Origin of the sequence: Plantactinospora sp. BC1 (assembly GCF_003030345.1) — a bacterium.
Lineage (GTDB): Bacteria > Actinomycetota > Actinomycetes > Mycobacteriales > Micromonosporaceae > Plantactinospora.
The window spans coordinates 7,818,989-7,932,775 of record NZ_CP028158.1; the positions used below are offsets into that span (position 1 = coordinate 7,818,989).

The 113,787-nt window shown below is 70.9% G+C and carries 108 protein-coding genes and 1 pseudogene (2 of these 109 only partly in view); 60 read left to right on the forward strand and 49 right to left on the reverse strand.

The annotated features are described in order from the left end of the window. The 3 genes from C6361_RS34260 to C6361_RS34270 all read left to right on the forward strand — a co-directional run. Nucleotides 1-468: the 3' portion of an ABC transporter permease subunit gene (locus C6361_RS34260; protein ID WP_234359181.1), read on the forward strand. The gene continues 1,512 nt to the left of window position 1, outside the view; the window shows 468 of its 1,980 coding nt (coding positions 1,513-1,980); the start codon falls outside the window, past its left edge; it ends in the stop codon at nt 466-468. A 559-nt stretch (nt 469-1,027) separates the two neighbouring features. Next, a complete protein-coding gene (gene pta / locus C6361_RS34265; RefSeq protein WP_107270316.1) occupies nt 1,028-3,109 on the forward strand; it encodes a phosphate acetyltransferase in 2,082 nt (693 codons plus the stop codon). After that, nucleotides 3,106-4,236: an acetate/propionate family kinase gene (locus C6361_RS34270; RefSeq protein ID WP_107270317.1), complete on the forward strand. Its 1,131-nt coding sequence runs from the start codon at nt 3,106-3,108 to the stop codon at nt 4,234-4,236. Before pta ends, C6361_RS34270 begins: the two co-directional genes overlap by 4 nt. A 360-nt stretch (nt 4,237-4,596) precedes the next feature. Here the strand turns inward: C6361_RS34270 and C6361_RS34275 are convergent, their stop codons facing one another. Next, the gene (locus tag C6361_RS34275; RefSeq protein WP_159079617.1) at nt 4,597-4,998 is read right to left on the reverse strand and encodes an STAS domain-containing protein; all 402 of its coding nucleotides are present in this window, start codon (nt 4,996-4,998) and stop codon (nt 4,597-4,599) included. Between the two features lie 898 nt (nt 4,999-5,896). Between C6361_RS34275 and C6361_RS38630 the strand changes: the two genes are divergently transcribed. Beyond that, nucleotides 5,897-6,118 (forward strand): BON domain-containing protein, encoded by a 222-nt coding sequence (locus tag C6361_RS38630; protein ID WP_234359182.1) that lies wholly within the window; start codon nt 5,897-5,899, stop codon nt 6,116-6,118. Nucleotides 6,119-6,283: 165 nt separating this feature from the next. Beyond that, on the forward strand, nt 6,284-6,646 hold the full coding sequence (locus C6361_RS34285; RefSeq protein ID WP_234359183.1) for an STAS domain-containing protein: 363 nt from the start codon (nt 6,284-6,286) through the stop codon (nt 6,644-6,646). A 192-nt stretch (nt 6,647-6,838) separates the two neighbouring features. Here C6361_RS34285 and C6361_RS34290 read toward each other — a convergent pair whose 3' ends face one another. Further along, a complete protein-coding gene (locus C6361_RS34290; RefSeq protein ID WP_107260080.1) occupies nt 6,839-8,305 on the reverse strand; it encodes a peptide MFS transporter in 1,467 nt (488 codons plus the stop codon). A gap of 439 nt (nt 8,306-8,744) precedes the next feature. Between C6361_RS34290 and C6361_RS34295 the strand changes: the two genes are divergently transcribed. The 3 genes from C6361_RS34295 to C6361_RS34305 are packed head-to-tail and all read left to right on the forward strand — an operon-like array spanning nt 8,745 to nt 11,361. Further along, nucleotides 8,745-9,422 carry a response regulator transcription factor gene (locus C6361_RS34295; protein ID WP_107260079.1) on the forward strand — a complete coding sequence of 226 codons (678 nt, stop codon included), beginning with the start codon at nt 8,745-8,747 and terminating at the stop codon, nt 9,420-9,422. After that, nucleotides 9,419-10,774: a cell wall metabolism sensor histidine kinase WalK gene (locus tag C6361_RS34300; protein ID WP_107270319.1), complete on the forward strand. Its 1,356-nt coding sequence runs from the start codon at nt 9,419-9,421 to the stop codon at nt 10,772-10,774. Before C6361_RS34295 ends, C6361_RS34300 begins: the two co-directional genes overlap by 4 nt. Continuing rightward, the gene (locus C6361_RS34305) at nt 10,771-11,361 is read left to right on the forward strand and encodes a GerMN domain-containing protein (RefSeq protein WP_107270320.1); all 591 of its coding nucleotides are present in this window, start codon (nt 10,771-10,773) and stop codon (nt 11,359-11,361) included. Before C6361_RS34300 ends, C6361_RS34305 begins: the two co-directional genes overlap by 4 nt. A gap of 718 nt (nt 11,362-12,079) precedes the next feature. Here C6361_RS34305 and C6361_RS34315 read toward each other — a convergent pair. Together C6361_RS34315 and C6361_RS37355 are read right to left on the reverse strand one after the other, a co-directional pair. After that, nucleotides 12,080-12,574: a hypothetical protein gene (locus tag C6361_RS34315; protein ID WP_107270322.1), complete on the reverse strand. Its 495-nt coding sequence runs from the start codon at nt 12,572-12,574 to the stop codon at nt 12,080-12,082. Nucleotides 12,575-12,853: 279 nt separating this feature from the next. Then, nucleotides 12,854-13,177 (reverse strand): hypothetical protein, encoded by a 324-nt coding sequence (locus tag C6361_RS37355; RefSeq protein ID WP_159079618.1) that lies wholly within the window; start codon nt 13,175-13,177, stop codon nt 12,854-12,856. Nucleotides 13,178-13,326: 149 nt separating this feature from the next. Here C6361_RS37355 and C6361_RS34330 point away from each other — a divergent pair, with 149 nt between their 5' ends. From C6361_RS34330 to C6361_RS34340, 3 genes are all read left to right on the forward strand, one after another. Next, nucleotides 13,327-14,115: a glycoside hydrolase family 11 protein gene (locus C6361_RS34330; RefSeq protein ID WP_107270325.1), complete on the forward strand. Its 789-nt coding sequence runs from the start codon at nt 13,327-13,329 to the stop codon at nt 14,113-14,115. A gap of 298 nt (nt 14,116-14,413) precedes the next feature. Beyond that, on the forward strand, nt 14,414-14,545 hold the full coding sequence (locus C6361_RS38875; RefSeq protein WP_255416185.1) for a hypothetical protein: 132 nt from the start codon (nt 14,414-14,416) through the stop codon (nt 14,543-14,545). Nucleotides 14,546-14,662: 117 nt separating this feature from the next. Then, a complete protein-coding gene (locus tag C6361_RS34340) occupies nt 14,663-15,406 on the forward strand; it encodes a phosphotransferase (RefSeq protein WP_199853151.1) in 744 nt (247 codons plus the stop codon). 180 nt (nt 15,407-15,586) lie between these two features. Here the strand turns inward: C6361_RS34340 and C6361_RS39370 are convergent, their stop codons facing one another. The 3 genes from C6361_RS39370 to C6361_RS34355 all read right to left on the reverse strand — a co-directional run bounded on the left by C6361_RS39370 (nt 15,587) and on the right by C6361_RS34355 (nt 17,759). Next, nucleotides 15,587-16,555, reverse strand: a complete 969-nt coding sequence (locus tag C6361_RS39370; RefSeq protein ID WP_369931471.1) for an RCC1 domain-containing protein — start codon at nt 16,553-16,555, stop codon at nt 15,587-15,589. Between the two features lie 92 nt (nt 16,556-16,647). Beyond that, a complete protein-coding gene (locus tag C6361_RS34350; RefSeq protein ID WP_107270327.1) occupies nt 16,648-17,097 on the reverse strand; it encodes an HIT family protein in 450 nt (149 codons plus the stop codon). A 281-nt stretch (nt 17,098-17,378) separates the two neighbouring features. Next, entirely contained in the window at nt 17,379-17,759 is a 381-nt protein-coding gene (locus tag C6361_RS34355; protein WP_107270329.1) for a PPOX class F420-dependent oxidoreductase, read from the reverse strand. Nucleotides 17,760-17,923: 164 nt separating this feature from the next. On the opposite strand from C6361_RS34355, the gene C6361_RS34360 reads away from it, so the two are divergent. Both C6361_RS34360 and C6361_RS34365 read left to right on the forward strand, forming a co-directional pair. Then, nucleotides 17,924-18,652, forward strand: a complete 729-nt coding sequence (locus C6361_RS34360) for a hypothetical protein (protein WP_107270331.1) — start codon at nt 17,924-17,926, stop codon at nt 18,650-18,652. Between the two features lie 89 nt (nt 18,653-18,741). Continuing rightward, nucleotides 18,742-19,584 carry a DUF4253 domain-containing protein gene (locus tag C6361_RS34365; RefSeq protein ID WP_107270333.1) on the forward strand — a complete coding sequence of 281 codons (843 nt, stop codon included), beginning with the start codon at nt 18,742-18,744 and terminating at the stop codon, nt 19,582-19,584. A 275-nt stretch (nt 19,585-19,859) separates the two neighbouring features. On the opposite strand, the gene C6361_RS34370 is transcribed toward C6361_RS34365, so the two are convergent. Then, a complete protein-coding gene (locus tag C6361_RS34370) occupies nt 19,860-20,852 on the reverse strand; it encodes a MerR family transcriptional regulator (RefSeq protein WP_107271360.1) in 993 nt (330 codons plus the stop codon). A 329-nt stretch (nt 20,853-21,181) separates the two neighbouring features. Here C6361_RS34370 and C6361_RS34375 point away from each other — a divergent pair, with 329 nt between their 5' ends. Beyond that, nucleotides 21,182-23,173: an acyl-CoA dehydrogenase gene (locus tag C6361_RS34375; protein ID WP_107270335.1), complete on the forward strand. Its 1,992-nt coding sequence runs from the start codon at nt 21,182-21,184 to the stop codon at nt 23,171-23,173. Nucleotides 23,174-23,468: 295 nt separating this feature from the next. Then, on the forward strand, nt 23,469-24,266 hold the full coding sequence (locus C6361_RS34380; RefSeq protein ID WP_107270337.1) for a class I SAM-dependent methyltransferase: 798 nt from the start codon (nt 23,469-23,471) through the stop codon (nt 24,264-24,266). A 101-nt stretch (nt 24,267-24,367) separates the two neighbouring features. Here the strand turns inward: C6361_RS34380 and C6361_RS34385 are convergent, their stop codons facing one another. Further along, on the reverse strand, nt 24,368-25,024 hold the full coding sequence (locus tag C6361_RS34385; RefSeq protein ID WP_107270340.1) for a response regulator transcription factor: 657 nt from the start codon (nt 25,022-25,024) through the stop codon (nt 24,368-24,370). After that, the gene (locus C6361_RS34390) at nt 25,024-26,388 is read right to left on the reverse strand and encodes a sensor histidine kinase (protein WP_159079619.1); all 1,365 of its coding nucleotides are present in this window, start codon (nt 26,386-26,388) and stop codon (nt 25,024-25,026) included. The genes C6361_RS34385 and C6361_RS34390 overlap by 1 nt, the downstream gene beginning before the upstream one ends. A 109-nt stretch (nt 26,389-26,497) precedes the next feature. Here C6361_RS34390 and C6361_RS34395 point away from each other — a divergent pair, with 109 nt between their 5' ends. Both C6361_RS34395 and C6361_RS34400 read left to right on the forward strand, forming a co-directional pair. Further along, nucleotides 26,498-27,427 (forward strand): ABC transporter ATP-binding protein, encoded by a 930-nt coding sequence (locus tag C6361_RS34395; RefSeq protein WP_107270343.1) that lies wholly within the window; start codon nt 26,498-26,500, stop codon nt 27,425-27,427. Continuing rightward, on the forward strand, nt 27,424-28,212 hold the full coding sequence (locus tag C6361_RS34400) for a hypothetical protein (protein WP_107270346.1): 789 nt from the start codon (nt 27,424-27,426) through the stop codon (nt 28,210-28,212). The genes C6361_RS34395 and C6361_RS34400 overlap by 4 nt, the downstream gene beginning before the upstream one ends. A 228-nt stretch (nt 28,213-28,440) precedes the next feature. Here the strand turns inward: C6361_RS34400 and C6361_RS34405 are convergent, their stop codons facing one another. Further along, nucleotides 28,441-29,733: a serpin family protein gene (locus C6361_RS34405; protein ID WP_107270349.1), complete on the reverse strand. Its 1,293-nt coding sequence runs from the start codon at nt 29,731-29,733 to the stop codon at nt 28,441-28,443. A 75-nt stretch (nt 29,734-29,808) separates the two neighbouring features. Then, nucleotides 29,809-30,213, reverse strand: a complete 405-nt coding sequence (locus tag C6361_RS34410; RefSeq protein ID WP_234359184.1) for an SDR family NAD(P)-dependent oxidoreductase — start codon at nt 30,211-30,213, stop codon at nt 29,809-29,811. 472 nt (nt 30,214-30,685) lie between these two features. Between C6361_RS34410 and C6361_RS34420 the strand changes: the two genes are divergently transcribed. The 17 genes from C6361_RS34420 (at nt 30,686) to C6361_RS34500 (ending at nt 50,794) form a co-directional block, all read left to right on the forward strand. Further along, nucleotides 30,686-32,533 carry a glycoside hydrolase family 15 protein gene (locus C6361_RS34420; protein WP_107270350.1) on the forward strand — a complete coding sequence of 616 codons (1,848 nt, stop codon included), beginning with the start codon at nt 30,686-30,688 and terminating at the stop codon, nt 32,531-32,533. 208 nt (nt 32,534-32,741) lie between these two features. Continuing rightward, nucleotides 32,742-33,539: a shikimate dehydrogenase gene (locus tag C6361_RS34425; RefSeq protein ID WP_199853153.1), complete on the forward strand. Its 798-nt coding sequence runs from the start codon at nt 32,742-32,744 to the stop codon at nt 33,537-33,539. Between the two features lie 338 nt (nt 33,540-33,877). Further along, the gene (locus tag C6361_RS34430; RefSeq protein ID WP_107270352.1) at nt 33,878-35,089 is read left to right on the forward strand and encodes a radical SAM protein; all 1,212 of its coding nucleotides are present in this window, start codon (nt 33,878-33,880) and stop codon (nt 35,087-35,089) included. Then, nucleotides 35,073-36,149, forward strand: coding sequence for an arginase family protein (locus C6361_RS34435; protein ID WP_159079620.1), 1,077 nt, complete (start codon nt 35,073-35,075; stop codon nt 36,147-36,149). The genes C6361_RS34430 and C6361_RS34435 overlap by 17 nt, the downstream gene beginning before the upstream one ends. Before the next feature lie 5 nt (nt 36,150-36,154). Beyond that, nucleotides 36,155-37,204, forward strand: a complete 1,050-nt coding sequence (locus C6361_RS34440; protein ID WP_159079621.1) for a hypothetical protein — start codon at nt 36,155-36,157, stop codon at nt 37,202-37,204. Further along, a complete protein-coding gene (locus C6361_RS34445; protein ID WP_107270358.1) occupies nt 37,201-38,103 on the forward strand; it encodes a phosphotransferase family protein in 903 nt (300 codons plus the stop codon). Before C6361_RS34440 ends, C6361_RS34445 begins: the two co-directional genes overlap by 4 nt. After that, nucleotides 38,100-39,353: an ATP-grasp domain-containing protein gene (locus C6361_RS34450; RefSeq protein ID WP_107270360.1), complete on the forward strand. Its 1,254-nt coding sequence runs from the start codon at nt 38,100-38,102 to the stop codon at nt 39,351-39,353. Before C6361_RS34445 ends, C6361_RS34450 begins: the two co-directional genes overlap by 4 nt. Next, a complete protein-coding gene (locus tag C6361_RS34455; protein ID WP_107270362.1) occupies nt 39,346-40,599 on the forward strand; it encodes a GNAT family N-acetyltransferase in 1,254 nt (417 codons plus the stop codon). Before C6361_RS34450 ends, C6361_RS34455 begins: the two co-directional genes overlap by 8 nt. After that, nucleotides 40,589-41,296 carry an HAD family hydrolase gene (locus C6361_RS34460; protein WP_107270364.1) on the forward strand — a complete coding sequence of 236 codons (708 nt, stop codon included), beginning with the start codon at nt 40,589-40,591 and terminating at the stop codon, nt 41,294-41,296. Before C6361_RS34455 ends, C6361_RS34460 begins: the two co-directional genes overlap by 11 nt. A 2-nt stretch (nt 41,297-41,298) precedes the next feature. Then, nucleotides 41,299-42,429, forward strand: a complete 1,131-nt coding sequence (locus C6361_RS34465; protein WP_159079622.1) for a GNAT family N-acetyltransferase — start codon at nt 41,299-41,301, stop codon at nt 42,427-42,429. A 7-nt stretch (nt 42,430-42,436) separates the two neighbouring features. Further along, nucleotides 42,437-43,672 carry an MFS transporter gene (locus C6361_RS34470; protein ID WP_107270366.1) on the forward strand — a complete coding sequence of 412 codons (1,236 nt, stop codon included), beginning with the start codon at nt 42,437-42,439 and terminating at the stop codon, nt 43,670-43,672. Between the two features lie 420 nt (nt 43,673-44,092). Continuing rightward, complete coding sequence (locus C6361_RS34475) at nt 44,093-45,277, forward strand: aminotransferase class I/II-fold pyridoxal phosphate-dependent enzyme (RefSeq protein WP_107270368.1); 1,185 nt, start codon at nt 44,093-44,095, stop codon at nt 45,275-45,277. A gap of 25 nt (nt 45,278-45,302) precedes the next feature. Then, the gene (locus tag C6361_RS34480; protein WP_107270370.1) at nt 45,303-46,040 is read left to right on the forward strand and encodes an HAD-IA family hydrolase; all 738 of its coding nucleotides are present in this window, start codon (nt 45,303-45,305) and stop codon (nt 46,038-46,040) included. A gap of 49 nt (nt 46,041-46,089) precedes the next feature. After that, complete coding sequence (locus tag C6361_RS34485; RefSeq protein WP_159079623.1) at nt 46,090-47,466, forward strand: class I adenylate-forming enzyme family protein; 1,377 nt, start codon at nt 46,090-46,092, stop codon at nt 47,464-47,466. Nucleotides 47,467-47,495: 29 nt separating this feature from the next. After that, complete coding sequence (locus C6361_RS34490; RefSeq protein ID WP_107270374.1) at nt 47,496-48,704, forward strand: cytochrome P450; 1,209 nt, start codon at nt 47,496-47,498, stop codon at nt 48,702-48,704. 298 nt (nt 48,705-49,002) lie between these two features. Further along, complete coding sequence (locus tag C6361_RS34495; protein ID WP_107270376.1) at nt 49,003-49,776, forward strand: phytanoyl-CoA dioxygenase family protein; 774 nt, start codon at nt 49,003-49,005, stop codon at nt 49,774-49,776. A 58-nt stretch (nt 49,777-49,834) separates the two neighbouring features. Continuing rightward, nucleotides 49,835-50,794: an NAD(P)-dependent oxidoreductase gene (locus C6361_RS34500; RefSeq protein ID WP_107270378.1), complete on the forward strand. Its 960-nt coding sequence runs from the start codon at nt 49,835-49,837 to the stop codon at nt 50,792-50,794. Here C6361_RS34500 and C6361_RS34505 read toward each other — a convergent pair. After that, on the reverse strand, nt 50,791-51,615 hold the full coding sequence (locus C6361_RS34505; RefSeq protein ID WP_199853154.1) for an LLM class F420-dependent oxidoreductase: 825 nt from the start codon (nt 51,613-51,615) through the stop codon (nt 50,791-50,793). The two genes, C6361_RS34500 and C6361_RS34505, sit on opposite strands and share 4 nt — an antisense overlap. Nucleotides 51,616-51,788: 173 nt before the next feature. On the opposite strand from C6361_RS34505, the gene C6361_RS34510 reads away from it, so the two are divergent. Continuing rightward, the gene (locus C6361_RS34510) at nt 51,789-53,261 is read left to right on the forward strand and encodes a carboxylesterase/lipase family protein (protein ID WP_107270379.1); all 1,473 of its coding nucleotides are present in this window, start codon (nt 51,789-51,791) and stop codon (nt 53,259-53,261) included. 59 nt (nt 53,262-53,320) lie between these two features. On the opposite strand, the gene C6361_RS34515 is transcribed toward C6361_RS34510, so the two are convergent. The 6 genes from C6361_RS34515 to C6361_RS34540 all read right to left on the reverse strand — a co-directional run bounded on the left by C6361_RS34515 (nt 53,321) and on the right by C6361_RS34540 (nt 59,101). After that, nucleotides 53,321-54,430, reverse strand: a complete 1,110-nt coding sequence (locus C6361_RS34515) for a Gfo/Idh/MocA family protein (protein ID WP_234359185.1) — start codon at nt 54,428-54,430, stop codon at nt 53,321-53,323. A gap of 83 nt (nt 54,431-54,513) precedes the next feature. Beyond that, the gene (locus tag C6361_RS34520; protein WP_159079624.1) at nt 54,514-54,777 is read right to left on the reverse strand and encodes an acyl carrier protein; all 264 of its coding nucleotides are present in this window, start codon (nt 54,775-54,777) and stop codon (nt 54,514-54,516) included. Continuing rightward, the gene (locus C6361_RS34525) at nt 54,770-56,293 is read right to left on the reverse strand and encodes a condensation domain-containing protein (RefSeq protein WP_159079625.1); all 1,524 of its coding nucleotides are present in this window, start codon (nt 56,291-56,293) and stop codon (nt 54,770-54,772) included. The genes C6361_RS34520 and C6361_RS34525 overlap by 8 nt, the downstream gene beginning before the upstream one ends. A gap of 90 nt (nt 56,294-56,383) precedes the next feature. Beyond that, the gene (locus C6361_RS34530; RefSeq protein ID WP_199853155.1) at nt 56,384-57,553 is read right to left on the reverse strand and encodes a 3-deoxy-7-phosphoheptulonate synthase; all 1,170 of its coding nucleotides are present in this window, start codon (nt 57,551-57,553) and stop codon (nt 56,384-56,386) included. Then, on the reverse strand, nt 57,546-58,484 hold the full coding sequence (locus tag C6361_RS34535) for an FkbO/Hyg5 family chorismatase (RefSeq protein ID WP_159079626.1): 939 nt from the start codon (nt 58,482-58,484) through the stop codon (nt 57,546-57,548). The genes C6361_RS34530 and C6361_RS34535 overlap by 8 nt, the downstream gene beginning before the upstream one ends. A 179-nt stretch (nt 58,485-58,663) precedes the next feature. After that, nucleotides 58,664-59,101, reverse strand: coding sequence for a type II 3-dehydroquinate dehydratase (locus C6361_RS34540; protein WP_107271365.1), 438 nt, complete (start codon nt 59,099-59,101; stop codon nt 58,664-58,666). A gap of 334 nt (nt 59,102-59,435) precedes the next feature. Here C6361_RS34540 and C6361_RS34545 point away from each other — a divergent pair, with 334 nt between their 5' ends. From C6361_RS34545 to C6361_RS34565, 5 genes are all read left to right on the forward strand, one after another. Continuing rightward, nucleotides 59,436-60,962: an FAD-binding oxidoreductase gene (locus tag C6361_RS34545; RefSeq protein ID WP_107270385.1), complete on the forward strand. Its 1,527-nt coding sequence runs from the start codon at nt 59,436-59,438 to the stop codon at nt 60,960-60,962. A 65-nt stretch (nt 60,963-61,027) separates the two neighbouring features. Then, on the forward strand, nt 61,028-62,611 hold the full coding sequence (locus tag C6361_RS34550; RefSeq protein ID WP_107270386.1) for an alpha-amylase family glycosyl hydrolase: 1,584 nt from the start codon (nt 61,028-61,030) through the stop codon (nt 62,609-62,611). A 91-nt stretch (nt 62,612-62,702) separates the two neighbouring features. Further along, complete coding sequence (locus C6361_RS34555; protein WP_107270387.1) at nt 62,703-63,263, forward strand: cob(I)yrinic acid a,c-diamide adenosyltransferase; 561 nt, start codon at nt 62,703-62,705, stop codon at nt 63,261-63,263. Between the two features lie 238 nt (nt 63,264-63,501). Continuing rightward, a complete protein-coding gene (locus tag C6361_RS34560; protein WP_159079627.1) occupies nt 63,502-64,335 on the forward strand; it encodes a glycosyltransferase family 8 protein in 834 nt (277 codons plus the stop codon). After that, complete coding sequence (locus C6361_RS34565) at nt 64,332-65,294, forward strand: ROK family protein (RefSeq protein ID WP_234359186.1); 963 nt, start codon at nt 64,332-64,334, stop codon at nt 65,292-65,294. Before C6361_RS34560 ends, C6361_RS34565 begins: the two co-directional genes overlap by 4 nt. Before the next feature lie 35 nt (nt 65,295-65,329). Here C6361_RS34565 and C6361_RS34570 read toward each other — a convergent pair whose 3' ends face one another. Continuing rightward, nucleotides 65,330-66,340 carry a ParB N-terminal domain-containing protein gene (locus C6361_RS34570; protein WP_107270390.1) on the reverse strand — a complete coding sequence of 337 codons (1,011 nt, stop codon included), beginning with the start codon at nt 66,338-66,340 and terminating at the stop codon, nt 65,330-65,332. A gap of 220 nt (nt 66,341-66,560) precedes the next feature. Between C6361_RS34570 and C6361_RS34575 the strand changes: the two genes are divergently transcribed. Then, on the forward strand, nt 66,561-67,604 hold the full coding sequence (locus tag C6361_RS34575) for a glycosyltransferase (RefSeq protein WP_159079628.1): 1,044 nt from the start codon (nt 66,561-66,563) through the stop codon (nt 67,602-67,604). A 14-nt stretch (nt 67,605-67,618) separates the two neighbouring features. Here C6361_RS34575 and C6361_RS34580 read toward each other — a convergent pair whose 3' ends face one another. Together C6361_RS34580 and C6361_RS34585 are read right to left on the reverse strand one after the other, a co-directional pair. Further along, the gene (locus C6361_RS34580) at nt 67,619-68,596 is read right to left on the reverse strand and encodes a Gfo/Idh/MocA family protein (RefSeq protein ID WP_107270393.1); all 978 of its coding nucleotides are present in this window, start codon (nt 68,594-68,596) and stop codon (nt 67,619-67,621) included. 198 nt (nt 68,597-68,794) lie between these two features. Further along, nucleotides 68,795-69,439, reverse strand: coding sequence for a response regulator transcription factor (locus tag C6361_RS34585; protein WP_199853156.1), 645 nt, complete (start codon nt 69,437-69,439; stop codon nt 68,795-68,797). A 321-nt stretch (nt 69,440-69,760) separates the two neighbouring features. On the opposite strand from C6361_RS34585, the gene C6361_RS34590 reads away from it, so the two are divergent. The 3 genes from C6361_RS34590 (at nt 69,761) to C6361_RS34600 (ending at nt 72,218) form a co-directional block, all read left to right on the forward strand. Then, on the forward strand, nt 69,761-70,513 hold the full coding sequence (locus C6361_RS34590) for a response regulator transcription factor (RefSeq protein WP_234359187.1): 753 nt from the start codon (nt 69,761-69,763) through the stop codon (nt 70,511-70,513). A 203-nt stretch (nt 70,514-70,716) separates the two neighbouring features. Beyond that, on the forward strand, nt 70,717-71,322 hold the full coding sequence (locus C6361_RS34595) for a YdeI family protein (RefSeq protein WP_107271368.1): 606 nt from the start codon (nt 70,717-70,719) through the stop codon (nt 71,320-71,322). Between the two features lie 362 nt (nt 71,323-71,684). Further along, nucleotides 71,685-72,218, forward strand: a complete 534-nt coding sequence (locus C6361_RS34600; RefSeq protein WP_107270395.1) for a hypothetical protein — start codon at nt 71,685-71,687, stop codon at nt 72,216-72,218. Between the two features lie 69 nt (nt 72,219-72,287). Here C6361_RS34600 and C6361_RS34605 read toward each other — a convergent pair whose 3' ends face one another. From C6361_RS34605 to C6361_RS34615, 3 genes are read right to left on the reverse strand one after another with little or no spacing between them, the layout of a single operon-like run. Further along, complete coding sequence (locus C6361_RS34605; protein ID WP_107270396.1) at nt 72,288-72,908, reverse strand: dihydrofolate reductase family protein; 621 nt, start codon at nt 72,906-72,908, stop codon at nt 72,288-72,290. After that, entirely contained in the window at nt 72,908-73,414 is a 507-nt protein-coding gene (locus C6361_RS34610) for an SRPBCC family protein (protein WP_107259989.1), read from the reverse strand. The genes C6361_RS34605 and C6361_RS34610 overlap by 1 nt, the downstream gene beginning before the upstream one ends. Before the next feature lie 3 nt (nt 73,415-73,417). Continuing rightward, entirely contained in the window at nt 73,418-73,756 is a 339-nt protein-coding gene (locus C6361_RS34615) for a helix-turn-helix transcriptional regulator (protein ID WP_107271369.1), read from the reverse strand. 827 nt (nt 73,757-74,583) lie between these two features. On the opposite strand from C6361_RS34615, the gene C6361_RS34620 reads away from it, so the two are divergent. Both C6361_RS34620 and C6361_RS34625 read left to right on the forward strand, forming a co-directional pair. Next, nucleotides 74,584-75,480, forward strand: a complete 897-nt coding sequence (locus tag C6361_RS34620) for a deoxyribonuclease IV (protein ID WP_107271370.1) — start codon at nt 74,584-74,586, stop codon at nt 75,478-75,480. Nucleotides 75,481-75,534: 54 nt separating this feature from the next. Then, nucleotides 75,535-76,347: a M15 family metallopeptidase gene (locus C6361_RS34625; protein WP_199853157.1), complete on the forward strand. Its 813-nt coding sequence runs from the start codon at nt 75,535-75,537 to the stop codon at nt 76,345-76,347. A gap of 55 nt (nt 76,348-76,402) precedes the next feature. On the opposite strand, the gene C6361_RS34630 is transcribed toward C6361_RS34625, so the two are convergent. The 4 genes from C6361_RS34630 to C6361_RS34645 all read right to left on the reverse strand — a co-directional run bounded on the left by C6361_RS34630 (nt 76,403) and on the right by C6361_RS34645 (nt 80,807). Beyond that, nucleotides 76,403-77,452: a low specificity L-threonine aldolase gene (locus tag C6361_RS34630; protein WP_304598517.1), complete on the reverse strand. Its 1,050-nt coding sequence runs from the start codon at nt 77,450-77,452 to the stop codon at nt 76,403-76,405. Further along, entirely contained in the window at nt 77,445-78,851 is a 1,407-nt protein-coding gene (locus C6361_RS34635) for a class II 3-deoxy-7-phosphoheptulonate synthase (RefSeq protein ID WP_107261471.1), read from the reverse strand. The genes C6361_RS34630 and C6361_RS34635 overlap by 8 nt, the downstream gene beginning before the upstream one ends. A gap of 139 nt (nt 78,852-78,990) precedes the next feature. Further along, nucleotides 78,991-79,485: a hypothetical protein gene (locus C6361_RS34640; protein ID WP_107270398.1), complete on the reverse strand. Its 495-nt coding sequence runs from the start codon at nt 79,483-79,485 to the stop codon at nt 78,991-78,993. Between the two features lie 125 nt (nt 79,486-79,610). Continuing rightward, nucleotides 79,611-80,807, reverse strand: coding sequence for an MFS transporter (locus C6361_RS34645; RefSeq protein WP_107270400.1), 1,197 nt, complete (start codon nt 80,805-80,807; stop codon nt 79,611-79,613). Nucleotides 80,808-80,896: 89 nt separating this feature from the next. Here C6361_RS34645 and C6361_RS34650 point away from each other — a divergent pair, with 89 nt between their 5' ends. Next, a complete protein-coding gene (locus C6361_RS34650) occupies nt 80,897-81,946 on the forward strand; it encodes a helix-turn-helix transcriptional regulator (protein ID WP_107261476.1) in 1,050 nt (349 codons plus the stop codon). Nucleotides 81,947-81,988: 42 nt separating this feature from the next. Here the strand turns inward: C6361_RS34650 and tuf are convergent, their stop codons facing one another. Next, nucleotides 81,989-83,176 carry an elongation factor Tu gene (gene tuf, locus C6361_RS34655; RefSeq protein ID WP_107261478.1) on the reverse strand — a complete coding sequence of 396 codons (1,188 nt, stop codon included), beginning with the start codon at nt 83,174-83,176 and terminating at the stop codon, nt 81,989-81,991. A 461-nt stretch (nt 83,177-83,637) separates the two neighbouring features. On the opposite strand from tuf, the gene C6361_RS34665 reads away from it, so the two are divergent. Beyond that, nucleotides 83,638-84,903, forward strand: a complete 1,266-nt coding sequence (locus tag C6361_RS34665) for an MFS transporter (RefSeq protein WP_107270404.1) — start codon at nt 83,638-83,640, stop codon at nt 84,901-84,903. A gap of 68 nt (nt 84,904-84,971) precedes the next feature. Here C6361_RS34665 and C6361_RS34670 read toward each other — a convergent pair whose 3' ends face one another. The 3 genes from C6361_RS34670 to C6361_RS34680 form a co-directional block, all read right to left on the reverse strand. Continuing rightward, entirely contained in the window at nt 84,972-85,295 is a 324-nt protein-coding gene (locus C6361_RS34670; protein WP_101367209.1) for a plasmid stabilization protein, read from the reverse strand. 28 nt (nt 85,296-85,323) lie between these two features. After that, nucleotides 85,324-86,172, reverse strand: a complete 849-nt coding sequence (locus tag C6361_RS34675; RefSeq protein WP_107270405.1) for an SDR family oxidoreductase — start codon at nt 86,170-86,172, stop codon at nt 85,324-85,326. 127 nt (nt 86,173-86,299) lie between these two features. Then, nucleotides 86,300-86,845, reverse strand: coding sequence for a hypothetical protein (locus C6361_RS34680; protein ID WP_107270407.1), 546 nt, complete (start codon nt 86,843-86,845; stop codon nt 86,300-86,302). A 100-nt stretch (nt 86,846-86,945) separates the two neighbouring features. Between C6361_RS34680 and C6361_RS34685 the strand changes: the two genes are divergently transcribed. After that, complete coding sequence (locus C6361_RS34685) at nt 86,946-87,482, forward strand: AAA family ATPase (protein WP_234359188.1); 537 nt, start codon at nt 86,946-86,948, stop codon at nt 87,480-87,482. A 51-nt stretch (nt 87,483-87,533) separates the two neighbouring features. Here the strand turns inward: C6361_RS34685 and C6361_RS34690 are convergent, their stop codons facing one another. Further along, nucleotides 87,534-87,986, reverse strand: a complete 453-nt coding sequence (locus tag C6361_RS34690) for an HIT family protein (protein ID WP_107270409.1) — start codon at nt 87,984-87,986, stop codon at nt 87,534-87,536. Between the two features lie 51 nt (nt 87,987-88,037). Next, on the reverse strand, nt 88,038-88,682 hold the full coding sequence (locus C6361_RS34695) for a hypothetical protein (protein ID WP_107270410.1): 645 nt from the start codon (nt 88,680-88,682) through the stop codon (nt 88,038-88,040). Between the two features lie 742 nt (nt 88,683-89,424). Here C6361_RS34695 and C6361_RS34700 point away from each other — a divergent pair. From C6361_RS34700 to C6361_RS34710, 3 genes are all read left to right on the forward strand, one after another. After that, nucleotides 89,425-90,222, forward strand: a complete 798-nt coding sequence (locus C6361_RS34700; RefSeq protein WP_107270412.1) for a helix-turn-helix transcriptional regulator — start codon at nt 89,425-89,427, stop codon at nt 90,220-90,222. After that, nucleotides 90,219-90,413 (forward strand): DUF397 domain-containing protein, encoded by a 195-nt coding sequence (locus tag C6361_RS34705; RefSeq protein ID WP_107271373.1) that lies wholly within the window; start codon nt 90,219-90,221, stop codon nt 90,411-90,413. Before C6361_RS34700 ends, C6361_RS34705 begins: the two co-directional genes overlap by 4 nt. Before the next feature lie 110 nt (nt 90,414-90,523). Further along, a complete protein-coding gene (locus tag C6361_RS34710) occupies nt 90,524-91,117 on the forward strand; it encodes a hypothetical protein (protein ID WP_159079630.1) in 594 nt (197 codons plus the stop codon). 148 nt (nt 91,118-91,265) lie between these two features. On the opposite strand, the gene C6361_RS34715 is transcribed toward C6361_RS34710, so the two are convergent. Continuing rightward, nucleotides 91,266-92,135 (reverse strand): NAD(P)H-hydrate dehydratase, encoded by an 870-nt coding sequence (locus C6361_RS34715; protein ID WP_107270415.1) that lies wholly within the window; start codon nt 92,133-92,135, stop codon nt 91,266-91,268. Continuing rightward, the gene (locus tag C6361_RS34720; RefSeq protein WP_107261498.1) at nt 92,119-92,850 is read right to left on the reverse strand and encodes a histidine phosphatase family protein; all 732 of its coding nucleotides are present in this window, start codon (nt 92,848-92,850) and stop codon (nt 92,119-92,121) included. The genes C6361_RS34715 and C6361_RS34720 overlap by 17 nt, the downstream gene beginning before the upstream one ends. A 176-nt stretch (nt 92,851-93,026) precedes the next feature. Here C6361_RS34720 and C6361_RS34725 point away from each other — a divergent pair, with 176 nt between their 5' ends. Beyond that, nucleotides 93,027-94,202 (forward strand): serine/threonine-protein kinase, encoded by a 1,176-nt coding sequence (locus C6361_RS34725; RefSeq protein ID WP_304598518.1) that lies wholly within the window; start codon nt 93,027-93,029, stop codon nt 94,200-94,202. A 2-nt stretch (nt 94,203-94,204) separates the two neighbouring features. On the opposite strand, the gene C6361_RS34730 is transcribed toward C6361_RS34725, so the two are convergent. Continuing rightward, the gene (locus tag C6361_RS34730) at nt 94,205-96,859 is read right to left on the reverse strand and encodes a tetratricopeptide repeat protein (RefSeq protein ID WP_107270416.1); all 2,655 of its coding nucleotides are present in this window, start codon (nt 96,857-96,859) and stop codon (nt 94,205-94,207) included. A gap of 268 nt (nt 96,860-97,127) precedes the next feature. On the opposite strand from C6361_RS34730, the gene C6361_RS34735 reads away from it, so the two are divergent. Beyond that, nucleotides 97,128-97,796, forward strand: coding sequence for an RICIN domain-containing protein (locus C6361_RS34735; protein WP_159079631.1), 669 nt, complete (start codon nt 97,128-97,130; stop codon nt 97,794-97,796). Here the strand turns inward: C6361_RS34735 and C6361_RS37820 are convergent. Next, the gene (locus C6361_RS37820; RefSeq protein ID WP_199853159.1) at nt 97,786-97,989 is read right to left on the reverse strand and encodes a hypothetical protein; all 204 of its coding nucleotides are present in this window, start codon (nt 97,987-97,989) and stop codon (nt 97,786-97,788) included. The two genes, C6361_RS34735 and C6361_RS37820, sit on opposite strands and share 11 nt — an antisense overlap. Before the next feature lie 13 nt (nt 97,990-98,002). On the opposite strand from C6361_RS37820, the pseudogene C6361_RS34745 reads away from it, so the two are divergent. Further along, nucleotides 98,003-98,101, forward strand: a pseudogene (locus tag C6361_RS34745) (DNA-binding response regulator); the annotation flags it as partial. A gap of 5 nt (nt 98,102-98,106) precedes the next feature. Here the strand turns inward: C6361_RS34745 and C6361_RS34750 are convergent. From C6361_RS34750 to C6361_RS34770, 5 genes are all read right to left on the reverse strand, one after another. Further along, on the reverse strand, nt 98,107-98,775 hold the full coding sequence (locus C6361_RS34750; RefSeq protein WP_107270419.1) for a 1-acyl-sn-glycerol-3-phosphate acyltransferase: 669 nt from the start codon (nt 98,773-98,775) through the stop codon (nt 98,107-98,109). A gap of 48 nt (nt 98,776-98,823) precedes the next feature. Next, nucleotides 98,824-99,441, reverse strand: a complete 618-nt coding sequence (locus C6361_RS34755) for a TetR/AcrR family transcriptional regulator (RefSeq protein ID WP_107270420.1) — start codon at nt 99,439-99,441, stop codon at nt 98,824-98,826. Between the two features lie 33 nt (nt 99,442-99,474). After that, nucleotides 99,475-99,993 (reverse strand): 2'-5' RNA ligase family protein, encoded by a 519-nt coding sequence (locus tag C6361_RS34760; protein ID WP_107261510.1) that lies wholly within the window; start codon nt 99,991-99,993, stop codon nt 99,475-99,477. A gap of 9 nt (nt 99,994-100,002) precedes the next feature. Continuing rightward, on the reverse strand, nt 100,003-100,314 hold the full coding sequence (locus C6361_RS34765; RefSeq protein WP_159079632.1) for a hypothetical protein: 312 nt from the start codon (nt 100,312-100,314) through the stop codon (nt 100,003-100,005). A gap of 342 nt (nt 100,315-100,656) precedes the next feature. Then, nucleotides 100,657-102,267, reverse strand: coding sequence for a glycosyl hydrolase family 18 protein (locus tag C6361_RS34770; RefSeq protein WP_107270423.1), 1,611 nt, complete (start codon nt 102,265-102,267; stop codon nt 100,657-100,659). 301 nt (nt 102,268-102,568) lie between these two features. On the opposite strand from C6361_RS34770, the gene C6361_RS34775 reads away from it, so the two are divergent. Next, nucleotides 102,569-103,060 carry a glutathione peroxidase gene (locus C6361_RS34775; RefSeq protein ID WP_107261516.1) on the forward strand — a complete coding sequence of 164 codons (492 nt, stop codon included), beginning with the start codon at nt 102,569-102,571 and terminating at the stop codon, nt 103,058-103,060. Between the two features lie 24 nt (nt 103,061-103,084). Here the strand turns inward: C6361_RS34775 and C6361_RS34780 are convergent, their stop codons facing one another. Beyond that, on the reverse strand, nt 103,085-104,053 hold the full coding sequence (locus tag C6361_RS34780) for a TrmB family transcriptional regulator (RefSeq protein ID WP_199853160.1): 969 nt from the start codon (nt 104,051-104,053) through the stop codon (nt 103,085-103,087). Nucleotides 104,054-104,173: 120 nt separating this feature from the next. On the opposite strand from C6361_RS34780, the gene C6361_RS34785 reads away from it, so the two are divergent. From C6361_RS34785 to C6361_RS34795, 3 genes are all read left to right on the forward strand, one after another. Continuing rightward, nucleotides 104,174-108,019, forward strand: coding sequence for a S8 family serine peptidase (locus C6361_RS34785; protein ID WP_107270424.1), 3,846 nt, complete (start codon nt 104,174-104,176; stop codon nt 108,017-108,019). A 153-nt stretch (nt 108,020-108,172) separates the two neighbouring features. Further along, a complete protein-coding gene (locus C6361_RS34790) occupies nt 108,173-109,039 on the forward strand; it encodes a DUF4397 domain-containing protein (RefSeq protein ID WP_107270426.1) in 867 nt (288 codons plus the stop codon). Continuing rightward, complete coding sequence (locus tag C6361_RS34795) at nt 109,036-109,773, forward strand: class F sortase (protein ID WP_234359190.1); 738 nt, start codon at nt 109,036-109,038, stop codon at nt 109,771-109,773. The genes C6361_RS34790 and C6361_RS34795 overlap by 4 nt, the downstream gene beginning before the upstream one ends. On the opposite strand, the gene C6361_RS34800 is transcribed toward C6361_RS34795, so the two are convergent. The 4 genes from C6361_RS34800 to C6361_RS34815 form a co-directional block, all read right to left on the reverse strand. After that, nucleotides 109,753-110,103 (reverse strand): DUF2203 domain-containing protein, encoded by a 351-nt coding sequence (locus C6361_RS34800; protein WP_107261524.1) that lies wholly within the window; start codon nt 110,101-110,103, stop codon nt 109,753-109,755. The two genes, C6361_RS34795 and C6361_RS34800, sit on opposite strands and share 21 nt — an antisense overlap. A gap of 48 nt (nt 110,104-110,151) precedes the next feature. After that, nucleotides 110,152-110,970: a pyrroline-5-carboxylate reductase gene (proC, locus tag C6361_RS34805; protein ID WP_107261526.1), complete on the reverse strand. Its 819-nt coding sequence runs from the start codon at nt 110,968-110,970 to the stop codon at nt 110,152-110,154. Nucleotides 110,971-111,111: 141 nt separating this feature from the next. Continuing rightward, nucleotides 111,112-112,140, reverse strand: coding sequence for a 6-phosphofructokinase (locus C6361_RS34810; protein WP_107261528.1), 1,029 nt, complete (start codon nt 112,138-112,140; stop codon nt 111,112-111,114). Between the two features lie 223 nt (nt 112,141-112,363). Beyond that, entirely contained in the window at nt 112,364-112,873 is a 510-nt protein-coding gene (locus C6361_RS34815; protein WP_107271375.1) for a polyadenylate-specific 3'-exoribonuclease AS, read from the reverse strand. Nucleotides 112,874-113,369: 496 nt separating this feature from the next. Between C6361_RS34815 and C6361_RS34820 the strand changes: the two genes are divergently transcribed. Beyond that, nucleotides 113,370-113,787, forward strand: the 5' portion of a protein-coding gene (locus tag C6361_RS34820; protein ID WP_101367233.1) for a Crp/Fnr family transcriptional regulator. Its footprint extends 275 nt past the window's final position; 418 of the gene's 693 nt are visible here — the first part of the coding sequence; its start codon is at nt 113,370-113,372; its stop codon lies off the right edge, out of view.

Below are 113,787 nucleotides of genomic sequence, written 5' to 3' on the forward strand. Positions count from 1 at the left end.
TTCATCCCGCTGTACCAGCTGCTCATCGGGATGCGGCTCACCGACTCGCTGTGGTCGCTGGTGGTGACGTACCCGACCTTCACGCTTCCGTTCGCCACCTGGCTGCTGGTGGGGTACTTCTCGTCGATCCCCATCGAGTTGGAGGAGGCCGCGCTGGTCGACGGCTGCACCCGCCTCCAGGCCTTCGGTCGGGTGGTGCTGCCGCTGGCCAAGCCGGGACTGCTGGCGGTCGCGCTGTTCACCCTGACCAACGCCTGGAACGAGTTCCTCTTCGCCTTCGTGTTCATCACCAAGGACGAGTACAAGACGCTCCCGGTGGGGATGCAGTCCATGATCACCGGGGACGTCGTGCCGCAGGGGCAGCTCGCTGCGGCGTCACTGCTGGTCAGCATCCCCGTGGTGATCATGTACGCCTTCGGGCAGCGCTTCCTGACCGAGGGACTCACCGCGGGGGCGGTGAAGGGCTGACCTGGGATGGCCGGATCCCTCGGGCGACATGGATCCCGTACCGGACGGGTTACGCATGTGTCGCGCTCGGCATCCCGGCGATCGCGGTCGAGAGGCGATAGCGGGGGAGTCTGCGGGCCACCCGACGCAGGTTCGTGCGCGGTTGCCGTGCCGTCGTCCCACGGCACGGCAGCCGCGCACCGTGCACCGTGCTGGTCCGACCCGGTCCCGGCGGACACCCGGAGCAGCGCCGCACCGGGCCGCCGGTGCGAGGAGCCGTGGCCGGAATGATCATCGGGACCCTCGGTGACGTCAGAACCGGGGCGGGGATGGCCGGTTGGCGCCGAGACGGGGGTCAAGATGTCCTGGTCGGGGAAGGATAGGTGCGAGGATCTCGTCGATCAGGAGGGGACATCATGAACGGGTCCACGGCTGGCTACCGTGACCGGTGCCTTCGTGAGAGCGGCCAGCGAGCACGGAGATGATCGACCCTTCCACCCAAACGTGCCGGCCGGACGGCGGAGTCCGGACGACGTCGCCGACATCGCCCTGTGGGCCCGTACCGGAGGTCAGGTGAGCTGTGGCTCCGAGTGTGTACGTCGCCGGACTCGGCCCGGGTGCGGGCAAGGCCACCGTGGCGCTGGGCCTGGCCGAGTCGCTGTCGCGACGGGTGGCCTCGCTGGGCCTCTTCCGGCCGGTGGTGCCCGCATCCTGGGAAGACCCGGTGCTCGCGCTGCTGATCGCCCGATATCCGATCGCCGCCGGCTATCCCGACTCGTACGGCGTGACGAGCAGCCAAGCGGCCACCCTGGCGGCGGAGGGGCGTCAGGAGGAGCTGATCGGCCGGATCGTCGAGCGCTACCGGGAGTTGGAGCGCCGCTGCGCCGCCGTGGTCGTCGTCGGCGGCGACGTGGCCACCCGAGATGATGGGACGCCGAGTGGGCCCGACCGGCTGCTCGCCTTCCACGCCCGGCTCGCCACCGAGTTCGGCAGTCTGGTCGTTCCGGTGGTGGACGGCCTGCACCAGCCGCCCGAGGTGGTCGCTACGGCGGCGCGGACGGCGTACCACGACGTCGTCGAGGCGGGCGCCACGGTTCTGGCGGTGATCGCCAACCGGGTGCCGGCGGGTACGTCCGTGCCGGCCGGGCTGCCGGTGCCGGCGTACGCGATCCCCGAGACACCGGCTGTCTCGGCGCCGACCGTGGCAGAGGTGGCGGCGGCGCTCGACGCCACCGTCCTGTCCGGCGATCCCGACGCGCTGGACCGCGACGTGCTGGACGTCGTGGTCGGTGCCGCGCACGTGCCGGTACTGCTCGACCATCTCACCGACGGCTGCCTCATGATCACCCCCGGGGACCGGGCCGACCTGCTCGTCGCGGCCAGCGCGGCGCACGCTGCCGGAGTCGTCGCTCTCTCCGGCCTGGTACTCACCCTCGGCGAGCAGCCCGACGCACGGGCGATGCGGGTGATCGATCGGCTGCACACCGGGCTGCCCGTACTCGTCACGAAGAGCGACAGCTACCAGACGGTTGGTGTGGTCGGCCGGCTCGAAGGCCGACTCGCCATCACCGCACCCCGCAAGGTCCAGGCGGCACTCGGTGCCTTCGAGGCCCACGTCGACATGATCGAACTGTCCCGCCGCATGGAGGTGACCCGCTCCCACCGGGTCACGCCCCTGATGTTCGAGAACGGCCTCATCGACCGGGCTCAGACACAGCGTCGACACCTCGTCCTACCCGAGGGTGGGGTGAAACGGATCCTGCGGGCGGCGGAGACGGTCCTCCGCCGGGGCGTCGCCGAGCTGACGCTGCTGGGCGACCCGTCCGAGATCAGCCGGCGGGCGAACGAACTGGGCGTCGACATCACCGCGGCAAGGCTGGTCGACCCCGAGAGCAGCGCCTGGCGCGCCGACTTCGCCGCCCGCTACGCGCAGCTGCGCCGGCACCGCGGGATGCCGCTGGAGCTGGCGCACGACGTGGTGCGCGATGTCAACTACTTCGGCACGCTCATGGTCGAGGCCGGGCTGGCCGACGGCATGGTGTCCGGAGCGACGCACACGACCGCGGCGACGATCCGACCCGCGTTCGAGATCATCAAGACCGAACCGGGCGTATCGGTCGCCTCCAGCGTCTTCTTCATGCTGCTCGCCGACCGGGTCCTGGTGTACGCCGACTGCGCGGTCAACCCTGATCCGGACGCGACCCAGCTCGCCGACATCGCGCTGTCCAGTGCCGATACCGCCGCCCGGTTCGGGATCGAACCCGTGCTGGCCATGCTCTCCTACGCCACCGGCACGTCTGGCGTCGGCGCGGACGTGGACAAGGTCGCCCAGGCCACGGCGATCGTCCGGGCCCGCCGGCCGGATCTGCCGGTGGAGGGTCCGATTCAGTACGATGCCGCCGTCGACCCGGTGGTCGCGGCGGCGAAACTTCCGGGCAGCCCGGTCGCCGGGCATGCCACCGTGCTGGTCTTTCCGGATCTCAACACAGGGAACAACACCTACAAGGCGGTGCAACGGTCGGCGGGGGCGGTCGCGGTCGGCCCGATCCTGCAAGGGTTGCGCCGGCCGGTCAACGACCTGTCCCGCGGCGCGACGGTGAAGGACATCGTCAACACGATCGCCATCACCGCGATCCAGGCAGCCGGAAGGGGATCTGCGTGACGAGGGTGCTCGTGGTCAACTGCGGGTCGTCGTCACTGAAGTACCGGCTCTTCGACGGTAGCCGGATCGTCAGGCGGGGGCTGGTGGAGCGGATCGGCGAGCCCGACGGTGGTGCACCGGACCACTCGACGGCCCTGCGTGACGTGTTGGCCGGACTGGACCTGGCGAACCTGGACGTCGTCGGCCACCGCGTCGTGCACGGTGGCACCGAGTTCACCGGGCCGACCCTCGTCGACGACGCTGTCGTGGCGGCCATCGAACGGTTGATTCCGCTGGCGCCGCTGCACAATCCCGCCAATCTGACCGGGATCGCGGTGGCCCGCCAACTGCTGCCGGACGTGCCGCAGGTCGCGGTCTTCGACACCGCTTTCCACACCACGATGCCCCCGGAAGCGGCGACCTACGCGCTGGACAGTGACCTGGCAGGTCGGCTGGGTGTACGCCGCTACGGCTTCCACGGCACGTCACACTCGTACGTGGCCCGGCGTACGGCGGATCTGCTGGGGCGCCGGCCGGACCAACTCGACCTGATCACGCTGCACCTGGGCAACGGGGCGAGCGCCTGCGCGGTCTCCGCTGGCCGCAGCGTCGCCACCTCGATGGGAATGTCGCCGCTGGCCGGCCTGGTGATGGGCACCCGCAGCGGTGACCTGGACCCGGCGGTGATGTTCCACCTGCACCGGGTCGGTGGCCTGTCCGTGCCGGAGATCGACGAGTTGCTCAATCACCGCGGCGGCCTGCTCGGGCTGACCGGCGACAACGACATGCGGGCCGTACTGCGGCGCCGGGCGGCCGGCGATCCCGCCGCAACCCTCGCCTTCGACGTCTACTCCCGGCGCATCACCGAGTACGTTGGCGCCTACCTCGCCGTCCTCGGCCGGCTGGACGCCATCACCTTCACCGGCGGCGTCGGCGAGCACGCCGTCGAGGTCCGCGCCGCTGCGTTGGCCGGGCTGGCGGGTCTGGGCATCGTCGTCGATCCGGCACGCAACGAACGCGGCGAGCAGATCATCTCCGCACCGGACGCACCCGTCTCGGTGTGTGTCGTCGCGACCGACGAGGAGCGGGAGATCGCCGACCAGGCGTTGGCGGTGCTCTCCGGGCGCCCGCCCCTGTCGAGCCCGTAACTCCGGATGGCCCCTCGTGGCACGGCTTCGACGTCCTCGACGACGGCTCCCTGAAACTGGTCAGCACCACGACCGGCCTACCGCAAGCAACAAGCGACGGCGGCATCCTCAACGGGATGGAGGGCATCGCGGCGACCCCGTGACCCACGACACCCGACGCCGGCCCGGGAACCGCCAAGGGCCGGCGTCGGGTGCGGCAACAGAGCCCCGCCGGCACGCTCGACGCTTCCTGAGGACGTGACGGAGATCCAGCCGGGGACTGTGATGTGTACGCGTGGCAGGGCCGTCTCGAACCGATGACGGCCCTGCCACGCGGGTTCATCCGGTGAGCGAGGCATCGTGGAGCAGGGCGCGACGTGGCTAGGCGCGAGGGCGGTGCGCGCCGTTCGCCGCCTTCGATCCGTCGTCGTCGTTCTGCGCCCGCAGGGGGGAATCGACCCTTAACACATGGTCCACCCGGGCGATCTCGAGGAGCCGGGACAGTCGTGCTGACGGCTTCCGTAACTCCAGCATGCCGCCGGTACGCCGCAGTTGGCGGTGCATGTCGAGGAGCAACGCGATCCCGGCGGCATCGACGTATTCGCAGTGCGCCATGTCGAGCACGATCCGTTCCGGCTTGCGGTCGAGCGCCGCGTCGAACGTCGTGTTGACCCCCGGTACCGCCGAATGGTCGAGCCAGCCGGTGATCGCCAACTCGATCGTCGAGACGGTCGCCGTGCCGTCGCGACGTCCGCCGTCACCCGCGTTGTCGTCCTCGGACATCGACGCCTCCTCCACGACCTCGGATGTGCAGGATCAGCTTGGCTGCTGATCTTCGCGGCAGTCTGGCGGCGACATGACAGTTCCGTGACACTCGAGGTGCCGGCCGGGACCCGCACTGCTGCGCCGGACCTCGCGGGTGGCGGACACCGAACCTCACGGAGAATGCCGAACCTCACGCGTGGAGAATGTCCGGATCTCACGCGTGAAGAATGCCGGACCTCACGCGTGAAGAATGCCGGACCTCACGCGTAGCGGGATGGTGACCCGGAGCACGGCGGACGGATCGACGTGGTCGGCAGGGCCCCACGCCAGGTGCGGCGCGGATGCTGCCAGCACGGTGGTCGGCCATCGTGGCCGAGGTTGTCACGAGACTGTCACAGGTCCGCGTAAGCCTCTCCACATCGCCGCACGAGGCTGGCTCCAGTACCGGCGACGACAGGAGGGACGCGGTGACTACGGTTCGGCAACCAGCTGCCGTACCGGCGCCAGTAATCGGGGCCGGGTTCACCGACCGCCCGGACCTGGCGTACCCGGTGCCGGTGTGGGCAGCGCTGGACGCGGCCGTGCGGGTGAGCCCGAGTCGGTCGGCGCCCGACATGCCGCGACGCGTGGCGACCGACGCGGCAGGCGTCGCCCAGCCCTTGGACGTGCGCCGGCACCCGCTGCGAAGCGGTACCCGTGTCGTCCTGCGTGCGCCGACGGCACAGCTCCGGGGGCTGTGCCGGGGTGCCCGCGTGGAGCAGGTGCTGCGGGCAGCGCCCGCAGCGCCTGGGGTTCCGCCGGGGCGGGCGGGGCGTGCTCGGAGCGCGCCGTGACGGGGTTGTGGCCGCTCCCCGACGACGGCTCCTGGTCCGGCCCGCCGTCACGTCGCCAGACACCTCGAATCCACCAGGATCAGGTGCTCGCCGACCAGGTGGTCGCACAGTTGGTCCAGGACGAGCGGACTCGTCTGCAGGACATCGCCGTCGAGGTGCAGAACGGCGTCGCCATCCTCACCGGCCGGGTCGATACGGCGGAATTGATATTCGTCGCCGGCGCACTGGCGTGGCAGGCGATGGGCATCGCCGACGTCTGTAACGCCCTCGAGTCGCGCGACGGCGACGATCTGGCCGGCAGCTAGCCGATTTCAGGCATCGCCCCACCTGTACAGGATGGCTGCACCCGGTCAACAGGGAGGAACTGTGAAGGCGATGAGTTCCGGGGTCACCACCCTGCGCCGAGTCGCCCTCGGCCGAACGCGGGACGGCATCGTGACGAGGTCGGCGCAGACCGGGACGTGCGCGCTGTGAACGACCAGCGGGAACTCGGAACCACCATTCTGATCACCGAGCGGCAGACCGATTCCGGCATCCGGCTGCTGCTGGCCGGCGAGATCGACCTGGCCACCGTGGGGCAGATCCGTGACGCGATCATCGACGTGCTGACCCGGGACAACCCGTCGGCCATCGTCCTGGATCTTGAGGGCGTGTCGTTCATCGACTCCTCCGGCATCGGTGAGCTGGTTCGTTGTCACCAGGCCGCTGCGGTGAGCGGTAGCGTCCTGACGCTGGAGAACCTTGCCCCGTTTCCACGCCGGCAGCTCTGGGCGACCGGGCTGCTCGGTCTGTTCGGCCTGGTCGACGTGCCCGGCCAGGACGGGGGAGGCTGATCCCGCAACCCTCGGAAGCCGGGCCGGGAGGCGCCGATGGCAGCCCTTCTCGCCAGCTGACCACGGGCCGTTTTCGCCAGCTGACCACGGGCCGTCGAGGCGATGCCCGCAGCCGACGATTCCATCGGACCGCCGACGATTCAGCCGGGCCGCCGACGATCCAGCCGGGCCGCCGACGATTCCGCCCGATGGTCAGCGGACGCCGTTCATGAGCCTTCGAACGAGCGGGCTGAGGGCGGCGAGTGCCAGGCCGAGCACGATGGCCGTACCGCCGAGGACGCCGAAGTAGCCGCTCTCCTGGTCCTCGTCGTAGTACCTGGCGAGAACGCCGGACATGGCCGTGCCGAGGGCCACCGAGAGGAAGAACAGCGCGACCATCTGCGTCCGGAAGGCCCGGGGTGCGAGCTTGGTGGACAGCGACAGGCCGACCGGCGACAGCAGCAGTTCGGCGATGGTGAACACCAGCAGGATGCCGACCAGGGCGAGTAGCGGTGCGCTGTTCGGCCCGCCGCCGGCAAGTGGCAGGAACAGCAGGAACGCCACACCCATCACGGCCGTGCCGGTGGCGAACTTGATCGGGGCCGACGGCTGTCGTGGACCGAGTCTGGTCCACAGGGCGGCGAACAGACCCGAGAGGATGATGATGAAGACGGGGTTGATCGACTGTACCCAGGAGACCGGCATCTCCCAGCCGAGGATCCGGCGGTCCAGTCGGGTGTCCGAGTAGATGGTCACGACGGTGAACTGCTGCTGGTACAGCGACCAGAACGCCGCGCTGGCGACGAACATCGGGATGAATGCGATGACCCGCCGCCGTTCGGTGCCGGTGATCGCCCTACTGGCCAGGATCACCACGAAGTACGCTACCGCCGCGGCGGCGCTGAGCACCACGACGATGGCCGACAGCCGCCGCGCCGGCAGCAGCCCCGCGAACGCCGCCACGACGACGAACCCGATCACGACGACGGCGGCCGCCGCGACCAGGGGCCGACGAGCGGCCGGCAACGGATTCGGCACCTCACGCGCCGCGCCGGTCAGCCGTCGGCGGCCGAACGTGTACTGCGCCAGACCGGCCGCCATGCCGACCGCGGCGAGGCCGAACCCGTAGTGGAAGCCGGCGGTCTTCTGTAGCAGACCGGTAGCCAGCGGCCCGAACAGGGCACCGAGGTTGATCCCCAGATAGAACAGCGAGAACCCGGCGTCCCTGCGGTCGTCGTCCTCGGCGTAGAGCGTGCCGACCAGCGACGTGGCGGTGGCTTTCACACCGCCGCTGCCGAACGCGATCAGGACCAGGCCGACCCCCACCCCGAGCAGGCCGGGCAGCACCGCGAGGGAGACGTGTCCGGCCATGACCAGAACGGCGCTGTGGAACAGTACCCGTTCGGCACCGAACAACCGGTCGGCCAACCAAGCCCCGAGCACGGTGGAGAGGTACACCATCCCGCCGTACGCCCCGACGATGCTGGTGGCGGTGTCGCGGTCGATGCCGAGGCCGCCGTCGGCACTGGCGTAGTAGAGGTAGATGAGCAGGATGCCCTGCATGCCATAGAAGGAGAACCGTTCCCACAGCTCGACACCGAACAGATTCGCCAGCAGGGGCGGCTGCCCGAAGAAGGTCCTGCTCCGCTCTGGCCTCGGCGCGACATCGGGGGTCACCATGAGCTCGCCGGTACCCCGTTCATCCGAGAACTACGCTGAACCGGCCGTGGTGTTTCCGTCCCGTCGGCACGTCCACGTCGGGCCGGCCGGTGTTCTCGGCCCAGACGCACATCCGGTGCGCGACCTCGTCGGCCAGGGTCGGGCGTACGCTTCGGTCGACGGCCTGCCTCACCCCGTCCACGCCGGGGGGTGCGGTGGGCGGGGTGAGGGCTCAGGGCCGACGCACCCTCGGGGAGGGCGGGTAGGTGCGGAACGGCCCACGCGTCGATCACCCGGGTGAGGGCAACGACCTCCGCGTTGCCCAGGTGCTGTCCTGGACCGTATTCAGCCTCTGATCGGGGTATGGCGGTACCTCGACGGTTGTGTGACAGTCTCGTGACAAGCCGCCAGGACACCCCGCCAGGGTGCTTACGGTTGTGCCGCTGGGCATGATTTAGCGATGGAACAGGTGCTGTTGATCGAAGACGATGATCGTATCCGGCTGTCGTTGACGCTCGGCCTGGAAGACGAGGGGTACGCGGTCCGGGGCGCGGCGACAGCGGAGGAAGGTCTGCGGGAGCAGCGACGTGCCCCCGCCGACACCGTGCTGATCGACCTGATGCTGCCCGGCCTCGACGGTTTCGAGTGCATCCGGCAGCTGCGTTCTCGCGACGACGTGCCGATCGTCGTGGTCAGCGCGCGCGACGACACGCATGACATCGTGGCGGCGCTCGGCGCTGGCGCGGACGACTACGTGGTCAAACCGGTGGCGGTGAAGGAGCTGTCCGCGCGGCTGCGGGCGTTGCGGCGCCGAGCCCGGGCGAGTACGGTCTCGGCCGTACCGGCGCTGGTCTTCGACGATCTGGAGATCCGGCCGCAGGCCGGCGAGGTGGCCCTGCGGGGCGAGCCGGTGGCGGTGACCCGCACCGAGTTCCGGCTGTTGTGTGAGCTGGCCGAGCATCCTGGCCGGGTGCTGTCCCGGGCACAGCTGCTGGAGCGGGTCTGGGAGTACACGTACGGGGACGAGCGCCTCGTCGACGTGCACGTCGGCAGGCTGCGGCAGAAGATCGAGGACGACCCGACGGCGCCACGACATCTTCTGACCGTCCGCGGCATGGGATACAAGCTCGTCGGATGAGGCGTCCTGGCCTGCGTACCCGGGTCGCCGCTGGTTTCACGGCCGGCGCGTTCGCCCTCTCCACGTCGATGGCCGCCCTTTCGTACGGGTTCACCAGCCAGGCGCTGATGGCCGGCCGGGAACGCAGTGCCCTGCGCTCGGCGTACCTCGATGCCGGTGTCGTGCACGCGGGTCTGGCCACCGAGCCGCCGGACATCTCGGCCGTGCTCAGCACCCTCAACACGGGCAACACCCGACGGGCCCTGCTTCGCCGGGAGAGCCGTTGGTACGCCCGCGCCGCCGACGCGGGCATGACCGACGCGATACCGCCCGGGTTGCAGCGGCTGGTCGAGCAGGGCAAGGTCGGGATGCAGCGGGTTCGCACCGACAGCGGTCCCGCCGTGGTCGTCGGTGTCCCGTTGCCGTCCGAGACCGGCTTCTACGTCATCGACTCGATGCACGAACTCGACCAGACTCTGCGTACCCTCGCCCTGGTACTCACTCTCGTGGCAGCGGGCACGACCGCGGCCGGCGCCGGACTTGGCTGGAATCTGACTCGGCGCGTGCTGCGCCCGCTGGACACGGTCACCGCCGCCGCGCGCGAGATCACCGCCGGCGACCTCGGCGCCCGCCTCGACCCGGCCACGGAACCGGATCTCGAACGGTTGACGACATCGTTCAACGAGATGGTCGACCGGCTCGCCGATCGGATGGAACGGGACCGACGGTTCGCCGCGGACGTCAGCCACGAGCTGCGCTCGCCGCTGCAGACACTGTCCGCCGCCGCCAGTGTGCTGGACCGGCACCGCCCGCGCCTCGACGACCGTGCCGCGACCGCGGTCACCCTGCTCTCCGACGAGGTGGTCCGCTTCCAGCGGCTGGTCACCGACCTGCTGGAACTGGCCCGCGACGACCAGGCCGCGCAGCGCACACCTGTCCAGGTCGCCGACCTGGCCCGCGAGGAATGCCAGGCGCGCGGACTGCCGGCGGAGGTGGTGCAGGTGGTCGACGGAAGCCCGGCTGTCTGGTCGATCGACCGGCGTCGGTTCAGCCAGATCCTGAGCAACCTGCTCGACAACGCCGAACGGTACGGGGGCGGGCCGTGCGCCGTGCGCCTCAGCCAGACACCCGGTGCGTTCGTGCTGGAGGTCGACGACGAGGGGCCGGGGGTACGACCGGAAGACCGCACCGCGATCTTCGACCGGTTCGTCCGTGGCCGTGCCGCAAGCGCGAGAGGAGCCAGCGACGGCACCGGCCTCGGCCTCGCCCTCGTCGCCCGGCACGCTTCCGCGCACGGTGGACATGCGACGGTCGTGGACCGGCCGGGCGGCGGGGCCCGCTTCCGTGTCGAACTGGGTGGGACGAACCCGTGAGCGCCCCGCTCGGATCCCGTCGGGCCGCCGCGCTGCCACTGTTGCTCGCGGCCGTCGTCGCCGGCTGCGGAGTACCGGCCGAGGAGACCGCCCGCGAGGTGGAGCCACCCGACGGGGTAACCCACGCGTGGGCGACCCCGACACCGCCGGACCCCACCCCGAGTATCGGTGCCGTCCCGGCGCGCCTCTACCTGCTCCGGGACGGCGAACTCGTCGCCGTCACCCGGCATGTCGACGCCGCACCCAGCGTCGACGAACTCGTCGACAACCTGCTCGCCGGTCCGACCGATGCCGAGCAACGCGACGGCCTGACCAGCGCGCTGCTCGGCAACGACATCGTCGTCGGCGTTCAGGTCAGCGACGGTCGGGCCACGGTCGAACTGACCGATACCCTGGACGAGACCGGCCGCAGCGACCAGATCCTCGCGTTCGCGCAGATCGTCTGCACCCTCGCCGCCAAGCCGGGCGTCACCGCCGTGTCGTTCACCCGTGCCGGGCAGCCCGTCGGCGTTCCCCGCGCCGACGGCTCGCTGTCCGAAGCTCCGGCGACCGCCGCCGACTACACGAGCCTCGTCAGCGGCGGATGAACGGTAGTTCGAATGGCGGAGTGCTGACCCTGCCCCGCCCGAATCTGCTGATCGTCGGGGCAGGTTGGTTGCTACCGGGCCAACTTCCGGTTCACCGGCTGCGCATGCAGCCCGCGCTGGTACTAGGAGGATTGGCTGGTGCACGTCAGCTACGGCCAGGTGGCCGACGACCGCTTCGTGCGCGACCAACCGGACCGCGTTGCCGACCATCGCGTGCATCTTTACGGCGGGACCGGACGCCGCTCACGCCCCCATCCGGGAAGTGGGCAACCCTGAGCGACAGGGCCAAGCCGCACTACCAGGTCCTGCACGAGCCGGCAGGGTGGTGGCGTCGTTGTGCAGACGCGGCTTGCGGCTACTTGTTTCATTGACCTGCGACCGTGGCCCGGCCAGGCTTCGGTCGAGGCGCCCGGGCTGTCGCTCTTATCGCGGCTGCCCACGCTGGTCGTGTGGCTCCCATCTGGCCTGCGCGGCCCGGGCGTCACCCCAGGGCGGGGAGAGGCTCAAGAGGGGTTTGCTCGGCTCGAAGTAGCGTTGCCCTCCCGGCTCGACAAGCCAGGTGGATCGAGCATCGGAGGACGCGGTGAGTGTCACGCCAGACCGTGTGGTCATCGGAATGGACCCGCACAAACGCTCGGCAACGATCGAGGTCATGACCCGCGACGAGACCATCGTCGGCGGCGGCCGGTTCGACACCAGAAGAGTGCGTTGTAGCTCTTCAGGAGAAGGGCTGCTCGGCGAAGCTCGTGCCGAGCCGCTCGGCTGCGGTAAGAACTTGCCGCGAAACGTGCTGAGGTTGCAGCCTCAAGAACTGTGTGTAGCCGGCTGCCCGGAGGCGTAGGTCGAAGTTCTGGCCCTCGATATGCCACAAAGGATCGGCGTTATCGGCTGTTGCCTCGAGCCGGTGGATGTCGGCAATCTCCATAGCTTCATGCATCGGCCCCAGTTGGCCGCTGACGTCCCAGGCTCCGTCGAACACGAGGGTTGCCGGCGAGATCCAGAAGGTGAAGTGCTTCTCGCCGGGAGCAGGCTCTACCCAGCGCACGATGTAGTCCAGATCAAGTAACAGCCTTGCGGGCGGTAGCGTGTTGTCGTCGTGCTCGCTGATGCTGATTGCATGAATCCGACAGTCGTGCCATCCCATAGTCGCGAAGTCGGCGTCCGTCCAGGTGGCTCGGGACAGACCCGACGGACCATGCGGCAAGTCGATCATCAGCCCAGTATCGTCCGTTCCGGAGTCGCCGCCGCGTTCAGCGCCGCCACGAATTGGTCGGGAGTCCGCACGTGGTCCGGGTCCGGAGCGAGCACCGGACCACGGTAGGTGCGGCCCTGCCCCGGCCGGAACACCCGGTCGCCGGATTCACCGGTCCGGGCGGGTCCGGACCGGTGGCCGGACCCGCCGACCGACCACGAGTCTGCGCGCTCGACTACGTCACCACCCGCCTGCACGGCGCCACCGCCCGCCTGACCCCAATCCGCGCCGGGATGGGCGTCACGGCCGGAGGACGCCCTCGACCTTCTCTACGTCAGGGACGCCGGCCGCGCCCTCGCGCTCCTGCAGCTCACCGGCGAACTGCACCACGCGACGTACAACATCGCCTCCGGTCGTGCCACCAGCAACGACGAGGTCATCGCCGCGATCCGGACCGTCGAGCCCGGTTTCCGGTTCGAACTCCTCTCGGCCGGAGACCGCTGACCGGCCTGGCTCGACATCACCCGCCTGCGCGAGGACACCGGATTCGAGCCCCACTACGATACCGCCGCCGGCGTGGCCGACTACATCGCCTGGTTCCGCGCCGGGAACCTGCGGTGACACCCAACCGAGATTTCCGGGGATTTTCGGAGGTTGTTGACACTGTCGCGGAATCAACCGAATACTGTGACTCATCCCCAGGCATCGACTTTCATCACTAGGTTGGCTCTCGGAACTTCCACATTGGTCGGCCGGCCGAGGCAGGAGTACAGATGACCGAGATTCCCGTCAGGCCGGTGCGCCAGCGGGGTGGCCGAGTGCGGCTGCTGCTCGGTGGCGCCTGCGCCGTCGTGCTGACCGTGACCGGGGTGACCATGGCCGAAACCGCCCACGCCGAAGTCGACCGGACCGTCACCGCCAACGAGGAGGGCACGCACAACGGGTACTTCTTCTCGTACTGGAAGGACAGCGGCAACGTCACGATGACGCTGGGCGCCGCCGGCAGCTACCGGGTCCAGTGGGCCAGCGGCACCATCAGCACGATCGTGGGCAAGGGCTGGAACCCCGGCGCCCGCCGCGTGGTCACCTACTCCGGCACCTGGCGCAGCAACGGCAACAGCTGGCTGGCGCTGTACGGCTGGACCCGCAACCCGCTGATCGAGTACTACGTGGTCGAGACGTTCGGAACCTTGATTCCCACCGCCGGCGCCAGCCGGCTCGGGACGATCCAGAGCGACGGCGGCACCTACGATATCTACCGCACCCGGCGGGTGAACCAGCCGTCGATCGACGGCACCGCGACCTTCTACCAGTACTGGAGCGTCCGGCGGCAGAAGCGCGTCGGCGGGACGATCACCGTCGGCAACCACTTCGACGCGTGGGAGCAGTCCGGTATGCAACTGGGCACGCACCATTACCAGATTTTGGCCACCGAGGCCTACCAGAGCAGCGGCAGTTCCACCATCACCGTGAGCGAGGTCTTGGGTCCGCAGCCGAGTGCCAGCACCCCCGGACCGGAGTCGTCGACTCCGCCGCCGAGCACGGCGGAGGCTGTCGGGTGACCAACCCTCAACGGCACCCCTGCGGCTGACACCGGGACGAAACGCCGGGCATTCGGGCTGCAAGGGGTTCCGTCGACCGCAGCCCCGAGTACCGGATGCTATTGAAGTTGCTGGACTTGCACCCGGGCCCAGAGTCACCAACGGATGCCTGACTCCCTCAACTGCGACCGGGCGAAGCAGCGTTGCCCTCCCGGCTCGACGACCGAGGTGGATCGAGCATCGGGGACGCGGTGAGTGTCACGTCAGACCGTGTGGTCATCGGGATGGACCGCACAAGCGTTCGGCAACGATCGAGGTCGTGGCCGGCGACGGGACCATCGTCGGCGACGGTCGGTTCGACACCGGTCGGGACGGCTACGCGGCGATGAGGAAGTACGCCAGCCAATGGCCCAGCCGGCCCGACCAGCGCTCGACAGAGAGGGTGCCGTGATCGGGCCTGCGCGCCAGCCGTACGCCGCCACGCTCTGTGACCACCTCGCAGGCCGCCGCGCCTGCTCTGTGGCAGATTAGTACGGTCCATGCGGAGGAGGTGCGGAGGACCGTGGGAGTGAGCGCGGACGGGCCGGAGTCGCTGCCTGGTGGTTTCGTCAATGCTGTGGTGCGGGTGAGCGACACGGTGCGGCGACCGGTCTCGGCGTCCGGTGGGTTCGTTCAGGACCTCCTGCGGTTTCTTGGGCATCACCAATGGCCGGGCGCGCCCCGCCACCTCGGCTTCGATGAACTGGGCCGTGAGATCCTCACCTTCCTGGCCGGACACGTGGCCTGGGAGGAGGTGCAGCCGGTTGAGGTGCGATCGGACGCGAGTCTGGTGGCGGTGGCCCGCCTGGTACGTCAGCTTCATGATCTGACTGCGGGGACGGATCTCGCCGATGATCAGGAGGTCGTTTGTCACAACGACCTGTCCCCGAAGAACACTGTTTACCGCGATCTCGGAGAGGGCCTGCGTCCGGTGGCTATCATCGACTGGGATCTGGCGGCGCCGGGGGCTCGGGTGCATGACGTGGCCCACGTGTGCTGGCAGTTTGTCGGCCTGGGCCCGGGGATGGACGTCGGTGAGGCCGTGAGGCTGGTGCGACTGATCGCGGACGCCTACGGCCTGCGGACCCGCGGAGAACTGATTCGGACGGTTCTGTGGTGGCAGGACCGCTGTTGGAGGGGGATCGAGGCCGGCGCGGCGGCCGGCGAGCCAGCGATGATGCGGCTACGCGCGCTCGGCGCGGTGGACGAGGTACGGGGGGCCTATCAGTGGACGGCCGAGCACCGTGTCACGTTGGAGCGGGCGCTGTCGTAGGCGGCGGCTGATGCGTGGCAGCAGCCGGCGAGCTTCGAATCGTCAGATTCGCGGGACCGGCCCCGGGGAGCAGGCGGGTACGAGGCGTGACGACTGTCAGCTGAGCGACGTACCCGGCCGGCGGCAGATGAGGATGTTGGCCTAGAACCGGCAGCAGGGCAGCAAACCTCCGTGCAACAGCTAGTCAGGCGACCGGATCGCGTCCCAGCCGGTGATGTCGCACTGACCGTGTTCGTTATTCCCGGCGGCGACAACAGTTCCGTCCGCGTGTAGTCCGAGAGTGTGGGTCGATCCTGCCGCCACCGCCACGATCCCGCGCCAGTCGGCCACGTCGCACTGGCCGAAATCGTTGCTACCCACGGCCACGACTCGGCCAGCCGCGGTGACTGCGACGGTGTGGTAGCTCCCGCCTGCCACTGCCACGACGTCCCGCCAAGCACCGACGTCACAGGCGCCTGTCGATCGATCCCCGACCGCGAAGACGCGTCCGTCGTTGGTAAGACCGACCGTGTGAAGGTAGCCGGCGGCGACGGCGGCAACGTCACGCCACGTGTCGACCGCGCACTGCCCACGGCGATCGTTCCCCACGGCATCGGTGGTCCCATCGGCTCTGAGGCCCACCGAATGCCAGTCGCCACAAGCCAACGCGACAACCTCACGCCATTGGCTCACGTCGCACGCTCCCTCGCGGAGCCGTCCCGCAGCCAGCACGGTGCCGTCACCAACGAGCCCCAAGGTGCGGCGCCAGCCTGCAGCGACAAGGGTCACGCCGCGCCATGACGCGACGTCACACTGCCCGTCACCATTCCAGCCCGTCGCCAGCACAGTGCCGTCCGCGCGGAGGCCGACGCTGTGCGACCGTCCAGTGTTCGACGCCGTGTGCACGTTGCCCGCCGCCACTGCGACCACCTGGACCCAATCTTCGACTCGACACTCACCGGACGTCCCCGTGCCGGCCGCAACCACGGTGCCGTCAGCACACAGCCCTAACGAGTGTCGCCGTCCAGCGGCGATGACAGGACTACTCACGTGCACAGCATGACGGATCACATGACCCGGGCAGATCCAACCCGCTCCACGCCTCCAGGCTGATGAGCCTCGCCCCGAAGTCGTTGAGATTCCGGCGCTCCAGCACCCGCTCATCGGCATGATCGGACCTGCGCGCCAGCCGTACACCGCCACGCTCTATGACCACCGCGCAGGCCGCCGGGCCTGCTCTGGGCATGAGCGGAAGTCACCGGTCAGTCCATCGACGCGATAGCGTTTTTGATCGCTTGCGCGTCGCTGTCGAGAAGCGACCTCTCGCGCTCCGGCGAGCTGGCCTTGAAGGTCCAGCCGTCTCCCGCGTAGCGAGGGATGACGTGAAGGTGGAAGTGGAAGACCGTCTGGAAGGCCACTTCGCCATCACAGAGGAGGACGTTGATTCCCTCGCAGCGCATGTTCGAGCGTCGCAAGGCTCGTGCCATGTTATGACCGACCGACCAAACGTGAGCGCTCGTGGCTCCGTCGAGGTCTTCGAGGCCCACCGCGTGCTCGCGTGTCACGACGAGTAGATGGCCGCGGGTAACGGGGTTCAGGTCCATGAAGACCGTGACGGTCTCGTCTTCGTACACCACACTGACCTCGGCCTGTCGGGCCACAATGGCGCAGAATACGCATCCCTGCGCCGCCGGTGTCGCACCCTGTGTCATGCGTGCAATGGTCCCAGTGCACCCCGGACAACTGCTACGTAATTGTTGCCGCGCCTGACCTCCACCGACCGCTCATCGGCGTGACTGGACTGCTACGAGACTTGCAGGGTGCAAGCCACGTCGGCCAGGGTGAGACCCCGGGCCGGCCGTCCTCCGCCGGCGCGCTTCCGCTCGCTACCTCTCGCGAATAGGCCGCGACCGGAGTTCTGGAACGTCGATAACGGCAGACGCAACGATCCGGGAAGGCCGAACATGGCTTTCCGGTCGGAAAGCCGGGGCGATCAGAACGACACGATGATGCCGACCATCGGGGGGCGGCGTAGCCGCAGCAGGCGAGCGAACCAGTTCCCTGCCCGTGACATGACGTATCGCCTAGCCAGCAGCTTGCGGGCCAGCGCCGTCCCGTCGTCGTCGAGCAACCGGGCCGTTCCCGTCACGCTCGGCGCATCCGGCGCCACCGTCCCGCGTACGGAGCACGGCCGCACACGCACTTGTGGGTTGTTCCGGATCCGCTTGACCTTGCCCGAGCCCGCTTCGGTCACGATCCAGAGCTCAGCACCGTGCGGTACGTGCCAGACCGGCGTGCTCACCGGGGTGCCGTCCTTGCGGTAGGTGGTCAGACTGACGTACCGGCTACGGACGATCTCGTCGGCCACTGTCATCGTGCCAGCGTAGCGAGCCGCGCCCCGGCCGCGCCCGGGAAGGTGCCGCCGATGGCTCGGCTCGGCGGCGTTACGTTCTGGGGTATCAGCCGATCGGATGGCCGAAGGCGATGATCGGCTATTTCCATGTGCGACGGACACCCTGCGACGCCTAGGAAGGAGGCATGACCAACGAGGTGACCGTTCCCCTGCTGCCGTGCGCATCCATTGACGACATCGAAACCTTCTACGGAGTTCTCGGTTTCCGCACCACGTACAAGCAGCGCAAGCCCAACGCGTGTGTGGGCGTGCAGCGGGAAGACCTGCATCTGCAATTCTTCGAGATCGCCGGGTTTGACCCGGAGCAGTCCTACGGCTCCTGCCTGGTACTCACCGCGGACATCGAGGGACTACACCGGGCATTCGCCGCCGGCATGCGCGCCGCGTACGGCAAGGTACTGGTGTCGGGAACGCCGCGGATGACGCGGCCCAGGGCGCGGAAGAACGCCGACGGGTTGGGTGGATTCAGCGTCATCGACCCGGGCGGCAACTGGATCCGCGTCTTTCGGAACGCCACCACCGCGCCCATCCCGGCCGCCACGCCTGCGGGGCGGCTGGCCAAGGCGTTAGCGAATGCTGTCGTGCAGGCCGATTCCAGGGGAAGCGTCGGACAGGCCGTTCGGATCCTCGACAGCGCGTTGGCCCGCCCGCAAGCCGACGACGACCCGGTCGAGCAGGTAGAGGTGCTGGTCTACCGCGCCGAACTCGCGATGGTGCTGCACGATCCAAAGACTGCGGCCGAGATGCTGGCCCGCGCCCAGTCCGTCACGCTCACCGAAGACGAGTCCGAAAGGGCGGCACCCGCGTTCGACAACGCCGCCGAACTCGCAGTAGCGCTGCGTCATGACCGGTGATGAACGCCAGCACGCCGGGAGCGGCAGAAACGGACAGCGGACGAAGCGAGTGACTCTGATTGTCTTGGCAGGTCTGTACCGTGCGTCCGATGCCAGGCAATCCGTTGACGTACCTTCGACACGACTCGGACGGCGGCTTTCTCGGCCTTGACCTTCCGCCAGGCCGAGCCGTGCACGAGACCGAGGCCGGGGTTCTCGAGGAGCCGATCCTGTGGATCAGCGACACCCGACCGGACGCGGGTCTGTGGGGGGCACTTCAGGCCCACCACGGCCGGACGGGTTTGTGGCCACTGCTGCTCGGAGGCAGTTCGTACGAGCCGGGCAGTCCTTGGACGACCGGTGAACTCGATCCGGGTCTCGTCAAGTCCAGGCCGGACGATCATGACGCTGACGTACTGCTGGCTGAGTGGTGGTCTGGCTACACGACGGTGGATGAGGACGACGACATGCTCAGCGCGCCGCAGCGGCTGGCCGTAACAGCGCCGTTCGGCGATCGGTGGCCTGGGCCCGCGCCTGCCGGAAGGCTGCGGGAAGATCCCAGGATTCGGGCTGCCGAGTTCGCGGAACATCTGATGGCCGACTCGTGGCTGACCGCGCCGCGCCTCGGGCTGAGCGCCAGTTCCCGTGGTGCGGACGCGCCGGCCGATCTGGGGTGGAGTGGGCCGTTGAACTACGAAAACGACACCGCGCAGTTCAGCACGGTGCTGCGTAGCTGGGAAGAACGTTTCGGTGCCAGGGTCGTCGGCCTCGGACCAGCCGAGCTGTACATCAGCGTCGCTGCTCCGCCCACCGACGCAGACCACGCGCTGCGCGTTGCCGCGGAACACTTCGCGTTCTGCCCCGACAACGTGTGGCAGTCCAGCACGGACACCCTCGTCCGGTACGCCGAGAGCCTCACGAACCGGGCTTGGTGGTCGTTCTGGTGGGACTGAGCCGCCACGCTGCCGGTGCCGGGCAGACGATGCATTGCACCGCCGTCCTCACATCGGCAGTTTCCGACGTCGACCGGCACGGGGACCAGTTCCCGACGTCGACCGGCACGGGGACCAGTTTCCGACGTCGACAGGCACGAGGACCGGTCACGGGCGTAACGGCTCGCATCTGGCTGGCGCGAACGCGAACGGGGACGGCGGCATGAGCCTGTGCGCCGAGGTAACCGCCAGCGGCCGCACCCACCACAAGCGGCCGTTGATCCCTTGTCTCCAGCTCAGGGAGCCGGTACGGCGGATGCGCGTAGTGCCGCGGCCAGCCACTCGAACGGGAACCGTTCCGGCGGCAGACCGTTCACGGCGGTGACCAGCGCCATGTACCGGTCGAACGGTCCCGCCGGCTCCGGCGGAGTGCGATCCCACTCCGCGCCCGCGAGCATGTGGTCGGCCGCCTGGATCCGGAACTCGGGCGTGTCCGGCGTACCGGGACTGTCCGGTGTCGCGAAGATGCCGGTCAGCCAGGCGATCCATTGGTCGGCGATCTCCCGCCCTCTCGGCGAGTCCGGCGGCACCTGCTCCCGCGCCGCGTCCATCGCCGCCTGGCCGATCGGTGTGGCCGCTTCCAGGGCGTCCAGCATCGGCGACGAGGTCATCAGCGGTCCGGCCCCGGTGGTGCACACCTCGTACAGCTCACGACGCACGGCCTGCCGGACCTCGGTGTCCCGGACCAGCTCGGCCAGCTCGATCCACGCCTCCAGTTGGGCCGCGGTGGGATGTTCGGGCAGTTCCGGACGGGCCGCCCGCCACCACTCGACCATCCGCTCCGGCGGCTTCCAGCCGGTGGAGACTTCGGTCCAGAACTCGTCGATCAGCCGGTGCCGCTCCTCGTCCGGCATGCCAACCAGCCTGTGCATCAGGGTGACCTGCTCGGCCGTGGAGTCTTGCCGCGCGATGGTCGACAGCACCGCGCGACGGCTGCGCAGCCGTGCCTCCTGCCGTGCCAGCAGGGCCAGGTGGGTGGCGGCCAGCTCGCGCAGCGTCGCCTCGCCGGCCAGCACCTGCCGGATCTCGTCCAGGCCGGCGTCGAGTTCCCGTAGCGTCCGGACCAGTTCCAGCCGGGCGATGGCCGACACGTCGTACAGGCGGTGACCGGACGAAGTGGTGGCGGACGGCATGACGACACCGGCGTCCGCGTAGTACCGGACGGCGCTGACGCTCAGACCGGTCCGCCGGGCGACATCCCCGATACCGTACAGCTCGTTCGTGTCCACGCCGCCCACTATGCGACCTCAAGCGGCTTGAGACACAAGCCCTACTCAGGTCGCCTGGCAATCCCGGGAGACGACCCGGCGAGAACGACCGCGCTATTCCAGGATGACGTCCCGGTCGTCGTCGGCGGACCGGGCATCACACATCAGCCGAGGCCGTCACCCTGCTTATTCGTAGGCGACCTGTCGGCGCGCGTACTGGGCGGCAGGTGGGGGAGCGCGTCGATGGTGTCCCGTCTCACCGCGGTCTCCCTCGGCGGATCACCGCAGCGGCCCGGTACCCTTGATCGGGTACAGATTGTGACTTTATGTCCGCCAGTCGAGGGGTGCCCATGCCCGACCACGCATCCGGCCACATCGCGCTCGCTCACCTACAGAACGTGCTCGACGGACCGTGGGCTGCCGTTCGCAGGGCGCACCGGGATCACTTGAATGGGAAGTTTCTCCCGGTTTACGGCGAGACCGTTGACCAGGCACGTGAGCGGGTCTCCCGGCTGCTCACCGAGCTTCCCGTCGAGCTGGGTATGGGCTCGGCGTTCCCTGTCGAGTACGGCGGCAGATCCGACGTGGGGGGCTCGATCGTCGCCAGTGAGATGCTGGCGCAGGTCGACCTGTCGCTGATGGTCAAGGCGGGAGTGCAGTGGGGCCTGTTCGGCGGAGCGATCGCGGCCCTGGGCACCCGGCGGCACCACGACGCCTACCTCCGGGACATCGTATCCGGCAAGATTCTCGGCTGCTTCGCGATGACCGAGACCGGCCACGGTTCCGACGTCCAGCAGCTGCGCACCACCTGCGCCTACGATCCCCACACGCAGACCTTTGATCTGCACACCCCGCACGAGGCGGCTCGCAAGGACTACATCGGCAACGCGGCCCGGGACGGGCGGATGGCGGTGGTCTTCGCGCAGCTGATCACCAACGGGCGACAGCACGGCGTACACGCCTGGCTGGTCCCGATCCGCGACGCTCGGGGCAACCCGCTGCCCGGCGTGACCATCGGCGACGCCGGGCCCAAGGCCGGTCTGCTCGGCGTGGACAACGGACGGATCAGCTTCGACCATGTGACGGTACCGCGTGACATGCTGCTGGACCGGTACGGGCAGGTCGCGGAAGACGGGACGTACTCCAGCCCGATCGAGAACGACTCACGGCGCTTCTTCACCATGCTCGGCACGCTGGTTCGCGGCCGGGTGAGCGTGGGTGGCGCCGCGTCGGCGGCCACCAAGTCGGCGCTGACCATCGCGGTGCGCTACGGCGACGTCCGCCGCCAGTTCGGCACCCCCGACGCGGACCGGGAGGTGCTGCTCAACGACTACCTGGCCCACCAGCGCAAGCTGCTTCCCGCCCTGGCCACCACGTACGCGTTGCATTTTGCCCAGGCCGAACTGGTCGCCGCGTTGGACGAGGTCCAGGGCGGCAGCGGCCCGGTCGACGAGCATCGGCAACGGGAGCTGGAGTCCCGGGCCGCCGGTCTCAAGGCCGCACAGACCTGGCACGCGACCCGCACCATCCAGATGTGCCGCGAGGCGTGCGGCGGCGCCGGCTACATGGCCGAGAACCGGCTGCCCGGTCTCAAGGCCGACACCGACGTCTTCACCACGTTCGAGGGCGACAACACGGTGCTGCTGCAGCTGGTGGCCAAGGGGCTGCTCACCGGCTACCGGGACGAGTTCGGCTCGTTGGACGGCTGGGGGCGGGCCTCCTTCGTCGCCGAGCAGGTCCGCGCGATGGTGCTCGAGCGCACCGCCGCGCGAGCGGTCATCGAACGGCTGATCAGCGCCGTGCCCGGCCGTGACGAGGAGGTTGCCGTCACCGACCGCGGCTGGCAGCTCAAGGTGTTCGAGGACCGCGAGGACCACCTCCTCGACGGCGCGGTCCGTCGCCTCCGCAACGGCGCGGCCACCAAGAAGGACCGTCCCTTCGACATCTTCAACGACGTTCAGGACCACGTCCTGGCCGCCGCCGCCGCGCACATCGACCGGGTCACCCTGGAGGCGTTCGTCGCCGGCATCGAGGGCACCGCCGACCCGGCGGTTCGGGCGCTGCTCTCCCGGGTCTGTGACCTGTACGCGCTCAGCGTCATCGAGGCCCACAAGGGGTGGTTCCTGGAACACGGCCGGCTCACGCCAGCCCGCTCGAAGGCGATCACCGCCGTGGTGAACAGCCTGCTCAAGGAGCTGCGCCCGCACATGCGGACGCTGGTGGACGGGTTCGCCATCCCGGAGGAGTGGCTGCACTGCGCCATCCTGCGCGAGGAACCCGACCGGCAGGAGACCATGGCCGCCCATGATGCCGCCAGTGCTCCGCAGGCGGTCCCGGCGTAGGCAGCGAGACCTGTGCGCCCGGGAACAGCCCCCACCGCACGATGCGGTGGGGCTGTCAACGGACGGTAGGTCTGCGGTCGGTTCTGGAATTGGCTGGGTCCGCCCACCCGGCATATCCAAGCCGGCACCCGCTACACACTCTTCCGGACCCGTTGACTGCATGGCGGTGTTCGACGGACTCAGGCTCGTCCCGCAGAGACCGCCAGAGCACGTCCGGACGGCGCAGGTCCGTCCGCTCCTGCTCGGGCTGCCCGATCAGCCCAGCCCGTGCGACTTGAAGGGATGACCAGCCACTGTGACCGACACCAACCGGGAAATACTGCGTACCACGTTCGGCCAGGACGCCGAACTCTACGACCAGTGCCGTCCCGGCTATCCACACCAGTTGTTCACCGACCTCGTCACGCTCGCGGATCTCGGTCCACCCGCTCGGGTCCTGGAGATCGGCTGCGGTACCGGCCAAGCGACCCTGCCCCTGGCACAACTGGGATGCCATGTCGTCGCGATGGATCTCAGCCCCGACATGACCGCCGTCGCCCGGCGCAACCTCGCAGAGTTCCCGAACGTCACCGTCGTCACGGCAGCGTTCGAGGACTGGCAGTCCTCGGAGGGCGCCTTCGACGCGGTTCTCTCCGCGACCGCGTTCCACTGGCTCGACCCCGAGATGCGCATGATCAAGGTAGCTGACCTGCTGCGTCCCGGCGGCACCCTCGGCATCGTCTCGACCCACCACATCGCCGGCGGGACGAACGCCTTCTTCGCCGACGCACAACGATGCTACGAACGTTTCGACCCCACCACACCGCCCGGCATGCGCCTGACGACCGATGACGAGACCGCCGAAGAGACAGCAGAGTTCGATCGATCGGCACGATTCGGGCCGGTCGAATTCCGGCGCTACGAGTGGCAACAGACCTACACGGCCCACGAGTACCTGAACCTGCTCATGACCTACTCCGGCCATCGAGCCATGGCACCGCAGGCACGCAGCGGCCTGTTCGCCTGCATCACTCATCTGATCGACGACGTCTACGACGGAGAGATCACCAAGCAGTACCGGACCCGCCTCGCAATCGCGCACAAGACACCGTGACTCGGCTCGGCACCCGATCCGCGCACTACCGCCACCTCGGGCAGACAGCGAACGCCCGGTGTGTCAGGCCGGAAACACCCTTCGGTCCACAGACCCCGGGGTTACGACAGGCCGGCCTGGTGGGCGAGGACGGCGGCCTGGACCCGGTTCTGTGCGTCGAGCTTGATGAGGATCGAGCTGACGTGCGCCTTCACGGTTCCCTCGACGACGTGCAGGGAGCGAGCGATCTGGCCGTTGGAGTGTCCGGTGCCGAGCAGCGCGAGTACCTCGCGTTCCCGCTCGGTCAGCGACCCGACGCGCCGCGCCGCGTCGGCGGCCCGGCGGCGGTGGCTGTCGCGGTAGGTGGCGATGACCTGCCGGGCGATGGCCGGCGAGAGGAAGGCGGCTCCGTCGTTGACGGCGTGCACCGCGGCGATCAGTTCGCGCGGGTCGGCGGCCTTGAGCAGGAACCCGGCGGCACCACCGCCGAGCGCCCGCACGATGTACTCCTCCTCGCCGAAGGTGGTGAGCATCACGATGCTGGTGGTCGGTACCGTGCCGGCGATCTCGTCGGCCGCGGCGAGTCCGTCGAGAACCGGCATCCGGATGTCCAGCAGCGCGATGTCGGGACGGTGGGCGCGGCACAGCTCGACGGCTCGGCGTCCGTCGGCGGCCTCGGCGACGACCTCGATACGGTCGTCGGTATCCAGGATCGCCCGGACACCGGCGCGGATCATGGCCTCGTCGTCGGCCAGCAGTACCCGGATCGGGGTCGCCATCACACCTTTTCCATCCGGTCCTTGGCGACGAGTAGGTCTTCGTCGCTGAAACAGAGTCGGTAGACGCTGGCGGCGTCGCTGAACATGCTGGTACCGGCCTGGAAGTAGGCGCAGGTCGAGCCGGCCGGGGTCGGTGGCTCGTTCAGGATTCGCGGCAGCGGGTCGATCTCGCGTGGCGGCAACTGCGGCTGGATCTGTGCACGCGTCTGGCCGAGCCGCAGGTGTTGGTACAGCTCGTCGGAGAGCCCGGTGCGTGACACGGTGTACATCTGCAGGATGGCGAGGGCCGCGACGAGCAGGAGCGCGGCGCCGAGGGGAAGGGCGGCGGACTGCATCTGCCGGCGGCGGGTGAGCCGCCTCGTGCCTTGCAGTTCGAATCCGGCGGGACCGTCGTCGAGCCGCGATCCGGCCTCGTCGGGCAGCACCGCGGTGACGGCCCAGCCGCCGTCCGGCCGGGGTCCGGCTTCGAGTCGGCCGCCGACCAGCCGGACCCGCTCGTCCAGCCCGATCAGCCCCTGCCCGCTGCCGCTACCGTCGCCCGGCCGCGCCGGTGCCTCGTTCACGACGTCGATGCGGGTGCCGGCGTGCTGGCGGGTGATAGTGACGGTGACCTGCGCTCCGGGTGCGTGTCGGGCGGCGTTCGTCAACGACTCCTGGACCACGCGGTGCACCGCCTGGCTGCTCATCGGCAACCATGTCGGGCCTGATCCGTCACGGCGGAGCCGCACCCGCATGCCGGCCGTGACGGCGCGGCGGACCAGCTCGTCGACGCTCTCGTCGGCGGGTTGCAGGTCGGCGGCGGCATCGGCGTTGCCGAGTACCCGGAGGATGTCGCGCAGCCGTTCGGTGGCCCGGACCGCGCTCGCCCGCAGTGCGCCGGCGGCGTGACGGTGCTTGTCGGTGAGGTCGCCGGCCAGTTCCAGCGCACCGCTGTGCAGCGCGATCAGGGCCAGTTCGTGTCCGAGCGAGTCATGCATGTCCCGGGCGATCGTCGCCCGCTCGCGCAGCCGGGCCTGTCCCGCGACGATCGTGCGCTCGCGCTCGCCGTGCTCGGCACTCAGGCGCCGGTAGCGGCCCACCCACCACGGCAGCACCGAGACGACGAACAACAGCAGGACCAGCGTGAGCCAGTACGACAACGGATTGGTGGAGCGCCACAGCGCCACCGCGAGCCCGGCGAACGCCGCCGCCGTGAAAACCCAGAGCGCGACCGAGAGCGAGGCCATCCGCCGCCCGGCAACGAAAGCCGGCAGGATTGCCACCAGGGGCAGCCAGCCGGCGGTGGTGAAGACCTCCGAGACCGACACCCCGGCCGACACGATCAGCAGCGGTGTCCACGCCCGGTCCGCCCGGTCGTAACGCACCAGGCCACGATACATACGCCGGTGCCGGCGGCACCCTTGACGAAAGTCAGGGGTGGGCCTGACGACAGACCGATGTCCGGCAGACCGGCTCCTCGTAGCGTCCGGGGACATGATCAGAGCCCAAGGACTGCACAAACGGTACGGCGAGAAGGTCGCCGTCGATGATCTCTCGTTCGAGGTACTTCCGGGTATGGTGACGGGTTTCCTCGGTCCCAACGGGGCCGGCAAGTCCACCACCATGCGCCTGATGCTCGGTCTCGACCACGGCGGCGGCGAGACCCTGTTCGACGGACGCCGGTTCGGCACGATCCGGCATCCGATCCGCCAGATCGGTGCCGTACTGGAGGCCAGGGCGTTCCACCCGACCCGTACCGCCCGGAACCATCTGCGGATGCTGGCTGCCGGCGGCGGGCTCCCGGCGGCCCGGGCGGACGAGGTGTTGGAGTTCGTCGGGTTGGCGGAGGTGGCCCGGAAGAAGCCGCGGAGCTTCTCGTTGGGCATGGCGCAGCGGCTGGGGCTGGCGCAGGCCCTGTTGGGGGATCCGCGGACGCTGATTCTCGACGAGCCGGCCAACGGGCTGGACCCGCACGGCATCCACTGGCTGCGCGACATATTGAAGTCGCTCGCGGCGCAGGGGCGCACCATCCTCGTCTCCAGTCACCTGCTGTCGGAGATGGAGCTGATGGCCGACGAACTGGTGGTGATCGGCCGCGGAAGAATGATCTACAACGGCGACGTGGACGGGTTCGTGAGGCAGTTCACCCAGGCGACCGTCCAGATCCGCAGCCCCCGGTCCGACCGGCTCGCCCAGGTGCTGAAGGGTACCCACGGCGTCGAGGTCGAGGTCGCCGATGGCGGCACGCTGCGGGTGTCCGGGGCCGACGCGGCCGCCGTGGGCGAGATCGCGTTCGCCAACAACATCCCGCTGCACGAGCTGACCACTCTGACCGCGTCGCTGGAAACGGCGTTCATCTCCGCCACCGGCGCCTCCGAGGAGTACGTCGCCCGTCAGCTCAGCACGGCCGGCGGTGCCGCATGATCGACGCGTTGCGCTTCGAATGGGTACGCCTCCGTACCATCCGCTCGACGTACTGGCTCATCGGCCTGGCCCTGTTCCTCAACGCCGCGGTGGCGTTCCTGGTCAACCTCGCCACCCGGAACAATCCGCTGGACACTGACATCGTCGGGGCTACCGTGACCGGCGGAGGCACCGCCTCGCCGCTGCCGCTGCTGGCGGTGTTCATGGCCGCCGTCGGCATCCTGGCCACCGGTCACGAGTACCGGTACGGCACGATCCAGCCAACGCTGACCACCATTCCGCGCCGAGCCACCGTCCTGACCGCCAAGCTCGCGGTCGTGGCCGCCGCGGCGGTGGCGGCCACGGTCGCCTCCATGCTCGTCGACGTCGCCGTCGGCCTCGCCTTCTGGGGTGAGTTCCCGGCGCTGACCGAGCAGCCTCTCGATGCGGCACTGCCCGGCTACGTCCTGCTCGTCGTGCTGTGGGCCGTACTGGGCGCCGCACTGGCCCAGTTGTTCCGCAGCGTGCCGGCGGCGCTGGTGACGATCCTCGTGACGCCACTCGTCGTGGAACAGATCATCTTCAGGCTGTCGCTCGTCCCCGCGCTCGACTGGCTCGCGCCCATGATCAAATTCCTGCCCTTCTCCGCCGGCCTCCGGCTGGTCGATCTCAGCGGAACCGCCGCTCTCACCGACGCCGACAACTTCGACCTGTTCGACCGCTGGGCGGCCGGTGGCGTCTTCACGGCCTTTGTCGCCATCGTCCTGACCGCCGCCTGGACATTGTTCGCGCGCCGGGACGCCTGACCGGAGCTGCCGGGTGAGCCATCGATGCCAGCCCCTCGCGGAGGAGAGGTCAGCCTCCATCGCCGGCCTCGCGCTCGCCTGTCGGCGGCGCGTGAGCCTCCAGCCCGCCGTGGGCGACGAACGTCACTGTCTTCCACGGCGGGACGCCGACGAGCGCCGTGCACGAGGTCCGCACCGGCTTGCCGGTGGGACGCGTTACGGCCGGCGGGTGGTCCCGGTCCGGCCCGGTCAGGCCGGGCCGGTGACCAGCGGGTCGTGGACCCGGCCGAGGAACAGCGGTACGCCGGTGAACCGGTCGTGGATGACGTACAGGAACGGCCGGTTGACGAAGAACTGCGGCCCCTGCGGGATCGACGGCGGCCGGATGATGACGGCCGACGCGGCCGCCGCCTCGGTGCCCTTCTCGTCCACCGCGATGAACGTCTCGTGCACCACGTTGTCGATGTACAGCGCCGGGTCGGTGCTCATGCCGGTGAAGTCGGCGCGCGGCGTGAACGCCGTGGGCATGCCGAGGCTGCCCAGTACGGCACCCAGCTCGGCCGGCAGCCGGAAACTCCACCTGGGCAGGCGCAGTTGGACGGTGGTGGGCCGAAACCCGGTCGACAACGCGGCCAGCCACGTCTCATCGAGATTCGCCTCGACCGTGGCGAGATCGTCCCGGGTCGGCATGACGACGGCCATGGCCAGCCCACCGCCCGCGTACGGGATGTCGACCGCACGCCACCCGTCCCCCTCGAGGTAGCCCATCGTGTCGAACGGCCCGCGCATCATCGGAACGTCGACGACGACGCCGTCATCCCTGGTGAACGGTTCCGCCGCCGTGGCGGTCGCGATGAACGGGTACGTCCAGGCCGCCATGAGATAGGTGGTGTTGGTCAGCATCAGGCTGGTGTCGGGACTCACGACGCCGGACCGCAACAGCTCCGGGATCTTCGCGTTGGTCCGGTGGGACACCCAGGCGTTGATCTCCTGGCGGGTCGCCTCCGGCGCGCCGCGGAAGTCGACCGGGTGCGGCGCGGCACCGTAGTAGCCGGCCAGGGTGTCCCGGAACCCTGGTCGCAGGCCCAGGTCGAGCCGTGTCCACAGGGCGTTAGCCGTGGTCAGCCGGGGCTGCCTGGTGCCGTCGCCGTCCCGGTACCGGCCGGCGAGCGCCTGATCCACGGCGTTCAGCCCGCTGTCGAGCGCGTCGGGTCGCGGATTCGGCGCGTGGAGCACGGCATCCATCTCGTCCGCCGTGGTCGAGCCCGCGCCGGCCCTGGTCATCGCGAGCGCCAGCCCGACCGAGTACGGCGCGCACACCATGTTGCCGCCCGCGCGGGTCGACGCCAGCGTGCGGTAGAGGTCGGCCGTGAAGCCGCGTACCGCGGTCGCGGCGGCCTGCATCGTGGTCGCGTCGGGGGGTACGCGTACCGGATCCGTCGAGGTGGACGACCTGCCGGAGCGATGGGGAGGTGCTGGGGCGGCGGCAAGGGCAGCCGCCGCGAGCGGCACCGCCCGCAGGACGGATCGACGCGAGACCATGTCACGACGGTAGAGCAGTCCTCCGGCCGCGCACCAGGTACAGGTCCTAGATGCATCGAAGTTCGATAATGTTAATCATCTGCGCGGAAGTCCTGGTCCGCGGTCGAGGTCGGTGTAGAAGGCGCCTGGGTCGGCGGCCAGCGACGCCTTGACGTGGACGCTCCACTCGTCGGCGACGACCTCCAGCCTGCCGGCTTCGGTGCCGTCGAGAGCGGCGCGGACGACGTCCGCCGGGTCGCCCTTCTCGCCGTGGTAATCGGCCATCATGTCGGTGTCGGCGGCACCCAGATGCAGGCCGGTCACCAGAGTGCCCTGGCCGGCCAGTTCGAGCCGAATGCCGTTGGTGAGGCTCCAGGCCGCCGCCTTCGCCGCGCCGTAGGCGGTCGCCCCGTCGTACGAGAACCAGGACGCGGCGGACGGCGCGTTGAGGATGGCGCCGCCGCCGTTGCCGCCGAGTACCGGGGCGAAGGCCCGCACCATGCCGAGCGTGCGTAGAAGTGGGTGTCCACTTCCAGCCGGACCTTGGCCAGGTCGCCGGTGACCAGGTTGGTCCAGGTGCCGACCGAACCGTTGATCTTCATGTCCTGCCTCCAGGCGGGTAGCGGTGGCGAGGACGATCCTCGACCTGCTGCCCCGCGTCGACCCGAAGGTCAACACCCCCGGCGTCCCGCGCCCTGCTACGCACCGAACGGGACCGCATCGACCGGCGGATCTCCGAGCTCGTCGCAGCCAGGGAACGACTCGATGCGGTCATCGCTTCCAGCGAAAGCCCGGCAAGCGGGTGCACCCGCGTGGATCTCGCGCCCGGTCGTCCGGGTGGTCACACCCGGTGGGCTCTGCGTCGGCGGGTGCTGCCGGGGCGCGGGAGGGTGGCTGACCACGAATCGGGCCAGCCGTGACAATTCGTCGCTTATGTTACTGCACAGGAGGCTGTCGAAAACGGGGAGGTGACGTGGAGAGCTATCCGGCGATCGAGGATCACGGACTCATCGGCGACCTGCAGACCGCCGCGCTGGTGACGTGCGACGGCACGATCGACTGGTTCTGCGCGCCCCGCTTCGACTCGCCGAGCATCTTCGCCGCGCTGCTGGACCGCGAGCGGGGTGGCTACTTTCGCATCGCCCCGCGCGACGTCCGGTACGTCACCAAGCAGCTCTACCTGCCCGGCACCCCTATCCTGATCACCCGGTTCATCAGCGCGGACGGCGTCGCCGAGGTGATGGACTTCATGCCGGTCACCGGTGAGCGCGCCACCGACTCGCACCGCCTGGTCCGCATGGTCAACATGGTGCGGGGCAGCATGCGGTTCCGGGTGGAGTGCCGGCCCCGGTTCGACTACGCCCGGGAGAGCCACGAGCTGGAGCGCCACCGCAACGGTTTCCTGTTCCGCAGCCCGTCGGCGACGCTCGCCTTCAACCCGATCGACCCGGTGCGGCACGTCTGGGCCCAGACCGGGAGCGTCCGCCTGGAGGACGGCGACCTGATCGCGTACGGCACGTTCAACGAGGGCGACACCGGCGGGGTGGTCCTGGAGACGGGCAGTACCGAACCCCGGTTCGTCCCGCAGGAAGAGATCCAGGGCATGTTCGAGTGGACCCGGAACTACTGGCGGCGCTGGGTCGAACGCTCCCGCTACACCGGGCGGTGGCGGGAAATGGTCGAGCGCTCGGCCATCACGCTGAAGCTCATGACGTACGCGCCGACCGGCGCCATGATCGCCGCCCCGACCGCCGCGCTGCCCGAGCTGGTCGGCGGCACCCGCAACTGGGACTACCGCTACACCTGGGTACGCGACACGTCGTTCTCGGTGCACGCGCTACTGGGCCTCGGCTTCACCGAGGAGGTCAGCCGGTACATGAACTGGCTGGACGAGCGGATCCGTGAGGCCGGTGACCACCAGGACCCGCTGAAGATAATGTATCGGGTCGACGGCTCCTCCGACCTGCACGAGGAGATCCTCGACCACCTGGAGGGATACCACGGCTCACGGCCGGTGCGGATCGGCAACGGCGCCGCCGACCAGCTCCAGCTCGACATCCACGGCGAGGCGCTGTACGCCATGCACCTCGCCGACGAGCAGGGCATCCGCGTCTCGCACCAGGTGTGGAAGAGCACCGTCCGGCTCGTCGACTGGCTCTGCCAACACTGGGACCAGGCCGACGCCGGAATCTGGGAGAGCCGCCACCACCCCCGCAACTACACCTTCGGCCGGGTGATGTCCTGGGTCGCGCTGGACCGGGCCATCCGCCTCGCCACCCGCACCGGCCGCCCCGGCGACATCACCCGCTGGGTCGAACAACGCAACGAGATCTACAACCAGGTCATGGCCCGCGGATATCACCGGGCCCGCGGCAGCTTCGTGCAGGCGTACGACGAGAACATGCTGGACGCATCGCTGCTCGCCATGCCGGCGGTCGGCTTCATCACGCCGAGCGACCCCCTCTGGCAATCCACCCTGAGCGCGATCGAGCGCGAGCTGATCTCCGACAGCCTGGTCCACCGGTACGACCCGGTCCACTCTCCCGACGGCCTTCCCGGGCACGAGGGCACCTTCAACATGTGCACGTTCTGGTACGTCGAGGCGCTGGCCCGCTCGGGTCGCCTGGACGACGCCCGGCTCACCCTCGAGAAGATGTTCACCTTCAGCAACCACCTCGGCCTCTACGCCGAGGAGATCGCCGCGACCGGTGAGCAGATCGGCAACTACCCGCAGGCGTTCAGCCACCTCTCCCTGATCAACTCGGCACTGGCGGTGAACGACCTGCTCGACGTCGAGGCCGACGCCCGGCACCGCCGGTAGGGCGACCTCAGCCTGCCACGGTTGCGACTCGGATCGCCCTCAGCCAGGTTCCGGGTGATGCCGGAGGTCGGGCCGCCGTTCCGCCGCCCGCTCGGGCTGTGCCACCCGTACCCTGAGGATCTGTCGGATCTCCTCGCGGGTCCTGGTCGGATCGCCGGGTCGAGTGCCTCCGGCGGCCGTAGCTGCCCACAGACAGGGGTGTGAGGCCGTGACCGTTCCTCCGATCTCCGGCACGACCCGGCTGTACGCGGTGTTGGGCGACCCGGTCACCCAGGTCAAGGCGCCCGGCCTGGTGAATCCGCTCTTCGCGGCGGAGGGGGTCGACGCGGTGCTGGTGCCGGTACACGTGCGGCCCGACCGGCTGGGCGAGGTCGTGGCCGGGCTGACGGCAATGACCAACGTGGACGGTCTGTTGGTGACCGTGCCGCACAAGGTTGCGGTGTGCCGGTATGCCGACCGGTTGGCCCCCGCCGCTCTCATTGCCGGGAGCGCCAACGCCCTGCGGCGGGAGCCCGACGGTGGATGGCTGGCGGACAACTTCGACGGGGTCGGGTTTGTCCGTGGGCTGCGGGCGGCTGGGCACGATCCGGCCGGCCGGTACGTCGCGCTGGTCGGCGCGGGCGGTGCCGGCGGCGCGATCGCGGCGGCGCTGGCCGACGCGGGCGTGGCCCAACTGCGCATCTCCGACACCGACCAGGTCCGACGCGACGATCTGGTGTCGCGGTCGAACCGGCGTCGTCCGGGATTGGCGGTCGGCGTGGACGAGCACTCCGGCAGCGACGTGCACCTTGCCGTCAACGCGACGCCACTGGGCCTGCGCGACGACGACCCGCTGCCGTTCAGCCCCGGATCGCTGCCCCGGGACTGCGTCGTGGCGGACATCATCATGGTTCCCGCGCAGACCCGGCTCCTGCGCGAGGCCGAGGCGGCCGGTCGGCCCGTCCACCCGGGCATCCACATGCTCCGCTTCCAGCTCGACTCGTACCGCGCGTTCTTCGGCTTCTAGTGGCCCAGCCGGCCTGAGCCGGCGGGCGCCGGGGGAGCCCTCCACGGGGTCGGGCCACTGGCGTCACGTGAAGAGGTGACGTGTGGCGGCCGGGTGGTCGGACACACACTGATTCCGATTCGTCGTCGCGATTTGCCCGACGGGAGCAGGTGTGCCGTGCCTGCCGGTTGTTGGTGTCTAGTGGGGGGCCAGCATTGACTTCGGCTTTCATCGTTCAACTGCCCTTTCCGTCGACGCGGGCACCGGATCCACGCCTGTCCGCGTATTACCGGGACTATGATCGCCTGTTCAGACTGACGTTCCCGGATTACTTCATCCCGGGTGACGGACTGTGGGAGATGCCGCTGTGGGTCGCCCACCTGACCGCCCTGATCCGGGTGGCCGGGCTCGACTCGGCGTTCTGCGACCTGTCTCGACGACCGGCCGACGCCCAGGAGTGCGCCGACCATGTCCAGGAGGCGAGCGACCCCGGTGACCTGATCCTGATGTCACCGCTGGCGCAGAACATGGGGCTCGCATTGGAGACCGCTGCGCTGCTCAGGACGGCCGGCCGACGTGTCGTCATCGGTGGCAACATGGCGCCGCTCGTGCCGGCCGGCGCGGTGGACCTGGTACATCGTGGTCAGCTCGACCCGACCCTGGTCGGCAAGCTGGTCCGGCTGGCCACCTCCGGCGGTGGCGAGATCGTCAACCCGCCGGGCCGGGGTCGCTCCGCCAACATGATCGACTGGGCGCCTGACTACCGGCACCTGGACGGCTACCGGGGGCGGGTTCCGCTACTGCGGCTGAATGCCAGCCACGGGTGCCTCTACAGCTGCTCGTTCTGCGGTGACGCCTGGACGAACCAGCTCGTACTCGTCGACCGCGCCGCGCTGGCCGCCGAGGTGGACGAACTCACGAAACGGTTTCCGGACACCAGGCTGGTCTACATCGGGGACAAGACGTTCGGCCAGTCCAAAGAGGCCACCCGCAACCTGGTCGAGGTGTTCCGGGACCGGCCGGGCTTCCAGTTCGTCGTGCAGACGCACGTCATGCAGGTCCGGCCGTGGGTGATCGACGCGATGCGGGAGCTGGGCGTGGTGGCCGTGGAGCTCGGCTTCGAGTCCGGCGACTCGCAACTGCTCGCGCGGCTCAACAAGCTCTCCCGGGGTCTCGACGACTATGCCGAGAAGATTCGCATGCTCGACGACGCCGGCATGAAGATCGTGCTCAACGTACTGGGTGGGTTGGACGAGGAGACCGAGGTGTCCCACCGGGAAACCGTGGAATGGTTGTGGGACAACCGCTCCATGCTCTGGTTGTTCAACCTGTACAACTTCGTCCCCTATCCGCTCGTGCCGGACTTCCCCCGGCTGCGGGACCGGATATTCGACTGGGATTTCGCCAACTGGCGCGAAGACTGCCCACCGGTGTACCGGCCACAGAACCTCACCCCAGAGCGGAGCTGGGAATTGTTCACCGAAAAGGTCGACGTCGCACACCGAATCGTGCGGGAGGGCATCGAGATGGCCTTCCGGGGAGCGGAGCAGGGCTGTGGATCACCTGCCTGACTTCGCGGAGCTTGCCGCCCGGGCCACACCTGCGGACTTCCGCGACGACCCGCTGCCGGGCTGGGCCGGTCTCGGCACACTCTTCGGCGCGCCCGCCGCCCGGCTGGACGAGCTGGGTCAGGTCGACGGCTGGGCGGTAGCCGCGGTCCCGTTCGACGGTACGGCGAGTTCCCGGCCCGGTGCTGCCGAGGGACCCCGCGCACTCCGGACCGCCAGCGTGGTCTTCGCGAACTCCCTTGCCAGCCTTGGCACCTGGGAGATGCTCGACACCCGGACCGGAGAGGCGTTCCGGTACGTCGCGCCGCAGGTGGTCGACGTCGGCGACCTGCACGTCTATCCCACCGACACCTTCCGGACCTACCAGGCGGTGGCGGCGGAGAGCCGGTCGCTGTGCGCGCGGGCCGGACGGGTGATCTTCCTCAACGGCGACCACTCCACCACGTTCGCGACCTTCAGCGGCTTCCGCGCCGCCCAACTGGACCGCGCGGCTGGCCGACGGATCGGCTTCGTCAACATCGACCACCACTTCGACTTCGGCAGGTGGAGCGCCCTGCACGGCGCGCTGTACCACGGATCGAACTCGCGTCGGATCAGCGAACTGCCCGGGATGCGGCCCGAGGACATCGCCTTCGTCGGCGTCGGCGACACGACCCGGTTCGACCAGTTCCGGTCACTGGTCGAGCAGGGCTTCCAAGTCGTCCCGGCGGCGCGGATCATGCGTACCGGCGCCGACGCGGCACTTCGTCCCGTGGTCGAGCGGCTGGCCGCCGTGTGTGACGCCGTCTACGTGTCGCTCGACATCGATGTGCTGGACACCGCCGCGGTCACCGGGACCGGACACGTGACGATGGGCGGCCTCCAGGTGGCGCACCTGCTCGACGTCTACGAGGTCTTGCGCGAGCTACCGATCGGTGCGCTGGACGTGGCCGAGATCGCGCCACGGTACGACCCGACCGGCGCGACGGCGCAGGTCGTCGCCCGGCTGCTCTTCGAATTCCTCTTCCGCACCGGCCGCCACGATCCCGGCCTGCCCCATTGGCGATTCGACGAAGGAGGGTGACGATCGTGCGATTCGCATCGACCGACCAGTACCTGGACTGCGCGGAGCTGGTCCACGGAGAGGACACCGAGGCAGCCGCGCGAGCCCTGGCCGAACGCGCGGTGCCGCTGGTCCAGCGTGCCGGTTCCGTCGTGTTCCGCCTCGGTCGGCTACGGCTCGGCATCGAGGACAGCCGTGCGCTGAGCAGGGCGATCTGCGAGGCGCTGCGCCGGGCGCTCGTCGCCGGTGGAGCACCGGCCTCGATGCGGCTGGAGCACGATCGTGCGCAGTCCACGCACGTTCCGAGCGGATATCCGACCCGTACGCTGCTGCCGCACCACGACGGCCAGCACTGCTCGTACCTCACCCCGAGCACCCGGGACGACCCGAGCTGGCTGCCGGAGTGGCGCGAGTTCGGCCGGTCCGGATACACCACGACCCCGGCACACAAGATGTACCAGGGGGTGTTCATCGCGGACCCGGGCGAGGCGTTGAGCGTGACGACGTACTACGACTGGCTGGACCTGCTGACAACCGTGTACGCCGAGCGTCACCGCCGCCCGGCCGCCGAGGTACCCCTCGGCGCGGTGGCCGAGTGGTTGGGCCGGAACCTGCGCGCGGCCCTGGACCGGCAGGCCAAGCATGGCAGCCCGTACCCGACGATCGGGGCGATGCTCGGCGTGGAGGAGCCGATGTGGCACGGCCTCTCCTTCCACCACGCCGAGGCCGAACTCTCCGGCGAGGATCGGGAGCGCTACCCGATGTCGGGTCCGTTGGCCAGAGCCTGTCCGTGTGGCGACTGCGTCGGGGACACCGCGCGACTTTTCTGCCACCAGACACTGCTGGCGACCGGACGCGACTGGCGGCAGTTTCGCGCGCGCTGGGAGGTCTGTGCGCCGAGCGAGCGGTTCGACCTGCTCTTCGGGCACAACCTGACCATGCTGCACGGCGGGTTGGCCGGCGGCGGGCACCGGGTGATCGAGCCGATGTGCCTGGTGGTCGACGAGCCGTCGGGTCCCGAGTACGAGGACTGGCTCGCCGCGTCCTGGCGGCGTCGGCTGCCGGTCGGCGAATGATGAGGACCACCGATCCGCCGGCCCGGATCGAGGAGTTCGCCGCCAGCGGCGGGTACACGGACCTGCGGCCGCTTGGCCAAGGGCTGGAGTTCCTGGCCTTCGGTGCCACGGCGGCGGACGGCTCGCCGGTCGTGCTGCGGACAGCGGTCGGTGCCCGGATCCAGTCCAACGCCAATGACCCGTACGTCGACACCCGGCAACTGCTGCGTTGGGAGCAGAGCGTCACGGTCCATCTCACCCGGCTGGGTTTCCCCGTCGCCGCCCCGCGCGAGCTGGTCCTCGGCGAGGTCGACGTGCTGATCAGCGAGTACCTCCCGGACGACGGTCGCGGGGCCGACCAGCAGCAGCTCGGTACCCTGCTACGGCGCCTGCACGACCTTCCGCCGCCGCTGGCCGAACCGGTGGCGGCGGAGGGAACCACCTCGGCCGAGCTGCTGCCTCGGCGGATCGTCCGCCGCTGGCGGGAGCTGGCCGCCCTGGTGCCGGACCTGCCCACCGCGCCGGACACCGAGCGCCTGGCCGCCGAGCTGGCCCGCCCCCGTCCCGGCGCTCTGGTCCACCTCGACGTCCGGGCGGCCAACCTGCGCTGCACCGCCGGCCGGGTGCGGGGCCTGATCGACTGGTCGAACGCCATGGTCGCCGACCCCGTCCTGGAGCTGGCCCGGCTGGCGGAGTTCGCCCGGCTGCCCGGCAACGGGCTCGATCTCGACGCGGTCCTGGCCGGCTACGGGTGTTCCGGGCTGCCGGACTCGCCCACCACCTCGATCTACCGCCTCGACGCCGCGGTGATGCTCGCCGTGGTCTTCCGCTGCGAGGCACCCGATCCGCAGTTGGGCTCCCGGGCGGTCGACCGCCTCCGCGAGCTGCGGGCCCAGCTCGACCGGGAGCTGAGCCGATGAGGCACGTACTGCTGGTCGGCGGCGGCAGCCCGCTTCCGCAGCGGATCCGTTCCCTGCGCGACCCGGTGCGGACCTCGGTCATGGTGCGTAACCGCAACTTCGGCGATGTCCCGGAACCCGGCGAGAACGTCCGGGTCCTCGGCATGCGGGACGAGGCTCCGGCCGAGGAGTGGGTACGGACCGCGGCGGCGATCCACGAGTGCGACCCGTTCGACGGGATCGGCGCCTTCGCCGAGGACGACCAGGACAAGGCGGCGGCGATCGCCGCGAAACTCGGGCTGCGCTTTCACGCCGTGGGCACCGTCGAGTCGGTGTACGACAAGCTCCGGATGCGCGAGCGGCTGGCCGCCGCCGGAGTCGAGACGGTCCCGGCCGTCGCGGTGGAGTCCGCCGACGACGTGCGCGCGTTCGCCCGCCAGGTCGGCTACCCCGTGATCGTCAAACCGCGGACCGGTACCGGAAGCGCCGGTGTGGTGGCCGTCCGGGCCGAGCCGGACGTCGCCGAGGCCGTCGACTGGGCGGTCGGCACCGGCGTCCACGGAAACCGCCTGGTCATGGCGGAGCCGCTGCTCACCGGCCGGGAACTGACGGTGGAGGCGTTCTCCGAGGACGGCGTGCACCGACTGGTGGGCACGACACAGAAGTCTCGGAGCCCCCGGCACTACGTCGACGTCGGCCACTGGATGCCGGCGACCCTGCGCCCCGACGAGACCGACCTCGTCTGGTCGCACGTCGCCCGGATGCTGGACGCGCTGGGCATCGGGTACGGGCCGACGCACACCGAGCTGATCCTGACCGGGGCCGGACCGCGCGTGGTGGAGACACACATCCGCTGTGCGGGCGACCACCTGCCGGTGCTGGCGCAGGACGTCCGGGGAGTCGACCTGTACGAGCTCACCGCCCGGCAGGTGGCTGGCGAGCGGGTACTTCCGGTCCTGGACCAGCAGCTCGCGAACCCGGCGAGCGGCGGTGCCGCGGTCTGGTACGCGGCCCCGGCCGCACGGGGAGTGCTGGTCTCCGTCGACAACCTGGCGGAGGCGCAGGCGCTGGAGGGGGTCCGGGCCATCGAGGTGCTGGTGCCGCAGGGCAGCGACTTCGACGGCATCCGGGTGTCGGACTCGTTCGGGCGGGTAGTGGGCTGCCGGGCCGTGGGCCCGGACGGGGAGCGGGCCGCGCGGACCGCGCGCGAGGCGTTGGCGGCACTGGTCTTCGCGGTGCGCTGTACGGTGACGGACAACGACTTTGACTGACCGGATCGCGACCTCGCTGGCGGACATCGAAGCCGCTGTCTGGGACCGTGCCGGGTGCAGCTCCTCGGTCTACCTCACCCACGCCTGGCTCTGCTCGGTCGAGGGACGAATCTCGCCGACGCAGTTCTACCTGCTCTCCGGCCCTGACTCGCGACCCAGCGGGCGGCTCAGCTGTTACCTGCTCCCCGAGCCGGCCGGGAACTACGCGACCTTCGATCCGGTCGAGACGCTGCTCGTCGCGGACTCGCGCGCCCGGGTGACCGGGTACGGCGCCGAGGGGGACGCCGACGCCTACGATGCCGCGCTCGCCGAGGTGGCCCGGAATCGCGCCACGCTGTATCCGGCGCTGGTCTGCGCGGTGCCGAACGGCTACCTGGCCGGGATCGACCGGGCGCGCACCGGCGGCCCCGACCCGGACCGAGCCGCCCCGGACCGAGCCGACCCGGACGGAACCGACCCGGACGGAGCCGTGCTGACGCACCTGCTCGACCGCTTCGAGGCACTGGCCCGCTCGGTGGGGGCGCGTACGGCCGCCGTGCTGTACGTGCCGGACGGCGACCTCGCCCTGGCCCGGCAGTTGCGGGTTCGCGGCTACGTGGAGGCCGTGGCCGGCGCGAACAGCGTGCTGGAGGTCCCCGCCGGCACCTTCGAGGACTACCTGGGCGGCCTGCGCGGCATCAGGGCCAGGAAGGAGGTCGAGCGTTTCCGGGGGTACGGCCTCACCGTCGAGATCTGCGACAGTTCGGTCCTCGACGAGCGCCTTGCCGAGCTTCAGCTCCAGCACTACCGGCAGTACGGGTTGCGGGGATCGCTGGACCACGTGCTGCGTTCCTTCCGGGAAACCCGACGGCATCTCGGGGACAAGCTGCGGGTCATCCGGGTCCACCGGAGGGAGACGATCGTCGGCTTCCACTCCGGTTTCCGGTACGGACGCAGCCTCTTCAGCCGCTACGGGGCCTTCGACAGGGACCTGCTCGGCCGGGAGACCTTCGCGCACTTCAACCTCCAGTACTACGAGATGGTTCGGCTGGCGCAGGCGGAGGGGGTGCGGGAAATCCACTATGGACTGGGCAGCTATCCGACCAAGGTGCGCCGGGGTTGCCGGCTCGACGCGTTGCGCACCTTCGTCCGACCGATGGCCACCGGGCCGGCGACGTCGGCCCTGGCCACCTGCTGGCGCCTGCTCGGCCGGGCGAACGAACGCGAGATCGCCGCGGTGACGGGAGGGGTGCAGCATGACACGTGACGCCGAGGCGTATCTCTTCGACGGCGCCGGTACCCTCTTCGACTGCCACCCGACGCTCGCCGAGTACATCGCGCAGACCAGCCGGAGCTTCGGGTTCACCATCGAGCCGGCCGACGCCGGGCAGGCGCTGGCCACGGTCGGCGGCGCGTACGGTTGGCCGGACGACACCGATGACGTCGCGGCGCGGAAGGCCGGATGGCTGGCCTTCTTCGACCGGGTACTGCTGACCTGCGGTGCCCGGCACCACCGGGCCGAGCACGCCGAGGTGGTGGCGAACTTCGTGCTCGACCCGGGCAGCTACCTCCGCTACGACGATGCCCTGCCCATCCTGCGCGCGGTGCGGGACGGTGGGCTCAAGCTCGGGCTGGTCTCCAACTTCGACAGATGGCTGCGGGACGTGTTGCGGAAGCTGGACCTGCTGGACTACTTCGACGTGGTCACGATCTCGACCGAGGTCGGCGTGGCGAAGCCGGATCCGCGCATCTTCCGGGCGGCGCTGGGCCAGCTCGGCGTACCCGCCGGGCGTTCGGTCTTCGTCGGCGACTCGCTCCTCGCCGACGTGGCCGGCGCGCAGGCCGCCGGCATGATCCCGGTGTTGCTCGACCGCGACGGCACCCACCCGGACCATCCGGGGTGGCGGGTGCGGTCCCTCGACGAGCTGCACCGGTGCATTGCGACCGGTCCGGGCAGGGGGTGACGGTGACCGATCCACCCCGGGTGACCGTGGCCGGGTCGCTCTCGGAGGTCGAGCCGGCCCGGTGGGCGAGCCTGGCCACGGGCTGGCCGGTCGAGCTGTCGCACGCCTGGCTCAGGGCGGAGGAGGGCCGGACCGCCGCCGCGCAGTGGTACCTGCTCGCCTGGCGCCCCGACGGCCGGTTGCTCGGAGCCCTTGCCGCCTACCTGTTCGACGGCCCCATCACGCACACCGCTTACCCGGTGCAGAGCGTACTGCGCGGCACCTCGCAGGATCTCGACCCGGCGCTGCATCCCAGCCTGGTCTGCGTGGCACCCGGGTCCTACCGTCCAGGACTGCTCTCCGACCGGACGCTGGACCCGGAGTCGACCATGCGGGTCCGGGAGGCGCTCCTCACGGCGTTCGAGGAGCACGCGCGCGACCTCGGCTGCGCCGCGATCTCGGTCATGCACGTCTCCGGCGGAGACACCGGGCTGGCCGGGTTGCTGGCCGGACGCGGGTACGCGAAGGCTCTGGTGAGCGCCGACGCCGTGCTCCGGGTGCCGGCCGGCTCGTTCCCCGACTACCTGGCAACGCTGCCCCCGGACCGGCGCCGCAAGGTACGTCGAGAGCGGCGGACGTTCCTGGACAGCGGCGTCACGGTGCACGCCGGGGGCGCCGAGCTGCTCACCGAGAGCCTGGCACCACTGCTGGTGGATCACTACCGACGGTACGGCCACCCGGCGGACGAGCGTGGTGTGCTCGACCGGTTCCACCGCGTCCGGCGACAGGGCGAGCTACGGGTCTTCCTCGCCCGTGCCGGCGACGAGATCGCCGGCTTCTCCGCGTTCTTCACCGACGGCGCGGACCGTCTCGTGGGCCGGCTGTACGCCGCGCGGTCGGCCGGCGCGTTCGAGTACTTCAACCTGGTCTACTACGAGCCGATCACGGCGGCCGCCCGAGACGGAATCCGGGCGATCCACTACGGCTCGGAGTCGTTCGACGCGAAGGTGTTCCGCGGCTGCACCCTTCGCCCGCTGTACGGACACTTCGGGTCGGTCGCCGGTCACGCCGGGACGCTGTCCCGGATGGCGTACGAGCGTTGCGCGGCGGAACGGACGAGGTTGCGCGACTTCGTGCCGTACCTGGCGGAGTGATCGTCGGATGACGTCGTCGGCGGGTGGGGTCTACGCCGCCCTGGCGGAGCGGCGGTTCCGGTCGTACTGGATCAGCCAACTGCCGTCGCTGCTGGGTGACGCCCTCGTCCCGGTGACGCTGAGTTTCGCGGTGCTCGGCGGGGGCGGCTCGGCGGCCGATCTCGGCCTGCTGCTTGCCGCACAGTTGCTTCCGCAGATCCTGCTGCTGGGCCCCGGTGGGGTACTCGCCGACCGCGTGTCGCGGGTTCGGCTGATGGTCGCCGCCGACGTGCTGCGCGGTCTTGCCCAACTGACCACCGCTGCCCTGCTGCTCACCAACCAGACGTGGCTTTCGATGGTCCTCCCGCAACTGCTGCTCGGCGCGGCGGCGGCGGTGTTCCGGCCGGCCGCGTACGGGTTGATCCCTTCGCTGGTCTCGAAGCCCCGGCTGCACAGCGCCAACGCCCTGGTCACCGCGTCGACGACGGTCACGGCGATGGTCGGCCCACTGATCGCCGCGCTGCTGCTGGCCGTGATGCCGGCCGGCCTTGTCGTCGCCGTGGACGGCCTGAGCTATCTGGTCAGCGCGTTCGCGCTGGTGGTGTTCCGGCTCGGCGGCAGGGCACCGGACCGGTCCGGGCACCAGAGCTTTCTGCGTGACGCCCGGGCCGGCCTCACCGAGATCCGGACGCGTCCCTGGATCTGGATCGGCCTGATCTGCACCGCCGTCTCCCTGACGCTGGTCACCTCACCGTTTCTGGTCCTCGGACCGCTGGTGGCCGAGAGGTCCTTCGGCGGGGCGTCGACCTGGGCGGTCTGGCTCGTCGCCTTCAGCATCGGCGAGTTGGTTGGCAGTTATCTCGCGGCACGGGTCAGACCGGAACGTCCGGCCCTGTGGGCGTCCGCCGCGCTGATCCTGTTGGCGATCCCACCCCTGCTCCTGGCCCTACCCGCGTCCGCGCCCGCGATCACCGCGGCGGAGGCCGGTGCCGGCCTGGCCATCGGCTGGCACGCCGTGCTCTGGTCCACCGCCATACAGTCCGACGTGCCCGACGAGGCGATGTCCAAGGTGGGCGCGATGGTGACCTTCGGCTCGTTCGCCCTGCAACCGCTCGGCTTGGCGGTCACCGGCCCGTTCTCCGAAGTTGTGGGTGTCGAAACGGTCTTCTGGATCGCCAGCGTCAGCGCACTCCTCTCGACCGGCGTCCTCGTCGCCTCACGGTCGATCCGACGCTTCGTGGTCGTGCCGGCGTCGTCGGCCTGACACGTCCGCGCGAAACCGGTTCCGGAGCACCGGGAAGCGCGCGGAACTGTCGCCGCCACGCGACGGGGAGCAACTGCGGAAATCCGCCGGGAAGCGTGCGGAACTGTCGCTGCGGTGCGACGGGAGCAACTGCGGAATTTCCGCACCCGTGACCGCCGCACACCGGAGGCGTGCGAGAGCGGGGTCTCGCGCTCGTCCGTCGACCCGTTCGCAACCGAGGAACGGCACAGCGGGTGCAGGGCTCTCGATTATGTCATGGTCGGCTCCGTTCGTCGGCGCTTTGCCGGGACCGATCCGGTCAGCGAATACGGGGCCGCGACGGCCTTGCTGGTATCAGTCGGGTGCTCCTAAGCTGGCTGAAACGATCCGCCCGTAGCCTCGCCGATCCTGCGTTTGTGTCGGCGCCGGGCAGTACAGCGAATGGACGTGGTTGCCATTTCTCGTCAAAGCCTCGATCTGCCGCGCTGGCCACAGTTCGACGATAGGGAAAAAGCGGCCCTGCTCCGCGCACTCGAGCAGAGCGGATGGTGGCGCTTTGACGGGCACGAGGTCTCGGAGTTCGAAAAGGAGTTCGCCGGCTATCACGGCGCGCGTAGGGCACTGGCGGTGACCAGCGGCACCCATGCGTTGGAACTCGCGCTCCAGGTCGTCGGTGTGGGGCCCGGCACGGAGGTCATCGTGCCGGCGTTCACCTTCATCTCGTCCTCCCAGGCGGCACAGCGACTCGGCGCGGTGGCCGTGCCCGTCGACGTCGACCCCGTCACCTACTGCATGGACGTGCCGGCGGCGGAGGCCGCGATAACCGAGAGGACCCGCGCGATCATGCCGGTGCACATGGCCGGCCTGCTCGCCGGCATCGACGCGCTCGGCAAGCTGTCCGACGATTCCGGTGTGCCCCTGGTGCACGACGCGGCGCACGCCCACGGTGCGCAGTGGCGCGGACTGCGGCTCGGCGAGCTGGCCTCCATCGCCACCTACAGCTTCCAGAACGGCAAGCTGATGACGGCGGGCGAGGGCGGCGCGGTGACCTTCTCCGACGCGCAGGAGTACGAGGCGGCCTTCTTGCGGCACAGCTGTGGGCGCCCGCGAGCCGACCGCGCATACCGGCACGAGGTGTCGGGGTCGAACTTCCGCATGAACGAGTTCTCGGCGAGCGTGCTGCGCGTGCAGCTTGCCAGGCTCGACGAGCAGATCGACATCCGCGAGCGGCGCTGGCCGGTGCTGGCGGACCTGCTTGCGCGAATTCCCGGCGTACTTCCGCAGGGATCGGACGAGGGGTGCACCCGCAACCCGCACTACATGGCGATGTTCCGGGTGCCGGGGATCACGGCGGAGCGGCGTCAGACACTGGTGGACGAGATGGTCGCCCGTGGGGTGCCGGCATTCGCGGCGTTCCGGGCGATCTATCGCACCAGCGCCTTCTGGGAGGCGGCGGCCCCCGCCGAGGATGTCGAGAGCATCGCTCGTCGATGCCCGAACGTCGAGGCGATCACGAACGACTGCATCTGGCTGCACCATCGCGCACTGCTCGGCACCGAAGAGCAGATGTCCGCCATCGCGGAGGTCGTTTCCGACGTGGTCGGAAACACCGTCGCCTCGTCGTAGCGGTGCCAGTCAGGGGGAGTTCGCAATGTCCGAGGAGACCGTTCCTTGCCATTCTTCGGCCGCTCGGCCAGGTCTCGTGACCGGTACCGCACTGCGGGGCGTGGTCTTCGACCTCGACGGCGTACTCGTGAATTCCTTCGATGTGATGCGCCTCGCGTTCGACCATGCGTTCCGGGAGGTGGTTGGCGACGGTGAGGCGCCCTTCGAGGCTTACCGGCAGCATCTCGGCGGATATTTTCCCGACATCATGCGACTGATGGGTCTCCCGCCGGAGTTGGAAGGCCCCTTCGTACGCGAGAGCTATCGGCTGGCACACCAGATCAATCTGTACGACGGCGTCGGCGAGATGCTGGTCGAGTTGCGCGAGCGTGGCATCCGCTGCGCTGTCGCCACCGGAAAGAGCGGTCCCCGGGCCCGGTCACTTCTTGACGGGCTGGGCGTGTTGGAGATTTTCGACTGCGTCGTGGGGTCGGACGAGGTCGACCGGCCCAAACCCGCTCCCGACATCGTACGCCGGGCCCTGTACCTGATGGACGTCGACAGGGATGCCGCGGTGATGATCGGTGACGCGGTCTTCGACGTCATGAGTGCTCGCGCCGCGGGTGTCGGCGCCGTCGCCGCACTCTGGGGAGAGTGCGACCGCGAGGTGCTGCTGGCGGCAGGTCCGGACGCGAGCGTGGAGAACCCCGCGGAGTTCCTCGCCCTGCTGCGTGCCCGGGACGGCGCGGCCGGGTCGCCGCGACGAGACGACCGCGCGACATGAACGTACGCCGGGGTCCGGTTACCACCTGGAGGGACGGTGCAGGATGGTCGTGACAATCGAACGGATCCTGGTCGACTGCCGAGAAGCCAGGCTTGTCGTCGGCGATGCCGCATGGTCGTCCGAGGAGCTTCTTCGCTGCGGTGGGCGACTCGCCGAGGAGATTTCCAGCCGCTTCGACGGGTTGCGGCTCCTGACGGTTTCCAGCGCGAACGCCGCCCTGCTCGTGGTCGCCGCAGTCGCGGCCGGTCGCCTGGGCGTGCCCGTACTCCTCCTCGACCCCGAGGCCACCAGCACCTCGACCGGGTATGCCGACGACGTCCTGATCAGCGACCACCGAGTTCCCGACTGCGACCAGGGTGTCACGATCAGCCCGAGCCTTGCGTGTTGGCTGGCCGGGCGCACGAGCGGGAGCGTCTGCGCCCTGCCGGGCGACTCGATCCTCTTCCAGACCTCCGGCTCGACGGCCACGCCCCGGGCGGTGGTGAAGTCCGTCGCCGCCGTCGTCCGGGACAGTGCGCGGGTGGCCGACCATCTCTACGGCGATATCTCCTCCGCCGAGGTTGTCTGCGCCGCGCCGGTCTTCCACTCCTACGGGTTCACGCACGGGCTGCTTGCCGGCCTGCTCGTCGAGGCGAGAACGGTGTTCCGGTCGCCGTCGTCACCGCCTCTCTCGCTGGCCAGGGCGGCGGCCCGGTCGGGGGCGAGCACCCTGATCGCGCTGCCGACCCAGGTGCAGATGATCGCCGGATCCCGACCGTCGGAATTTGCCGGACTGAAGCAGGTGGTCTCGGCCGGCGCGCCACTCCGCACGGAGACGGTGCTGCGGGTCTGCGGCGACTTCGGCTTCCGTCTCCGCAACGCGTACGGGGCGTCGGAGGTCGGCACGTGTGCGATAGGGACCCTGACGGCGACGTCGGCGCCGGGCAGTGTCGGCGAGCCGTTGGACGGGGTCGACGTCCGGGTCGAGCCCGGAGACGGCGAACTCATGGTCAGAAACGACTCGTTCGCCGTCGGCTATCTCGCCGACGGGCTGCTCCGTCCGCTGCCGACCGAGGACGGTTGGTACCGCACCGGCGACCTCGCGCAACGGGACGCGGACGGCGTTCGGATCACCGGACGCCGGGACGACCTCATCAATATCGCCGGCCGCAAGACTCGCCGTTCCCGCCTGGAGGCCGTCCTCGCGGCTCATCCGGACGTGCTCGAGGTTCAGGTGGTCGTCGCAGAGGACGAGGTGCGCGGCGCGGTTCCGGTAGCCAGAGTCGTCGTCAAGCCGGGGCATCCACGGCCCGACATCGTGGGGTGGAGTCGGAGCAGGCTCGACCCGTTCGAAGCGCCGCGCCAGGTCGAGTGGGTGGACCGGCTGCCACGGTCCGCAACGGGAAAGCTGATCTACGCGGCCAGTCCCACCGAGGCCCAGCGTTGACGGCCGAATGAGTGCCTGGGAGGAAAAGCATGTCAAGCAGTGACCGGGAGGCATGCGTGTCGCCCGAGAGCGAGATCGTCGACCTGTACCAGATCAGGGACGAGTTCTACCGGGACCCGCATGCCGTGATGAAGTCCTTACAGGAATCCGGGCCGGTGCACCGGGTCCGACTACCGAACGATCTGGACGCCTGGCTGGTCGTCGGCGCCGACGTGATCCGTGAACTCCTCTCGGAGCCGACGTTCGTCAGTGGCCCGCGATTCCTCGGTGTCGCGCAGGAGGACACGGGCGGCAGTTCCACGCTCGGCATGCTCACCTGTGACGAGCCGCGTCACGGGCAGCTGCGCAGCCTGGTCGCCAGCACCTTCAAGCCCCGCGAGGTCGCCCGGCTCGAACCAGGCATCGAGGCGATCGCCAATGACCTCCTCGACCGGCTTCGCGAGGGCGAGGAGGTCGACCTGGTCGAGGCGTTCGCGTACCGGCTGACCCTCGAAGTCATCATCGAGATCCTCGGTGTGTCGTCGGTCGACCGGGCCGCATTCCGCAGGTGGACGAACGAAACCGTGGTGGACGGCGACGACTCCGCGGCCATCCGTGCGGCTCGCAGGCACCTGGAAGACGTCCTGGCGCGGACACTGCGCGAGGGCGACGGCAGCACTCTGGTGGAACGTATCGCGAATGCCGGCGGTACCGCCGACGCGCCGCCGATCTCCTTCGACGAGCTCGTCTCGATGACGTACCTGCTACTGATCGCCGGTCATGAGAGTGCCACCAACCTGATAGCGAACACCCTGGTGACGGTCCTCAACTCGGAGGAACTGGTCGACCAGATCCGCGCCGGGAGCCTGCCGTTCGAGGAGCTCGTCGAGGAGTCGCTGCGGTTCGATCCGCCTTTGATGATTTCGACGAGCCGCATCACCACCTGCCCGGTCTCTGCCGGTGGACGGACGATACCGGGAGGGGGTGAGCGGGTGTTCCTGGCGTGGGCTGCTGCGGAACGAGACCCGTCGGTGGTGCCGGACTCCGACACCTTCGATCCGCACCGTCGACGCACGCGTACGTTGGCTTTCGGCGGAGGTGGCCACTACTGCCTCGGCGCCAACCTGGCGCGCCTCGAGGCCACTGTCGCGCTGCGTACGCTCTTTCGGCGCTTTCCGTCGATGGAGTTGGTGAAGCCGCCACAACGCTGGCGTAGCACCGTGACGCGAGGGATAGAGAGCCTCTTCGTCCGGCTGTAGCGGCCCGCCCGCCGGGCGGGGCGTCCGTAATGCCCACAGAGTCACCCGGTTGACTGCGGAATACCCGCAGTCGAACAGCGGAAGTGTTTGCGCGCCGCCGTTGGCGCCGGTCGCGTCGCGTTTGCGGGCCAGGCCGGGCGATGTTCTCCGACAGCTACGAAACCGTTCGATGCTTGCCGTGTCCGGCGAGGGTCGAAAGGATGTTTTCCACAGGAGCTGCGGAAATGCGGCGCGGTCTCGGAATGGCGAGGCCGGGCATTGGTTGCTCCAGAGTCGAAGTTGATGGGTGGTGTAACGAATGACCTTGCGTGATGGCCTCACGGACGCGGAGATGGCCCGATTCTCCGAGGACGGCTTCCTGCTACTCGGGCGTTTCGTCGACGATGACCAGCTGGCGGTCCTGCGCGGCATCTACGACCAGATGCTGGCCCGGGATCTCGGTGACAGGCTCCTCGGCACCACCTCGGACGGGACGGCCGTGTCCCTCGTGCAGGTGCCGAAGCCCGAGAAGCTGTTCCCGGAGCTGTGGCAGACGTCCTACTTCTCCCGGAGCCGCCGGCTCGCCTCACAACTGCTGGAAACTCCGGAGGAGGAGCTGGAGGGGGTCAGCCACCTCATCCACAAGCAGGCGATGACCGGCCGTGACACGCCATGGCACCAGGACGACGCCTGCTGGCTCGCGCCGGAGTTCCAGACGCACGAGCCCCGCGCGGTGACGATCTGGATCGCCCTGGACGACGCGACCACGACGAGCGGCTGCATGAGCTTCATCCCCGGTTCGCACACGCGCACGGCGCGACACGTCTTCATCGACGACGAGTCGGCGTTCGTGATGGTCGCGGATCCGGCCACCGAGTCGGCACTCCAGTGTCCGATGCGCGCCGGTGAGGCGAGCATCCACCATTGCAGGACCGTGCACTACGCCGGAGCCAACACCTCGGCCCGACAACGCCGGGCGTGGGCGCTGGAGTTCTACGCCTCCCCGGTGCCGCGGTCGGAGCCGGACCCGCGGACCTGGCTGCCGGAGATGCGCGAACGCATGGCCCGCAGAGCTGACCTGCGGCTCATCTAGGCCGACTCGCCCTTGCCCACAACGGTTGGCGAGCCAGCCGTCCTGATTGGAGTGTGCCATGCGGGTGACGGTGATCGGCGGGACCGGGCACGTGGGCGGGTACCTCGTGCCTCGGCTCTCGGCGTCGGGCTGCGACGTGACAGTGGTGACGCGGGGGAAGAGCACGCCGTACCGGAGGCACGGTGCCTGGGACCAGGTCGAGCTGGTGGTGGCGGACCGGGAGGCGGAGGAGGCAGCGGGCACGTTCGGAGAGCGGATCGCGGCGCTCGATCCCGACGTGGTGATCGACATGATCTGCTTCACCGAGGAGAGCGCCCGACAGCTTGTCGAGGCGGTGCGCGGCCGGGTCGGGCACCTGCTGCACTGCGGCACGATCTCGGTGCACGGGCCGAGTCGGGTGTTGCCGACCACCGAGGCGGCGCCGCGCCGGCCGATCGACGAATACGGGATGGGGAAGGCGGCCGTCGAGCGGTACCTGCTCGACCAGGCGCACCGTCACGGGCTGCCCGCGACGGTGATCCATCCGGGGCACATCACCGGACCGGGGTGGGTGCCGGTCAACCCGGCCGGCAACCTGGACCCGGCGGTCTTCCAGCGGCTTGTCGACGGCGCCGAACTGGCCCTGCCCAACCTGGGGCTGGAGACGCTGCAACACGTGCACGCCGACGACGTCGCGGCGCTGTTCACCGCCGCGATGGCGAGCCGGTCCACGGCGGTGGGGGAGAGCTTCCACTCGGTGGGCGCCACCACGCTGACGCTGCGCGGGTACGCCGAGGCCGTCGCCGCCTGGTACGGCCGGGAGGCGAACCTGGTCTTCCAGCCGTACGACCGCTGGCGGGAGAACGTGCCGGACCGAGACGCCCGAGCCACCTGGAACCACATCGCGCACAGCCCGCACTGCTCGATGGCGAAGGCCGAGCGCCTGCTCGGCTACCGTCCCCGGTTCGGTGCGCTGGAAGCTGTCCAGGAGTCCGTCGACTGGCTGGTCGCACACGGCGAGCTGACCGCGCCGGTCTAGCCGGTACGGCGGAAGACCGATCGGTTCTTCTCGTCCCGCCAGTCGATCCAGCTGCGCAGTGGCGCCAGGTCGTATCTCGGGCCGCTGCTGCTGATGGTGAACAGTCGGGTCCCGAGCGCGTAGAGGGCCTCGGCCAGCTCGCCCGGCTCGCCGATGCCGGACGGCCCGGTCACTCCGGCGGACCGCTCGATCTCGACGGGGTCGCGGCCGATGGCGGCGCAGTACCCGTCGAGGACGCGATGCTTGCGCTCGATCTGCGCCGGGTCGCCGATGCCGTGCCAGATGTCCGCGTGCGCGGCGACCAGCTTGAGCGTCCTCTTCTCGCCGCCGCCACCGACCAGCACGGGCACCTTCCGGGTGGGTGCCGGGTTCAGCTTGCCGAGCCGGCTCCGGATCCGGGGCAGCGCCTCGGCGAGATTGTCCAGCCGGCCGCCGGCGGTGCCGAACTCGTAGCCGTATTCGAGGTAGTCCCGCTCGAACCAGCCCGCGCCGATGCCGAGGATCAGCCGGCCGTCGGAGATGTGGTCGACGGTACGCGTCATGTCCGCCAGCAGTTCCGGGTTGCGGTAGCTGTTGCAGGTGACGAGAGCGCCGATCTCGACGCTGGTGGTCGCCTCGGCCCACGCGCCGAGCATCGTCCAGCATTCGAAGTGTTTACCGTCGGGATCGCCGAAGACCGGGAAGAAGTGGTCCCAGGTGAAGATGATGTCGACGCCGATCTCCTCCGCCTCGGCGACCGCCCGGCGGATCTCGGCATAGTCGGCGTGCTGGGGCCACAGTTCCAGGCCGATGCGTACCGGACCGGTGTACGTGCGCACCACGAAATCCAATCCCTCCTCGATCCGGCGCTAGGCGCATCTGGTCTGGTCGGTCACCAGGCGCGGAGAGCGTCTGCGACGCACCGCCCGCCCCAATAAATCAGTTTCGGCGGCCAGGAGCCAGTCGCCGATTCCCGTTCCAATCGCCGCGCACCGAATTCTGGCAGAATGTACGGATGGATTGTTCACCGCAGGCGCGAATCGCCACCGGAGTGCTGGAAGGTGAATGGAAAAACGGGATAGCGGCGTTCCTGGGTATTCCGTTCGCCGCTGCACCCGTCGGTGCGAACCGGTTCGCCGCGCCTCGCCCGGCGCCGCCCTGGGACGGGGTGCGACGTGCCACCGAGTTCGGTTCGGCACCCCCGCAGCCTCGACGGGAGTCGGAGGACGACGACTGGTTGAACCTGGCGGTCTGGACGCCCGACCCCGGCGCGCGGGGTCTGCCGGTGCTGGTCTGGATCAGCGGCGGGGCGTACCTGCAATGCTCCACCGCGAATCCGCACCACGACGGCAGGATCCTGGCGGCCGGCGGCGCGGTGGTGGTCAGCGTCAACTACCGGGTCGGGGCCGAGGGGTGGGCGCACCTGCCCGGTTACCCCGACAACCGGGGGCTGCTCGACCAGATTGCCGCGTTGCGCTGGGTGCGGGAGAACATCGCCGCGTTCGGGGGCGCCCCGGACAACGTCGCCGTGTTCGGCCAGTCGTCCGGAGCCGGGTCGGTGGCCGCGCTGCTGGTGATGCCTCGGGCGGCCGGACTCTTCGACCGGGCCATCGTGCAGAGCCTGCCCGGTACGTACTTCACGTCGGAACTGGCCGCCGAGGTCACCGGCCGCATCCTTGCCGAACTCGACCCTTCCCTCGCCCCGGAGCAGCTCGCCGAGGTCTCCCCGCAACGGCTGACGACCGCGGTGACCCAGATGAGCGAAGAGTTGCTACCGACGATGGCTGCCCGCTGGGGCCCGGTCGCCTACACCCCGACCCCGTTCTCCCCGGTCGTGGACGGTGAAATCCTGCCCGTCACCCCGTGGGAGGGACTGGCCGCCGGCCCGGCGAACCAGGTGCCGATGCTGCTCGGCCACGTCCGCGACGAGGGGCGGCTGCTCGCTGCCCGGCTCGGTCCCGCCGAGGACGCCGCGGTCGACCAAATGATCAACAGTCTTGCCCCGGCGGCGGACGCCGCTCGCTACCGAGCGGACTTCCCGGAACTGGCCGCGGCCGAGCTGCGAGAGGTCGCGCTGGGGGACTGGTTGATGCGGATGCCGACGCTGAAGCTGGCCGAAGCCGCCCACCGCGGACGGGTCCCGGTGTGGCTCTCCGAACTCTGCTGGGGCCACGGACCCGGGGGTGCCGCGCACACCCTGGACGCGTTGCTCGTCTTCGGCACCGCGGACATTTTCGGCGAGGTCACGACGGCCGGATCGGCGAAGGTGGAGGAATACCGCAGGCTCTCGGAGCTGATGCGTACCGAATATCTCACCTTCGCCGCGACCGGCGACCCGGGCTGGTCCCGCTTCGATCCGGACAGGCGCGCCACCCGGATCTACGGTACCGACCCGTCGGTGCGGCCCTACCCGGAACAACGGTCCCAGGCAATATGGTCCGGTCATCGGTACCCGGCCATGGATCGACTCACGACAGTCGCAGGCTGAGGCACCGCCGTCGGCGATGGGCGGCGGCGCCCGGTGGCGTCGAGGCCGGGCCGCCGGTCCTACCGGGGGCGCACGGCCGTCAGCTGCGGCACCCCGGCCGACTGGTAGAGCCGCTCGATGATGTCGATCGTCCGGGTCACCTCGGCGATGGCTGATCCGGGCCGCCCCGGATCAGCCAGCAGCGCCGGCACCAGGTCGAGCTGGCGGCGGTACTCCGCCCCCCGGTCCTGCTGCGGCACGTCGACGGATTCGGCCCGCCCGTCCCGGTGCAGCAGCAGGGTCGAGCCGCCAACCCCGTTCGGGCTGAGGCCGAAGGTGCAGGTCAACTCGGCACGGCCGGTGGCGCCGTCGAGCACCACCCGGGTCACGTCGCGCTCGGAATGCGAGGCCCAGGCCGCGCAGACGGTGACGAGCGGGCCGCCCTCGATTTCGAGTACGCCGCGAGCGGTGTCCTCGACGTCCTTCGGAGCGCCGGCGTACGGGGCAGCGTGCGCGGCCGGACCGGTCCCGCGCCAGGTCGCTTCGGTGCCGGCCCGGGCGAGGAAGTCCCCCGACACGGCGCAGGTCACCTGCGTGACCCGCGGCCAGGACAACATCCGCATGCCGATGGTGATCAGGTGCCAGCCCAGGTCGATCAGTGCGCCGCCACCGGCCCGGCGGCGGTCGGTGAACCAGCCGCCCGGAGCGGGAATGCCGCGGGCCCGGATCCACGACAGTTCAACGGCCCGCAGCGGGCCGAGCCGCGGCAGCAGCGTACGCAGGGCCGTGACGTCCGCGCGATGCCAGGCCGCGCTGCCCGCCAGTAGGCGGGCACCACCCACCCGCTCCGCCTCGGCCAACGCCGCCGCCTCATCGGAACTGACGCAGACCGGCTTCTCGACGAACGTGGAGATTCCCCGCTCCAGCAGCGAGATCGCGATCGGGGCGTGCAGGTGATTGGGGGTCACGACCACGGCCAGGTCGACCTCGTCGGGACGGAGGTCGCCGGGCTCGTTCAGCAGCCGTGCGGCGGGGAACCTGCCGCCGGCCCACCTGACCGCGACGGGGTCCGGGTCGTGCACGGCGACGACGGTGAACCCGGGATGACCGCCGAGCAGCGGCGCCCAGAGCTCGTGGACGGCCCAGCCGAGGCCGATGAGCGCCAGCCGGACCGGGGCGACGTCGGACACCAGCGCCGCGCTCCGCCGCCGGCCGGCTCCCCGGACCGGACCCGGCGGGCGTGCACCCGTGCCGGGGGAGACACCGCTTCCGGTCACCGGGGGCAGCCGACCAGTCGAACGATGCTCTCCGCCAGCGAGCTGACCGAGGCCGCGCTCTGGATCGTCTGGTCCTCGTCGGCGAGGTCGACGCCGAACTCGTCTTCCGCCCTGGCGAGCAACTGGACGATGGCGATCGAGTCGAACCCGGCGAACTGGGTGAGTGAGGTCTCCTCGTCGATCCCGGACTCCGCGCAGCTCGGCACCAGCTCCACCACCCAGGCCATCAGTCGCCGCACCACCGCCGAACGCTCAACCATCTCCGCTTCGTTCATCAAGAGAGACCTCTCCTTCCGTATCAACAGCTTCGGTCAGCGCCACCCTGAAGGCGTCGACCGCTGGCAGGTGACGACCCTCGGTCAGTACGGCGAGTGCGAAAGCCTCCATCGCGACGAGGATGTCGCGCGGTTCCGCCACGGGCAGGTAGCTGCGGTCGATCAGAACTGCCGGCGCCGGCCCGCCCGCTCCGTTCCGCACCTCGACGTGGAACTTGTCGTCGTAGTACCGAAGACCCTGGGGCGGTCCGATGACGGTCCGGGAGCGGAGCGAATGGATCGCGGGAACGGACCGGAGCCGCTGCGGCCGGGAACTGGCCGCGGCGTCCCGGAAGTCGTTGTGCATGGCGTCGAACCTGGTCGGATCGACGATCGCCTCCAACTCGTCGGTGCGGTACCTGCCCATCGAGTAACCACGGATGCTGGCCGCCATGGAGCGCCGGACAACCTCGTCGAACACCGCGTCGCCCACCTCGACGTCGAAGGCGCACGCCTGCGACAGATTGCCGATGTAGCGCTTCTCGGCGTCGGTGAACCGGTTCGAGATCATGCAGCGGAGCACAGCGGTAGGGCGGTCCGACAGTGCTGACACCGCCGTCGCCGACAGGGCCACGTAAACGGCCGGCGAGGTGACCGCGTTCCGGTCGGCGATCCGGTCGAACGCGCACCCGAGTGCCGGGGAGAACATCGAGGCGCGCATCCAACGCGGCTCGCGGTCGGCAGGCAGCCGGCTCGGGAAGTTCGTGACATCGGCCCGCTCCACGAACCGCTTCCAGCGGCCGATCGTCCGCGCGTTCCGCAGCACGCCCGTCGGGGTGCCCTCCGCCAACGCTCTCGCCACCGGTGTCAGCAGGGCCCGGTCGTCGCCGTACCGGTGGTCGCCGTTCAGCCGCGCGGTGAACTCCTCCACCAGGCGGTTACGGGCCAGTCCGTCGATCGACAGGTGCGACACCACGATCAGCAGCCAGGCGGGACGCCCCTCGACGTGCACGACGCCGAATCGCGCGGGGAGTTCGGAGTCGAAGTCGAACGACCGATCGGCCAGCCGATCGAGGAGGCCATCCAGCGACTCCTCGGTGCCCTGCTCCACCACCACCTCGACCCCACCCGCCCCGACCACCTCCTGCCGGCCGGAGCCATCCGCCGAGTCGAAGTAGCGGGTCCGCAGCGCCTCGTGCTTGACGAGCATTTCCCGGATCACCGACAACACGTCGTCGAGTGAGCAGCCGGCCGGTATCTCGACCCTGAAACGGACGTTCAGATAGGTGTCGTAGGGATGGAATTTCTTGACCGCTCCCCACATCCCGAACTGGGACCATGTCATCGGCGCGACAGCGCCGGTCAGGCCCGAAAAATGCACGGTCGTCGACGTGGTTGACGAGGCATTCATTGTGGCTCGACCTCCTGGTGATTGGCTGCCCGGCACGCATGGTCTGGCCTCGGTGCGGATGCCCGTCGAGAGTGCGGAAAGCTTCTCTGTCAGCCGGCAGCCTTCGGTCAAAGTAGGGATCTCCCGAGCGGGAGTCAAACGTTTCCGTCTCCCGCCGGACACCTCCCGACAGGGCCGCGGTCGCCGTACGCCCCGGGACGGTCAGGCGCCGGTGAGGACCTCGGTGAACCGCTCGACGAGAGCGATGGCCTGGGCGGGGTTGAGGCGGGGATCGCACGCCGATCTGTATCGGGAGCGGGCCGGCCCCGGACCCAACTCCGCGCAGTTCTCCACGCATTCGGTCACCTCGTCCGGGGTCATCTCCAGATGCAGCCCACCGGGCTGGACCCGGTGCCGGTGCAGCACCGCACAGAACCGCTCGACCTCCTCGGTCATCCGCCGCATAACGCGGGTTTTCAGCCCCCGGGCCGAGCGGACGGTGTTGCCGTGCATGGGGTCGCTGAGCCACACGACGCGGGCCGCGTCCTCGCCCAGGGCGCGGACGACGGGCGGCAGCCGCTCACCGATCCGGTCGGCGCCCATCCGGACGATCAGACTCAGGCGGCCGGGTGGCCTCGTCCCGGCCAGTCGCGAGACCAACGCGGCTGCCTCGGCCGGGTCGACGCCCGGCCCGATCTTCACCCCGATCGGGTTGCTGACGCTGGCGGCGAATTCGACGTGCGGCCCGCCGACGTCCCGGGTGCGTTCGCCGATCCAGACCGTGTGGGCCGACGAGGCGAAGACCCCGCCCCGGATCGGGTCGGGGCGTACGAGGGCGCGCTCGTACTCCAGCAGCAGCGCTTCATGGCTGGCGTACGTGGTCCGGCCCGACGCGAGGGTGCGCAGTCCGCGGGCGGCGTGCGAGTAGGCCAGCAGCAGCCGGTGCGGGTCGGGCCGCCGAGCTGCCGCTGTCGGGGTCCGGTCGTTGACCGCGTCGCCGAGATACACGGGGATCTCCACCCCGTCGTCGCCGATCTCCACCGATCGTGAACGCGGCTTGGCGTACTGGCCCGCCAACCGTCCGACCAGAATCGGTGCCCGACCCGTACGGCGCAGGCGGCTGCCGAGTTCGTGCAGCTGCGCCGCCTTGGCGCGTACCCGCTCCGGCGCTGAGTCGGTGAACAGCTCGGCGCAGTCGCCCGCCTGTAGGACGACGCTCTCACCCCGGGTAACCGTCGCCAGTTCGTCGGTCAGCCGGGCACAGTCCTCCGCCTCCACCAGCGGCGGCAGCCGTCGCAGGCTGTGCAGTATCCCTCGCAGCACGTCCGGCCGCGACCAGATCGGCTGGTACGGCCCGACGAGGTCCGGTACGGCGGTCATGATCTCAGGCATCGCCGTGGTGGTCGGGAAAACGCATGTCGAGTACGCCCTCGATCTCCAGCAACAGTTCGCTCCTACAGATGTCCACGGTGAATATCTCGATGGGAACCCGGGGGCCGACGACCTCGCGAAGCCGCTGGTGCAGGTACGAGGCGTCGGGTCCGTGCCGCACGTAGCCCTTGATCAGGCGGAACGAGTCCAGGTCCACGGTGCCGCCCGACTTCTCCGACACCTCCTTGAGGAGGATCCGGATGTTCTCCAGAGTCGTGTAGCACTGACCTTCGAGATGCCCCAGGCTCACCGACCGGTGCCCGATGATGCTCGCCGTTCCGGACAGGAAGAGCCTTTTCGACGCCGGGAGGAGTGTTGCCCGGGCGAAGCTCGGCGATCGCGGTCCGTATGTCCGAGGGTATTGGTGGGCCGGGACCTGTCGCGGATTCTCGAAGTGGAGTGCGGCACCGGTCCGCTCGGCGAGAAAATAGACCACCACGCCGCCGTCGTGCGCACCGACTCCCGTCGCTGCCGGCAGGCGGGCGGAGATGGCCGTTCCCGCGTCGTCGAACCCCTCGGCCCGGCCCTGACAGAAGTCCCGGTAGATCTCCAGACCTCGGTGGTTCGGCCGGTTGATGTCCGCGATGTAGTTCCACATCCGGACCAGATGTGGATAGTCGAGGTCGGAGATCAGCGCCAGTAGCTGCCGGTAGGCACTCCTGGTCGCATCGCGGTAGCGGTCCGAACGGGGCAACCGGAGGGCGCCGAAGAGATGTGTGCCGTCGCTGCTGTAGACGATGTCGTCGCGGCGGCCCGCCGACACCTCGGAGGTACTCGTCCATATCTCGCGGACGTGAATTCCAGGCGGGTCGCAGGTCGCCACCGCGACCGTCGGATAGCCCGCGTCCAGGTGTGGTGCCGGTGCTCGGGAGCCGAATTCGACGACCCCCATGATATGGCCGTGGTCGGCGGGAGGATCGCCCACAGAGAGGACGACATCTATCATCGGGTCACTTCCGTCACAGTCCTGTCTGTCGTGGTGTTCCGCTTGCGGGCACGTGCCGCAGCGCCGATCACCGCAGATCTGTCCCGGCCATTCGAGGGCCGGCGGTGGGTGCGGCCGGGGGCGGCTCAGGCAGCCGGGACGTGGGCCAGCAGGGCGCGGGCGGCGAGGCGGTAGCCGAGTGCGCCGAGGCCGACGATCACCCCGCTGGCCAGCGGGGCGAGCACGGACTCGTGCCGAAACTGTTCACGGGCCCACACGTTCGAAATGTGTACCTCGATCCACGGGCGCGGATAGCTGGCCAGTGCGTCCCGCAGGCTCCATCCGGCGACCATCAATGCGCCGGGATTCACGATCGCACCGACCGTGTCGTACGCGTCCTGCACAGCGCTCACCAGCTGGCCCTCGCACTCGTGCTGCACCCCAACTACTTTCCAGCCTCGCTCGGCCACCTCCCGACCGACGGCGGCCTCGATGTCGGCCAGCGTGTCGGTGCCGTAGATCTCGGGTTCCCGCCGCCCCAGGATGCCGAGGTTGGGTCCGTTGAGCAGAAGTAGCTCACTCACGCTCACCTCACAGGTCACAGCGTTCTGCTGCCCAACCTATGGCCGCCGGCCGGGGTGGTCGAGCTTTTGGCGAAGCCACCGCCGCGCATCGCCCGATCCAGACGATGCGACCCGGCGAAGAGCCGAATGGGTGCGCAACTTCGGGGATTCCGCAGTTGCGCCGGCACACCGTGGATTGCCGGCAGCGGCGTCGACTTTCGAATGCGCGCCGGGCGCCGGGTACCCGGAAGGTTGCTATCGTTTTCCTCCGCCGACGGCGCCCATCCGACCCCACGGTTCCCGCTACGCCGCGCCGTGGTGGCAGGGAAACGTCCGCACGGGGGGAGGGACGGGCATGAACGGTGTACCGGCCGAGGTCGCCGGCCGCGAGCCGGTCGTGGTCACCGGAACGGACGCGCGGTACGGCGAGGTGGTCCGTGGCGTCAACGCGAGGTACGTCGGCAGTCCAGAAGCGGTCTACATCGTCAATTCGACGGCGCAGGTGGCCGAGGTGGTCCAGGCGGCGGTCACCCGGGGCAAGCGGCTCACCGTGCGCAGCGGTGGCCACTGCCTGGAGGACTTCGTGTTCAACCCGGACGTCCAGGTGGTCTTGGATCTCTCCGAGATGAACCGGGTGTACTTCGACGCCGCACGCGGAGCGTTTGCCGTCGAGCCGGGCGCCACCCTGATAGACGTGTACGAGCTGCTCGACACCGCCTGGGGCGTCGCGATCCCAGCCGGAAGCTTCTACTCGGTCGGTGCGGGCGGCCACGTCGCAGGCGGCGGATTCGGGTTTCTGTCGCGGATGCACGGCCTGGCCGTCGACCATCTGCACGCGGTCGAGGTGGTCGTGGTGGATGCCGCAGGTGTGGTACGCACCGTGGTGGCGAGTCGTGAGTACGACGATCCGTACCGGGACCTCTGGTGGGCGCACACCGGCGGTGGTGGTGGAAACTTCGGCGTCGTCACCCGGTACTGGTTCCGCTCGCCGGGCGCCGTCGGGCAGGACCCCCGGTCGGTCCTGCCACGGCGGCCGACCGACATGCTGCTCAGCACCGTCTCCCTGCCCTGGCCCGAGATGACCCGCCAGAGGTTCGGCAGACTGCTGGAGAACTTCGGCGCCTTCCACGAGAAGCACAAGGATCCGGACTCGCCCTATCTGGCGGTGACCGGCGGCCTGGTGCTCACCCACCGGTCGGGCGGCCCGATCCGGTTGGACACCCAGGTGGACGGCGGCCACCCGGCGGCCGATCGGCTGCTGGAGGCTTACCTCGCCGAAATCCTGGAGGGTCTCGGCCCCGTCGTACGGCCCCGCGCCCGGCGGGTGTCCTGGCTGGCGCTGGTGCGACAACACGCCCGGGCGAACAGCGCCCAGAACGACCCGACACTGCGCGGAGACTTCAAGTCGGCGCTCATGCGTGCGGGCCCACCGGACCACCAGATCGACACGTTCTACCGCCATCTCACCCGGGTCGACATCGACAACCCGACCATCACCGTCTCGCTCGCCGGATTCGGCGGCCGGATCAACGCGGTGCGGCCGGAGGCCACCGCCTTCGCGCACCGGGACTGCTCACTGGCTCTGTTGTGGACGGTGCTCTGGCACGACCCCGCCGACGACGGCAGGTACGTCGACTGGAACCGCGAGTTCTACGGAGCGGTGTACGCGGAGACCGGCGGGGTTCCGGTGCCGAACTCCGTCACCGACGGCTGCTACATCAACGACCCGGACGCCGATGTCGCCGATCCGAGGTTCAACAGGTCCGTGACCCCGTGGCACGAGCTGTACTACAAGGACAACTATCCGGGCCTGCGTGCGGCGAAGGCGAGGTGGGATCCCCGGAACGTGTTCCGGCACCGGCTGTCCGTACAGCTGCCCTGACCGGTGCACGCCCGAGCGGCGCTCGGCCCGTGGACCCGGTCCCCACTGAGAGGACCCGACGCTTCATGTCCCAGCCCCGTGCCGCCCTGTCCTGGCTGGCGGACGCCGTGCTGTACCACATATACCCGCCGTCGTTCGCCGACTCCGACGGCGACGGCATCGGCGACCTGGCGGGAATCACCGAGCGCCTGGACCACCTGGAGTGGCTGGGGGTCGACGCGATCTGGCTCAGCCCCTGCTTCACCTCGGAGTTCGGTGACGGCGGGTACGACGTCGAGGACTACCTGACGATCGCGCCGAGGTACGGCGACAACGACGACGCGGCGGCCCTGATCGACGCCGCGCGCAGCCGGGGCATCCGGGTGATCCTCGATCTGGTGGCGGGTCACACCTCGCACCGGCACCCATGGTTCCAGGAGTCGGCGAACACTCCCGGGGATCACCGGTACATCTGGTCGGACCGCATCGCGTCGCCGGTGCGCCAGTGGGTGCCGAACCAGGGCCGGCGGGGTGGCTTCTACCGGGCCAACTTCTATCCCATCCAGCCGGCGCTGAACTTCGGCTACGCCCGTCCCGACCCGACCGAGCCGTGGCGGCAGCCCGTCGACGCCGAAGGCCCCAGGACCAACCGGGCGGCGCTGCGCGAGATCATGAGCTTCTGGTTCGATCGCGGCGTCTCGGGCTTCCGGATGGACATGGCCTACTCCCTGGTCAAGGACGATCCCGGCCACGTCGAGACGGCGAAGCTCTGGCGAGAGATCCGCGAGTGGATCGACCGCAGCTATCCGGGGTGCGCCCTGCTGGCGGAGTGGGGCGACCCGAAGACCTCCATTCCGGCCGGATTCCACGCCGACTTCTTCCTGCACTTCGCCGGTTCCGCGCTGCGGTCCCTGTGGGACAACAACACCGGCAGCCTCGGCCCCTGGAGCGACGGCGAGCCCTGCTATTTCGACCACGACGGCAGGGGCTCGATGCGGACGTTCCTGGAGGCATGGCAGGAGGCGGAGACGGCGACCCGCGGCTCCGGACTGGTCGGGCTGCCCACCGCCAACCACGACTTCTCCCGGCTGACCTGCGGACCGCGTACCCGGGACATGGTCGCGCCGGCCTTCGCCCTCCAACTCACCTGGCCCACACTGCCGGTCATCTACTACGGCGACGAGATCGGCATGCGGTACCTGCCGGGTCTGCCGGACAAGGAGGGCAGCCAGTGCGACACCCAGGCCCGGCAGGGCTCGCGCACCCCGATGCAGTGGGCTGACGGTACGAACGCCGGATTTTCCACCGCACCGGCGGCGGCGCTCTATCTGCCCGTCGACTCCGACCCGGGCCGCCCCACCGTGGCCGGCGCCCGGGCCGACGAGTCCTCGCTGCTGCACCACGTCCGGAAGCTGATCCGGCTGCGCAGACAGACACCCGCGCTCGGCAGCACCGCCCCGGTGCGGGTGCTGAATCGCGACTACCCCTTCGTCTACGCCCGGGGCGAAAGCCATCTGGTGGTCGTGAACGGTCGTGCGGAGCCGGCCAGCGCGGCGGTGGAGGTCGGCGACGTCCGGCCGCTCGCGGTACACGGAGTCGAGGTGACCAACGGGGAAGCGCGGGCGAACGGCTTCTCCTACGGAATCTTCGAGTTTTTCCGCCGGCAGTAATTCGAGGTGGGGGCGGCGACAAAATCCACGGCCGATTCTGATGGTGTCGGATCGGGGACCGACGGCGACCGACGGCCGTACGCTGGCGCCTATGACCGTCCATCTCACTCGCATCTACACGAAGGCCGGGGACAGCGGCGCCACCCGGCTGGTCAACAACGAGCAGACGCCGAAGACCCATCCCCGAATCGCCGCGTACGCCGACGTGGACGAATGCAACGCCGCCATCGGGGTCGCGCTCGCGCTGGGGCAGCTCACCGACGAGGTACGCGCTGTGCTCCGCACGGTGCAGAACGACCTCTTCGACCTGGGCGCCGATCTGGCGAACCCGGCACCGGAACCGGGCCTGCGGGTCACCGAGGCGTACGTGCAGCGCCTGGAGGGCTGGTGCGACGACTTCAACGGGCGGCTGTCCGCCCTCGACTCCTTCGTGCTGCCGGGTGGCACCCCGGGCGCCGCACTACTGCACGTGGCGCGCACGGTGGCCCGTCGCGCCGAGCGGGCGGCGTGGACGCTGGTCGAGGCCGATCCGGACCGCACCGAGACCCTCCCGGCGAAATATCTCAACCGGCTGTCGGATCTGCTGTTCATCCTGGCGAGAACGGCCAACCCCCAGGGCGACGTGCTCTGGGTTCCGGGTGCGAACCGTTGAGGAGCCGAGGTGCTTAACTGCGGAATGGCGGTTGTCGAACGTACCTCGTGCTGACAACGACAGGGCGATATTCTGGCCGTGATCACACAGCGCGGCGGCGGCCCGGGGCGAACGGATGCATTTGACGGGCACAATGCGCCGCGCAGTTGTTCGGCTGATGTGTCGAGTGGCCGGGTGTGGTCAAATTCCGTCCCGAAAGGACCAGGAGTTGGCTTCGCTTCCGCCGATCGTTTGCGCAGTGGACGACAACTTCGAACTGCCGGTCAGAGTTCTCCTCCACTCCCTCGCCGTCACGCACCGCCACTGCCTGGACGAGCTTCGGGTCGTCATCCTGCACGACGCGCTGAGCCTGGCCTCGCGGACGCGAATCCGCGCCCACGCCGAGCAGTTGGGACTGAGACTGGAGCTGGTGCAGAGCCCTCCGGTCGACCCTCGCTTTCCGGTGTGGCGGCGGTTCACGGCAGCCATCTACCTGCGCCTGAAGGTGCACGAGGTGCTCGCGGACGAGTCACGGGTGCTGTACCTGGATTCCGACCTGCTCATCATGGACGACATCCGCGAGCTCCTCACCCAGCCGTTGGACGGCTTCGCTCTCGGCGCCGTCCGCGACCCCGTGCGGCCGACCCTGGGCTGCGGGGGAGCGCTGCCGTCCTGGGACCACCTCGACTTCGCCGCGGACCGCGAGTACTTCAACTCCGGCGTCCTCCTGCTCGACCTGGACAAGTGCCGGTCGACGGGCCTCCTCGATCGGGCCTCGAAGATTCTTGCCGAGCGTCCCGAGGTCGCCCGTTTCCCCGACCAGGACGCGTTGAACTGGTCGGCCGACGACAACTGGCTCCGGCTGGACCAGCGGTGGAACACGTTCGCGATGTCGATCGTGGCCCGCCGGGCCGACTACCTGCACTCCGCGGAACACGTGGTGAGCCTGGAATCGCTCCTGCGCGCCGAGGAGGTCGCGTCGATCCTGCACTTCAGCGGCCGGAACAAACCCTGGCAGGATTCCTGCCCGCAGAGCAGGTCGCGTGACCTGTACCGGCAGCTCCTCCGAGTGGTGGAGCGTTCCGTCCGGTGACGGCGGCGGCCGGGGCGAGCTTTCTGGGTATCGACATCGGCGGGACGAAGGTCTCCCTCGGTGCCGTGCGCGGGGCGGGCCGGGCCGATGCTGCCGAGGAACGGCACGCGCTGGCCCGCTGGCGGAACCCGGCCGGGGATGTCGAGGAGGACCTGTCGGTGCTGCGGGCGCAGGTCACCGACCTTCGACGTACCACCGGATGGCAGTTCGCGGGCGTGGGCGTCGCCGTGGCGGCGACCCTGGACGCGGACGGCCGTGTCGTCGCGTGGCCGAATCGACCAACCTGGACCGGTCTCGACCTGCTCCGGGAGCTCCGCTCGCTCTTTCCGCAGGCCAGGGTCGTCTGCGGCGACGACGGATCCCTGGCCGCCGTGGCCGAGGCCAGGGCGGTGGACGCGACAGACATGGTGTACGTCGGTGTCGGCACCGGCGTCGGCGGCGGAATGATCGCCGGAGGCCGCCTGGTGCCGGGTCTGTCCCGGGGCTCCTGCGAGCTGGGACACCTGATCGTGAACCGCGACGGTGCCCGGTGTGCCTGCGGCCGGCGGGGCTGTCTGCAAGCCGAGTCGTCGGGGCCGGCGACGCTGTCGCGAGCCGCCGCCGCCCGGGGGAAGGCCACCACCTTCGACGAGCTTCGCGCGGGCTACGCAGACGGTGCGGCCTGGGCCGTGGCGGCGGTGCGGCACAGTTGCGCGGCCCTGGCAGCCGCGCTGGCCGGCGTGGGTGAACTGTCGAGACCCGCTGCGCACATCGTGGGTGGCGGATTCGCCGCGGGGATTCCCGGCTTCGTCGCCGAGGTTGCCCGGCACGCCGCCACACTGTCCCGGCCCGGACATCCGGTCGCACCCGTCCGCTCCGCCCGATTCGGCGCGGAGTCCTCCCTCCGCGGAGCCATCGTCGCGGCAACGGGCGAACTGCGGGACCACGCCGTGACAACCGGGAGCGACGCGACCGGGTGATCGTGCGGGTCGTGCGGCCGTCCTCGACCCGTCGGTCAGCTCGATACCGACGAGTGGTGTTCCAGGCGCTGTGCGATGTCCGCCCAGGCCGCCGCGCAGTGCCGGGCCAACCGGGCGATGACCGGCAGGCAGTGTGGCGGTACCGCTGCTACCAGTCCTACGGGCAGGGTCTCGCCGACCAGGTATCTGTCCAGCCAGCGCAGCACGGCACGCCCCGAATCGGTGTACCGCAGGGACGGGTCCCGACGCAGCCCCTCCAGGATCGACTGCGGGTCGAGGACCTCGTCGTCGCGGTACGGGCGGGCGGATCGCGACCGGCGTACCGGACGCGACCCGGGCGAGCCGTCCCCGGGTACCCGATGGGCTTCCAACTGGGTCGCGGTCATCGGGCTGTCGCCGCGGCGCAGCCGCTCCCGAACGTCACGAACCGTGGCTGGTGCGATGCCGGCGGCCCGGGCCACCTCCCGGAGCGACGCCTCGGGACGAGCGGCGAGGATGTCTCCGGCGAGCTGCCGCCCGGTGGCCCCGTCGATCGGGCGTACCCGGCCGTCCTGGCCGATCCTCCTCGGCTGGGCGTCGTCCACGGTGCGCTGACGTAGCGCCCCGACGGTCTTGTCCGACAGGCCCACCGCCCGGGCGACCCGGCGGTCGGACCAGAGCGGATAGCAGTTCATGATCCGGACGGCGGCGGCCTTCCGATCGGCCAGCGAGAGCGCCAGGCCGTGACTGATGTTCTCGGTCACCGCCCGGACGAAGGCCGCGTCGTCGTCGCCGTCGAAGTACTCGACCGGCACATGGGTCTTTCCCTGGTACCGGGCGGCGAGCAGGCGGTGCATTCCGTCGATGACCCGCATCGACCGGCGGTGTACGAGGATGGGTGGCAGCTCCGCGCCGGACTCCAGGAGTATCGCGACGTGCGCCTGGTCGACGCCGTCGAGCCGGGGCGAGTCCGCCGGATGCAGCGAATCGACGGGGATCAGCGCTGTTTCCAGGTCGCCGAGCTGCGGCACCGCCGCTACGACCGGTTTCGTCTGCACACTGGACACCGTGGACGTCCCTCCTGACGATCGCCGGAACGAAAGCCCATCGCTGGGCCGCGTACCACTTCAACCCGTCCCGCATCCGTCGGCAAGGTCACGGCTTCCGGATCGATGTCCCCAGTTCACGGGGCTGAAACCGGAGCACCGCTCCGCCATATGATCGAAAGCCGCGGAAGCCTTACCGAATCGCATGAGGGGTGTGGCCGTAGCTGTGGCGGGTATCAGCGTGGTAACCCCTACCCTGGGCAATCCGGAACTGGTGGAGGAACTGCTCAGGTCGACGGTGCTGGCCGGACGCACGGCCGGGGTGCCCTGGGAGCACATCGTCGTCGACTCGACGCCGGGCGCGGCGGGCCAGTTGATGGCGCAGATCTGCCGGCGGCATGGTGCCAGCTATCTGCGCGGGCCGGATCGGGTGGGCGCGAAACGCAACCTGGGTGCCCGATCGGCGGCGTACGACATCGTCGCCTTCGTCGACTCGGACTGTACGGTGGTACCCCGGTTCTTCACGGCGCACCTGGCCGCGTACCGGGAGCAGCCGGATGTCGGCGGCGTCGCCGGTCCGACCGACCTGCACGGGCCGGACGACACGTTCGCGCTGCGCGCCCTGCGACGCGCCCGGCAGTACCGAAGCTGGTTCGAACGCGACCTGTCGTGGCCGCGCCGGTATGCCGAGATGGGCTGGAGCACGACGTCCAACCTCTCCGTGCGCGCCGACGTGTTCCGCGCCGTCGGCGGTTTCGACGAACGGACGCTGACCGTCGTCGGCGGCGAGGACGTCGACTTCGGGATCCGCGTCCGGAAGGCGGGCCACCGCATCGTCACCAGCCCCGAGGCCGTGGTCCTGCACACCACGATGACGGCCACCCGGCTCGGCCGCGTCGCCCGGCGAGTCTTCCGCTACGGCCAGGCCGAGGGTTGGCTCTGCCAGCGCCACCCGGAGCTGACCGCCCCGGACTATCGGAATCCTTTCGTCATCGCGGCAGCGGCGGGCGTCGCCGGTCTGGTGCTCTTCCCGCGCGCGCCACGGGCCCGGCAGGCGGCGGTCGCGGCACTCGCCGTGCTGGCGGCCCGGGAGGTGGCGAGCAGGCACGAGCGGGGCAGCGGCGCCGTGGGCGTCGTCCACGACTCCGTATGCACCGGACTCGACATGGTCTTCGACGCGGGAAAGGTGGCGGCGGCCGTCCAGCAGCGCCGGCCCGGCGACCTCTTCCGACGATTCCGCTACGTGCAGGACCGGTGGTTCGTCGCAAGGGAAGACGCCCGGTAACACCTCCGGAGAGGTCAGGGGTACGTCACGCCGATCTGGGCACGGATCGTGTCGAGAACTCCCATCACCTCAAGCGTCGTGGCGTGTGAGACCAGCGGGCTCTCGACCAGCCCCTCGTGCAGACAACGGTGCACCTCTGCCGCCTCGAACTGGTACCCGTTGCCCTCGAACGGCAGGGCGATCTCCTCCGGTGCCGCACCGTCGCGGTCCAACACCAGCCCGGACGGCCGGTGGCACGGGCGCGGCAGCGTGATCCGGCCGCGCGTGCCGGTGATCGACGCCGTGTTCGGCGTGCCACCCAGCAGGCCGCAGCTCAGCGTCGCCAGCGCCCCGGTGTCGTAGCCGAAGACCATGCCGGTGTTCTCGTCGACGCCGTCGCCGCTCAGCGCGGCCCACGCCCGGATGTGCGCCGGAGCACCGAGTACCAGATGCGCGATGGTTATCGGGTAGACGCCCATCTCCAGCAGGGCTCCGCCGCCGAGCGCCCGGGCGCGCAGCCGGTCCGCCGGATCGGGTGGCGCCGCGAACCCGAAATCCGCGACCACGGCGGCCACCTCGCCGATCGCGCCCTCGGTGACGAGATCGCACATCCGCCGAACGGCCGGATTGCAGCGGGTCCACATCGCCTCCATCAGGAAGAGACCGCGCTCGCGGGCCAGGTCGACGAGTTCCGCGCTCGTCGCGCGGTCCAGGGTGCAGGGCTTCTCGCACAGCACCGCCTTGCCCGCCTCCAGGCAGGTCGTCGCGGCGGCGTGGTGCACCGCGTGCGGGGTCGCCACGTACACGACGTCCACCTCCGGGTCGGCGGCCAACGCCGCCCACGAGCCGTGCGCGCGACCGATGCCGTGCCGGGTGGCGAACGCCTGCGCCGCGTCGTGGGTGCGGGAGCCGACGGCCACCACCTCGGCATCGGGCAGGAGGCGCAGGTCCTCGGTAAACCTTCCCGCGACTCGGCCCGTGCCGAGGATTCCCCAGCGGGTACGTCCAGTCATGGCTCGCATCGTAGGTGCCGCCGGTGCGTCCGCAGAGATGGCAACGGATGCACATTTTCCTTGAATCCGGTGTCGGACAAGGTCGTGCCGACGTCCGATGTGGAAAGTTATCCATTGGCCGTTCTGCGGATGCTCAACCGCGTACCGGCCTTGCGGTCGCTCGCGGCCGTTGGAAGAATTCGACTCGTCCCGGTGACGTCATCGGAGCAACGGCCGCCGGCGAACCGGGAATGCGGCGGGGCCGGACGGCGCCTCGATCGTGACGGCGGCTCGGGTCAACTCGGCCTTGTTGCCGAGCTTCAACTTCACCCGGACCCGCTTCACGTACGTGTCCACGGTGTGCGGGCTGATCCCCAGTCGTCGGGCCACCTGGTTGTGGGTCAGGCCCTCGGCGATCTGCTGGAGCACCTGGCGCTCACGCGGTGACAGCGTGATGCCGTCCCGTTCCGGACCGTCGGCTCCGGCGTCCTGCCGATCGACGGTGGACCAGAACTCACCGCCTCGGGCCACCGTCCGGACGGCGGTGACCAGGCTGTCGGCCGGCGCGCGGCGTTCGATGAACCCGGCCGCGCCAGCGGCGAGGTATCTCCGCAGCACCGCGGGCCCGGGTGAGGTGCCCACCACCAACACCGCCGTGATCCCGGTCGCGTCGGCGACGAAGTCCGCCAGGCTGATGTCTCCGGTCGCGGACGGGTCGACCAGTACCAGATCCGCCTCCCGCGCGGGCTTCGGATCTGTCGCCAACGGCTGGTGTTCGAGTACCCGGAATCCCTGGGCGGTCAGGATCGCCGTCAGCCCGCGAGTGAATATGGGGCAGCTGTCAATGACCTCTACCTTGAGCACCCGCTCTCCTCCAATGCCCTCCGTAGGAGTGGTGGTCAATCTGGGCCGGAGGTGTACCCGATGGATATGGACTCACACGCTGCGTAATGACTAGGGTGCGCAATCCAACGACGCCCGAGGTACGCCTACGACATCGGCGAGCAGCTCCGGCCAGTGCTGAGGCGAGACTACCCGGGGGCCACTCGCCGCAATGTCACTGAATTTCGCCACATGAGGGCGGCGGCGTCCGGGAATACCCGGCGTACCCGCATCGGACCTGCCGGGACACCGGTTTGAAGCAGTTATGAAGTCGCCATCGGCCAGGCTGGTTGGGTCGGCGACGTGACCCGAGAGTCGGATCGACCAGACGTCGACTTGCGGTACGACGTGCCGCGACATGCGGCTGTCGTTGTTACGGGGGGAGGCGACAAGGTGCGTGTCGCGATCGTGGAATCCTGCGAAATCTATCTGCACGGTCTCGTTGCGGCGCTCAGCGAGGCGGGAATGACGGTGGTCGAGGCGCGGGGGTCCTTTTCCGGGACCACAGAGCCGTCGGCGGACGTGGTGATCATCGGGGCGGAATCGGCTGTCGAACCGGGCCTCGAAGAGGCGACAGCCCGGATCGCCCGAACGACCCCGGTCCTCGTACTCACCGCCCGGGACAGCACCTCGACCGTCGAGCGGCGGCTGGCTGGCATCGTCGGAGTACTGGATCGAGACGCCGCCGTGGAAGTACTGCTCGACGCCATCCGGGCCGTCGGGGAGGGCAGCCGTCCACCGTCCACCGCGGGGACTCGGCCAGCGGGCAGCGCGGCCGAGGACGACACCTCCGTAGCGGTGGCGGGGCGCGGCGTACTCTCGGTGCGCGAATACGAGGTGTTGAGACGTATCGCCGAGGGCCGTACGCAGCGCCAGATCGCCCGCGCCTTCGGGATCAGCCACCACACTGTCGACAGCTACGTGCGACGGATCCGGGCAAAGCTCGGCCTGGGCAACAAGGCCGAGCTGACCAGGGCAGCCGTGCTCGGTCACCTCACCCCCGACACCCGCCGGCCCGACCAGTCCGACTCGTCCCAGCCATGCCCCTCCAGGTGAACCGGCCAGACCCAGCGGTGTCACACCCGCCAGCGGTGTCCGGCCAGCGACGTGGCCGGAGCGACGATCCGACATTTCGATGACCAGAGCCGGGCGTACCGCGATCATCCAGTTCGTCGCGTCGTTTGCGCCGGCGGCCCGGTGAGTCGATCTGGCCGACAGGCAGCGGCTGCGGCCACGGCGCAGCGGTTAGCATGACCGTCATGGCGACCGTCGAGCTGAATGAGTTGATCGTCGCGGACGCTGATGCACTGCGCGCGTGGTTGTCGGTCAACCACGCCACGTCGCCCGGCGTCTGGCTCGCCCTCACCAAGAAGGGCGGCACGGTCACCACCCTGTCCTGGCAGCAGGCGGTCGACGAGGCTCTGTGCTTCGGCTGGATCGACGGGCAGGCCCGTAAGCGGGATCAGGAGAGCTCCTGGATCCGGTTCACCCCTCGCCGGGCCCGCAGTTCCTGGTCGCAGCGGAACGTCGCCCACGTGGCCCGGCTGGAGGCGCAGGGGCGGATGCTGCCTCCGGGCCGCGCCGCGGTGGAAGCCGCGAAGGCGGACGGGCGGTGGGCGGCGGCCTACGCCCCGTCATCGGAAGCCGAGGTGCCAGCCGACCTCCTCACCGCCATCGCGGCCGACCCCGCCGCACAGGCCATGTTCGAGGTACTCACCAAGACCAACCGGTTCGCCCTCATCCACCGGGTCAACGCCGTCAAACGAGCGGAGACCCGTGAGCGCAAAATCTGCGAGTTCGTCGCCATGCTGGCCCGCCACGAGACGATCTACCCGCAGAGGGCCAAGCCGCCGGAGTCGCAGTAACCGACACTGTCATGGTTTTTTCGAGGTACCCGACCGTCGAGCCGTCATTCTCGGCTCCGACAGATCGCGGTGATCGGAGTCGCCCCGGCGGGAGAAACTACGTCGTCCTCGGGCAGCCGTTGACACCGTACCCCGGGTCCCAGTTGTTCACGTCGAGCTTGGTCCTGCGGTGGAAGCGTGGGGATCCGATGGCCGATGGTGCCGGTGCCAGCCTGGCCGCAGGCCCAGCACACCGAACCGTCGGTACGGATGAGCGTGCCTGCTAGACCATTGATCGAGCGCGGCGCCCGGTGGGCGACCGAGCACGGTCCTGGACATGTCTCACCCGTTTCGATCCGAGTGTCGACCGGGTAGGTGAGGGCATGGATCGCAAGGTGGTCACGGTGTTGCTCGCCGCTTGGGAACGACCCGACTTCCGGGCTGGCCTGCGGCACCTGATCGATCTTGACGAGGTGACGTCTCTGCTCGCCGCGCTGGCTGTCGACGATCAGGACGACGAGGTGCGGCGCCGGATCATGGAGCTTCTGTCGTCGGCGCTGGAGACAGCGGAGATTCGCGGGGCAATCCTGCTGTTGATCGAGACGGACGACATCCGGCACAGCCTTGCCGCCGCGATCTCGGAGAAGCTCGCCGACCGTCCGGGTCTCGCGTCGTCGATCCGGTCTGCTCTGGACGATCCCGCCGTCCGCGCCGAGATCCGCGACGCTCTTGAGTCGCAGGGGATGCGCACCCTGGTCTGGAAGGCAGCGGAGGATGAGTTTCGCGGCCGTCGACTGACGCTGGTCAAGGAGGCGACGTTGTTGCTCCTGCGGCACCGTCCCGCCCGCCGCCTGGTCTGGGCGTTGCGGCGGCATGGCGTCATCCGTGAGTTGCGCCGCAGGCCGGCGAATACCTGACTGCGAGGGGCAGCCGCCATCCGCGTACGCGGCCATGGTTGTGCCGGGACGTCGACAGCGGTGGCGCGGCTACCGTCGATGCACGGCGTAGGTCAGGTGCGTCACCCGCGGCGACGGCTCCGAACGGACCGGCTCCAGCGCCACGCGGCCCGCGTCCACGCCTTCGAACAGGCGGATTCCGGAGCCGAACAACACGGGCGACAGCGCGATCGAGAACTCGTCGATCAGGCCGGCGTTCACGTACTCCAGGATTGTCGCGCCGCCGCCCGCGATGCGGACGTCTCGGTCGCCGGCGGCCTCGCGGGCCTGGTCGAGCGCGGACTCGATGCCGTCGTTGACGAAGTGGAAGGTGGTCCCGCCCGGCCGCTCCCAGGCGTCACGCTTCTCGTGCGTCAGGACGAACACCGGCGTGTGGAACGGCGCCTCCTCTGGCCATGCCTGCTCGCCGGCGTCGAACATCCGCTTACCCATCACGCTCGCGCCGGTGCGCTCGAACGTCTCCCGCACGATGTCGTTGTCGCGCCCTTCCTCACCGCCCCCGCCGAGCTTCAGGTTCTCCCGGAAGAACCGCTGTGGAAAGATCCACCGTTGCAGTTCCATCCACTGCCGCCCCCTCAGGTCGCCGAGGGACTGGGGTGCGATGAACCCGTCCAGCGACATCGACACGCTGAAGAACACCTTCCCGGCCATCAGCTCTCCGCTCCCTTCCGAACGATCTCGGTGACATAGGTAGCCAGGTTGCTCAGGGTCTGCTGGCCGCCCTCGATCGCGTGGTACTTCTCGACCGCCTGGTCGCGCAGTTCCTTGGTGGGAAACACCGTGCGCATCTCGATCCGGGTCGCCGCCCCGTCGGGCGTGAACGTGAGGATCGACTCGAAGGCGTTCGGGTCGGTGCGGGACTCGCCGTGCAGCAGCGTGATTCCCTCCGGCGGGACGATCTCGGTCCAGGTGATCCACTCCTGGTAGTCCGTTCCGTCCGGTCCGTGCATCACGAAGTCCCACTCCCCGCCGGTGCGGAACTCGAAGGACCGCGTGGTGGTGGTGAACCCCTCCGGACCCCACCACCGCGACAGGTGCCGCACCTCGGTGAACGCCTCGAACACCAGCTCCCGTGGGGCGTCGATGACCCGGGAGATCACGATCTCGCGGTCGGCCGTTGCGGACTGCTCCGGCGTTCCTCGTCCCATTGCACTCATCAGCTATTCCTCCTTTGCCTGTTTCAGGTCCTGCACGTACGCGTCCAGTCGGTCGAAGCTCTCGTTCCAGAACCGCTCGAACCCGCCGGCCCACTCGTGCACCGGTCGCAGCCCCCGGGCGTCCAGGCCGTAGAGGCGCTGCTTGCCCGCCCCGCGGACCCGTACCAGCCCGACCTCCCGAAGCACCCGCAGGTGCTTGGACGCCCCCGGCTGGGTCATCCCCAGCGCCCGGGCCAGGTCGGTCACCGGCCGCTCACCCGCCCGCAGCAGTACGAGGATCTCTCTGCGCTGCGGCTCGGCGATCGCGTTGAAGACGTCCGACGTCGTCGCTGCTCGTGCCATGGCAGCCATCATATTCCCATAACAGAATACGTCAAGTCGGATGGCGCCCTTCCCCCGGCGCCGTCCGGATGCCACCGGCGTCGTGCAGCAGCACGATCGCTCCCGGATACGGGACCGGGCAGTGCGTTTGTGGGCGCAGCCACCACGGCGGCGATCTGGTTGCGGAGAAGACCACCGAGGGCGGCGCCCACCAGCACCGAAAGGGTCCCGGCGAGGACGATCCACCCGCCATCGGGATCAGCTGTGCCGTCGTGAGCGCGGGGCCCGGATGGTGCGAGGCGAGGATCGGTACCCCGAGAGCGAATGACGCTCCCGTCGTGAGTACGGCCAGGCCCAGTCCGACGACCACCGTCGCGCCCAGCCATGCGGCGGCGACGGTGCCGGGGTCGCGCCCGGAGCCGGCCCACCGCCCGTCGACACCCTCGATAGTCGGCAGCCGAGCCAGATACCTGGCGACCAACCTGACGAGGTTCTTCGACACCGGCGCGGAGAGACAGGGCCACGTCGCTCCTGGCGCCTGACCGGGCGGCCCCGGCCTCGTCCAGTTCGCTGTCCGCTCCGCACCCGACGGCGCCTCAGAGAGTGTTGTGATACCTCGGCGTGACCTTTGCTGACTCTTTGGACGAAGATCACTTCTGTGTCGTTGTGTTTGTAAACCGGCGTACGAGTCGTCGCTGACTGATCGGCAGTGGGCGGTGATCGAGCCAAACAAGGACTCAGCAAGAAAGAGATCATGCGCTGCCTCAAGCGCTACATCGTCCGCGAGGTCCACACCGCCCTCCTCGCCGACTTCACCGCCCTCAACACCCCTTGACTTCCATAGGAGCATCCCCGCCACCGACCTCGGCACCGGCTCGGGCAGCGGGCCCGCGCCGAGCCGGCCCGTCGGCTCGCACACGCCCACCTCCGGCGGGCTGGCCAGGGCGGCCCTGCCGTACGCCGACGCGATCGGCTCCGAGGTGGTGCAGGTCTATGTCGGCAACTCGCGGGGCTGGGCGCTGCCACCCGGCGACCCCGGACAGGACGCGGCGTTCCGGGCCGGCTGCGCCGAACGCGGGCTGCTGACGTACATCCACGCGTCGCTGCTGGTGAACCTCGGCTCGCCCACCCCGGCGACCGTCGAGAGGTCGGTGGCGACCCTGGCGCACGCGCTGGACCGGGGTGCCGCGATCGGTGCCGCCGGGGTGGTCTTCCACGCCGGCAGCGCGGTCGACGCCGGGCACGCCGAGGCGGCGATGCGACAGGTACGCGAGGCACTGCTGCCGCTGCTCGACTCGGCGGCGGCCAGCGGCGGGCCGAAGCTGCTGGTGGAGCCGAGCGCCGGTGGCGGGCGTTCGCTGGCCTCCCGGGTCGAGCACCTGGCGCCCTACCTCGGCGCCGTCGACTGGCACCCGTGGCTCGGTGCCTGCTTCGACACCTGCCACGCCTGGGCGGCCGGGCACGACCTGGCCCGGGAGGGCGGCATGCGCGAGACGCTGGACACCCTGGTCGAGGTGATCGGGGCGGACCGGCTGTGGCTGGTCCACGCCAACGACTCGCGGGACCTCTGCGGCTCGACCCGGGACCGGCACGAGACGATCGGCAAGGGCAGCATCGGCGAGTCCGCCTTCGCCGAGCTGATGACCCATCCGGCGACCGCCGGCATCCCGGTGGTGGTCGAGACGCCGAGCGAGAACCACGGGCACGCCGACGACATCGCCACCCTCAAACGCTTCCGCCCCTGACCTCGGCCCCGCTCCGTTTGGGTGCCGGGTCGGGCGCGGCGTAGCGTGGCGGCGGTGAGACGGGGCGTGCAAGGCGTGCTGCCGCCGGTCGGGCTGCTGCTGGTCGGGCTGCTGACCGCGCTGGTGGCGGCGGCCGGCTGCGGCGGCCCGGCGGGTGCCCCGGCCGGCAACGCGACCGGCCCGGCCGGCAACGCGAGCGACCCGACCGGCGGCGCGGACACCTCGACCGGCGGGGCGGGCGCGGCACGCACCCCCGCCGGGCCGACGACGAGCCGGCCCGGCGACCCGGCGACCACCGCCCCGGCGTTCGGGCACGAGATCTCCACGGTCACCGCCGCCGACCTCGGCCAGAGCTGGCGACCCGGCTGCCCGGTCGGCCCGGACCAGCTCCGGCGGATCCGGCTCGGCTACTGGGACTTCGACGGCCGGCCCCGGGTCGGCACGATCGTCGTACACCGGTCGGTCACCGCCGAGGTGGTCGAGATCTTCGCCACCCTCTACCGGGAACGCTTCCCGATCCGGCGGCTACAACCCGTCGACGCGTACGCCGGCAGCGACGACCGGTCGATGGCCGACGACAACACCTCCGGCTTCAACTGCCGCCGGGCGGTCTCCACGGGCGCGGCGAAGTGGTCCGCGCACGCGTACGGGAAGGCGATCGACGTCAACCCGGTGGAGAACCCGTACCTGATCGACGGTCGGGTCCTGCCACCCGCCGGAGCGACGTACCGGGACCGCTCCGGCCACCGCCCCGGGATGGCCGTCCCCGGTGGCGTACTGGTGGAGGCGTTCGCCGCCGCCGGCTGGGAGTGGGGCGGGCGGTGGCGCTCCCCCGACTACCAGCACTTCACCCGCACCGGCGGCTGACCCCGCATCGGCGACCGAGCCGCGCCGGGCGGGACAGGTGGGACAGGTTGGCCGGTCAGCGCCGGAACAGCTCGGTGAGCACCTCGACGGCCCGGTCCACCCCGGCGTCGTCCAGGTCGTGGTGGGTCACCAGCCGGGCGGTGCGCGGGCCGAGCACCGAGACGAGTACGCCCCGGTCCCGGGCCGCCGCGCCCAGCTCGGGAGCGTCGAACCCGCACTTGGTCAGGTCCAGCGGAACGATGTTGGTGCGTACCGGGCCGGCGAGTACCCCGAACGGGGCGAGCGCGTCGGCGAGCCGGGCCGCCCGGACGTGGTCGGAGGCGAGGCGCCGCACGTGGTGCCGGAGCGCGTACCGGCCGGCGGCGGCGAGGATCCCCGCCTGGCGCATCCCGCCACCCATCCGCTTGCGGATCACCCGGGCCCGGGCGATCCGTTCCGCGCTGCCGACCACCAGTGAGCCGACCGGCGCGCCGAGCCCCTTGGAGAGGCAGACCGAGAGGGTGTCGAAGAGCGCGCCGTAGCTTGCCAGCGGCACCCCGTCGGCGACGTGCGCGTGCCAGATCCGGGCGCCGTCGCAGTGCAGCCCGATCCCGGCCTCGTCGGCGACCCGGCGCAGCTCGCCGAGGGTGGCCAGCGGGATGACCCCGCCACCGCCCCGGTTGTGGGTCTGCTCGACCGCGATCGCCCGGGTCGGCACCGCGTGGTACCCGTCCGGCCGGATCATCGCCGCGACCACCTCGGGGTCGACGTCGGCGCCGGCCGGCGACCAGGTCCGGGTGGAGACGCCGCCGATCGCGGCGGCGGCGCCGATCTCGTACGTCACCACGTGCGCGTCGGCGTCGCAGAGCAGTTCCTCGCCGGGCGGCACCAGCAGCTGGATGGCGATCTGGTTGGCCATCGAGCCGGTCGGGGCGAAGAGGGCCGCCTCGTGCCCGAAGAGCGCGGCGACCTCGGCTTCGAGGGCGTTGACGGTCGGGTCCTCGGCGTAGACGTCGTCGCCGACCTCGGCCGCGGCCATCTCGGCGCGCATTCCCGGGGTGGGTCGGGTGACGGTGTCCGACCGGAGGTCGACCGGGGCCGGGGTGGAGCTGGGTTGGTCAGCCACGAAGCATCTCCGCTACCAGGAAGGCGAGTTCCAGCGACTGCTGGGTGTTGAGCCGGGGGTCGCAGGCGGTCTCGTACCGGTCCGGCAGGTGGATGTCCTCGATCGCCTGCGCACCGCCGAGGCACTCCGTGACGTCCTCGCCGGTCAGCTCGACGTGCAGGCCGCCGGGGTGGGTCTCCAGCGACCGGTGCACCTCGAAGTAGCCGAGCACCTCGTCGACGATCCGGTCGAAATGCCGGGTCTTGTAGCCGTTGGACGACTCGTGGGTGTTGCCGTGCATCGGGTCGCACTGCCAGACGACCTTGGCACCGGCGGCGGTGACCTTCGCCACGATCGGCGGCAGCACCTCGCGTACCCGGCCGTTGCCCATCCGGCTGATCAGGGTGAGCCGGCCCGGGATGTTCTCCGGGTTCAGCTTCTCGCACAGCTCGATCGCCTCGTCCGGGGTGGTGGTCGGGCCGAGCTTGACCCCGATCGGGTTGGCGATCCGGGAGATGAAGTCGAGGTGCGCCCCGTCGAGCTGCCGGGTGCGCTCGCCGACCCAGAGGAAGTGCCCGGAGAGGCCGTACGCCCGGCCGTCGGAGACCCGGGTCAGCGCCCGGTCGTACTCCAGGGCCAGCGCCTCGTGCGAGCAGTAGAGGGTGACGGTGCGCAGCGCCTCGTCCTCGGTCAGCCCGCAGGCCCGGATGAAGGCGAGCGCCCGGTCGATCTCCCGGGCGATCGCCTCGTAGCGCTCACCGGCCGGGGAGTTCTTGACGAAGCCCTTGTTCCAGTCGTGCACGGCGTGCAGGTCGGCCAGCCCACCGGCGAGGTACGCCCGGAGCATGTTCATCGCGGCGGCCGAGTTCGCGTACGCCCGGATCATGCGCTGCGGGTCGGCGACCCGCGCCTCCGGTACCGCCTCCAGCGAGTTGATCATGTCCCCCCGGTACGCCGGCAGCCCCCGCGCGTCGGTCGGCAGCGAGCGCGGCTTGGTGTACTGCCCGGCCACCCGGGCCACCTTCACCACCGGCAGCGACGCCCCGTAGGTCAGCACCACCGCCATCTGGAGCAGGGTCCGGGCGTTGGCCAGCAGGTGGCTCTCGGTGTTGTCGGTGAAGGTCTCGGCGCAGTCGCCGCCCTGGAGCAGGAACGCGCGCCCCTCGCAGACCAGCGCCAACCGCGCCCGGAGCTGGTCGACCTCGTAGGGCGCGACGATCGAGGGCACGTTCTGGAGGATCTTGCAGACCCCGTCCACCACCGCCTGGTCCGGCCACGGCGGGGTCTGGGCCCGGGGCAGTCCCCGCCAGCGGTCCAGGCCGAGCGCCTCGTCCTCGGCGGAGTCCTCGGTCGGCCGGCTGGTCTGCAACGCGGTGTTGCCCACGGCGGGATAGCTCAACTGGTGCCACTCATGGCGCATGTCAGAAAGCGTACGGCGGGACCCGCACCGCGCCGGGAGCGAGGGGCGCCCGTCCGCTTCGTGGGAGCCCGCGAGCGGCAGCCCGCGCCACCGGAGGAGATGATCGGGCCGGCTCGGTCGACAGCACCGGCCGAGGTGCTCAGGTCGGCTCGGTCGGCGAGCCGGACGGGGCCGGGGTGTGGCCGCCGATCGTCTCCTTGGCGATGCACCACTGCCCGTCCGCCCGGGCGACCGTGAAGAGGACCTTGGTCGGGGTGGACTTGCCGCCGACCTTGACCGTGATCGAGGTACTCACGTCCTGGTCGGCGCCGTTGGCCCGGACGTCGGTGATCGTCGCCGCCGGCACCGAGAAGTGCTTGGCGAAGTCGCCGTTCGGGCCGGTGGCCGCCTGGTCGAAGGACTCCCGCAGCGGCTCGCAGAGCTGTTCCCGGCCGTCCGCGACGCTCTTCGCCTTCATCGCGTCCAGATATGCCTGCACCCGCTCCCGGGCCCGCTGCGGCCCCTCGTCCGGGGTCGGGGTGGGCTCGGCGCCCTGCCCGGCGAGCCCGTCGAACGCGCCGCAGCCGGCCAGGCCCAGCGGCACCGTCGCCAGCACCGCGACCACGCCGACCACCCGTCGCCGTACGCCGACCATCGCGCTCCTTCCACCGAGGGGGTTCCCACCCTAGTCGAGCCGCCGCCGACCGACCCGCCCCGACGCCCCGGCAGCACGGGGCAACCGACGCCCCGGCAGCGGGGGGCGCCCGGCCGGCGCCGGACTCAGGGCCGCGCCGGTTCCGGGGTACGGGTACGGGGGTCGGCCGGGGTGCGCAACCCGGGGCGGAGCAGGAGGGTGACCAGCAGGGAGAGCACCGCCATCACGGCCATGGCGGCGCCGACCGGCAGATGCTCGGCGACGGTACCGGCCAGCGCCGCCGACACCGCCTGCATGGTCAACATCCCCGAGGAGTGCAGCCCGAGCGCCTGGCCGCGCATCTGCACCGGGGTGAGGTCGACGAGGCGCTGCTGGAGCAGCACCCCGGCACCGAACCCGGCCGAGGCCACCGCGACGGCGAGCGCGGCCACCGACAGCGGGATCGGCAGGGCGAAGAGCAGGTACGGCAAGCCGAGCGACAGTTGCAGCGGCGTGACGAGCCGATGCCGCCACCGGGCCGGGACGAACCGGCCGACGATGGTGTCCCCGGCGAGCATTCCGAGGGCACCGGCGACGAAGAGCACCCCGGCGGATTCCGGGGCGTACGGGATGAACAGCGCCTCGCAGCCGACGACGAGCCCGTTCGGCAGCCACAGCGCGAGGTAGACGTACCGTCGGGCGGGTGTCGCCCAGAGCGTGGCGTTGACCTGCCAGGTCCGCCGGATCGACGGCCGGCCGGACGCCCTCGGCGGGCGGCGGGGCAGGCCGAACCGGGCGACCAACGCGGCGCCCAGGTGCAGGCCGGCGCCGATCAGCAGCACCTGGCGCGGCGCGACGACCGCGAGCAGGGCGCCGCCGAGCGCGAAGCCGCTGATCTGCATCGCCCCGACCGACATGTTCATCACCGACCGGCCGAGCAGGTAACCGCCGTCGGGCAGGATCTCGCCGAGCAGCCCCCAGCGGACCCCGCCACCCATCGAGCCGGCCAGCCCCATCAGCCCGATCACCACGAACATGGCCCAGATCGGCATGCCGGGTAGGGCCATCGTGACGCTGCCGGCGCAGAGGAAGAGCTTGACGCTGACCAGCGCGGCGCGCGGCGGCACCCGGTCGGCCATCGAGAGCAGGGTGGTGGCGCCGAGCATCTGGGCGAAGGAGGGGCCGAAGAGGCTGAGCGCGGCGAGCAGCGGTGACCCGGTGGCGGAGTACACCAGGGTGCCGAGGGCGAGCCCGTTGACGGTGCCCGCCGCGACCTGGGCGGCGGTGGCCAGGAAGAGGGGACGGAATTCGGGGACCCGGAACAACTCCCGATAGGTACGCACGGACGGCAGTCTGGGTGCGCCCTCCGGCGAGCCGTTACCTTTTCACGTGCAGACGAAACCGGAGTCGAACGGAACCGGAGGTGGTCGGCGTGGGGCTCTGGCGGCTCGACGCGGACGTGCTGGCCCGCAGCCGGTTCGCCCTCTCCCCGCTGGTCGAGACGGTCGCGGTGCTCAAGATGCTGGACGGGCATCCGACGCTGCCCGGTCAGCGGGCCTGGGTCGACGCGCACTCGGCCGCCTACCGCGCCCGGTTGGCGGCGGACCCGTTCGCCGTCGCCTTCGTCCGGAGCGCCTTCCCGCCCCGGTGGCTGCCCGACTTCCTCGGCACGCCGACCGGCTTCCTCGGCGGCCGCGCCGACGCCGCCGGGACCCCGGCCGGTGACGCCGAGGAGATCTTCGCCGCCGAGCTGCGCCGGATCCGCGCCGTGCCGGCCGAGGCGGCCCGCGCCGACCTGGCGACCGGGCTGCGCGGGCCGGTCCCCGCCGAGCTGCGCGGCGCCGACCTGCCGGAACGGGTCGCCGAGCTGCTGGACTGGGTCTGGCGCGGCATCCTGCGCCCGGACTGGCCGCGCCGGCAGCGGCTCTTCGAGGCCGACATCGTGTCCCGGACCCACCTGCTCAGCTCGGGCGGCTGGGCCGCCGCGCTGGACGGGATGCGGCCGGGGATGCGCTGGCTGGGGCAGGGACAGCTCCAGATCAACACGTACGACCTGCCGCCGCAGGATCTCGGCGACGGTGGGCTGCTCTTCGTGCCGAGTACCTCTCCCCGGGGCTGGGTCGGCACCGAGATCCGGGGTGGCGGCGGTTCCGGCACCTCGCACCGGCACACCGTGGTCTATCCGTGCCAGGGACTCCTGGCCGATCCGGCCCGGGCCGCCCCACCGGCGGCGCTCCGCCGACTGCTCGGCCCGGTCCGGGCGGAGATCCTGGCACGGCTGGACTCGCCGACCAGCACCACCGGACTGGTCGCCGCGACCGGACACGGGCTGGGCTCGGTCGGCGGGCATCTGCGGGTACTGCTCGACGCCCAGCTCGTGCGGCGGCGCCGCTCCGGGCGGTACGTGCTCTACTTCCGCACCGCCGACGGTGACCGGCTGGTCCGGCTCAGCCGGCGGTCCGAGGAGCAGACCGCCGGCTGAGTTGCCCCGGTCGGAGGGCCGGGTGTTGCCGGGCCGGAGACCCTAGTCGAGCAGGGCGGTCACCGTGCCGGCGGCGACCGTCCGGCCGCCCTCCCGGACGGCGAAGCCGAGCCCGACGTCCATCGCGATCGGCTTGCCCAGCTCGACCGTGATCGTCACGGTGTCACCGGGGGCGACCTGGGGCAGTTCGCCCAGGTCCACCGCGCCGACCACGTCGGTGGTGCGGAAGTAGAACTGCGGCCGGTAGTTGGCGTGGAACGGGGTACGCCGACCGCCTTCGGCGGTGGTCAGCGCGTAGAGCTGGGCGGTGAACCGGCGGTGCGGCGTGACGCTGCCCGGCAGGGCCACCACCTGCCCCCGCTGCACCTGGTCGCGCTTGACCCCGCGCAGCAGTACGGCCGCGTTGTCACCGGCCTGCGCCGAGTCCAGCGACCTGCCGAAGGTCTCCAGCCCGATCGCCACGGTCGACAGGGTCGGGGCGAGCCCGACCACCTCGACCGGGTCACCGGCGCGCAACGAGCCGCGCTCGACCGCTCCGGTGACCACGGTCCCCCGGCCGGAGATGGTCAGCACGTTCTCGATCGGCATCAGGAACGGCCGGTCGAGTTCGCGCGGCGGCACCGGGACGTACCGGTCGACCGCGTCGAGCAGCTCGGCGATGGACCCGACCCAGGCCGGGTCGCCTTCGAGGGCCCGCAGCGCGGAGACCCGCACCACCGGTACCTCGTCGCCGGGGAAGCCGTACTCGCTGACCAGCTCCCGTACCTCCAGCTCCACCAGGTCGAGCAGTTCGGGGTCGGTGACCGCGTCCGCCTTGTTCAGCGCCACCACCAGGTACGGCACGCCGACCCGTTGGGCGAGCAGCACGTGCTCCCGGGTCTGCGGCATCGCGCCGTCGAGCGCCGAGACGACCAGGATCGCCCCGTCCACCTGCGCCGCTCCCGTGATCATGTTCTTCACGTAGTCGGCGTGGCCGGGCATGTCGACGTGCGCGTAGTGCCGAGTGGCGGTCTCGTACTCGACGTGCGCGATGGTGATGGTGATGCCCCGGGCGACCTCCTCCGGCGCCCGGTCGATGCCGTCGAAGGCGACGAACCGGTTGACCGACGGGTCCCGGTCGGCGAGCACCTTGGTGATCGCGGCGGTCAGCGTGGTCTTGCCGTGGTCGACGTGTCCCATCGTGCCGATGTTGAGGTGCGGCTTGGTGCGTACGAACTGGCTCTTGGCCATGAGACTGTCCTCATTGGAGAGTCGGGGTCGGCGGGCGACGAACGCGGGCGGGTGCCAGACCGCGAGAGGGAAGAACCGCGCCAGAACCGCGCATCCGGTGCGCCAGAAAGGGCGGCACCGGGAATCCGGGCCACCCTCCTCCGTGGGTTCTGCTGGTGCGGGAGGAGGGTCAGCCTCGCGCGCCGCTATCCAGCCGGCCAGGCTGGTGCGACTGCGCCGACGTCACGCACACGGCGGCGGGACCCAGCAGGACGAACCCTGCGGGCCACCCGAACCCAGCCGCGCCGAACATGACGATCACGCTAACCCCCAACATCCCCGTGCGCGAGCGATATTCCCGGGGGTGGGTCGGGGCGACTACCAGCCCCCGAGCAGTGAGAAGGGACACCCTGGCGGAGGGGGTGGGGGGTCTCTACGGTCGACAGCGGTCGAGTACTGGAAATAAACCTTACGGAGGACGGGTGCGGGCCGTAGGGGCGTGGTGGCGTGACACGGTCGGCGGGTTGCCGGCGGTCTTCTGGTACCTCTGGTCGGGGTTGCTGATCAACCGGGTCGGCGCGTTCGCGATGCTCTTCCTGCCGCTCTACCTCACCGACGCGCGCGGGGCGAGCGACGCGCTCGCCGGTCTGGTGGTCGGGGCGTACGGGCTCGGCGGGGTGGCCGGGGTCCTGCTCGGCGGCGTACTCGCCGACCGCTGGGGACGGCGCCGCACCCTGCTCTGGTCGCACCTGGCCGCGTCGGCGCTGATGGCGAGCATGGCGGTGGTGACGAGCCTGCCGGCGATCGCCCTGCTCGCCGCGCTGGTCGGGATCGCCCACTCGATGCCGGGCCCCGCCTTCGTCGCCGCGATCGTCGACGTGGTGCCGGCGGCCCGCCGCTCCCGCGCGTTCAACCTCCAGTTCTGGGCGTTCAACCTCGGCATGGCGGGCGCGTCGGCGCTGGCCGGGCTGCTCGCCGAGGCGAGTTATCTGGCGCTCTTCCTGGTCGACGCGGCGGCCACCCTCACCACCACGGTCATCATCGCCTGGAAGGTGCCGGAGACCCTGGTCCGGGCGGTGCCGGGGGCGTCAGCCGGTGCCGGGGAAAGTCCGCCGGTCCGCCGGGCCGGGCTACGCACCCCGCTCACCGACCGGATCTTCCTGGTCTTCGTCGCGCTGACCTTCGCGCACGCCGTGATCACCGCACAGAACTCGACGGTGATGCCGCTGGCGATGCGCGCCGACGGCCTCAGCTCGTCGGCGTACGGGCTGGTCGTGGCGCTCGGCGGACTGTTCATCGTGATCGGTCAGCTCTTCGTGCCCCGGCTGATCGACGGTCGCCGCAAGCACCGGGTGCTGGCCACCGCGCTGGGCCTGGCCGCCTTCGGGTACGCCGGACTGGCCGTCGCCGACGGGCTGCCCGGGTACCTGCTGGCGGCGCTGGTCTGGACGGTCGGCGCGATGCTCGCGGCACCGCCGAACGCGGAGATCAACGCCGAGTTGGCGCCGCCCCGGCTGCGTGGCCGCTACCAGGCGGTCTTCTTCCTCACCTTCCCGGCCGCGGCCTTCGTCGCCCCGGCGGTCGGCGGGGTGAGCTTGCAGTATCTCGGCGACGGCCACTGGCTGGCGGTCGGCGGGCTCGGCCTGCTCGCGGTCGCCGGCCACCTGCTCGCCGGTCCGCCCCGGGAACGCCGGGTGGCTCGCGTCGCCGCATCGGCCGTGCTGATCAACGAACCGGTTCGGGACTGATCGCGGCGGCCGGGCGTTGACCCGCGACGGTACGGCGGTCGTGGCAGCCGTACCGTCGCGCGGGTCTCTCAGCGGGCGAGCGCCTTCTCCAACTGGGCCTTGGACATGCTCGACCGGCCCTTGATGTTGCGCTTCTTCGCCTCGTTGTAGAGCTGCTCCTTGGTACGCCCCTGGGCGCCGGTGTGCGACCGCTTGCCGCCCCGGTGCCCGGAGGAGACATCCTTGATCGACGAGCGGCTGGCGGTCTTCGACTCGCCGGCCCGGGCGCGTTCCTTGTTGACCGTCCGGGCCGCGATCTCCTCGGCGCGCTCGGTCGACTCGCCGCGCTTCTTCGCGCTGGCCTTGATGTGCTTGTACTGGCGTTCCCGCTTCGGACTCGACCCTGCGGGCATGACGGAACTCCTTTCGGGGGGAGGATGGTCAGAGAATGGGCTTGCCGCCGGTGACCGGGATGATCGCGCCGGAGATGTAGCTGGCCTCGTCCGAGGCGAGCAGCACGTACGCCGGGGCGACCTCCTTCGGCTGGCCGGGGCGGCCGAGCGGGGTGTTCTTGCCGAACTTCTCGACGTGGTCCGGCGGCATGGTGGACGGGATCAGCGGGGTCCAGATCGGGCCGGGCGCGACACCGTTGACCCGGATTCCCCGCTCGCCGAGCATCTGGGCCAGTCCGGCGGTGAAGTTCGCGATCGCGCCCTTGGTGGTCGCGTACGGCAGCAGCGTCGGGCGCGGCGTGTCGTAGTTGATCGAACTGGTGTTGATGATCGACGCGTTCTCGCCGAGGTGCGGCAGGGCCGCCTGGACCAGCCGGAACATCGCCGTGATGTTGACGTCGAAGGTGTGTTGCCACTCCTCGTCGGTGACCTCTTCGAGGGTTTCGTGGGTCATCTGGTAGGCGGCGTTGTTGACCAGTACGTCGATTCGGCCGAACTCCTCGACCGCCCGGTCCACCAGCGCGCGGCACACCGCCGGATCGCCGACGTCCCCGGCGACGAGTACGGCCTTGCGGCCCTCGTCCTCGACGAACTTCGCGGTCTCCCGGGCGTCGTCGTGCTCGTTCAGGTACGAGATCAGCACGTCGGCGCCCTCCCGGGCGTACGCGATGGCGACGGCCCGGCCGATGCCGCTGTCCCCACCGGTGATCAGCGCCTTCTTGCCGGTCAACCGGCCGCTGCCCCGGTAGGAGTCCTCGCCGTGGTCGGGCTTGGAACGCATGTTGTCGAGGGTGCCGGGTGGCTGCTGCTGCGGTTCGGCATGCTGCTCGTCGGGCATCGGGTCGCTCCTCGGGTGCTCCTCGGGTGCTGGGACGGCGGCCGGCGGATCCTCGCGCGCGGCCGACAGTGCCAAATGTCCCCATACCCGGCACCCGGTAAACCCGGGGACGACGGTTCAGCAGCCCTCAGGGGACGGCGTGTCGCCAGGCGAACGTCTCGATCGCGTCCAAATCGGCGGGGCGGAGCCCTCGCCCCGGGTCGGGCGCGATCAGCAGGGCGTGGCCCCGGGCCACCGCCCGGTCCAACAACCTGTCCCGGTCGGGGATCGCCTCGTCGTCGGTCCAGACGAGGGTACGACCGGCCGCCAGCACCGCGTGCGCGGCGGCCAGCTTGACCGGCCAGCCCAGCTCGCCGGCCGGCACGGGATCGCAGAGGAGCGCCCGTTCCAGCACCGGCAGCCGCCACAGCCGCTCCAACAGGTCCGCCTCCGGGCACCAGGTGCTGCACCAGCGCACCTCGACCACCCCGGACTCGTGCAGCCGGCGGATCCGGTCGACGAGCGCGCCGGCCCAGCGCATCGGGTACTCGCACCGGTCGGCCTGGGACCAGACGTCGGCCCGGCGGGGCGCCCGGCCCCACGCCGGGCTGCGGGCGTTGATCACACCGTCTACGTCCAGCAGCCAGACCGGCCCCAGATCCGGTACGACCGGCAAATCCGGTTCGATCTCCACGGTGCCTCCGATGATCGCTCACATTGTGGACGCCGCCCGCCACCCCGTCCCGGGGCACCCGGGTGGCGCTCCCGGGCTAGGGTCGGAGGTTGTGCGGCGGGTGTCGGTGGTCGGTAACTCGGGTTCGGGCAAGAGCACCCTGGCCAGGGCGTTGGCCGCCCGGCTCGGCGTGCCGTACGTCGAACTCGACGCCATCCACCACCAGCCCGGCTGGCGGCCGTTGCCCGCCGCCGAGTTCCGGGCCCGGGTCGACACCCTCACCGCGACCGGCGGCTGGGTGGTGGACGGCAACTACTCGGCGGTCCGGGATCTGGTGTGGCGGCGCGCCGACACCGTCCTCTGGGTCGACCCCGGCCGGCACACGGTGATGCGGCAGGTCGTCTGGCGAACGTTTCGCCGGGCGGCACTCCGGGTCGAGCTGTGGAACGGCAACCGGGAACGCTGGCGCAACTTCTTCGCCACCGATCCGGACGAGTCGGTGATCGTCTGGGCCTGGCAGCGGCACTCGCTCTACCGGACGCGCTATCTCGCGGCCTCGACCGATCCGGCCTGGCGTCACCTGACCTTCGTCCGGATCAGGTCCCGCGCCGCCGCCCGCCGGCTGCTCGTCGACGCGTCACCCGGACCGGCATCCTGACCCGGGCGCTGCCGCCGTCACCCCGGACGCCGCACCGTCCGTCGTGCCCGGTCATCCCACCGGCAGGCGCTCGGCGACGGCGGCGGCGACCTCGTCGCGCCGCTCGGCCGTCAGCCACTCGCTCTCCGGCCGGGTGAGGTAGTGGAAGACCCGAGGCCCGCGATGTTCCGGCGGAAGGTCCGGCATCCGGGGTACGAGGTGGAAGTGCACGTGCCCGAAACCCGCCGCCTCGGCGAACTGCATGACGTAGGTCTTCTCGCAGCGTACGGCCTCGTGCAGGGCGGTGCTGAGCCGGTGGAGCAGCGGCCCCAGCTCGGCGGCCTCGGCGGGGGTCAGTTCGGCGATCGACGTGACGTGCCGCCGGGGCAGCACGATCAGCCAGCCGGGCAGGCTGGAGTTGAACGCGTGCGCGGTACGCCAATGCCCGGTGACGTGCAGCCGCTCGGCGGGCGGCGCGGTGGCAAGGTTCCCCTCTTGCCGGCAGGAGTAGCAGTCCCCGGTCATCGTCCCATCCTGCTCCGCGCCGCCCGCCGCCGCGACCCTCTGAAAGTGGGGCTACGGCAGGAACGGCGCGAAGTGCTCGGCCACCAGTTCCGCGACCCCTTCGGCGTCCCGGCTGCCGTCGACCTCGATCACCCGGATGCCCAGCCGCCGGGCGCCGCGCACGGCGTCCTCGGCGAGCAGCCGGTCCCGCCGGACCCGGTTCCGCTGCCCGAGTTCGGGATCGCTGACCTGGTGGGCGAAGCGGCCGGCCCGGGGTAGCCGGTCAAGCTGCCGCTGCCGGAACTCCTCGGTCGGCACCATCACCACCATCTGCCGGGTCGACCCGGCGACCGGCGCGACCAGGTCGGGGCGCAGTCCCCAGCCCTCGGCGAGCAGCGGCCGGGGTGAGACGAGCGCCCGCAGGTCGTCCTGCACCCACTCGAACCGCTCGGCGAACTCCACCAGCACCTGCCGGGCCATCTCCTCCGGCGTCGTGCGGACCCAGACCGCCTCCCAGTCCCGTTCCGGCGGTTCACCGCGCCGGATCCGGCTCACCATCCGGCGATCGTCGTGCCCGCGCGCGTCGTGGTAGTCGTAGTGGTAGTGCGTCAGGCCGTACCGCTCGGCGAGGATTCCGGCCACCGTCGACTTGCCGGCCCACTGGCCGCCACCGATCCAGAGTGCCCGCCGCAGGGTGCTGAAAGGGTCCCATCGCATGCCCAGAATCGTGTGCCCGTTCCGGGCCGAATTCCAGTCTTGTTTTCGGATGTCCGCCCTGGTCAACTGAGGTTAGGGAGGATCGGTCAGGACGACCACACCGGCCGCCGTCGCGGGTGACGGCGTCAGCGGTGCGGGCCGACCGGCCGTTCCGGATCCGTCATCTCCACACCCCGGCGCCGACGCGACCGCCGTCCACCCGCGCCGGCCCGACCCGGTGGGTCGGGTACTCCGGGTTCGAGCGCCGGTGCTGGTTGCGCCCGCGCGGCGGCGTCGACGGGCCCGACGGTAGCGGGTCGGGTGTCGGCGGGGCGGCCGGCATCGCGAGTTGGGGCGGCAGGTCGGGGATCGGGACCGTCTGCGGCAGCAGAACCGCAAGTCCCCGGTACGGGCACGTCGCCCATCGCCGCCCGCACCGGCACCACAGCCAGAGCCACGGCCGGCGCCAGTCGACGCGGTGCCGGAAAACGAGTGGGACGGGCCGGAGCCGACGTACTTTCCGCATCGTGTCTCCTTCCGAGTTGGAAGGGGGCCATCTCTGTACGGGGGAAGAGAGATGGCCCCCGCAGGTTCCGCCCGGCCGGTCACCATGCCATTTGAATTCCGAGCGGTTCCGCTAGTGACACTCTGCTGTGGAGTGCACTACGGTCGATACGCGCTCGCGGCATCCGTGCAGGTCAGAGCGGCAGGCGAGCGATTTTGTGGAACGCGTGTCCGGCAGTGAGCAGAGGTGGGATTATCGATGGGACTCGTCACGGAATACGTCCTCGCCGAGCTTAGGCTGTTTCGTGCTGAGCAGCGGCTCAGTCAGGAGGAGTTCGGCCGCAAGATCGGCTATTCCGGATCACACGTGAGTTCGGTGGAAACCGGCCAGCGTCCGCCGACCGACGAATACGTGGAAAAGATCGATCAGGCTTTCCAGACCGGCGGTACGTTCAGCCGGATGCTCAAGAAACTCGCCAAACTGGACAGCACCCCGGCCTGGCTGCGCGACTGGATCGAGTTCGAGCGCCTCGCCCGCCTCCTCCGCTGGTACGAGCCGGCCTTCGTACCCGGCCTCCTCCAGACCGAGTCGTACGCCCGAGCGCTGCTGACGACCGCCCACCTTCTGCCTGAGCAGATCGAGCAACGCATTCAGGCCCGACTGGATCGGCAGGCCGTGCTCACCGCCGAGAACCCCGCCCGGTTCGTCTTCGTTCTCGATGCGATGGTCCTGCGGCGGCCGTTGCGTGGAAACCCGAGCGTGATGGCCGAGCAGCTTGCGCACCTGTTGACGTGTGCGGAGCTGCCGAACGTCCAGATCCTCGTGGTTCCACCGGAGACCGGGGTCTACGCTGGCCTCCAGGGAGGCTTCATCCTGGCGACGCTGTCGGACCAGTCTGTGGTGGCATACCTCGACCATCAGGTGCGAGCCCAGATTGTCGACCGGGCGGAAGATCTCGCGGCCCTCCAGGACACCTGGGAGGCGATCCGCAGCGAAGCCCTCCCGAGCCTGCAATCACTCGATCTGATCAGGGAAGCGGCGAAGGAATGGACATGACCAGCGCCAACTGGCGCAAGTCGACCCGCTCCGGTACCAACGGCGGGGCTTGCGTGGAAGTAGCGGACAACCTGCCCGGCATCGTGCTCGTACGTGACACCAAGGACCGCGACGGCGGCACGCTCGCCTTCGGACCGGCCCACTGGCGGGCCTTCGTGGACCTCGCCAAGCAGCACCGGCCCGCCACCTGAGCCGGTACCCCGTAACGCGACGCGGCAGCGGGCCCCGGCAACCACGTCGGGGCCCGCTGTGGCACGCTTCCGCCGTGATGGCACATCGGCGCAAGGTGGCGTACCCGGTCGTGGCGGCGCTCGCGCTGGTCCTGTTCTCCGGCGCCTGCGACAGTCATCGCGACGACGCGCCCGAACTCCCCCAGGCATCGAGCACCCCGGCCGGGGGCGACCCGAACGACGCCCGCATCGTCGTTCCCGCCTCCTTCACCGGCGCGGGCAAGATCTTTCACGACACCACACCGGACACCGCCTACGACGCCAGCACCAACGGCGTCGCCTCGGTCTGCCTCGACCGCCCGGGCCGGGTGACCGTCACCGAGATCCGACCCGAGATGTCCACAGGGGAGTTCCGGGTCGAGGGCTTCGCACTCGCACCCGTCGACGGCTCGGCCTCCGGCACCAGCATTCCGCTGTCCCACGGTTCGACCGTCCTTGAGCGGAGCACCGCCTGCGTGGCCGACCCGGCTGGCAAGAGCCCGGCTGAGGCCAGGGCCGCACTGCTACTTCGGGTACGGATGGTCGGCCCCGACTCCGCCGTTGCCGAGAAACTGGTCCTGCACTACACATCCGGTGACCATCGCTACGAGTTCTCGATGCCGTGGCGCATCACCTTGTGCGCGCCAGGTGACGACCAGACCAGAGGGTGTCGGGAGCTGGGCTAGCCGGCGCGGGCCGGGAGGACCCGATCGAGCAGGGTGCCTGACAGTCACCTTGGTGCCTCACAGTCACCTTCGTGTCTGGGCACTCACCCCGGCGGTCGCCGGGCAGCCGTGTCGTCGGCGACGGCCGAGGGGCACCGGGTGGTGCGAGTCAGATCTGGGCGAGGGTGTGCGGCACCTCGTCCAGCAGTTCCCGGGCCAGATAACCGAGCCGGCCGTACCGGGGGGCCAACCGCTGCCCGCTCACCGCGTGGACCCAGGCGGACCAGCAGGCTGCCTGAGCCGGCTCGGCGCCCCGGGACAACAAGCCGGCCAGGATACCGGCCAGCACGTCGCCGCTGCCCGAGGTGCCGAGACCGGTGTCGCCGCTCTCCTCCCGCCACACCTGGCCGTCCGGGGTGGCGATGTGCCCGTGCAGGGACACCACGCAGTCGTACCGGCGGGCCACCGCCACCGCCTCCGCGTCCACGTCCCGGCCGGGTTCGCGGCCGAGCAGGTGGGCGGCCTCGGTCAGGTTGGGGGTGAGCACCGCCGGGCGGTTCCGTCCGGCGAGCAGCTCCGGTTCGTGGCTCAGCGCCCCGAGGGCGTAGGCGTCGACCACCAGCGCGGTCTCCGGATTGGTGACATCGAGCAGCGCGCGCAGCAGCACGAGGGTTTCGTCGACGTCGTTGAGTCCCGGTCCCACGACGATCGCCTGGGCCTCGCCGGCCAGTTCGGCCAGCCGGTCGTCCACCCGGCCGGCGACCGCGCCGTCACCGGTCTCGCCGAGACCGATGACCAGTGCCTCCGGCACCTCGATGCTGAGCACCGCTGCGGTGGACTCGGCGACGGCAAGTTGCAGTACTCCGGCACCGGCACGCAGCGCGGCGATCCCGGCGAGGAGTACCGCGCCGGGGGTGAACCGGGAGCCGCCGACCACCAGTACCGTGCCGCGGGCGTCCTTGCCGCCCTCCGGGACCGGCAGCGCCCAGTCGCGCAACAGCCCCGGGGTGATCACCTTGGGTTCAGACCGGTTCGGCACTTATGTCGTCCTCCTCGGTCGGTGGGGTGCTCTGGCGCTCCAGGTGCGCGACGTCGTTGAAGACGTCGAGCCGCAGTGATCCGCTGCCGTCGTCGGCCCATCCGGTGACCGAGCAGTTCGCCACCGTGGCGGACCGGGTCACCTCCATCAGGCCCGCCTCGTCCAGCCCTTCCACGAGGTAGCGCAGCAGCAGGACCACCGCCTCGTGCCCGAACAGGATGACCCGCCGGCCGGCATGGTCGCGGCGCAGGTCGCCCAGGAGGGCGCGCAGCCGCAGGGTCACGTCGGCCCACGACTCGCCCCCGGGTGGCCGATAGTAGAACTTGCCCAACCGGCGCCGACGGGCTATCTCGTCCGGGTAGCGGGCCCGCGCGCCGTGGCTGGTCAACAGGTCCAGGATGCCCAGCTCCCGGTCCCGCAACCGCTCGTCGTAACTGACCGGTACGTCGGTGCCGGCCAGCGCCAGCTCCGCGGTCTGCCTGGTCCGCCGGTACGGCGAGACGACCGCCACCTCGGGCCGGGTCCGCTCCGGCAGGCCGGCCAGCCACCGTCCGGTCGCCTCGGCCTGCTCCCGGCCGAGCGGCGACAGGGGTACGTCCGCGTCCCGGTCGGTGAGGTCGATCGACTCGACGCCGGACGCCTCGGCCCGGGAGGCGGCGACGTTGCCGACGCTCTCCCCGTGCCGGACGACCCACAGGTGACCCAGTTCCGCCATGCGGCTTCCCCTACCCACGCGAGGTTGCCGATAACCGGGGACCGGGGTCGGTCGCCCCTTCGCTGACCGGCCGTTATGCCGAAGATCGCGTTTTGCGTCGGGCGTACCGGGGTAGCGCTGTTCCCGACCGTCGTCGATCCGGACCGGCGGCGGGGAAGAGGTGTCGGGGACACGCGATGCAGGTGTTGGACGGGCGGTACCGCCTCGATCAGCGGATCGGGGCAGGGGGCATGTCGGAGGTCTGGCGTGCCCACGACGAGGTGCTCGACCGGCCGGTCGCGGTCAAAATCATCACCCTGCCGTACGCCGATCCGGCGGCCGGTCGGGCGATCGCGGACCAGGCCCGGACGGAGGCCCGCGCGGCGGCCCGGCTGGCTCATCCCAACATCGCCAGCGTGCACGACTTCGGCCTGGCGCACCTGCCGGACGGCCGGCCGGCGCCGTACATCGTGATGGAGCTGGTGGAGGGCAAGACGCTGGCGGTGCATCTGCGGTCCGGGGCGCTGGACTGGCGGATCGCGGTGCGGGTCTGCGCCGAGGTGGGCGCGGCGCTGGCCACGGCCCATCTGAGCGGCATCGTGCACCGGGACGTCAAGCCGGCCAACATCGTGCTCACCCCGTCGGGGGTGAAGGTCCTCGACTTCGGCATCGCGGCGCTGATCGGCGAGCGTGACCTGCTGACCGGGGGCGAGCTGGTGGGCACCCCGGCGTTCGTCGCCCCGGAGCGGCTCAACGGGGTCGGCGTCAGTCCGGCCACCGACGTGTACGCCGTCGGCGTGCTGCTCTACCTCACCCTGGTCGGACGGCTGCCGTGGCCGGTACGCGCGGAACCGGACCGACCGTTCGCGCACGTCTACCGGGCTCCGGATCCGCTGCCGCCGGTCGACGGCCTCCCCGCCGACCTGGCCGAGCTGTGTCTGCGCTGCCTGAGTGCCGATCCGGCCGACCGGCCGGCGAGTGTCGCCATGGCGCTGCTGCTGGCCGAGGCGGTGGAGGCGCAGGTGTACGTCCCGGTCGGCGTCCTGCCGCCACCGTTCCGTCCGGATGTCGCGGCACCTCGACGGCCGGTGTCGGACGACGATCCGGCGCTGGACGAGGTGACCCTGCCAGCGGCCGTCGATCCGTTCCCGCCGCCGCCACCCACCGGCCGACCCGACCACAACGGCGGACCCGAGCACGACGGCCGCTCCGAGCACGACGGCGCACCCCAGCACGACGGCCGCCCCGAGCACGACGGCGCACCCGACCCGGCTGGCGACGTGTCGCATCCGGCGCGCTCGGTACCGGCTCCGATGCCGGCTCCGGTGCCGTCCGAACCGCAGGTCGCGCGCCCGGGTCGGCACCGCGCCTGACGTCAGTGTGCGGTACCACCGTCGGCGGAGCGGGCCGCGTTCTCCGCAACCCGCTCCCCCGGCGCCCGCTCCTCCGGTGCGTCGAGATGGGCGGCGAGGTGGGCGCGGAGCTGGTCGGCGTCGGGCATGCCGAGTTCGGTGTAGAGGGAGACGGCCTGCTCGTAGTGCCGGCGGGCCAGGGCCGGCCGGTCGAGGCTGCGGTGCGCGTGTCCGAGTCCGGCGTGCGCGCGGGCCTGCTGGCAACGGTCGCCGAGGTCGATCGCGGCGGTGTGGTGGCTGGCAGCGGCGTCCGGCCGGCCTGCGACACGGGCGGCCTCGCCGAGGCCGTTGAGTGCCCAGGCCCGGCCGTGCCGGTCGCCGATACTGCGGAAGATCTCCAGGGCCCGCCGGTGGTATTCGGTGGCCTGGCCGGGCTGGTCGAGGCGGAGATGGAGGGTACCGAGGCCGTCCAGCGTCCATGCCTCGCCGTTGCGGTCACCGACCTGCCGGAACAGCCGCAGCGACTGCCGGAGGTGTTCCGCCGCCGAGGCGTACCGGCCGAGTCGCCGTTCGACGTCGCCGAGGTTGTTCAGCGTGGCGGCTTCGCCGGCATGGTTGCCCGCCTGCCGGCAGAGGGTCAACGCCTGTTCGAGATGGCCGGCCGCCGACTCGTAGCGACCGAGCCGCTCCTCGACGACGCCGAGGCTGGTCAGCGCCCGGGCTTCGCCGGTCCGGTCACCGACCTGCCGGCAGACGACCAGGGCGCGCTCGTAGTGCTCGATGGCCATCTGGTAGTTGCCCAGCCGCTGCTCCACGACGCCGAGGCTGGTCAGGGCGCGGGCCTGGCCGACCCGGTCGCCGACCTCCCGGAACAGGTGCAACGCCCGTCGGAAGTGCGTCGCCGCCGGCCCGTACCTGCCGAGCCGCACGTGCGCGGTGCCGAGGTTGGTCAGGGCCCGCGCCTCGCCGACCGGGTCACCGGCGCGTTGCGCGACGTCCCGGGCGTGCCCGTGCACGGCTAGCGCGTCGGCGTGGTGCCCACCGTCGAGATAGCGGAACAGGCAGACCGAGAGTCGGGTGGTGTGGGCGGGCCAGCCGTGCCCGGCGGTGTGTGCGGCCACGGCGACCAGGGTGGGGCGTTCGGTGTCCAGCCACGCGCGGGCGCCGTCCGGGCCGGCCAGCACCGGCGCCGGGGTGGCCGGCGGCGGGACCTCGGGTCGGTCACCCGCCCCGGCCGGTATCAGGATGTCCATCGCGGCGGCGGATGTCGCCAGGTAGAAGTCGAAGAGGCGGGTCAGCGCGGCGCGCCGACCGGAGGGCGGGTCCTCGTCCCTGGCCCGGCCCATGGCGTAGCCGCGTACCAGATCGTGAAAGCTGTACCGGCCCGCCGTGGCCTGCTGCAACAGGTGGTCGGCGCAGAGGCGGTCCAGGTGGCGCCGGGTGGTCGCCGGATCGGTGTCGGCCAGCGCCGTGGCGGCATGGAGGTCGAAATCCTGACCGGGATGCAACGCGGCCAACCGCAGCAGCCGCTGCTCCTGCCCCGGTAGGTGCCGGTAGGAGAGGTCGAACGCCAACTCGATGCCGACGTCCAGCCGCCCGTCCTGGTGGCGTTCGTCGAGCCGCTCCGCGTGGTCGGTCAAGGTCCAGCCGGGTGTGCCACGGATGTGTCCGGCGACCAGCCCGAGGGCGAGCGGCAGGTGCCCGCAGCGTTGGGCGACCCGGGCCGCCGCGCCCGGATCCTGACCGACCGGTGTCTGCGGTGCCGCCCGGGTCAGGAACGCCAACGCCTCGTCGGGGGTGAAGAGGTCGACCGTCAGCTGTGTCGCCGACGGCAGGCCGGTGAGGCGGCGCCGGCTGGTGACCAGCGCGGGGCAGCCCGGAGTCTCCGGCAGCAGCGGCCGGACCTGGCCGGCGTCGGCCGCGTTGTCGAGCAGGACCAGGGTGCGGCTGCCGGCCAGGCGCTCCCGGTACGCGGCGACCCGCGCCGGCAGGTCGTGCGGAATCTGCTGGCCCGGCATCCCGAGCAGGCGCAGGAAACCGTCCAGCACGGCGGCCGGGTCGGCGGGTGGCTGGACCGGGTCGGGGTGGAACCCGCGCAGGTCGACGAAGAGCACCCGGTCCAGCGGCAGCTCCCGGGCGAGCAGGTGACCGGCGTGGATGGCGAGCTGGGTCTTCCCGACGCCGGCCATCCCGGCGATCGCGCAGACCACCGCCGCACCGCCGTCCCGGTCGCCGCCGGAGAGGGTACGACGGATGCGGTCCAGTTCGGCGGTACGGCCGGTGAACCCGGTGAGGTCCTTCGGCAGCCGGTCCTGTACCCGTACCTGCCCCGCCGCGCGGATCTCCCCGCCGATCACCTGGAGCGCCTGCCGCCACTGCGTCACGTACCCCGGATCCGGATGCAGGGCCTGCACCACCGCGACGACCAGGTCGACGTTCAACCGCCGCCGGCCGGGCCGGAAGCAGTCCACCACGGTGGTCTTGCCGACGAGTTCGGCGGCGGGTCGCCCGGCCGAGGTCCAGGCCGCGTTGACCCGGTCCTTGATCGATTCGTACGACGGTTCGCCGGCCCAGGTCTTCAGCGACCGCAGCCGCTCGACGAGACCGTCGATGGTGCCGGCCTGCCCGGGATCGGGCAGCAGCGTGAAGGTCTCCACCAGTTCCTGGGCAGGTCGCATCCGTCACTTCCCAAGCCGGGTGACATCGTCCGGACCGTTCACGTTATCGATCCGGGGCACGGCGGCTGTCGGCCGCGAGACAGTGCCCGGTATCCGTCTCGACCAGCGGCCCGACGGAGGCACAGGCGGCCCGCCGACGGCCGGCCCGCGTTCGGATTCGGTCGGGATTTCTCCGGCCGGCCCGTCCACACCGGAGAGTCGATGCCAGGTGGTCAGGCCGGCCAGGCCGGGACCGCCCGTCAGTTCCCGCATTCCCGTTGGAGGAAGAATGCACAGCGCCAGATTCCCCACATTCGACTCGGGCGAGGGTGGCGCCCTCCGGCTACGCCCCGCCCGACCGGTCACCCGGGGCAGCCGGATCCTCGCCGTGGCGGTCGCCCTGCTGGTCGCCTCCTTCGTGCTGGTCGTGCCCTCGCCCGCGCAGGCGGACACCCTCCGCCGAGAGCTGGTGAGTGGCTACGGCAACCTTCGCGCCGACGTGATCTGGGCCTCGACGGCGACACATCAGGGCGTCTTCCTCTGGCCGGACAACGCCAGCGCCTCGCAGGAGTTCGACCTGCTCGACAGCGGCGGCGGCTTCTTCCGGATCAGGGCCCGGCACTCCGGTCAGTGCCTGATGCTAGACTGGCGTGCCGGGTTCTACGACAACGGCACGCCGATCATCCAGTACCCGCACTGTTCCGCCGGCTACACCCCGGGCGAGTGGTTCACCCAGGAGGTCTTCCACAAGCCCTGTACGGGCCAGTGCTTCGGCTCCTGGTTCGTGCTGATCAAGAACCGTGAGACCGGCATGTGCCTGGATGCCGCCGCGCCGTCCGGCCAGCCCGCCCAACAGGCGGTGTTGCAGCAGTGGCAGTGCATCTCGGCCACCACCGACTGGAACGCCTTCAACCAGATGTGGAAGATCTACGACCCCACTCCGGTGATCATCGGCTGACGCGGCAGCGGCGGTCCGCGGTGGACGGGTGCCGACCGGCGCCCGTCCACCGCAGGGTTCGCTCGTCGTGCAGCACCTCGGCGATCGGCAGTCGCGCCGCCGAGCGGGCCGGCGGCAGCGCCCCGAGCATCGCGAGCACCGCCCCCGCCACGGCCAGTACGCCGAGCAGCGGCACCTCCCAGACGTTGATCACCGAGTCCGGTACCCGGATCTTCGCCAGGCTCGGCCTCCGGGACCGCGCCCAGGCGGTCGTACTCGCCTACGGGACCGGGCTGGTCACGCCCGGCGAACCGGCCGGCGGGTAGCCGGATCAGATGGCGGTGGAGAGTTCGTTGTAGTGGTCGGCCGGCTCCTGGCCGGAGAGGTCCCGGATCGCCACCATGATCTCGTCGGTGACCGCGCGCCGGGCCTGCCCGCCGCTGGTGCCCGGCGGCTGGGTGAACCGCAGCGGCGTGCCGAAGCGCACCGTCACCCGGCCGGGTCGGGGCAGCCGCGACCCGACCGGCTGGATCCGTTCGGTGCCGAGTACGGCGACCGGCACCACCGGGGCGCCCGAGGCGAGAGCCAGCCAGGCGACTCCGGTGCGGCCACGGTAGAGCCGGCCGTCGCGCGACCGGCTGCCCTCGGGGTGGATGCCGAAGGCACCTCCCTCGGCGAGGACGCCCAGCGCCAGGTCCAGCGCGTTCCGGGCCGCTCGATGACCGCCGCGCGGCACCGGGATCGCGTCGACGCCGGTCAGGCAGGCCCGGACCAGCGCTCCCCGCAGCCCCGGCTGCCGGAAGTACTCGGCCTTGGCGAGGAAGGCGACCGGCCGGGGCGCCACCAGCGGGATCACCACACTGTCCAGCACGGAGAGATGGTTGGCGGCGAGGATCACCGGGCCCTGCCGGGGGACGTTTGCCCGGCCCTCGATCACCGGTCGGAAGACGAGCCGGGCCAACGGGGCGAGCAGCAGTCGGGTGGTCGCCTGGAGCAGCACGTGATCCTCCGCGGGTCGGTGGCGGGGTCGGTGGCGGGTCGGGCCGGGTCAGTGCCGCCGCGCTGCGGTCTCGGCCGGCACCGGCGGGCCGAGGTGGGCGTCGATCGCGGCCTGCAGCAGCGGCTCGACCTCCCCGGTCCCGACCGTCATCTGGAGGCTTCCCCACTGCCAGAGCTGGGCGATGCCGTGCAGGTTCGCCCAGAGCGCACCGGCGGCGACGGCCGGCGGCGGAGCGCCGTCCCGCTCCGGACGGGCCCGGGCGACCAGCTCGACGAGTACCTCGAAGAGTGGCCGACTGGCCTCCCGCAGGCCGATGCCGTTGCCGCGCAGCAGGTCGTGCCGGAACATCAGCTCGAACATCCCGCGATTGGTCCGGGCGAACTCCAGATAGAGCCGGCCCAGCGCGAGCAGTCGGGCCGACGGGTCCGGGCCGGCGGGGTCACCGACCGCCTCGGCGACTCGCCGGCCGAGTTCCCGATAGCCCTCGGCGGCGATCGCGGCGAGCAGCGCCCGGTGGGTCGGGAAGTAGCGGCGCGGCGCGCCGTGCGAGACACCGGCCCGGCGGGCGATCTCCCGCAACGACAGCGCCTCGACGCCCTCCTCCGCCAGCAGGTCGAGCCCGGCCCGGACCAGCCGAGCCTGAACAGCACCGTCCGACTGAGCCATAGACACTGTCTACCAGTACTCCGTAGACATTGTCTACGGGCCGAGCGGACGGACGATGTCCCGGGCGTGGTCCACCACCGCCGCGCCGACCACGGTCGCCTCGACGGGCAGCATCTCCAGGCAGCGCCGCACCGCCGCCGCCATCAGGGTGTTCGGCACCCGCATCGAGAGGGTGCAGTGCGGCACCCAGCGACCGGGGCGATACAGCTCGCTGACCGGCACGTCGGCCCAGGTCAGCCGCTCGTGCACCATCGCCTGGTGGGCCAGCAGTTCCGCGGTCGGCGTCGGGCCCAGCCAGAGCACCCGGCCGACGAACTGGCCGGCGTACTGGAAGGTCAGTCGCAGCGGAGCGGCCACCACCGTACCGGTCAGGGCCTCGGCGACCTGCTCCGGATCGAGCCGGGGCGCGACCGCCAGCGAGATGTGCGGCCGGTGCCGCTGACCGAGCAACGAGCGGAGGCTCTGCACACCCTCGGACTCCAGGGCGTCCCAGAGGACCCGGATCCGCCGGGTGGCGTCGGTGTCGAAATACAGCTCCAGGGCGGCGACCACCCGCCCACCCTAGGGGTGGGGCCGGGTCCGCCCGTACCTGTTTCCGGACCGGTCGGCCCGAGGCGAGAAGCGCGGCCGTACGTGTTCCACGCCCGGCCGGGCCGGGCGCCCCGGGTACGCCGGGTTCGACACCTCGGCACCGGCGCGTACCCGCGAAGCGGCGGTGCCGGCGGTCGCGGCGGCGGCGTACGGCTGCGGTGCCGGCCGACGGCGCAGCACCAACCAGACCACCAGGCCGCCGAGCGCGGCACCCATCAGTACCGCCAGCACGAGGCGTACGGTCCCGGTGAACACGACCTGCCCGACGGCGGTTCCCAGCACCCAGCGGGTCACCCAACCCGTGGGCCCCGCCCTGCCCCACCCGCCGCTGTCCGGCCCCATCGACATCGCCCCTCCGCCCCTCGCGCGGTGTCGCGCGGGACCACCGTGCCCGGCGGGACATCGGGGGAACCGGCCGGCCGACCTCCTTGGCATCATGTGAAAAGGATTCGCCCTGATGGCGCTGTCGTTCCGGCGGCGGGCCGTTTCACAGCGGGCCGATTCGCGGCGGGCGGCGACGGCGGCTCCCCGTTCGCCGGTGTATGCGAGCGGGGGCCGCCTCCGTGTCCCGCCGGAGTCGGCCCCCGCTACCCGCCCCCGGAAACGTCGTCCGGCGGGTCCCGGCTATCGCAGGCCGTTGGCGACCGCCGTGATCAGTTCACCGTTGCCGGTGTCCCCGGAGAGTTCCCAGAAGAAGGCGCCGCCCAGTCCCTGGCTCTTGGCGTACGACATCTTGCCGCCGATGGTGGCCGGGGTGTCGTAGCTCCACCAGTTGCTGCCGCACTTCGCGTACGCCGTGCCGGCGATGGTGCCGGTGGCCGGGCAGGTGTTCTTGAGTACCTTGTAGTCCTCGATGCCCGCCTCGTAGGTGCCCGGTGCCGCCCCGGTGGCCGTACCGCCCGGGGTGGCCTGGGTGACCCCGGTCCAGCCCCGGCCGTAGAAGCCGATGCCGAGCAGCAGTTTGCTGGCCGGAATGCCCTTGCTCTTCAGCTTCTGGATCGCCGCGTCGGACCAGAAGCCCTGCTGCGGAATCCCGGCGTACGAGGTCAGCGGCGAGTGCGGGGCCGTCGGACCCTGCGCGGCGAAGGCGCCGAAGTAGTCGTACGTCATCGGCATCAGCCAGTTGAGGTTGTTGATCGCACCGGCGTAGTCGGCCGCGTCGATCTTGCCGCCGTTGCTGCCGTCCGCGGTGATCGCGGCGGTGACCAGGTTCGACGAGCCGAACCGGCCGCGCAGCGCGGAGATCAGGTTCTTGAACGCGTTCGGGCCGCTGGCGTCGCAGGTCAGGCCGCAGGCGTTCGGGTACTCCCAGTCGATGTCGATGCCGTCGAAGACGTCCGCCCAGCGCGGGTCCTCGACCAGGTTGTAGCAGGACTCGGCGAACGCGGCCGGGTTCTGCGCGGCCTGGGTGAAGCCGCCGGACCAGGTCCAGCCGCCGAACGACCAGATCACCTTGAGGTGCGGGTACATCCGCTTGAGCTTGCGGAGCTGGTTGAAGCTGCCGCGCAGCGCACCGGCGTCCCAGGTGTCGGCGACCCCGTCCACACTCTCCGCCGCCGAGTACGCCCGGTCGTAGTCGGCGTAGCTGTCGCCGATGGTGCACCGGCCGCCGGTGGTGTTGCCGAAGGCGTACAGGATGTGGGTCAGCTTGGCGGCCGAGCCGCTGGTGTGGATGTTCTTGACGTGGTAGGCCCGCTGGTAGACGCCCCACTGGGCGAAGTAGCCGACCACCTTCTGCGCGCCCGGGTTGGTCGGTGGCGGGGTGGTCGGCGGTGGCGTGGTCGGCGGCGGGGTCGTCGGCCGTACGGTCGTCGGGGTGGCGGTCGGGGTCGGTCCACCGCCGCAGGCGGCGCCGTTGACGGTGCAGTTCGCCGGGGCCCGGTATCCGCCGGTGCCGACGTAGCCCCAGGTCGCCGAGGCGCCCGGGGCGAGCGTGCCGGCCCAGCTCTTCTGCACGGCCACGTAGCGGTTGCCGCTGCGGGTGACGTCGGCGTCCCAGAAGCTGCTGATGGTGGTCCCGGCGGGCAGGTCGAACTCGACCCGCCAGCTGGCGACCGGTGCGTCGGTGCCGTTGGTGACGGTGACCCTGACCTCGTGGCCGGAGCCCCAGTCGGAGCTGGCGGCGAAGGTGGTGGTCAGGCTGCCGGCGCCGAGGGCCGCGGTGATCGGGACCACGGCGACGGCCACCGCAGCCGCGACGCCGGCCCACAACGCGCGGCGGATGGATCTCCTCATGGTGGCGTCTCCCTTATTGATAGGAAACTTTCCAGATAGTGAGGCGACGCTACTCAGCAGTTCACCGCTTCGTCAAGATGTCCATGTTTCGATTCCACCGCCACGACCCGGGTCCGCACCGCGGCCGCCACCGGGCGAGCGGTGCCGGACGGGTGGCGGGGAAGCCGATCCTGACGACAGCGTCGCCGGGTAGCCTCTGGGCCATGACCGAGCGGAGAGTGGATGTCAGTCGGGTGCGACGGGCGGGACACGGCGACGATCGCCGGACCGGCCGGACGGCGCAGCGGGGCGGAGGCATCCGGTGAGCGTCTTCGACGTCCAGATCGGAGCGCTGACCGGCGACGGGTTCGTCGGCCTGGAGCAGTTCCGGGGCAACGCCATGCTGGTGGTCAACCTCGCCTCCAAGTGCGGGCTGACCCCGCAGTACGCCGGGCTCCAGGCACTGCACCAGCGATACGCCGACCGTGGGCTGACGGTGCTCGGCGTACCCAGCAACCAGTTCGCCGACCAGGAGCCGGGCACCCCGGCCGAGATCGCCGAGTTCGCCCGCTCCACCTTCGGGGCCACCTTCCCGATGACCGAGAAGATCGACGTGAACGGACCCGGCCGGCACCCGCTCTACGCCGCCCTGGTCGACACCCCCGACCCGGAGGGACACTCCGGCGACGTCCGGTGGAACTTCGAGAAGTTCCTGGTCGGCCCGGACGGCAAGGTGGTCGCCCGGTTCGCGCCCCAGGTCGAGCCGGAGTCGCCGGAGATCACCGCCGCCGTCGAGCGGGTCCTGCCGAGATAGCGCCGGACCGCGCGGGAGCCGGCGTCAGAGCCAGCCGTGCTCGTGGGCCTGCCAGCCGAGCTGTAGCCGGGAGCGGGAGTTGGTGCGGTGCATCAGCACCTGCACCCGGCGTACGACGGTCCGGCGGCTGAGCCCGAGCCGGGCGCCGGCCGCCTCGTCGGTCAGCCCCGCCACCAGCAGCGAGAGCAGGTGCCGGTCCTCGGCGGAGATGCCGAGCGCCGTCGGCACCTGCTCCGGGCCGGCCGCCGACAGCGGTGTCGCCTGGGTCCAGAGCGTCTCGAAGAGCGCCACCAGGGCGTCCAGCAGGCCGCACGGGTGCACCAGCAGCGCCGCGTCGTGCGCCGACGCGGTCCAGGCCAACGGCAGCAGTGCCAGGGTGCGGTCCGCGACCGCCAGCTTGGTGGGGAGCCCGACGGCGAGCCGGGCCAGCTCACCAGCGCGGATGTGCGCGGCGACGCTGGCCGCGAACTCGGGGTCGTCCAGGGCACTGCTGTCGTACACCGCCCGGTAGGTCACCCCGGCGGCCTCCCGGTCGAGCTGGGTGGTGTTCACCGAGGTCGGGACCGCGTACGGGGGTGCCACCAGCACCCGCATCTCCTGCCGGGCGCTGCGCTGCACCCGCTCGAAGGCGCGACCGACCGCGGCCCGCCCCGAGACGATCTCGATCAGCTCCTCGGTACGCCGGTTGCTCGCCCGCCCCCGCGCCTCGGCGGCGAGCCGGTGCGCCGCCTCCCGGGTGAGTTCCAGTTCGGCGTACCGGCGCCGGATCAGTTGCTCGACGGCGAGATCGGGCGGCACCGGTACGACCCGTTCGGCGGGCGGCGGGGTGCGGTGCACGAAGCCCTCCCGTTCGAGTACGCCGACCGCCCGGCGTACCCGCGCCTCCGACAGGCCGAGCCGCTCCGCGAGGTCGACGAGCCGGGCACCGCCCTGCCGGACCAGCGCCAGGTAGGCCGACTCCTCCACCGTGGTCAGCCCGGCGAACTTCAGCACGGCCGAACCTCCTGGCGCATCTAGGTCATGGCGCAGTTGCGCTCGCTGCGGATCCTTTACCGGCATGGTGACGAAGTGTGACGCTGCCCGATGATCTAGCAGCACGTCAAGGGAGCTTTCGTGGTCAAGCCAGCACGTACGGTGCTCGCGCTCGCGGTCACCGTCGCCATCCTGGCCGCCGTGGCCCCGCCGGCCGCCGCCGCGCCGCACGGTGGCGCAGTCGCGCCAGCGGTCCCCGCCGGGCCGGCGGCGGTGCACACCGTCACGCTGGTCACCGGGGACGTCGTCCGGCTGCACACCTTCGCCGACGGTCGGCAGTTCGCCGAGGTGGACGACCGGGGCCCCCGGCGGGGGCTCGGCTTCCAACTCTCCGAACGGGACGGTGACCTGCACGTCACGCCCTACGAGGCGCTCCCGCTGGTCAGCGCCGGACGGGTCGACCCGGCCCTGTTCAACGTCACCGACCTGGTGGCCGAGGGCTACTCCGACGCGGCCCGGTCCAGCCTGCCGCTGCTGCTCACCGGCGCACCCGCCGCACCCGGACTGCGGGCCGCCGCACCGGCGACCCCGACCGGCGCCACCCGGCACCGCGAACTGCCCAGCATCGGGGCGATCGCGGTCGGCGCGGAGAAGTCCCGGGCCGCCGACTTCTGGTCGGCCGTCACCGGCGACCACGCTCGCCAGGGCAACCGGGCGAAGGCCGGCCCGACGACGACCGGCGCCGGCACCCTGGCGAGCGGCTTCGGCAAGCTCTGGCTCGACCGGCGGGTCCGGGCCGACCTGGCCGAGAGCGTGCCGCAGATCGGTGCCCCCCGGGCCTGGCGGTCCGGGTACGACGGCCGGGGCGTTAAGGTCGCCGTCCTGGACAGCGGCTACGACCCGACCCATCCCGACCTGGTCGGCCGGGTCAGCGCGGCGGCGAGCTTCACCGGTACCCCCGAGACCACCGACCGGGTCGGGCACGGCACCCACGTCGCCGCCACCATCGCCGGCGCCGGCAGCAGCACCGGTCGCACCGGCGGCGCCGGCCGCGACGGCGCAGCGCCGGGCGGCAAGGGAGTCGCGCCCGGCGCCCGGCTGCTGATCGGCAAGGTACTCGACGACAACGGGTCCGGAGACCTCTCCTGGGTCATCGCCGGCATGGAGTGGGCGGTACGCCAGGGCGCCAGGGTGGTCAACCTCAGCCTCGGCGGCCCGGCCGGTGAGGGACCGGACCCGGTCACCGAGGCCCTCGACGCGCTCTCCGCCAGCTCCGGCGCGCTCTTCGTGGTCAGCGCCGGCAACGCCGGACCCGGCCGGCAGACGCTCACCACCCCGGGCACCGCCGACCGGGCGCTGACGGTCGGCGCGGTCGACGGCCGGGACCGGATCGCCGACTTCTCCAGCCGGGGCCCGCGACTCGGCGACGCCGCGGTCAAGCCGGAGATCACCGCCCCCGGGGTCGGCATCGTCGCGGCCCGGGCCGCCGGCACCAGCCTCGGCGAGGTGGTCGACGCCGGCCACACCTCGATGTCCGGCACCTCGATGGCCGCCCCGCACGTCGCCGGGGCGGCGGCGCTGCTCGCCCAGCGCCACCCGGACTGGCGGGCCGACCGGCTCAAGGCGGCCCTGGTCGGCAGCGCCACCGAGAGCCGGGACACCCCGGTCTGGGCCCAGGGCGCCGGCCGGGTCGACGTCGCCGAGGCCCTGGAACAGCCGGTCACCGTCGACACCGCGACGCTCGCCCTGGGCCGGGTCCCGGCCGGTACGCCGGCCCGGAGCGCCACCGTCGGCTTCACCAACTCCGGCCGCCGGCCGGTGACGCTCACCCTGGACGCCGAGGCCCGCGACCTCGGCGCGGACCAGCGGCCGGCGGTACTCGGCGTCTCGCCGACCCGGCTGACCGTACCGGCCGGCGGGCGGGCCAGCGCGGTCGTCCGGCTCGACCCGACCCGCACCGCCCCGAACCGGTACGCCGGGGTGCTGACCGCCCGGGGCGGCGGCGCCGAGCTGCGTACCCCGATCGGGTTCCAGGTCGTCCCGCCGACCCGCCGCCTGACGATCGACGTGCTGGACCGGGACGGCCGGGCCCCCACCGACTTCTACACCCGCTCCCAGGTGTTCAACCTGGACACCGGCGAGGAGCACTGGGCCCACTTCGGCGGTGGCCAACCCGCCACCGTCGAGCTGCCGGCCGGCCGCTACGCCGTGGCGACCTGGGTCTTCACCCTGGCGGCGTCGGGCTTCCCGAAGGACGCCACGCTGCTCGCCGAGCCGGAGCTGACCGTCGAGGCGGACCGGACGCTGCGCCAGGACGCCCGCGACGGCCGGGAGATCCGCATCGACACCCCGGACCGGACCAGCGCCGCACAGGCCGCGCTGGTCTGGCAGCGCGGTACCTCCGCGGCCTCGCTGCTCTCCGGCGAGTCGTTCAACCTGGACACCATCCGCCGGGTGTACGCGGCGCCGACCCGACCGGTCTCCACCGGTACCTTCCAGTTCTTCAGCCGGTGGGACCTGGCCGCACCGGCGCTGACCGCCACGGTCACCGGCCCGGACGGCTTCCCGGTGCCGGAGCCCCGGCCGGTCGACGGCGCGCCGCTGCTGGACGGCCGCAGCAGCGCCCGGCTGGTCGACGGAGGCGGCGGTACGCCGGCCGAACTGGCCCGGGCCGGAGCCCGGGACGCGGTGGTGCTGGTCCGGCTCGACCAGGGCGGCGCGGAGGATCCCGGCGTCGCGCAGTTGCGGGCGGCCGGCGCGGCCGGCGCCCGGGCCGTGCTGCTGGCCGGGCCGACGCCGGGCTACCACGAGGCGAACGGGTACGGCTCGCCGGTGCCGGCCTACCGGGTGGACGCGGAGGTGGCGCAGCGGCTCCGGGAACGGCTGGCGGCCGGGCCGGCGACGCTCGCGCTGGACGCCGTCGCCCGGTCGCCGTACCGCTACGACCTGCTGCTGCCCGAGCGGGGGCGGGTGCCGGCGGACCTGCACTACCGGGCCGACGAACTCGCACTGGCCACGGTGGAGTCCGAGTTCCACCAGCACGCACCCGAGATGCTGGCCCGGGAGACCCGGGCCGGCTATCCGGACGGGGTGTCGACCGGCTTCGGTTTCAGCCGGACCGTCACCGCCGCACACCGGCGCACCGACCACGTCAGCACCCGGGGCGTCGCGTGGCGGAGCAGCGGAATCCTGGAGGCGTACCAGGTCGGCAACCCGCAGGGGCAGCTCTGGGGGCCGCTGCGGGCGTACCGGGCCGGCGAGCGGGTGCGCCAGGTGTGGTTCCCGGCCCTGACCCGACCCGCGGTGCCGGCGACGGTGACCCCGGACCACGCGTACGGGCTGCCGGTGAACCGGTCGTACGACGCGATCCGGGTCGCGATCCCGCAGTACGCGGACGGCGGGGCCACCGCGTACGGCTGGGTCGACGGCCGCTCCGACCGCAGCGAGCTGACCCTGACCCGGGACGGCAGGGTCGTCGGCCGGAGCAGTGCCTCGTCCGCCCAGTTCACCGTGCCGGCCGGCACCGGGCGGTACCAGCTTCGGCTGGACGTCGCCCGGGACTCGTTCCCGGACCGTCCATGGTGGACCACCTCCACCGCCACGTCGACGACCTGGACGTTCCGCTCCGGGCGACCGCGCGGCGCCCGGCCGGCGGTACTGCCGCTGCCGCAGCTCGGCTACGACATCGGCACCGACCTGGGCAACACCGTCCGGGCCGACCGGCCGTACCGGCTGGTGCTGCGCCCCGGCTACCAGCCCGGTGCGACCGGACCGGGCCGGTTCACGGTACGGGTGGCGGTCTCCTACGACGACGGGGCGCACTGGCGGGACGTGCCCGTCCGGGGCGACCGGGAGGTGGTGGCGACGCTGCCGGCCGCCCCCGCCGGGGCACGGTTCGGCACCGTCCGGGTGAGCGCCGTCGACCGGGACGGCAACCGGATCGAACAGACCGTCGTCCGCGCCTGGCGGGTGACGGCTGACGGGTGACGGGTGCCGGGCTGAGCTGAGAACGCCCACCCGCGACACACCTCCCGGTGGGCCGGAGCGGGTGGGCGGGCGGAGTGGGTGGGACGGACCGTGGGTGCGACATTCCGGGTGGTGGCGCCGATACCGTGCCGGCACATCCCAGGGAGGCGAGAAATGGAGCACCTCGAACGACCTGTCCGGCCGGGGCGGCGGATCGCTGCCGCAGCCGCCGCCCTCGGCCTCGGACTCGGCCTGGCCACCTCGGTCGTCGGCCCGGCCGGCGCCACCGCACCGGTCGGATACGTCCGGCTGGCCCACCTGTCGCCGGACACGCCCGCCGTCGACGTCTACCTCGGCCCGGCCGACGGTACGACCGAACCGCAGGTGTTCCGGGCGGTCGGCTACGGCGTGCTGTCGCCGTACCTGCCGCTGCCGACCGGGCCGTACGCCGTCGCGATGCGCCGGGCCGGCGCGCCGAGTGGCGACCCGCCGGTACTCACCACGGGCGTGTCGGTGAAGCCCGGCGGGGCGTACACGGTCGCCGGTGTCGGCCGCTACGCCGAGCTGGGGCTGAAGGTGCTCGACGACGACCTGAGCGCACCCGCCGACGGCCGGGCGAAGGTACGCGTGGTGCAGGCGTCGGTACGCGCGCCGGTGATCGACGTCACGGTGGCCGCCGGGCCGCGCATCGCCGAGGCCGTACCCTTCGCCACCACCACGCCCTACCAGCAGGTCGAGCCGGGGCGGTCGACGCTGCGGGTCTCGGCGACCGGGGCGAGGGCGACCACGGCCGACGTGTCGCTGCACAACGGCACCGTCTACTCCCTGCTGGTGCTCGACGCGAAGGCGGGCGGGTTGACCACCGAGCTGCGCGTCGACGCCCGGGGCGGGGCGGTGGTGCCGGACGGCGGGGTGGACGCCGGTGCCGGTGGGTCGGGCGGGCCGGCGTACCCGCTGGGGCTGGCCTCGGTCGGCGCGCTCGGCGCGGTCGTGGTGGTCGCGGCCGCCAGGTCCGCCGCTCGGCGCCGCCGGCATCCGTGACGGCCGGCCGGAGCATGCCGGGCGCCGTCGACCTGCTGCTCTGCGCGATCCTCGGCGCGAGCCTCGGCGTCGCGGCGGCCGGCGACGCGGCGCCGGCACCGGTCCCGGCCTCGATCCCCGACCCGCCGCCGGAACCGGTCGCGTTGCCGCCGGCCGCGTCGGCGGCGTGCCCGGACGGCTGTCCCGGTAGCCCGGCCGGCGCCACCGGGCCGGCCCCCGCCGGAGCACCGACCCGGGTACGCATCCCGCGGATCCGGGTCGACGCGGCCCTGACCCGGCTCCGGCTGGACCGGTCCGGCCGGCTCGGCGCCCCCCGCGACTTCGCCGAGGCCGGCTGGTACGCCGCCGGCACCGCACCCGGGGACGTCGGGCCGGCGGTACTCGCCGGGCACGTCGACTCGACCACCGGCCCGGCGGTCTTCGCCCGGCTGTCGGAACTGCGCCCGGGCGACCGGATCGAGGTACGGCGCGGCGGCCGGTGGCTCGGGTTCCGGGTCACCGGAGCCGGCCGGCACGCCAAGGACGCCTTTCCGACCGACGCCGTCTACCGCCCCACTCCCGGCCCGGAACTGCGGCTGATCACCTGTGCCGGAGCCTTCGACCGGTCCACCCGGCACTACCGGGACAACCTGGTCGTCTACGCCGTCGCCGACCGGCCGGTGGTGATCCCCGGTCCCGCCCGGGCGCCCGGCGTCCGGGCCGGGCCGGTCGGCTCAGACGGGGCGCCGGCCTGAGAAGCCGCACTCCACCCGGTGGTACCACCGCAGGTCGCTGTCCCCCTCCAGCCAGCACCAGAGCACCGGCCGGCCGTCCCGCTCGCCGGGGAAGTCGAGCAGTACCGGGGCGAAGCCCTTGACCTGGATGTCGTGCCCGGTCAGCTCCTCCAGGATGCCGAAGATCCGCGCCTCCAGGCCCTTGACCTCGGCGAGTCCGCCGAGCGGGCTCGCTCCCCGGTCGGTCAGGTCGGCCCGCAGCTCGGCCAGGTCGGCGCGGAGCACGATCAACTCGTCGATCCGGGGGCGCAGCGTCACGATCAGGTGACGTGCCTGGGCAAGGGTGAACACGGGCACAGTATGGGGCACCCGGGCCCGGATCACGCCGTGGCGCCCGGCTCAGTCGTTCTGCGCCGCGATCTCCCGCGCCCGGTCCCGGGCCGCCTCCAGCGCGGCCAGCAGCGCCGCGCGTACGCCGTGGTTCTCCAGCTCCCGGATGGCCGAGATGGTGGTACCGGCGGGCGAGGTCACCGCCTCGCGCAGCTTCACCGGGTGCTCCCCGGAGTCGCGCAGCATCACCGCCGAGCCGATGGCGGTCTGCACGATCAGCTCGTGCGCCACCTGGCGGGGCAGCCCGAGCAGGATGCCGGCGTCGACCATCGCCTCGACCAGCAGATAGAAGTAGGCGGGGCCGGAACCGGAGAGCGCGGTCACCGCGTCCTGCTGGGACTCGGGAACCCGGATGGTCGCCCCCAGCGGCCGGAACATCTCCTCGGCCAGCTCCAGGTGCCCGGCGGTGGCGTGCACCCCGGCGGAGATCGCGGTCATCGCCTGGTCGACCAGGGCCGGTGTGTTGGTCATCACCCGGATCACCGGGGTGCCCTCCGGCAGCCGCCGGGCGAAGAAGTTCGTCGGCAGCCCCGCGCAGAGCGAGATCACCAGCTTGTCGGCGGGTACCTTCGGACCGATCTCGTCGAGCAGCGCGTCGGCGTCCTGCGGCTTGACCGACACGGCGAGGACGTCCGCCTCGGCGACCGCCGTGAAGTTGTCCACCACCCGTACGCCGTACCGGGTGGCGATCTCCTCGGCGCGCCCCTGCCGCCGGGTGGTCGCCAGCAGCCGGTCCACCGGCCAGCCGGCGCGGAGCAGCCCGGAGAGCATCAGTTCACCGATCTTGCCGGTGCCGATCACGGCAACGGTGTGCGCTCCCGGCGCCATCGCTCCTCCTCGGGTGGAAGCCGTCACGTCGTCGTGGGCGGGGGCCGCCCGGGCGCGGGGTGGCCGCCGCATCCGGCGCGGAGATCGTTTCCGACCTTCCGCGTCGGTGTGCGGCGGGTCCCACCCCGGCACCGCGGGTCGTCAGCTGCCGAAGAAGACCTCGGCCTCGGTGTAGCGGTCCAGCGGCACCGTCTTCAGCTCACGGGTCGCCTCGGCCAGCGGCACCCGGACGATGTCCGTGCCCTGCATGGCGACCATCTTGCCCCAGTCGCCCTCGTGGACCGCGTCGATCGCCTGCAGGCCGAGCCGGGTGGCGAGCACCCGGTCGAACGCGGTCGGGGTGCCGCCGCGCTGGATGTGCCCGAGTACGACCGTCCGGGCCTCCTTGCCGGTCTTCGCCTCCAACTGCCCGGCGAGCCACTGGCCGATGCCGCCCAGCCGGACGTGCCCGAAGGCGTCCAGTTCCTGGTTGTGCAGCACCATCTGACCGTCGAGCGGCTGGGCGCCCTCGGCGACCACCACGATCGGGGCGTACTGCTTCTGGAAGCGCTTCTCGACGTAGGTCGCGACCTGGTCGACGTCGAACTGCCGCTCCGGCAGCAGGATCACGTTCGCCCCGCCGGCCAGGCCGGCGTGCAGGGCGATCCAGCCGGCGTGCCGGCCCATCACCTCGACGACCAGGGTGCGGTGGTGGCTCTCGGCGGTGGTGTGCAGCCGGTCGATCGCCTCCATCGCGATGTTGACCGCGGTGTCGAAGCCGAAGGTGTAGTCGGTGGCGCCGAGGTCGTTGTCGATCGTCTTCGGCACGCCGACGACCTGGACGCCCAGCTCGTGCAGCTTGGTGGCGACGCCGAGGGTGTCCTCGCCGCCGATCGCCACCAGGGCGTCCACGCCCTGCTGCGCGAGGTTGGTCTTGATCTGCTCGACCCCGCCCTCGATCTTGAACGGGTTGGTCCGGGAGGAGCCGAGGATGGTGCCACCGCGCGGCAGGATCCCCCGTACCTCCGCGATGCCGAGCGGCTTGGTCAGCCCCTCCAGCGGGCCGCGCCAGCCGTCCCGGAACCCGACGAATTCGTGGTCGTAGCTGGCGACGCCCTTACGCACCACCGCTCGGATCACCGCGTTCAGACCCGGGCAGTCACCACCACCGGTGAGCACGCCGATACGCATGATCTGCTTCTCCTCCAGGAGCTTCGAATGAGCCCGTCAAGCCCCAGGGTGAAAGTCGGGTGAGACCGTCGGCGTCGTTGCCGGCCCGGGGCGGGCCGTCATTGCGCACTGTAGTCGCCCGCTCCGGGCCGGACCACCGCGCCCCGGGCACCGTCGAGGGGCCGAACCGGTGTCCGGGGCAGGCCCGGCGGCCGGTACCACCCGAAACGATCATGAATCCCGCTCAGGAACTCCCCGGCCGGGCGTGTATCGCCTGCCAGCGGGCCAGATTGTGCCGGGCGTCCACCAGGGCGTCGTGCCGGTCGGAGGCGGCGTCCGGCAGCGGCGGGCTGCCCCGGTCCTCCCAGCGCTGGCGCAGCTCCTTGGTGAACCGGGGAATCTCCCGGGGCAGCGCCGGCATGGCCCCCCAGAGCTGGGCGAGCGCCACGTGGTCGTACGCCGCGTACCAGGCCCAGAGCTCCAGCTTCTCCCCCGGCCGGTCCCGGACCGGCTCCATCAGGAACTCGTAGAGATCGTCCCTGATCCGCTCGCGGGAGCGCCACGCCCCGTCGCCCGGCGAGGGGAGCTTGTCCAGCACGTGCCGGCGTACCCAGGGCACGGCGCGGGAGTCGTCGAACTCGGTGGAGACGGCGTAGAACTCGCGACCGTACTCGTCGACGACACCGATTGAGACGAGGTCGACGAGCCGGCCGTCCTCGATGAACTCGCAGTCGTAGAAATAGCGGTAGACCATCGCCGCCATCCTCGCCCATCCGTCCCGCCGTACGGGAATCGGGGGTGGAAATTCCACCATTCGGCGCCGGACCGCCCGCTCGGGGTACGACTCGACTCGGGGCGGTCGGCGTGGTGATCGGCGAGTACCGCCTGATCACCACGCCTTCCCTCTCGGTCCGGCCGACGCCCCCACGCCGGTCGTACCCGGGTCCGCCGCGGCCGGCCAGCGGAACTTGGCGCACCTCCGGCCGGTCGCGGCTCCCCGCGCCCCCACGTATCCGCCACGCCCCCGTACGGTCCCCACCCAGTGGCGGATCTGATGTCAGAATGCCCCCTGGTCAGCGGCAGAACTGTCACAGAAGTGATTTCAGGGGTGTACAGCAAGCGACACGACCGTCATGATCTGATGTGTACCGCTACCGGACCCTACCGGTATCAGTTTCACCTTGCTTCTTCGGTCGGTTGCGGGTCGCCCGAGAGCAAAACTGGGTTATTTACCGGGGAGGGGTTGAGCCGTGGAGGTTCGCCTGCCTGAGCCGGGCGACGCCCTCACCGGCGTCGACATGTTCGCCGGCCTTGAGCCAGAGGTGCGTCAACGGGTGATCGCCGCGGCGGTGCCGCGCACCTATCGCAAGGGGCAGCTGCTCTTCGTCGAGAACGATCCCGGCGAGTCCCTGATCGTCCTGCGCCGGGGAGCGGTCGCGGTGTTCCGCACCGCCCCGACCGGCGAGCGCGCGGTGCTCAACGTCATCCGCCCGCCGGACGTGCTCGGCGAGGTCTCCCTGCTGGACGCCTCCACCCGGTCGGCGTCCGCCGAGGCCATCGAGGACTGCACGGCGCTGGCGCTCTCCCGTGGCGCGTTCATGGAGCTGGTGCACTCCAATCCGCGCATCCTCGACGCGGTGATGCGGTCGCTGGGCGGGCTGATCCGCC

Excerpts from the sequence above, each read along its gene's own strand:
- C6361_RS34275 (WP_159079617.1), bottom strand. The coding sequence starts at position 4,998 with ATGTCCGAGGACGACAACGCGGGTGACGGCGGACGTCGCGACGGCACG.
- C6361_RS34290 (WP_107260080.1), bottom strand. The coding sequence starts at position 8,305 with ATGGTGACCCCCGATGTCGCGCCGAGGCCAGAGCGGAGCAGGACCTTC.
- C6361_RS34295 (WP_107260079.1), top strand. The coding sequence starts at position 8,745 with ATGGAACAGGTGCTGTTGATCGAAGACGATGATCGTATCCGGCTGTCG.
- C6361_RS34300 (WP_107270319.1), top strand. The coding sequence starts at position 9,419 with ATGAGGCGTCCTGGCCTGCGTACCCGGGTCGCCGCTGGTTTCACGGCC.
- C6361_RS34315 (WP_107270322.1), bottom strand. The coding sequence starts at position 12,574 with ATGATCGACTTGCCGCATGGTCCGTCGGGTCTGTCCCGAGCCACCTGG.
- C6361_RS34330 (WP_107270325.1), top strand. The coding sequence starts at position 13,327 with ATGACCGAGATTCCCGTCAGGCCGGTGCGCCAGCGGGGTGGCCGAGTG.
- C6361_RS39370 (WP_369931471.1), bottom strand. The coding sequence starts at position 16,555 with ATGCCGATGAGCGGGTGCTGGAGCGCCGGAATCTCAACGACTTCGGGG.
- C6361_RS34350 (WP_107270327.1), bottom strand. The coding sequence starts at position 17,097 with ATGACACAGGGTGCGACACCGGCGGCGCAGGGATGCGTATTCTGCGCC.
- C6361_RS34355 (WP_107270329.1), bottom strand. The coding sequence starts at position 17,759 with ATGACAGTGGCCGACGAGATCGTCCGTAGCCGGTACGTCAGTCTGACC.
- C6361_RS34360 (WP_107270331.1), top strand. The coding sequence starts at position 17,924 with ATGACCAACGAGGTGACCGTTCCCCTGCTGCCGTGCGCATCCATTGAC.
- C6361_RS34365 (WP_107270333.1), top strand. The coding sequence starts at position 18,742 with ATGCCAGGCAATCCGTTGACGTACCTTCGACACGACTCGGACGGCGGC.
- C6361_RS34375 (WP_107270335.1), top strand. The coding sequence starts at position 21,182 with ATGCCCGACCACGCATCCGGCCACATCGCGCTCGCTCACCTACAGAAC.
- C6361_RS34385 (WP_107270340.1), bottom strand. The coding sequence starts at position 25,024 with ATGGCGACCCCGATCCGGGTACTGCTGGCCGACGACGAGGCCATGATC.
- C6361_RS34395 (WP_107270343.1), top strand. The coding sequence starts at position 26,498 with ATGATCAGAGCCCAAGGACTGCACAAACGGTACGGCGAGAAGGTCGCC.
- C6361_RS34400 (WP_107270346.1), top strand. The coding sequence starts at position 27,424 with ATGATCGACGCGTTGCGCTTCGAATGGGTACGCCTCCGTACCATCCGC.
- C6361_RS34405 (WP_107270349.1), bottom strand. The coding sequence starts at position 29,733 with ATGGTCTCGCGTCGATCCGTCCTGCGGGCGGTGCCGCTCGCGGCGGCT.
- C6361_RS34410 (WP_234359184.1), bottom strand. The coding sequence starts at position 30,213 with ATGGTGCGGGCCTTCGCCCCGGTACTCGGCGGCAACGGCGGCGGCGCC.
- C6361_RS34430 (WP_107270352.1), top strand. The coding sequence starts at position 33,878 with ATGCCGCTGTGGGTCGCCCACCTGACCGCCCTGATCCGGGTGGCCGGG.
- C6361_RS34445 (WP_107270358.1), top strand. The coding sequence starts at position 37,201 with ATGATGAGGACCACCGATCCGCCGGCCCGGATCGAGGAGTTCGCCGCC.
- C6361_RS34450 (WP_107270360.1), top strand. The coding sequence starts at position 38,100 with ATGAGGCACGTACTGCTGGTCGGCGGCGGCAGCCCGCTTCCGCAGCGG.
- C6361_RS34460 (WP_107270364.1), top strand. The coding sequence starts at position 40,589 with ATGACACGTGACGCCGAGGCGTATCTCTTCGACGGCGCCGGTACCCTC.
- C6361_RS34470 (WP_107270366.1), top strand. The coding sequence starts at position 42,437 with ATGACGTCGTCGGCGGGTGGGGTCTACGCCGCCCTGGCGGAGCGGCGG.
- C6361_RS34475 (WP_107270368.1), top strand. The coding sequence starts at position 44,093 with ATGGACGTGGTTGCCATTTCTCGTCAAAGCCTCGATCTGCCGCGCTGG.
- C6361_RS34480 (WP_107270370.1), top strand. The coding sequence starts at position 45,303 with ATGTCCGAGGAGACCGTTCCTTGCCATTCTTCGGCCGCTCGGCCAGGT.
- C6361_RS34490 (WP_107270374.1), top strand. The coding sequence starts at position 47,496 with ATGTCAAGCAGTGACCGGGAGGCATGCGTGTCGCCCGAGAGCGAGATC.
- C6361_RS34495 (WP_107270376.1), top strand. The coding sequence starts at position 49,003 with ATGACCTTGCGTGATGGCCTCACGGACGCGGAGATGGCCCGATTCTCC.
- C6361_RS34500 (WP_107270378.1), top strand. The coding sequence starts at position 49,835 with ATGCGGGTGACGGTGATCGGCGGGACCGGGCACGTGGGCGGGTACCTC.
- C6361_RS34510 (WP_107270379.1), top strand. The coding sequence starts at position 51,789 with ATGGATTGTTCACCGCAGGCGCGAATCGCCACCGGAGTGCTGGAAGGT.
- C6361_RS34520 (WP_159079624.1), bottom strand. The coding sequence starts at position 54,777 with ATGGTTGAGCGTTCGGCGGTGGTGCGGCGACTGATGGCCTGGGTGGTG.
- C6361_RS34530 (WP_199853155.1), bottom strand. The coding sequence starts at position 57,553 with ATGCCTGAGATCATGACCGCCGTACCGGACCTCGTCGGGCCGTACCAG.
- C6361_RS34535 (WP_159079626.1), bottom strand. The coding sequence starts at position 58,484 with ATGGGGGTCGTCGAATTCGGCTCCCGAGCACCGGCACCACACCTGGAC.
- C6361_RS34545 (WP_107270385.1), top strand. The coding sequence starts at position 59,436 with ATGAACGGTGTACCGGCCGAGGTCGCCGGCCGCGAGCCGGTCGTGGTC.
- C6361_RS34550 (WP_107270386.1), top strand. The coding sequence starts at position 61,028 with ATGTCCCAGCCCCGTGCCGCCCTGTCCTGGCTGGCGGACGCCGTGCTG.
- C6361_RS34555 (WP_107270387.1), top strand. The coding sequence starts at position 62,703 with ATGACCGTCCATCTCACTCGCATCTACACGAAGGCCGGGGACAGCGGC.
- C6361_RS34580 (WP_107270393.1), bottom strand. The coding sequence starts at position 68,596 with ATGACTGGACGTACCCGCTGGGGAATCCTCGGCACGGGCCGAGTCGCG.
- C6361_RS34595 (WP_107271368.1), top strand. The coding sequence starts at position 70,717 with ATGGCGACCGTCGAGCTGAATGAGTTGATCGTCGCGGACGCTGATGCA.
- C6361_RS34600 (WP_107270395.1), top strand. The coding sequence starts at position 71,685 with ATGGATCGCAAGGTGGTCACGGTGTTGCTCGCCGCTTGGGAACGACCC.
- C6361_RS34605 (WP_107270396.1), bottom strand. The coding sequence starts at position 72,908 with ATGGCCGGGAAGGTGTTCTTCAGCGTGTCGATGTCGCTGGACGGGTTC.
- C6361_RS34610 (WP_107259989.1), bottom strand. The coding sequence starts at position 73,414 with ATGAGTGCAATGGGACGAGGAACGCCGGAGCAGTCCGCAACGGCCGAC.
- C6361_RS34615 (WP_107271369.1), bottom strand. The coding sequence starts at position 73,756 with ATGGCACGAGCAGCGACGACGTCGGACGTCTTCAACGCGATCGCCGAG.
- C6361_RS34635 (WP_107261471.1), bottom strand. The coding sequence starts at position 78,851 with ATGCGCCATGAGTGGCACCAGTTGAGCTATCCCGCCGTGGGCAACACC.
- C6361_RS34640 (WP_107270398.1), bottom strand. The coding sequence starts at position 79,485 with ATGGTCGGCGTACGGCGACGGGTGGTCGGCGTGGTCGCGGTGCTGGCG.
- tuf (WP_107261478.1), bottom strand. The coding sequence starts at position 83,176 with ATGGCCAAGAGCCAGTTCGTACGCACCAAGCCGCACCTCAACATCGGC.
- C6361_RS34670 (WP_101367209.1), bottom strand. The coding sequence starts at position 85,295 with ATGCCCGCAGGGTCGAGTCCGAAGCGGGAACGCCAGTACAAGCACATC.
- C6361_RS34675 (WP_107270405.1), bottom strand. The coding sequence starts at position 86,172 with ATGCCCGACGAGCAGCATGCCGAACCGCAGCAGCAGCCACCCGGCACC.
- C6361_RS34690 (WP_107270409.1), bottom strand. The coding sequence starts at position 87,986 with ATGACCGGGGACTGCTACTCCTGCCGGCAAGAGGGGAACCTTGCCACC.
- C6361_RS34695 (WP_107270410.1), bottom strand. The coding sequence starts at position 88,682 with ATGCGATGGGACCCTTTCAGCACCCTGCGGCGGGCACTCTGGATCGGT.
- C6361_RS34700 (WP_107270412.1), top strand. The coding sequence starts at position 89,425 with ATGGGACTCGTCACGGAATACGTCCTCGCCGAGCTTAGGCTGTTTCGT.
- C6361_RS34705 (WP_107271373.1), top strand. The coding sequence starts at position 90,219 with ATGACCAGCGCCAACTGGCGCAAGTCGACCCGCTCCGGTACCAACGGC.
- C6361_RS34720 (WP_107261498.1), bottom strand. The coding sequence starts at position 92,850 with ATGGCGGAACTGGGTCACCTGTGGGTCGTCCGGCACGGGGAGAGCGTC.
- C6361_RS34725 (WP_304598518.1), top strand. The coding sequence starts at position 93,027 with ATGCAGGTGTTGGACGGGCGGTACCGCCTCGATCAGCGGATCGGGGCA.
- C6361_RS34730 (WP_107270416.1), bottom strand. The coding sequence starts at position 96,859 with ATGCGACCTGCCCAGGAACTGGTGGAGACCTTCACGCTGCTGCCCGAT.
- C6361_RS34735 (WP_159079631.1), top strand. The coding sequence starts at position 97,128 with ATGCACAGCGCCAGATTCCCCACATTCGACTCGGGCGAGGGTGGCGCC.
- C6361_RS34755 (WP_107270420.1), bottom strand. The coding sequence starts at position 99,441 with ATGGCTCAGTCGGACGGTGCTGTTCAGGCTCGGCTGGTCCGGGCCGGG.
- C6361_RS34770 (WP_107270423.1), bottom strand. The coding sequence starts at position 102,267 with ATGAGGAGATCCATCCGCCGCGCGTTGTGGGCCGGCGTCGCGGCTGCG.
- C6361_RS34790 (WP_107270426.1), top strand. The coding sequence starts at position 108,173 with ATGGAGCACCTCGAACGACCTGTCCGGCCGGGGCGGCGGATCGCTGCC.
- proC (WP_107261526.1), bottom strand. The coding sequence starts at position 110,970 with ATGGCGCCGGGAGCGCACACCGTTGCCGTGATCGGCACCGGCAAGATC.
- C6361_RS34810 (WP_107261528.1), bottom strand. The coding sequence starts at position 112,140 with ATGCGTATCGGCGTGCTCACCGGTGGTGGTGACTGCCCGGGTCTGAAC.
- C6361_RS34815 (WP_107271375.1), bottom strand. The coding sequence starts at position 112,873 with ATGGTCTACCGCTATTTCTACGACTGCGAGTTCATCGAGGACGGCCGG.